The 113422-nt window shown below is 47.3% G+C and carries 119 protein-coding genes, 5 tRNA genes, 2 other RNA genes, 1 riboswitch and 1 other annotated feature (2 of these 128 running past the window's edge); of the genes, 100 read left to right on the top strand and 26 right to left on the bottom strand.

Annotation, left to right across the window (positions count from 1 at the left end):
• The 14 genes from NFX39_RS03290 to NFX39_RS03225 all read left to right on the top strand — a co-directional run.
• Positions 1-986 carry the 3' portion of an MDR family MFS transporter gene (locus tag NFX39_RS03290; RefSeq protein WP_252442947.1) on the top strand. It extends 520 nt beyond the left edge of the window, so only the last 986 of its 1506 coding nucleotides appear in the window; its start codon lies off the left edge, out of view; its stop codon occupies positions 984-986.
• Positions 987-1652: a DUF4811 domain-containing protein gene (locus tag NFX39_RS03285; RefSeq protein WP_252442945.1), complete on the top strand. Its 666-nt coding sequence runs from the start codon at positions 987-989 to the stop codon at positions 1650-1652. It abuts the gene before it with no gap.
• 202 nt (positions 1653-1854) lie between these two features.
• Positions 1855-2055, top strand: a complete 201-nt coding sequence (locus tag NFX39_RS03280) for a cold-shock protein (protein ID WP_213793171.1) — start codon at positions 1855-1857, stop codon at positions 2053-2055.
• 136 nt (positions 2056-2191) lie between these two features.
• On the top strand, positions 2192-2902 hold the full coding sequence (gene gpmA / locus NFX39_RS03275; protein ID WP_252442943.1) for a 2,3-diphosphoglycerate-dependent phosphoglycerate mutase: 711 nt from the start codon (positions 2192-2194) through the stop codon (positions 2900-2902).
• A gap of 387 nt (positions 2903-3289) precedes the next feature.
• Complete coding sequence (gene atpB, locus NFX39_RS03270; RefSeq protein ID WP_252442941.1) at positions 3290-4006, top strand: F0F1 ATP synthase subunit A; 717 nt, start codon at positions 3290-3292, stop codon at positions 4004-4006.
• Between the two features lie 84 nt (positions 4007-4090).
• Positions 4091-4318 (top strand): ATP synthase F0 subunit C, encoded by a 228-nt coding sequence (atpE, locus tag NFX39_RS03265; RefSeq protein WP_213808963.1) that lies wholly within the window; start codon positions 4091-4093, stop codon positions 4316-4318.
• A 25-nt stretch (positions 4319-4343) separates the two neighbouring features.
• A complete protein-coding gene (gene atpF / locus NFX39_RS03260; RefSeq protein WP_252443032.1) occupies positions 4344-4850 on the top strand; it encodes a F0F1 ATP synthase subunit B in 507 nt (168 codons plus the stop codon).
• A 9-nt stretch (positions 4851-4859) separates the two neighbouring features.
• Complete coding sequence (atpH, locus tag NFX39_RS03255) at positions 4860-5402, top strand: ATP synthase F1 subunit delta (RefSeq protein WP_252442939.1); 543 nt, start codon at positions 4860-4862, stop codon at positions 5400-5402.
• A gap of 11 nt (positions 5403-5413) precedes the next feature.
• The gene (gene atpA / locus NFX39_RS03250) at positions 5414-6931 is read left to right on the top strand and encodes a F0F1 ATP synthase subunit alpha (RefSeq protein ID WP_252442937.1); all 1518 of its coding nucleotides are present in this window, start codon (positions 5414-5416) and stop codon (positions 6929-6931) included.
• 11 nt (positions 6932-6942) lie between these two features.
• The gene (locus NFX39_RS03245; RefSeq protein ID WP_252442935.1) at positions 6943-7860 is read left to right on the top strand and encodes a F0F1 ATP synthase subunit gamma; all 918 of its coding nucleotides are present in this window, start codon (positions 6943-6945) and stop codon (positions 7858-7860) included.
• Positions 7861-7905: 45 nt separating this feature from the next.
• Positions 7906-9306 (top strand): F0F1 ATP synthase subunit beta, encoded by a 1401-nt coding sequence (gene atpD / locus NFX39_RS03240; protein WP_252442933.1) that lies wholly within the window; start codon positions 7906-7908, stop codon positions 9304-9306.
• A gap of 11 nt (positions 9307-9317) precedes the next feature.
• Positions 9318-9758: a F0F1 ATP synthase subunit epsilon gene (locus NFX39_RS03235; RefSeq protein WP_252442931.1), complete on the top strand. Its 441-nt coding sequence runs from the start codon at positions 9318-9320 to the stop codon at positions 9756-9758.
• A 151-nt stretch (positions 9759-9909) separates the two neighbouring features.
• Positions 9910-10899, top strand: coding sequence for an aggregation-promoting factor C-terminal-like domain-containing protein (locus NFX39_RS03230; RefSeq protein WP_252442929.1), 990 nt, complete (start codon positions 9910-9912; stop codon positions 10897-10899).
• A gap of 98 nt (positions 10900-10997) precedes the next feature.
• Positions 10998-11069, top strand: a tRNA-Glu gene (locus NFX39_RS03225).
• A gap of 87 nt (positions 11070-11156) precedes the next feature.
• Here NFX39_RS03225 and NFX39_RS03220 read toward each other — a convergent pair.
• Positions 11157-12137 (bottom strand): ketopantoate reductase family protein, encoded by a 981-nt coding sequence (locus NFX39_RS03220; protein ID WP_252442927.1) that lies wholly within the window; start codon positions 12135-12137, stop codon positions 11157-11159.
• Between the two features lie 127 nt (positions 12138-12264).
• On the opposite strand from NFX39_RS03220, the gene trpS reads away from it, so the two are divergent.
• The 3 genes from trpS (at position 12265) to NFX39_RS03205 (ending at position 15704) form a co-directional block, all read left to right on the top strand.
• Positions 12265-13281 (top strand): tryptophan--tRNA ligase, encoded by a 1017-nt coding sequence (gene trpS, locus NFX39_RS03215; protein ID WP_252442925.1) that lies wholly within the window; start codon positions 12265-12267, stop codon positions 13279-13281.
• Positions 13282-13395: 114 nt separating this feature from the next.
• Positions 13396-13977 carry a hypothetical protein gene (locus NFX39_RS03210; RefSeq protein WP_252442923.1) on the top strand — a complete coding sequence of 194 codons (582 nt, stop codon included), beginning with the start codon at positions 13396-13398 and terminating at the stop codon, positions 13975-13977.
• An 18-nt stretch (positions 13978-13995) separates the two neighbouring features.
• A riboswitch (Lysine riboswitch) is annotated at positions 13996-14167 on the top strand.
• Positions 14168-14252: 85 nt separating this feature from the next.
• On the top strand, positions 14253-15704 hold the full coding sequence (locus NFX39_RS03205; protein WP_252442921.1) for an amino acid permease: 1452 nt from the start codon (positions 14253-14255) through the stop codon (positions 15702-15704).
• A gap of 59 nt (positions 15705-15763) precedes the next feature.
• On the opposite strand, the gene NFX39_RS03200 is transcribed toward NFX39_RS03205, so the two are convergent.
• The 4 genes from NFX39_RS03200 to NFX39_RS03185 all read right to left on the bottom strand — a co-directional run bounded on the left by NFX39_RS03200 (position 15764) and on the right by NFX39_RS03185 (position 20303).
• Positions 15764-17782 (bottom strand): ABC transporter permease, encoded by a 2019-nt coding sequence (locus tag NFX39_RS03200; RefSeq protein WP_252442919.1) that lies wholly within the window; start codon positions 17780-17782, stop codon positions 15764-15766.
• Between the two features lies 1 nt (position 17783).
• On the bottom strand, positions 17784-18539 hold the full coding sequence (locus tag NFX39_RS03195) for an ABC transporter ATP-binding protein (RefSeq protein WP_252442917.1): 756 nt from the start codon (positions 18537-18539) through the stop codon (positions 17784-17786).
• A gap of 101 nt (positions 18540-18640) precedes the next feature.
• Positions 18641-19627, bottom strand: coding sequence for a sensor histidine kinase (locus NFX39_RS03190; protein ID WP_252442915.1), 987 nt, complete (start codon positions 19625-19627; stop codon positions 18641-18643).
• Positions 19620-20303: a response regulator transcription factor gene (locus tag NFX39_RS03185; protein WP_252442913.1), complete on the bottom strand. Its 684-nt coding sequence runs from the start codon at positions 20301-20303 to the stop codon at positions 19620-19622. Before NFX39_RS03185 ends, NFX39_RS03190 begins: the two co-directional genes overlap by 8 nt.
• A gap of 148 nt (positions 20304-20451) precedes the next feature.
• Between NFX39_RS03185 and NFX39_RS03180 the strand changes: the two genes are divergently transcribed.
• The 29 genes from NFX39_RS03180 to rlmH all read left to right on the top strand — a co-directional run bounded on the left by NFX39_RS03180 (position 20452) and on the right by rlmH (position 45612).
• Complete coding sequence (locus NFX39_RS03180; RefSeq protein ID WP_252442911.1) at positions 20452-20634, top strand: hypothetical protein; 183 nt, start codon at positions 20452-20454, stop codon at positions 20632-20634.
• A 357-nt stretch (positions 20635-20991) separates the two neighbouring features.
• A complete protein-coding gene (gene rpoB / locus NFX39_RS03175) occupies positions 20992-24621 on the top strand; it encodes a DNA-directed RNA polymerase subunit beta (protein WP_252442909.1) in 3630 nt (1209 codons plus the stop codon).
• 22 nt (positions 24622-24643) lie between these two features.
• Positions 24644-28303, top strand: a complete 3660-nt coding sequence (rpoC, locus tag NFX39_RS03170; RefSeq protein WP_252442907.1) for a DNA-directed RNA polymerase subunit beta' — start codon at positions 24644-24646, stop codon at positions 28301-28303.
• Positions 28304-28423: 120 nt separating this feature from the next.
• The gene (locus tag NFX39_RS03165) at positions 28424-28873 is read left to right on the top strand and encodes a hypothetical protein (protein WP_252442905.1); all 450 of its coding nucleotides are present in this window, start codon (positions 28424-28426) and stop codon (positions 28871-28873) included.
• 215 nt (positions 28874-29088) lie between these two features.
• Positions 29089-29508, top strand: a complete 420-nt coding sequence (locus tag NFX39_RS03160; RefSeq protein WP_252442903.1) for a Mini-ribonuclease 3 — start codon at positions 29089-29091, stop codon at positions 29506-29508.
• Positions 29492-30241 carry a 23S rRNA (guanosine(2251)-2'-O)-methyltransferase RlmB gene (gene rlmB, locus NFX39_RS03155; protein WP_252442901.1) on the top strand — a complete coding sequence of 250 codons (750 nt, stop codon included), beginning with the start codon at positions 29492-29494 and terminating at the stop codon, positions 30239-30241. Before NFX39_RS03160 ends, rlmB begins: the two co-directional genes overlap by 17 nt.
• Positions 30242-30278: 37 nt before the next feature.
• Entirely contained in the window at positions 30279-30839 is a 561-nt protein-coding gene (locus NFX39_RS03150; RefSeq protein ID WP_252442899.1) for a hypothetical protein, read from the top strand.
• 50 nt (positions 30840-30889) lie between these two features.
• Positions 30890-31039: a 50S ribosomal protein L33 gene (gene rpmG / locus NFX39_RS03145; protein ID WP_213808942.1), complete on the top strand. Its 150-nt coding sequence runs from the start codon at positions 30890-30892 to the stop codon at positions 31037-31039.
• A 9-nt stretch (positions 31040-31048) separates the two neighbouring features.
• Positions 31049-31225: a preprotein translocase subunit SecE gene (gene secE, locus NFX39_RS03140; RefSeq protein WP_252442897.1), complete on the top strand. Its 177-nt coding sequence runs from the start codon at positions 31049-31051 to the stop codon at positions 31223-31225.
• A 103-nt stretch (positions 31226-31328) separates the two neighbouring features.
• The gene (gene nusG / locus NFX39_RS03135; protein ID WP_252442895.1) at positions 31329-31898 is read left to right on the top strand and encodes a transcription termination/antitermination protein NusG; all 570 of its coding nucleotides are present in this window, start codon (positions 31329-31331) and stop codon (positions 31896-31898) included.
• Between the two features lie 209 nt (positions 31899-32107).
• Positions 32108-32572, top strand: coding sequence for a 50S ribosomal protein L11 (gene rplK / locus NFX39_RS03130; RefSeq protein ID WP_252442893.1), 465 nt, complete (start codon positions 32108-32110; stop codon positions 32570-32572).
• Positions 32572-33264, top strand: a complete 693-nt coding sequence (rplA, locus tag NFX39_RS03125) for a 50S ribosomal protein L1 (RefSeq protein ID WP_252442891.1) — start codon at positions 32572-32574, stop codon at positions 33262-33264. The genes rplK and rplA overlap by 1 nt, the downstream gene beginning before the upstream one ends.
• Before the next feature lie 36 nt (positions 33265-33300).
• Positions 33301-33418, top strand: a sequence feature (ribosomal protein L10 leader region).
• A 24-nt stretch (positions 33419-33442) separates the two neighbouring features.
• Positions 33443-33964 carry a 50S ribosomal protein L10 gene (gene rplJ / locus NFX39_RS03120; RefSeq protein ID WP_252442889.1) on the top strand — a complete coding sequence of 174 codons (522 nt, stop codon included), beginning with the start codon at positions 33443-33445 and terminating at the stop codon, positions 33962-33964.
• 52 nt (positions 33965-34016) lie between these two features.
• The gene (gene rplL / locus NFX39_RS03115) at positions 34017-34385 is read left to right on the top strand and encodes a 50S ribosomal protein L7/L12 (protein ID WP_252442887.1); all 369 of its coding nucleotides are present in this window, start codon (positions 34017-34019) and stop codon (positions 34383-34385) included.
• A gap of 75 nt (positions 34386-34460) precedes the next feature.
• The gene (locus NFX39_RS03110) at positions 34461-35093 is read left to right on the top strand and encodes a class I SAM-dependent methyltransferase (protein ID WP_252442885.1); all 633 of its coding nucleotides are present in this window, start codon (positions 34461-34463) and stop codon (positions 35091-35093) included.
• Positions 35093-35641, top strand: coding sequence for a tRNA adenosine(34) deaminase TadA (gene tadA / locus NFX39_RS03105; RefSeq protein WP_252442883.1), 549 nt, complete (start codon positions 35093-35095; stop codon positions 35639-35641). The genes NFX39_RS03110 and tadA overlap by 1 nt, the downstream gene beginning before the upstream one ends.
• A gap of 103 nt (positions 35642-35744) precedes the next feature.
• Positions 35745-35831, top strand: an RNA gene (ffs, locus tag NFX39_RS03100) — signal recognition particle sRNA small type.
• Positions 35832-35873: 42 nt separating this feature from the next.
• Complete coding sequence (gene dnaX, locus NFX39_RS03095) at positions 35874-37976, top strand: DNA polymerase III subunit gamma/tau (protein WP_252442880.1); 2103 nt, start codon at positions 35874-35876, stop codon at positions 37974-37976.
• 9 nt (positions 37977-37985) lie between these two features.
• Positions 37986-38591 (top strand): recombination mediator RecR, encoded by a 606-nt coding sequence (gene recR, locus NFX39_RS03090; protein WP_252442878.1) that lies wholly within the window; start codon positions 37986-37988, stop codon positions 38589-38591.
• Positions 38588-38854: a DUF2508 family protein gene (locus NFX39_RS03085; RefSeq protein ID WP_252442876.1), complete on the top strand. Its 267-nt coding sequence runs from the start codon at positions 38588-38590 to the stop codon at positions 38852-38854. The genes recR and NFX39_RS03085 overlap by 4 nt, the downstream gene beginning before the upstream one ends.
• Positions 38855-38862: 8 nt before the next feature.
• Entirely contained in the window at positions 38863-39519 is a 657-nt protein-coding gene (gene tmk / locus NFX39_RS03080) for a dTMP kinase (RefSeq protein WP_252442874.1), read from the top strand.
• A 4-nt stretch (positions 39520-39523) separates the two neighbouring features.
• Entirely contained in the window at positions 39524-39847 is a 324-nt protein-coding gene (locus NFX39_RS03075; RefSeq protein ID WP_252442872.1) for a cyclic-di-AMP receptor, read from the top strand.
• Positions 39847-40809, top strand: a complete 963-nt coding sequence (locus NFX39_RS03070; RefSeq protein ID WP_252442870.1) for a DNA polymerase III subunit delta — start codon at positions 39847-39849, stop codon at positions 40807-40809. The genes NFX39_RS03075 and NFX39_RS03070 overlap by 1 nt, the downstream gene beginning before the upstream one ends.
• A gap of 1 nt (position 40810) precedes the next feature.
• Positions 40811-41746, top strand: a complete 936-nt coding sequence (rsmI, locus tag NFX39_RS03065; protein ID WP_252442868.1) for a 16S rRNA (cytidine(1402)-2'-O)-methyltransferase — start codon at positions 40811-40813, stop codon at positions 41744-41746.
• 2 nt (positions 41747-41748) lie between these two features.
• Positions 41749-42483 carry an acyl-[acyl-carrier-protein] thioesterase gene (locus tag NFX39_RS03060; RefSeq protein WP_252442866.1) on the top strand — a complete coding sequence of 245 codons (735 nt, stop codon included), beginning with the start codon at positions 41749-41751 and terminating at the stop codon, positions 42481-42483.
• A gap of 22 nt (positions 42484-42505) precedes the next feature.
• Positions 42506-43498, top strand: a complete 993-nt coding sequence (galE, locus tag NFX39_RS03055) for a UDP-glucose 4-epimerase GalE (protein ID WP_252442864.1) — start codon at positions 42506-42508, stop codon at positions 43496-43498.
• A gap of 207 nt (positions 43499-43705) precedes the next feature.
• Positions 43706-43778 (top strand) — tRNA-Lys (locus NFX39_RS03050).
• 52 nt (positions 43779-43830) lie between these two features.
• Positions 43831-44598, top strand: a complete 768-nt coding sequence (locus NFX39_RS03045; protein ID WP_252442862.1) for a M15 family metallopeptidase — start codon at positions 43831-43833, stop codon at positions 44596-44598.
• 534 nt (positions 44599-45132) lie between these two features.
• Complete coding sequence (rlmH, locus tag NFX39_RS03040; protein ID WP_252442861.1) at positions 45133-45612, top strand: 23S rRNA (pseudouridine(1915)-N(3))-methyltransferase RlmH; 480 nt, start codon at positions 45133-45135, stop codon at positions 45610-45612.
• Between the two features lie 37 nt (positions 45613-45649).
• Here rlmH and NFX39_RS03035 read toward each other — a convergent pair whose 3' ends face one another.
• On the bottom strand, positions 45650-46297 hold the full coding sequence (locus tag NFX39_RS03035; protein WP_252442859.1) for an NAD(P)H-hydrate epimerase: 648 nt from the start codon (positions 46295-46297) through the stop codon (positions 45650-45652).
• A gap of 76 nt (positions 46298-46373) precedes the next feature.
• On the opposite strand from NFX39_RS03035, the gene NFX39_RS03030 reads away from it, so the two are divergent.
• Both NFX39_RS03030 and NFX39_RS03025 read left to right on the top strand, forming a co-directional pair.
• Positions 46374-46706: a hypothetical protein gene (locus tag NFX39_RS03030; protein WP_252442858.1), complete on the top strand. Its 333-nt coding sequence runs from the start codon at positions 46374-46376 to the stop codon at positions 46704-46706.
• A 90-nt stretch (positions 46707-46796) separates the two neighbouring features.
• Positions 46797-46884: transfer RNA gene (locus NFX39_RS03025), tRNA-Ser, on the top strand.
• A 246-nt stretch (positions 46885-47130) separates the two neighbouring features.
• Here the strand turns inward: NFX39_RS03025 and NFX39_RS03020 are convergent.
• Positions 47131-47586, bottom strand: coding sequence for a hypothetical protein (locus NFX39_RS03020; RefSeq protein WP_252442857.1), 456 nt, complete (start codon positions 47584-47586; stop codon positions 47131-47133).
• A 236-nt stretch (positions 47587-47822) separates the two neighbouring features.
• Between NFX39_RS03020 and NFX39_RS03015 the strand changes: the two genes are divergently transcribed.
• The 9 genes from NFX39_RS03015 to NFX39_RS02975 all read left to right on the top strand — a co-directional run bounded on the left by NFX39_RS03015 (position 47823) and on the right by NFX39_RS02975 (position 53269).
• Positions 47823-48155: a HigA family addiction module antitoxin gene (locus NFX39_RS03015; protein WP_252442855.1), complete on the top strand. Its 333-nt coding sequence runs from the start codon at positions 47823-47825 to the stop codon at positions 48153-48155.
• 29 nt (positions 48156-48184) lie between these two features.
• Positions 48185-48538: a DUF1304 domain-containing protein gene (locus tag NFX39_RS03010; RefSeq protein ID WP_252442854.1), complete on the top strand. Its 354-nt coding sequence runs from the start codon at positions 48185-48187 to the stop codon at positions 48536-48538.
• Positions 48538-48858: a CHY zinc finger protein gene (locus NFX39_RS03005; RefSeq protein WP_252442853.1), complete on the top strand. Its 321-nt coding sequence runs from the start codon at positions 48538-48540 to the stop codon at positions 48856-48858. The genes NFX39_RS03010 and NFX39_RS03005 overlap by 1 nt, the downstream gene beginning before the upstream one ends.
• Before the next feature lie 188 nt (positions 48859-49046).
• The gene (locus NFX39_RS03000; RefSeq protein WP_274705057.1) at positions 49047-49784 is read left to right on the top strand and encodes an amino acid ABC transporter ATP-binding protein; all 738 of its coding nucleotides are present in this window, start codon (positions 49047-49049) and stop codon (positions 49782-49784) included.
• A gap of 11 nt (positions 49785-49795) precedes the next feature.
• A complete protein-coding gene (locus NFX39_RS02995) occupies positions 49796-50665 on the top strand; it encodes a transporter substrate-binding domain-containing protein (RefSeq protein WP_252442851.1) in 870 nt (289 codons plus the stop codon).
• A complete protein-coding gene (locus tag NFX39_RS02990; RefSeq protein ID WP_252442850.1) occupies positions 50662-51297 on the top strand; it encodes an amino acid ABC transporter permease in 636 nt (211 codons plus the stop codon). Before NFX39_RS02995 ends, NFX39_RS02990 begins: the two co-directional genes overlap by 4 nt.
• Before the next feature lie 7 nt (positions 51298-51304).
• Positions 51305-51964 (top strand): amino acid ABC transporter permease, encoded by a 660-nt coding sequence (locus NFX39_RS02985; protein WP_420842955.1) that lies wholly within the window; start codon positions 51305-51307, stop codon positions 51962-51964.
• A gap of 153 nt (positions 51965-52117) precedes the next feature.
• A complete protein-coding gene (locus tag NFX39_RS02980; protein WP_252442846.1) occupies positions 52118-53041 on the top strand; it encodes an L-lactate dehydrogenase in 924 nt (307 codons plus the stop codon).
• 155 nt (positions 53042-53196) lie between these two features.
• Positions 53197-53269: transfer RNA gene (locus tag NFX39_RS02975), tRNA-Asn, on the top strand.
• A 41-nt stretch (positions 53270-53310) separates the two neighbouring features.
• On the opposite strand, the gene pnuC is transcribed toward NFX39_RS02975, so the two are convergent.
• The gene (gene pnuC, locus NFX39_RS02970) at positions 53311-54036 is read right to left on the bottom strand and encodes a nicotinamide riboside transporter PnuC (RefSeq protein ID WP_252442845.1); all 726 of its coding nucleotides are present in this window, start codon (positions 54034-54036) and stop codon (positions 53311-53313) included.
• A gap of 306 nt (positions 54037-54342) precedes the next feature.
• Here pnuC and NFX39_RS02965 point away from each other — a divergent pair, with 306 nt between their 5' ends.
• The 16 genes from NFX39_RS02965 to NFX39_RS02890 all read left to right on the top strand — a co-directional run bounded on the left by NFX39_RS02965 (position 54343) and on the right by NFX39_RS02890 (position 70915).
• On the top strand, positions 54343-55611 hold the full coding sequence (locus tag NFX39_RS02965) for a NupC/NupG family nucleoside CNT transporter (RefSeq protein WP_252442843.1): 1269 nt from the start codon (positions 54343-54345) through the stop codon (positions 55609-55611).
• A gap of 153 nt (positions 55612-55764) precedes the next feature.
• Entirely contained in the window at positions 55765-56136 is a 372-nt protein-coding gene (locus tag NFX39_RS02960; RefSeq protein WP_252442841.1) for a hypothetical protein, read from the top strand.
• Positions 56137-56163: 27 nt separating this feature from the next.
• Complete coding sequence (locus NFX39_RS02955; protein ID WP_252442839.1) at positions 56164-56682, top strand: hypothetical protein; 519 nt, start codon at positions 56164-56166, stop codon at positions 56680-56682.
• A 311-nt stretch (positions 56683-56993) separates the two neighbouring features.
• A complete protein-coding gene (locus NFX39_RS02950) occupies positions 56994-59672 on the top strand; it encodes a valine--tRNA ligase (protein WP_252442837.1) in 2679 nt (892 codons plus the stop codon).
• Between the two features lie 157 nt (positions 59673-59829).
• A complete protein-coding gene (locus tag NFX39_RS02945; RefSeq protein ID WP_252442835.1) occupies positions 59830-60798 on the top strand; it encodes a beta-ketoacyl-ACP synthase III in 969 nt (322 codons plus the stop codon).
• Positions 60799-60947: 149 nt separating this feature from the next.
• Positions 60948-61655 carry a LysM peptidoglycan-binding domain-containing protein gene (locus NFX39_RS02940; RefSeq protein ID WP_252442833.1) on the top strand — a complete coding sequence of 236 codons (708 nt, stop codon included), beginning with the start codon at positions 60948-60950 and terminating at the stop codon, positions 61653-61655.
• A gap of 194 nt (positions 61656-61849) precedes the next feature.
• Positions 61850-63010 (top strand): LCP family protein, encoded by a 1161-nt coding sequence (locus tag NFX39_RS02935; RefSeq protein WP_252442831.1) that lies wholly within the window; start codon positions 61850-61852, stop codon positions 63008-63010.
• 90 nt (positions 63011-63100) lie between these two features.
• Complete coding sequence (locus tag NFX39_RS02930; RefSeq protein ID WP_252442829.1) at positions 63101-64045, top strand: Ppx/GppA phosphatase family protein; 945 nt, start codon at positions 63101-63103, stop codon at positions 64043-64045.
• Positions 64045-65274 (top strand): hydroxymethylglutaryl-CoA reductase, degradative, encoded by a 1230-nt coding sequence (locus NFX39_RS02925; protein ID WP_252442827.1) that lies wholly within the window; start codon positions 64045-64047, stop codon positions 65272-65274. Before NFX39_RS02930 ends, NFX39_RS02925 begins: the two co-directional genes overlap by 1 nt.
• Positions 65258-66229, top strand: a complete 972-nt coding sequence (locus NFX39_RS02920) for a nitrate ABC transporter ATPase (protein ID WP_252442826.1) — start codon at positions 65258-65260, stop codon at positions 66227-66229. The genes NFX39_RS02925 and NFX39_RS02920 overlap by 17 nt, the downstream gene beginning before the upstream one ends.
• A gap of 18 nt (positions 66230-66247) precedes the next feature.
• Complete coding sequence (locus NFX39_RS02915; protein ID WP_252442825.1) at positions 66248-66955, top strand: Sir2 family NAD-dependent protein deacetylase; 708 nt, start codon at positions 66248-66250, stop codon at positions 66953-66955.
• A gap of 157 nt (positions 66956-67112) precedes the next feature.
• Positions 67113-68015 (top strand): cation diffusion facilitator family transporter, encoded by a 903-nt coding sequence (locus NFX39_RS02910; RefSeq protein ID WP_252443028.1) that lies wholly within the window; start codon positions 67113-67115, stop codon positions 68013-68015.
• Between the two features lie 435 nt (positions 68016-68450).
• A complete protein-coding gene (locus tag NFX39_RS02905) occupies positions 68451-69833 on the top strand; it encodes an Nramp family divalent metal transporter (protein WP_252442824.1) in 1383 nt (460 codons plus the stop codon).
• A 21-nt stretch (positions 69834-69854) separates the two neighbouring features.
• A complete protein-coding gene (locus NFX39_RS02900; RefSeq protein ID WP_252442823.1) occupies positions 69855-70316 on the top strand; it encodes a universal stress protein in 462 nt (153 codons plus the stop codon).
• A gap of 145 nt (positions 70317-70461) precedes the next feature.
• Positions 70462-70752 carry an ArsR/SmtB family transcription factor gene (locus NFX39_RS02895; protein ID WP_252442822.1) on the top strand — a complete coding sequence of 97 codons (291 nt, stop codon included), beginning with the start codon at positions 70462-70464 and terminating at the stop codon, positions 70750-70752.
• 79 nt (positions 70753-70831) lie between these two features.
• Positions 70832-70915, top strand: a tRNA-Leu gene (locus NFX39_RS02890).
• A 92-nt stretch (positions 70916-71007) separates the two neighbouring features.
• Here the strand turns inward: NFX39_RS02890 and NFX39_RS02885 are convergent.
• From NFX39_RS02885 to NFX39_RS02870, 4 genes are read right to left on the bottom strand one after another with little or no spacing between them, the layout of a single operon-like run.
• Positions 71008-71913, bottom strand: coding sequence for a DNA/RNA non-specific endonuclease (locus tag NFX39_RS02885; protein ID WP_252442821.1), 906 nt, complete (start codon positions 71911-71913; stop codon positions 71008-71010).
• On the bottom strand, positions 71913-72647 hold the full coding sequence (locus NFX39_RS02880) for an amino acid ABC transporter ATP-binding protein (protein WP_252442819.1): 735 nt from the start codon (positions 72645-72647) through the stop codon (positions 71913-71915). Before NFX39_RS02880 ends, NFX39_RS02885 begins: the two co-directional genes overlap by 1 nt.
• A complete protein-coding gene (locus NFX39_RS02875) occupies positions 72644-73342 on the bottom strand; it encodes an amino acid ABC transporter permease (protein ID WP_252442817.1) in 699 nt (232 codons plus the stop codon). The genes NFX39_RS02880 and NFX39_RS02875 overlap by 4 nt, the downstream gene beginning before the upstream one ends.
• Positions 73343-73390: 48 nt before the next feature.
• Entirely contained in the window at positions 73391-74185 is a 795-nt protein-coding gene (locus tag NFX39_RS02870; protein WP_252442815.1) for a transporter substrate-binding domain-containing protein, read from the bottom strand.
• A 469-nt stretch (positions 74186-74654) separates the two neighbouring features.
• Here NFX39_RS02870 and metG point away from each other — a divergent pair, with 469 nt between their 5' ends.
• Positions 74655-76700, top strand: a complete 2046-nt coding sequence (gene metG / locus NFX39_RS02865; RefSeq protein ID WP_252442813.1) for a methionine--tRNA ligase — start codon at positions 74655-74657, stop codon at positions 76698-76700.
• Between the two features lie 62 nt (positions 76701-76762).
• Here the strand turns inward: metG and NFX39_RS02860 are convergent, their stop codons facing one another.
• Positions 76763-78097: a dihydrolipoyl dehydrogenase family protein gene (locus NFX39_RS02860; protein ID WP_252442811.1), complete on the bottom strand. Its 1335-nt coding sequence runs from the start codon at positions 78095-78097 to the stop codon at positions 76763-76765.
• Between the two features lie 110 nt (positions 78098-78207).
• Positions 78208-78690, bottom strand: coding sequence for an ECF transporter S component (locus tag NFX39_RS02855; protein WP_252442809.1), 483 nt, complete (start codon positions 78688-78690; stop codon positions 78208-78210).
• Between the two features lie 200 nt (positions 78691-78890).
• On the opposite strand from NFX39_RS02855, the gene gap reads away from it, so the two are divergent.
• From gap to NFX39_RS02770, 17 genes are all read left to right on the top strand, one after another.
• Positions 78891-79901 carry a type I glyceraldehyde-3-phosphate dehydrogenase gene (gene gap / locus NFX39_RS02850; protein ID WP_252442807.1) on the top strand — a complete coding sequence of 337 codons (1011 nt, stop codon included), beginning with the start codon at positions 78891-78893 and terminating at the stop codon, positions 79899-79901.
• A gap of 87 nt (positions 79902-79988) precedes the next feature.
• Positions 79989-80801: a metallophosphoesterase gene (locus NFX39_RS02845; RefSeq protein ID WP_252442805.1), complete on the top strand. Its 813-nt coding sequence runs from the start codon at positions 79989-79991 to the stop codon at positions 80799-80801.
• Positions 80802-80952: 151 nt separating this feature from the next.
• A complete protein-coding gene (gene fabZ, locus NFX39_RS02840; protein WP_252442803.1) occupies positions 80953-81396 on the top strand; it encodes a 3-hydroxyacyl-ACP dehydratase FabZ in 444 nt (147 codons plus the stop codon).
• Positions 81383-81853: a MarR family winged helix-turn-helix transcriptional regulator gene (locus NFX39_RS02835; RefSeq protein ID WP_252442801.1), complete on the top strand. Its 471-nt coding sequence runs from the start codon at positions 81383-81385 to the stop codon at positions 81851-81853. The genes fabZ (NFX39_RS02840) and NFX39_RS02835 overlap by 14 nt, the downstream gene beginning before the upstream one ends.
• Before the next feature lie 13 nt (positions 81854-81866).
• Positions 81867-82841, top strand: coding sequence for a beta-ketoacyl-ACP synthase III (locus tag NFX39_RS02830; protein WP_252442799.1), 975 nt, complete (start codon positions 81867-81869; stop codon positions 82839-82841).
• Between the two features lie 103 nt (positions 82842-82944).
• Positions 82945-83187, top strand: a complete 243-nt coding sequence (locus NFX39_RS02825) for an acyl carrier protein (RefSeq protein ID WP_213808883.1) — start codon at positions 82945-82947, stop codon at positions 83185-83187.
• Positions 83188-83250: 63 nt separating this feature from the next.
• A complete protein-coding gene (locus NFX39_RS02820) occupies positions 83251-84216 on the top strand; it encodes a DUF561 domain-containing protein (RefSeq protein ID WP_252442797.1) in 966 nt (321 codons plus the stop codon).
• 14 nt (positions 84217-84230) lie between these two features.
• On the top strand, positions 84231-85166 hold the full coding sequence (locus tag NFX39_RS02815; protein ID WP_252442796.1) for an ACP S-malonyltransferase: 936 nt from the start codon (positions 84231-84233) through the stop codon (positions 85164-85166).
• A 5-nt stretch (positions 85167-85171) separates the two neighbouring features.
• On the top strand, positions 85172-85900 hold the full coding sequence (locus tag NFX39_RS02810) for a beta-ketoacyl-ACP reductase (RefSeq protein ID WP_252442794.1): 729 nt from the start codon (positions 85172-85174) through the stop codon (positions 85898-85900).
• 37 nt (positions 85901-85937) lie between these two features.
• Positions 85938-87188 (top strand): beta-ketoacyl-ACP synthase II, encoded by a 1251-nt coding sequence (fabF, locus tag NFX39_RS02805; RefSeq protein ID WP_252442793.1) that lies wholly within the window; start codon positions 85938-85940, stop codon positions 87186-87188.
• A 12-nt stretch (positions 87189-87200) separates the two neighbouring features.
• A complete protein-coding gene (gene accB, locus NFX39_RS02800; protein WP_252442792.1) occupies positions 87201-87689 on the top strand; it encodes an acetyl-CoA carboxylase biotin carboxyl carrier protein in 489 nt (162 codons plus the stop codon).
• Positions 87690-87778: 89 nt separating this feature from the next.
• A complete protein-coding gene (fabZ, locus tag NFX39_RS02795; protein WP_252442791.1) occupies positions 87779-88210 on the top strand; it encodes a 3-hydroxyacyl-ACP dehydratase FabZ in 432 nt (143 codons plus the stop codon).
• Position 88211: 1 nt separating this feature from the next.
• Entirely contained in the window at positions 88212-89597 is a 1386-nt protein-coding gene (locus NFX39_RS02790) for an acetyl-CoA carboxylase biotin carboxylase subunit (RefSeq protein ID WP_252442790.1), read from the top strand.
• Positions 89598-89657: 60 nt separating this feature from the next.
• Positions 89658-90497 (top strand): acetyl-CoA carboxylase, carboxyltransferase subunit beta, encoded by an 840-nt coding sequence (gene accD / locus NFX39_RS02785; RefSeq protein WP_252442789.1) that lies wholly within the window; start codon positions 89658-89660, stop codon positions 90495-90497.
• A gap of 1 nt (position 90498) precedes the next feature.
• Positions 90499-91296 (top strand): carboxyltransferase subunit alpha, encoded by a 798-nt coding sequence (gene accA, locus NFX39_RS02780; protein ID WP_252442787.1) that lies wholly within the window; start codon positions 90499-90501, stop codon positions 91294-91296.
• 83 nt (positions 91297-91379) lie between these two features.
• Positions 91380-91737, top strand: a transfer-messenger RNA (tmRNA) gene (gene ssrA / locus NFX39_RS02775).
• 85 nt (positions 91738-91822) lie between these two features.
• Complete coding sequence (locus tag NFX39_RS02770; RefSeq protein ID WP_252442785.1) at positions 91823-92452, top strand: hypothetical protein; 630 nt, start codon at positions 91823-91825, stop codon at positions 92450-92452.
• Between the two features lie 40 nt (positions 92453-92492).
• On the opposite strand, the gene NFX39_RS02765 is transcribed toward NFX39_RS02770, so the two are convergent.
• Positions 92493-93101, bottom strand: coding sequence for a Pr6Pr family membrane protein (locus tag NFX39_RS02765; protein ID WP_252442783.1), 609 nt, complete (start codon positions 93099-93101; stop codon positions 92493-92495).
• A 213-nt stretch (positions 93102-93314) separates the two neighbouring features.
• On the opposite strand from NFX39_RS02765, the gene NFX39_RS02760 reads away from it, so the two are divergent.
• On the top strand, positions 93315-93926 hold the full coding sequence (locus NFX39_RS02760) for an NAD(P)H-dependent oxidoreductase (protein ID WP_252442781.1): 612 nt from the start codon (positions 93315-93317) through the stop codon (positions 93924-93926).
• Between the two features lie 99 nt (positions 93927-94025).
• Here NFX39_RS02760 and NFX39_RS02755 read toward each other — a convergent pair whose 3' ends face one another.
• The 3 genes from NFX39_RS02755 to NFX39_RS02745 all read right to left on the bottom strand — a co-directional run bounded on the left by NFX39_RS02755 (position 94026) and on the right by NFX39_RS02745 (position 98841).
• The gene (locus tag NFX39_RS02755) at positions 94026-95027 is read right to left on the bottom strand and encodes a glycosyltransferase family 2 protein (RefSeq protein WP_252442779.1); all 1002 of its coding nucleotides are present in this window, start codon (positions 95025-95027) and stop codon (positions 94026-94028) included.
• A 15-nt stretch (positions 95028-95042) separates the two neighbouring features.
• A complete protein-coding gene (locus tag NFX39_RS02750) occupies positions 95043-97292 on the bottom strand; it encodes an ArnT family glycosyltransferase (RefSeq protein ID WP_252442777.1) in 2250 nt (749 codons plus the stop codon).
• 148 nt (positions 97293-97440) lie between these two features.
• A complete protein-coding gene (locus NFX39_RS02745) occupies positions 97441-98841 on the bottom strand; it encodes an APC family permease (protein ID WP_252442775.1) in 1401 nt (466 codons plus the stop codon).
• 104 nt (positions 98842-98945) lie between these two features.
• On the opposite strand from NFX39_RS02745, the gene NFX39_RS02740 reads away from it, so the two are divergent.
• Positions 98946-99815, top strand: a complete 870-nt coding sequence (locus tag NFX39_RS02740) for a LysR family transcriptional regulator (RefSeq protein WP_252442773.1) — start codon at positions 98946-98948, stop codon at positions 99813-99815.
• A gap of 42 nt (positions 99816-99857) precedes the next feature.
• On the opposite strand, the gene NFX39_RS02735 is transcribed toward NFX39_RS02740, so the two are convergent.
• A complete protein-coding gene (locus tag NFX39_RS02735; RefSeq protein ID WP_252442771.1) occupies positions 99858-100400 on the bottom strand; it encodes a TetR/AcrR family transcriptional regulator in 543 nt (180 codons plus the stop codon).
• 135 nt (positions 100401-100535) lie between these two features.
• Between NFX39_RS02735 and NFX39_RS02730 the strand changes: the two genes are divergently transcribed.
• Together NFX39_RS02730 and NFX39_RS02725 are read left to right on the top strand one after the other, a co-directional pair.
• Positions 100536-102011, top strand: a complete 1476-nt coding sequence (locus NFX39_RS02730; RefSeq protein ID WP_252442769.1) for an MDR family MFS transporter — start codon at positions 100536-100538, stop codon at positions 102009-102011.
• 1 nt (position 102012) lies between these two features.
• Positions 102013-102543, top strand: coding sequence for a DUF4811 domain-containing protein (locus NFX39_RS02725; protein ID WP_252442768.1), 531 nt, complete (start codon positions 102013-102015; stop codon positions 102541-102543).
• A 78-nt stretch (positions 102544-102621) separates the two neighbouring features.
• Here NFX39_RS02725 and NFX39_RS02720 read toward each other — a convergent pair whose 3' ends face one another.
• From NFX39_RS02720 to NFX39_RS02690, 7 genes are all read right to left on the bottom strand, one after another.
• Complete coding sequence (locus tag NFX39_RS02720) at positions 102622-103452, bottom strand: SDR family NAD(P)-dependent oxidoreductase (protein WP_252442766.1); 831 nt, start codon at positions 103450-103452, stop codon at positions 102622-102624.
• A 210-nt stretch (positions 103453-103662) separates the two neighbouring features.
• Positions 103663-104676 carry an NAD(P)-dependent oxidoreductase gene (locus NFX39_RS02715; RefSeq protein ID WP_252442765.1) on the bottom strand — a complete coding sequence of 338 codons (1014 nt, stop codon included), beginning with the start codon at positions 104674-104676 and terminating at the stop codon, positions 103663-103665.
• Positions 104677-104762: 86 nt separating this feature from the next.
• Positions 104763-105836, bottom strand: coding sequence for an AEC family transporter (locus NFX39_RS02710; RefSeq protein ID WP_252442764.1), 1074 nt, complete (start codon positions 105834-105836; stop codon positions 104763-104765).
• Positions 105837-106240: 404 nt separating this feature from the next.
• Complete coding sequence (locus NFX39_RS02705; RefSeq protein WP_252442763.1) at positions 106241-106867, bottom strand: LemA family protein; 627 nt, start codon at positions 106865-106867, stop codon at positions 106241-106243.
• 66 nt (positions 106868-106933) lie between these two features.
• Positions 106934-107824, bottom strand: coding sequence for a TPM domain-containing protein (locus tag NFX39_RS02700; RefSeq protein ID WP_252442761.1), 891 nt, complete (start codon positions 107822-107824; stop codon positions 106934-106936).
• Between the two features lie 14 nt (positions 107825-107838).
• Positions 107839-108762, bottom strand: a complete 924-nt coding sequence (locus NFX39_RS02695; RefSeq protein WP_420842956.1) for an alpha/beta hydrolase — start codon at positions 108760-108762, stop codon at positions 107839-107841.
• Positions 108763-108800: 38 nt separating this feature from the next.
• On the bottom strand, positions 108801-110021 hold the full coding sequence (locus NFX39_RS02690) for a hypothetical protein (protein WP_252442759.1): 1221 nt from the start codon (positions 110019-110021) through the stop codon (positions 108801-108803).
• 146 nt (positions 110022-110167) lie between these two features.
• Between NFX39_RS02690 and NFX39_RS02685 the strand changes: the two genes are divergently transcribed.
• The 5 genes in view from NFX39_RS02685 to dltD are tightly spaced (at most 40 nt apart) and all read left to right on the top strand, a layout consistent with a single transcriptional unit that may run on beyond the window.
• Positions 110168-110308, top strand: a complete 141-nt coding sequence (locus NFX39_RS02685) for a teichoic acid D-Ala incorporation-associated protein DltX (protein ID WP_252442757.1) — start codon at positions 110168-110170, stop codon at positions 110306-110308.
• 12 nt (positions 110309-110320) lie between these two features.
• The gene (gene dltA / locus NFX39_RS02680; RefSeq protein WP_252442755.1) at positions 110321-111850 is read left to right on the top strand and encodes a D-alanine--poly(phosphoribitol) ligase subunit DltA; all 1530 of its coding nucleotides are present in this window, start codon (positions 110321-110323) and stop codon (positions 111848-111850) included.
• On the top strand, positions 111843-113060 hold the full coding sequence (gene dltB / locus NFX39_RS02675; protein WP_252442753.1) for a D-alanyl-lipoteichoic acid biosynthesis protein DltB: 1218 nt from the start codon (positions 111843-111845) through the stop codon (positions 113058-113060). The genes dltA and dltB overlap by 8 nt, the downstream gene beginning before the upstream one ends.
• 40 nt (positions 113061-113100) lie before the next feature.
• On the top strand, positions 113101-113337 hold the full coding sequence (dltC, locus tag NFX39_RS02670; protein ID WP_213808856.1) for a D-alanine--poly(phosphoribitol) ligase subunit DltC: 237 nt from the start codon (positions 113101-113103) through the stop codon (positions 113335-113337).
• A gap of 6 nt (positions 113338-113343) precedes the next feature.
• Positions 113344-113422, top strand: partial view of a D-alanyl-lipoteichoic acid biosynthesis protein DltD gene (gene dltD, locus NFX39_RS02665; RefSeq protein WP_252442751.1) — the beginning only. Its footprint extends 1217 nt past the window's final position; 79 of the gene's 1296 nt are visible here — the first part of the coding sequence; the start codon lies at positions 113344-113346; its stop codon lies beyond the right edge, outside the window.

Raw genomic sequence — 113422 nt, 5'->3', positions numbered from 1 at the left:
TCGGCATGACTTGGGGTGGTGACTGGCGTTCAATCTTCGGTATTGTTTTGCCTTTGGCAATTATCGTCTTTGTTCTTTCCATCTTCTTCTTTAAGAACGTATTGGAAACGAAGAAGGTTAGCCTGGACGTACGTTCATTAATCGAATCAACGCTTGGATTTGGAATGTTGCTCTTTGGATTTGCCATGGTTTCCGACCACGGCTGGGGTTCATTCACGTATGTCATCGCGCCAATTATTATCGGTGCCATGATTATCGCCGAATTTACGCGCCACCAATTGCACATGGAAAAACCATTCTTGGATATGCGCGTCTTCATGAACAAGCAGTTCACGATCACCACCACGCTGGTTTCTTTGACTTTCATCGCCATGTTGGGAGTTGAAATGGTTTTGCCAACCTACATGCAAACCGTTCGCGGATTGTCTGCTTTGGATTCTGGTTTGACCCTTCTTCCAGGAGCTTTGATGATGGGATTTGTCTCACCAATCGCTGGTTCTTTCTATGATAAGTACGGGGCAAAGCGTTTGGCCATCTTCGGCTTTGCTTTGGTTACCATGGCTACCTTGCCATACTACTTCTTGACTGAAAGCACACCATCCGCCTACATTACCGTACTGTACATGGTTCGAATGGCTGGTGTTGCCTTCACGATGATGCCATTGACGTCATCTGCCATGGGTGTGTTGTCAAAGGAACAAAGTGCACAGGGAACGGCCGTAAACAACACGGCCCGTCAGATTGCCGCTTCTCTTGGAACGGCCATCTTGGCATCTGTCATGCAATCTGTTGCAAACGACAACATGCCCGCTGCTTCCTTGAAGGAAGCAGATCCTTTGGCCTTCGGTTCAAAGGCGATTTCAGCAACGCTTGATGGGTTCCACACCTCATTCTTGGTTGCAGCATTCTTTGCTTTGGCAGCCTTCATCTTGGCCTTCTTCTTACACAGTGGTAAGGTGAATCCGTCAAACCGAAAGGAGAAATAAATGATTATCTTTCTGTTAGTTCTCTTTGTTATCTTGGCTTTCTTGTCCATGATGTTGATTCAAGACAAAAAGAAGCGTCTGGTTGCGACCTTTGCCTCTTTTGTCATGGTTGCTCTGTCGCTTGTTTTGATTACGGCAAACATGAACAACCATTTCGGAATGAAAGTTCAAGAAAAGACGGATAAGACGCAAATCTATTCCGCTCAAGAAAACACTTATGGCGTCTTGGCTTACCAAAACCTTGGAAAGTCTGGACGAGAAAAGGTTTTCATTTACAAGAAGGCAGCTTCCGATAAAGAAACAACGATTGCTAAGCCTGATTTGAAGACAAAGACCGCCATTGAACACATTGATGGCAACCAAGCCTTCCAGATTACCAAAAAGAAGGTTTACGTTTACGAAAACGGCTTCTACAGCTTCCTCTTTGGCTTGGCTGGTAACAACAACGAAGTGAAGGAAAAGCAGGTGACTTACCAAGTTCCTGCTACTTGGCTGGCCTTGTCAATGGAAGACGGCGCAAAGTTGAAGGCTATCCTTTCACAAATGGCAGGCTCTGAAGACTTTATTTCTTGGATTCAAGGAAATAAGCAAAAGGCACAGGAAAATCCTGACGAAGCCGCTACTGACGCGGTTGCTTACTACCAAAACATTCTTTCAACGAACTGATTTATAGATACAAAAGTAACTATTTTGTAATATAAGTAATAAATTCGTGAAAAAGCGTTGTAACGATTTGGTGGCTGTGTTACACTTAACGTGTAAATTAAGTACTAGATTTTGATTTTGATTTGTTTTTTTCGGGAAGCGTCATACCAAAACATCTTAATTTGTAACAATGTATGGGATGACCCCCAAAGGAGAAACAATCATGGAAAAAGGAACTGTAAAGTGGTTTAACGGCGAAAAGGGATATGGATTTATCACTCGCGAAAACGGTGAAGATGTGTTCGCACACTTCTCAGCTATTCAAGGTGAAGGATTCAAGACTTTGGAAGACGGACAAAACGTTACGTTTGATGTAGAAAACTCAGACCGCGGTTTGCAAGCTGTTAACATCGTAAAGGACTAATTCTTAGTCTTTTAAAAGCCTCGAGGAAAACCTCGAGGCTTTTTTTGTTGCCTTTTTAACCCTTGGTATGCAGAAGAGGGCTTGAATGTTGTATAATAGGCAAGAATCAAATTCATGCATATAAAGGAGCTAGAACATGGCAAAATTAGTTTTGATCCGTCACGGTCAAAGTGAATGGAACGCTTTAAACTTGTTTAACGGTTGGGTGGACACGAAGTTGTCTGACCAAGGAATTGAACAAGCTAAGAAGGCTGGAGAACTTTTGAAGGAAGAAGGCATTGTCTTTGACAAGGCTTACACTTCTGTTTTGACTCGTGCTATCACGACTTTGCACTACGCTTTGGAAGAAGCAGGTCAACTCTACGTGCCTGAAGAAAAGTCATGGCGCTTGAACGAACGTCACTACGGTGCTTTGCAAGGTCAAAACAAGGCTGAAGCAGCTAAGAAGTGGGGAGATGACCAGGTTCACATCTGGCGTCGTTCATATGACGTTTTGCCTCCATTGCTTGAAAACTATGAAGAAGAAGTCGAAGTGCAAGGAAAGACTTACCCTGCCTTTGACGCACGTTACGCAGACGTTCCTTACGGACAATTGCCATTGGGTGAAAACTTGAAGGTAACGTTGGAACGCGTATTGCCTTTCTGGGAAGCTAAGATCAAGCAAGACTTGGAAGCTGGAAAGAACGTGGTAATCGGTGCCCACGGTAACTCACTCCGTGCATTGGTTAAGCACTTGGAAAACATTTCTGACGACGACATCTTGAACGTTGAAATTGCAAACGGACAACCAATCGTTTACGACTTGGCTGCTGACTTGTCAATCAACGACAAGAAGACGTTGAAGTAACAAAAAAGCCTACTAGGGAAATCTAGTAGGCTTTTTTCTTAAACTTTTTTAGAATAGAAATCCCTTAAATTAATTGGTGTTTTCTTCACAAAATTTGTAAAAATGTCTTATTAATAGGGGTAAATTTTAGATTTTATGACGGACCACTTTCTAATAAATACCCTATAAGGTACTTAATAAAGCCGTTTTACCGCATTTCTCAGACAGATTCGGAAATCTGTACCATTATTTAAAGTACTGTTTAAAAAAGTGTAGAAATGTTGTGAAATATCCACAATCTCCCTTGTATTTAGAAAATAGGGGGCGTATTATGGGGGTAACATTTTGAGGTAGTAGAAAGATGTCTTGCGACCTTCAAAATAGAAAACTGCAGAAAGGAGAAAACCGATGGATGAACCGACATCAACCTTTTCGTTGTTGGGTCTGACTTTCACCTGGACAACAGTTGTTTCAACATTGTTAGCAATGTCCATTGTTGTCTTGTTGGCAGTTGGGTTAACGCGAAAAGTTGCCATTCGGCCAAGCAGAGGTCAAAACGTCATTGAATACGTTTTGGACTTTGTACGCGGCATTTTAGGCGATCAGTTACCAGGGAACCTGGCACGGTCGCTGGGCCTCTATGCCTTCACGCTCTTCTTGTTCCTCGTGGTGTCTAACGAGATGGGGCTGTTGCTTCAGGTTAAAACTGGCGCGGGCGTGACCTTAATTAAGTCACCAACGGCCGATCCGTTGATTGCCTTTACGTTGGCTATCATGTCACTCATGATTGCCCACGGGACCGGAGTTAAAGTTCTTGGGTTCGGTGGTTACTTAAAGAACATGTTCTTCAAGCCATACGCTGCCATGTTCCCACTAAACGTTGTGGAACAGATTACGAACTTCTTAACTTTGGCCCTCCGTCTCTTTGGAAACATTTTTGCCGGTGAGCTTATGTTGAACTTACTTGCGGAACTTGCCTTTTCACTGAACGGATTCGGGTGGATTGCGGCTTTGCCACTTGAGATGGCTTGGCAAGCCTTTTCATTATTAATCGGTGGCATCCAGGCTTACGTCTTTGTTATGTTAACCGCGGTCTTTACCGCTCAGTTATCAGGGGAAGAGTAAGCCTACAAAGACTCATGCAGTCGCGGGGGACCGTTATCATCCAACAGTAGATAGAAACTTTTTCGTATCAAAAGGAGAAAGAAAATGGATTTACAGAACTTAGGTGTTATTGCAGCTGGAATCGCCTTTGCCGGAGCCGCTATTGGTGGTGGAATCGGTGTTGGTGTGATGTTCTCACAGTTCTTGGCTGGAATGTCTCGTCAACCTGAATTGGCAGGTAAGCTTTTGTCACGTGCCTTCTTGGGATTGGCCTTGGCCGAAGCTTTGCCAATCATCGTTGTTGGTATGGCCTTCACTTTGATTAACAAGTAAGAACAGTCCACGGGAGGAATAGATGATGCTCCAAACATTATCAATGGAAAAGGCAATGCCACTTGGTGACATGGTCTTTATTATCGTCGCCTTCCTCATCTTAATGGTTGTCTTGAAGCACTTTGCCTGGGGTCCTTTAACAAAGGTCTTGGACGAACGTGCAGATAAGATTAACTCAGACTTGGACGGTGCTGAAAAGAAGAACAAGGATGCTCAAAGCCTCTTTGACCAACGAGAAAAGGAATTGGCTGCTGGTAAAGACCAAGCCAGTCAATTAATTTCCTCTGCGAAGAAGACGGCAAAGGAACAATCCGATTCTTTGATTCAAGCAGCAAACGACCAAGTGGCCGGCATGCGTAAGACCGCACAACAAGATGCGGCAGACATGAAGGTTGAAGCAATGGACACGGCCAAAAAGGACGTGGCGGACTTGTCCGTCAACATTGCCTCCAAGTTAATTCAAAAAGAATTATCTGCAGACGACCAGCGGGCCTTAATCGATGCCTACTTGGCAGAGTTAGGTCAGCAGTAAGGAGGGGATATGGCCAAGAATAAAGCAAAAGTGGTCGAGCTATATGCCAAAGCTTTGCTTTCATATGGCGATGACCAAGGTGTGCTGCCGGACTTATCAAACGACTTAAAGGTTGTTTCTTCAGTCATTGCAGCAGAACCAAAGTTGACCGCATTACTTTCAGCCCAAACGATTAGCGCAAAGGACGAAGACGAGTTGGTTTCGACTTTGACAACTGGCGCTAATCAGGGTGTCGTGAACTTGGCAAAAGTCCTCTTGGCCCACCGCCACTTCGCATACTTCGAAGCGATTGCTACACGTTTTTTTGAACTTTATCAGCAGAGTCAGGGCATTGAAGCCGTGACGATTACTTCTGCAGTTGATGTTGATGATGATCAAAAGAAACGTTTGGAAGAAGCCTTCAAGAAGCAAAGTGGGGCTAAGCAGGTCGAAGCCGTATACCGAGTCGATCCCGATTTGGTAGCCGGTGTGTCCATGAAATCAAAGTCAATCTTGATTGACGGTTCATTGAAGACAAAGATTGCCAAATTAAAGGCAGAGTTACTAGGTTAGTGAGGGAAAATATGGCGATTCAAGCTGAAGAAATTTCTGCTTTAATTAAGCAGCAGCTCGAAAAGTTCGACACGAAGCTGACTGTTGAAGAAATTGGAACCGTTACCTACATTGGAGATGGTGTTGCCCGGGCAACCGGATTAGCAAACGCCTTGTCTGGTGAATTGGTCGCCTTTAACAACGGTGGCTACGGAATGGTCCAAAACTTGGAAGAATCCGAAGTGGGAATCATCATTCTCGGAACTTCTGAAGGCATCCGTGAGGGTGACACAGTTAAGCGCACGGGACACGTTATGGAAGTTCCTGTTGGTGAAGAACTGATTGGGCGTGTCGTCAACGCATTGGGACAACCAATTGACGGTAAGGGCGACATTAAAACGACAAAAACACGGCCGGTTGAAGCCAAGGCACCAGGTGTCATGGCACGTAAGTCGGTCTCAGAACCTGTTCAAACCGGAATCAAGGCTATTGATTCTTTGGTTCCAATCGGACGTGGTCAGCGTGAGTTGATCATCGGTGACCGTAAGACTGGAAAGACGTCAATTGCGGTTGATACGATTTTGAACCAAAAGGACCAAGACATGATTGTCATTTACGTGGCGGTCGGTCAAAAGGATTCAACGGTTCGTGCCCAAGTTGAAACATTGAAGCAAATGGGCGCAATGGATTACACCATCGTGGTCAATGCCGGACCTGCTGAAGCAGCCGCATTGCTCTACTTGGCACCATATGCCGGTGCTGCGATGGGTGAAGAATTCATGTACAACGGAAAGCACGTTTTGCTCGTCTTTGATGATTTGTCAAAGCAAGCAACGGCATACCGTGAGATATCATTGATTCTTCGCCGTCCGCCTGGTCGTGAAGCCTACCCTGGTGACGTCTTCTACTTGCACTCACGTTTGCTTGAACGTGCTGCCAAGTTGTCAGACGACCTCGGTGGTGGTTCGATGACGGCTCTGCCAATCATCGAAACGCAGGGTGGAGACGTTTCCGCTTACATTCCAACGAACGTGATTTCCATTACCGATGGTCAGATCTTCTTGGATTCTGATCAATTCTATGCTGGTGTTCGTCCAGCCATCGATGCCGGAACTTCTGTTTCCCGTGTTGGTGGAGACGCGCAAATCAAGGCGATGAAGAAGGTTTCTGGAACGCTTCGTTTGGACTTGGCTTCCTACCGTGAATTGGAATCATTTGCGCAGTTCGGTTCCGATTTGGATTCCGCAACGCAAGCTAAGTTGAACCGTGGAAAGCGTACGGTCGAAGTTTTGAAGCAACCATTGCACAAGCCAATGGCTGTTCAACACCAAGTCTTCGTGCTCTTCGCTTTGACGCACGGATACTTGGACGATGTGGCTGTCGAAGACATCCAACACTTCCAAGACGAATTCATTTCATACTTGGACTCAAGCCAAAAGGAATTGCTGTCAGAAATCGTGAAGACGAAGAACTTGCCTGATGAAGACAAGATGAATGCAGCAGTGAAGGCCTTCAAGGATAGCTACAGCGGTTCATCAGCTGATCAATAAAAGGAGGCAACATGGCTTCTTTACAAGATATTAAGCGGCGGATTGGATCGACGAAAAAGACTCGGCAGATTACTTCTGCCATGCAAATGGTCTCAACGGCTAAGTTGAGCCAGATCCAACGGTCAACAACCGGCTACCATGAGTACGCCTACCGCATTAAGGCGGTTGTATCGCACTTGATTGAAAACCACGTTTTGGACAATGTGGATTCTAGTCACTTGCCAATGGTCGATGCTCGTCCAGTCAAAAAGACTGGTTTGTTAGTGGTTACTTCTGACCGTGGTCTCGTTGGTTCATATAACGCCAACATCATCAAGAAGACGAACGCCTTGATGAAAGAAAAGAATTTGACGCCAGATAACACGGTTATTTTGGCAATTGGTGGAAATGGCGCGGACTTCTACAAGAAGCGTGGCTTCACCGTTGCCCTGGAACACCGCGGCTTGTCTGATGTGCCAAACTTTAATGAAATTCGCCAAGTCTTAAAGACGGTGATTTCATTGTACGAAGCTGAAGCCTTCGACGCTTTGCACTTGGTTTACAACCACTTCATCAACCGCTTGCAATCGGATCAACAAACGATTCAATTGCTTCCTTTGACAAAAGAGGTTGTTAATCAGGCAAAGATGGACGAAGACAAGGATGAAAAGGAAAAGACTTTTGAAACGAAGTCAGCCTATTACTCAGAACCTGACTCAACAGCCGTTCTGAACGTAGTTTTGCCTCAATACATCCAGTCTTTGGTTTTCGAAGCGGTTTTGGATGCCAAGACTGCTGAGCACGCGGCGTCATCGACGGCGATGTCTTCTGCGACCGATTCGGCGGACGATTTGATTCACCGACTCGACTTGCAGTATAACCGGGCACGTCAGTCACAAATTACGACTGAAATCACCGAAATTACCGGTGGTATGGTCGCTTTGGAATAAGGATTTAATAACGGCGTTGACCGTTTGAGATAGAAAGGAAAGAACATGACTACTGGAAAAGTCGTACAAGTGATCGGACCAGTCGTTGATGTGGCCTTTGGAGAAGATGCTGAAATTCCTGAAATTAACAACGCTTTGTTGGTTGATTTAGGAGAAGGCAAGACTCTTACCGTTGAAGTTTCCATTGCAAAGGGTAACGGCGTTGTCCGTACCATTGCCATGGACGGAACGGATGGCCTCCAACGCGGAATGACCGTTACTGACACTGGTAAGCCAATTGAAGTTCCCGTTGGAGAAGCGACCCTTGGCCGCGTCTTCAACGTCTTGGGTGAACCGGTGGATAACGAAGGTCCAATTGATCAATCAGTTGAACGTCACCCAATCCACCGTGAAGCACCAGAATACGATGACTTGGCTACTTCTAAGGAAATCTTGGAAACTGGAATCAAGGTTATCGACCTTTTGGCTCCATACATTCGTGGTGGAAAGATTGGGTTGTTCGGTGGTGCCGGAGTTGGTAAAACCGTTTTGATTCAAGAATTGATTCACAACATTGCCCAAGGGCACAATGGTATTTCTGTCTTTACTGGAGTCGGGGAGCGTACCCGTGAAGGTAACGACATGTACTATGAAATGAAGGAATCAGGTGTTCTTGCTCAAACTGCCATGGTTTATGGTCAGATGAACGAACCACCAGGTGCCCGTATGCGTGTTGCCTTGACCGGTTTGACGATGGCCGAATCCTTCCGTGATAACGAAGGTAAGGACGTTTTGCTCTTTATCGACAACATTTACCGTTTCACGCAAGCTGGTTCTGAAGTTTCGGCCCTTTTGGGTCGTATTCCTTCAGCCGTTGGATACCAACCAACACTTGCTTCTGAAATGGGTAAGTTGCAGGAGCGTATCACGTCAACCAAGAAGGGTGCCGTTACATCAATTCAGGCCGTTTACGTGCCTGCCGATGATTACACCGACCCCGCTCCGGCCACGACTTTTGCCCACTTGGACGCGACAACCAACTTGGAACGTTCATTGACGCAACAAGGTATCTACCCAGCCGTTGATCCATTGGCATCAACGTCATCTGCTTTGGACGCCGACATTGTTGGACAAGACCACTACGAAGTGGCTACTGAAGTACAACGTACCCTCCAGCGCTACCGTGAATTGCAAGACATCATTGCTATCTTGGGTATGGATGAACTTTCAGACGAAGAAAAGGTGACCGTTAACCGTGCTCGCCGCATTCAATTCTTCTTGTCACAACCATTCTCCGTTGCCGAAACATTTACTGGCGTAAAGGGTGAATACGTACCTGTTTCTGAAACGGTTCGTTCCTTCAAGGAAATTTTGGCAGGTAAGTACGATGACCTTCCAGAAGATGCCTTCCGTAACGTCGGTGCCATCGAACAAGTGGTTGATAAGGCCAAGTCGATGGCCCAATAAGGGGGTAATCCATGGCTGAACAAGAAAAGCAAAATGGTATCACAGTGAAAATTGTGACGCCAGATGGTCAGGTTTTTGATCAAGCTGGCGTTGAGATTGCTGTCATCAATACGCAGGGAGGCCAAATGGGAATCATGGCTGGTCACGAACCAATCATGGCGGCCCTTGCCATCAATGAATTGGTTGTCAAAAAAGACGGCCAAAAGCATTCCTTAGCTGTTAACGGGGGAGTCGCAGAATTCTCCGACAACCTCTTAACGGTGATTGCTGATTCAGCAGAAATCGCTGATGACATTGATGTGGACCGTGCCAAAAGCGCCAAAGAACGTGCGGAAGCGCGTTTGAAGGATGCCCAACAGGTCAAAAACAAGCGTGAGATGGATATGGCGCACGTCGCTTTGATGCGTGCCGTCAACCGAATTCAGGTTGCATCGATTCGTAACCATGCGTAATCAAAGAAAGAGTCAGTTTAGACTGGCTCTTTTTTAATGCTTTTTTATAGCTTTTTTAATTCGGACTTAAACTTTGGATGTGTATGATAGTAGTAAGAGTAATTTGGGATGACTCTCAAGTTACTTCATGTCATAGACAAAGGAGATTATTATGGCAATTAAAAATAAACTACTAGTCGCGTTCGGATTAGCCGGATCAGTGGCTTTGGGGCAAAACGCTGCCTCAGCTGATTCAGTTGACCAATACACGATTAAGGCAGGGGACACCTTGTCAGCCATTGCCAGCCAGTACAAGACCACGGTTGCACAACTGGCAAAGGACAACAACATCGAAAATGTTGATCAGATTTTTGTTGGGAAGCGTTTGGTTATCGGTCAAAAGACATCCCAAGATAAGCCTGCTGAACAAAATGCACCAGCAAAGCAAGAAGCGCAAACTGAAAACACGACTTCTTACACCGTAAAGTCAGGTGACAACTTGTGGACCTTGGCGCAACGCTTCAACACTTCTGTCGCAAACTTGGCTTCATTGAACAACATTCAAAATCCAAACCAACTTTCTGTTGGTCAAATTTTGAAGACATCAGGACAAGCAGCGCCAGCTGCCAATGAAAACCAAGGCGACCAAGCCAGTCAAGCTGACTCACAAGCACAAGCTGATTCAGCTGCTGCAAAGCAAAAGGTGGATGAAGAAGCCGCGGCACAAGCAAAAGCAGCTGCTGATGCTCGTGCAGCGGAACAAGCAAAGGCGCAAGCTGATGCCGATGCTGTTGCTCAGGCTAAGGCACAAGCTGACGCCAATGCTGCTGCTCAAGCAAAGGCACAAGCTGACGCCGACGCTGCTGCTCAAGCTAAGGCACAAGCTGACGCCGACGCTGCTGCTTCAGCACAGAACAACGACCAAGCAGAAAACGATGCTTTGCAAACGTTGATCATGAAGGAATCTTCAGGACGTACGACGGCTCGTAACGGTATCTACTTCGGAATTGGTCAATTGTCACCAGCCTTGCGTGCGCAATACGGAATTTTTGATAGCACGGACTACAATGAACAGCTTCGTGCGATGAAATTGTACATCGCAGACCGCTATGGAACGGCTCAAAATGCCCTGGCATTCCACCTTTCCCATAATTGGTACTAAAAAAATAAATTTTTTTCGATTTTCTGTTGACGGGTGGCGTTAGCCTTGCTACAATAACATATGTTGTTTGATAGAGATATGAAACAACAACTGACCATGGCCCGTTGGTCAAGTGGCTAAGACGCTGCCCTTTCACGGCGGAATCGAGAGTTCGATTCTCTCACGGGCTACTAAAAAGTCGCAAGCATTTATGCTTGCGGCTTTTTTGTTTGCATTTTTATGAAGGAAAAGTAAAAAGCCCCGTGCGGGGCTTTTTTTTACTGCGCTAATTGATTGACAGGCGGATTGAATTGCCGCATGTCTTCAGCGAGGTGAACCAAGTTGGTTACGAAACGATGGGTTGGCGCTGCAACGCCGTTCTTTTCTGCCAGGTCAGCGATCCATCCGTTAATGTAATCCGCCTCCGTTGGACGGTTCTTAACGAAGTCTTGGTACATGGATGGGAAGTGAAGGGGAACGATGTTTCGAGCAACTTCGTCCATTTGAACTAACATTTCTTCACGTGTCTCCAGCAGGGTGATTCCTGCGGCATCAGCGGCGTCGTAAGCTTCGTGGACCATTGGCTTTGCAATGGTATCGATGAATTGATCGTAGGCCAATAGTTCCCCAACACGTGCCTGGAACATGGTTGCGATTGAGTTCTCGACGGCGTTGAAGAATACTTTTGTTAGGAGTGTTCCCATGAAGTTATTTGAGTAGGACGGATTTAAGTTTGCAGCTTGAAAATCAGCCATGACTTCCTTGGTTGCCTCGGTTTTTACACCTGACAAGTTCGAGTAGGCAGATGTTCCAGTGTTTGACGCACCAATGAAGTCAACGTCACCATAATCGTTCAAAATGGTGGCAATCATGGCCGTTCCGCCAATGATTTTGTCCTTTGCAAAGTAGGCTTCCAATTTTTCGATGTGTCCCATCCCGTTCATGGCACCCACGGCCACTTGATCATCATGGAACTTAGGTGCCAAGCGCTTCAACGTATCGGCCATTTGCATCTGCTTCATGAAGAAAATCCAAACATCAGGGTGCTCATCATATTCTTCGGGAGAGTAAACCTTGACGGGCACTTCGTGCTTGTCCTTATGGTCTCGTGACTGATAAACCACGTTTCCTTGCTTTTTAATCTGGTCGATGGAGGCTTTGGTCGGTTCGACAAAGTCAACTTCTTTTCCAGCTACTTCTTGTAGCAACAAGCCGTAGCGAAGCCCCATTGCACCAGCACCAACAACTGCGTATTTCATAGATCTACCTCCGTTTATTAATATTTTCTAATCTGTTTCTAATAATATATCAATTTGAAACGAATTCTGCAAGACTTTGCACAATTCGTTATAATGAAAGAGTTAATAAATTAAGGGATTAAGCCTCATGGAAAAAGAAATCTATTTAACCGGTGACCGTCCAACCGGAAAACTACATATTGGACACTACATTGGTTCATTGAAGAACCGTGTGGCGATGCAAAACGAAGGGGTGTATGACCCTTACATTATGATTGCGGATACGCAAGCCTTTACGGACAACGCCCGTGATCCAGAAAAGATTCAACGCTCACTTGCTGAAGTGGCTTTGGATTACTTGGCCGTTGGAATTGACCCAAGCAAGTCCACGATTTTTGTGCAATCACAAATTCCTGCCTTGGCGGAACTCACGATGTACTACATGAACTTGGTTTCATTGGGTCGTTTGGAACGAAACCCAACGGTGAAGACCGAAATCAAACAAAAGGACTTTGGTGAAAGTATTCCGGCCGGGTTCTTGACTTATCCGGTTTCACAAGCGGCAGATATTACGTTGTTTAAGGCAACAAAGGTGCCGGTTGGAGACGACCAAAAGCCAATGATTGAACAGACCCGTGAATTGGTTCGTTCATTCAACCATGCTTACAACACAGATATCTTGGTTGAACCCGAAGGTGTTTTCCCGCCAAAGGGACAGGGACGCTTGCCTGGAATTGATGGCAATGCCAAGATGTCCAAGTCATTGAACAACGGAATCTACTTGTCAGATGACGCGGAAACGTTGGCTAAGAAGGTCAAGTCCATGTACACGGACCCAACTCACGTGAAGGTCGAAGACCCTGGTCACGTTGAAGGAAACGTTGTGTTCACTTATTTGGATATCTTTGATCCAGATAAGAAGCGTGTTCAAGAATTGAAGGAACACTATCAACGTGGAGGACTTGGTGATATGAAGCTGAAAAAGCACTTGCTTGAAGTGATGGAAGCTGAATTGGCACCAATCCGTGAACGTCGCATGGAATACGCAAAGAACATGGACCAAGTGATGGCAATGTTAGAAGAAGGTTCCAAGAAAGCGAACGCCAAAGCTGAGGAGACCATGGCACAAGTACGTGCGGCAATGGGAATCAACTACTTCGGTTAAGAGTTAACCTCGTGTTCGAAGAGAGAAGAAGGTGTTAAGTTTTTGATTTATCCACTTAAAAAAAGACGATTTTTACCATTTGTATCACTCGTTATATTCTTTATTCTATCCGTTATGCTGCGCTTTAACGCTTCGTCGTTAACAATGTTGGATGCCGTTTTTTCCATTGCTGTTCAAGCGGTAGCGGGAACGAAGTTTGGCGCGTTACTGATTCCGGCTTACGTCCTGAAGAACTTCTGGTTCGTTTGGGTGCTGTCCTTATTGTGGGCGGGTTTCCTACGCGCATTAGGTTATAAGGTCGGCTTCTGGTGGAGTTTGGCCTGCTTGACGATTTTGATTGGAATCACTTGGGGATGGTCGCTATTGACGTTCTTCTACTGGGATGACGGACCGGTCATGCTTCAAATGATGCCATCCGTAGCCATGGTTTCATGGGTCTTCTTGCTGTTCCAAGTTCAGCAGATTTTAGTTGTCCGTTTCCACGTTGCCCGCTGGGTTAAGCGATTGATTGGCTGGTTCTTCGCCTTTATCTTCTTGCTTTGTGCGGCGGCTTCCGTTGTCGAATACGACATGCCGACAACAACCATTATTGGGGCCGTTTTGCTTGGCTACCCGATCTTCCGTCTGTCAGCTTCTTTGTACATTCGCTTGGCAAAACACTGGCAACAATTCTTCGGAGTTGACGGTAAAATTTAGTTATGCTATTCTAAAACCAACAAACAAAGAGGTTGCGACCAAAATCAGTCGCACTGGAGAGTCTCCCCAAGACGAAGACCCAGTGTTAAAGGTGCGGTTGCCGAAAGTCGCGTATCGGGGGATACGCTGCTTGGGACTTCGGGAAATACCCGTTGGACTGTCGTTTTTTAAACGGTGCGCTTTGCTATCATGATTAAGAAATGTGATAACACCTCCTTTTGTTTTGAACAAGAGGAGGCTTTTTGTTTGTAAAAAACAAAAAAGGAGGTTTTGCTATGGCAGAACCAAACGAAATTCAACATCAGCTCAAAACCCGGCACGTCTCGATGATTGCCATGGGTGGTTCCATTGGAACTGGGCTTTTCTTAACTTCTGGGGCTTCCGTGTCCCAGGCCGGACCTTTAGGGGCCATCTTGGCCTACCTCGTCATTGGAATCATGGTCTTCTTCTTGATGACCTCCCTTGGTGAGATGTCGACCTTTGCGCCAACGTCTGGCTCATTTTCTGAATACGGGAACCGTTTCGTGGATCCAGCCTTTGGATTCGCGCTTGGTTGGAACTACTGGTTTAACTGGGCCATCACCTTGGCTGTCGACACCGTAACCGTTGGTTTGGTTGCGCAGTTCTGGTTGCCATCGGTTCCATCTTGGATTTTCTCAGCAACGGCGTTGTCGTTAATCTTCTTGTTGAACCTCTTCTCTGTGAAGACGTTCGGTGAAACGGAGTTCTGGTTGTCCTTCATCAAGGTTGTAACCATCTGTTTCTTCCTCTTCGTCGGAGTATTGGCCATCTTCGGAATCATTCATTCCAACGTGGACGTGCTTCACAACTTGAACGTTGGAAACCACGGCTTGGTTGGTGGAATGGGCGGGTTCTTATCCGTCTTCGTTGTTGCCGGATTCTCATTCCAGGGAACGGAATTGATTGGAATTACGGCTGGTGAAGCCAAGGATCCAAGCCAATCGGTGCCAAAGGCTATTCACTCGGTCTTTTGGCGTATCTTGCTTTTCTACATCGGTGCCATCTTCGTGATTTCAGCCTTGGTTTACTACCAAGACCCACGTTTGATGTCTGCAGCTGACTCAGGAAACGTTTTGATGTCACCGTTCACGATTGTGTTCAAGAATGCGGGAATCGCCTTTGCGGCTTCCTTGATGAACGCGGTTATCTTGACTTCTGTTTTGTCAGCCGCCAACTCAGGAACCTACGCTTCCACACGTACACTTTACTCACTGGCTCGAAAGGGACAAGCACCAAAAATCTTTGGTCGTTTGACTAAGAACGGTGTTCCTTGGGCATCATTGTTGCTCACGATGTCTGTTGGATTGGTTGCCTTCACTTCAGAAATGAAGGGTGGAAACGTGGTCTACGGCTGGTTGGTTTCAGCCTCCGGTTTGACCGGTTTCTTGGCCTGGATGGGTATTGCGGTAGCTCACTTGCGCTTCCGCCGCGCTTACGTGGCCCAGGGGAACTCTGTGGATAACCTGGTCTACAAAGCAAAGTTCTTCCCAGTTGGCCCAATCTTGGCCTTGGCCCTTTGTACCATTGTTGTGCTTTTCCAAGATCCGGATGCCTTTATCCATTTTGACTGGGCAAAAATCGCGGTTACTTACTTATCCGTGCCAATCTTTTTGATTCCGTACTTGGGCTACAAGTTCATTCATAAGACGAAAGTTATTCCACTCGAAGATGTTGATCTCGACGGGCGAGGCGAAAGCCAAGAATAACGGACCATTAAAAAAACCTCCGCTACAGACGTAGCGGAGATTTTTTGTTTTCCCATTTTCTATGGGTTCATCGACGATACCTGCTTATAATACGTTTTGGACGTCAAGACGTAAATCAAGAAGTAAACAAACAGCATCATCAAAATCGTTGAAATCATAATCACGTAAACAGACGATGTCATCGGGATGGCGAAGGCCAGAAGCAACTTTTGAATTATGACCATGGCGAAGGCCAAGTGGATGACCGACACGAGAACCGGCAGTCCGAACAGCCACAAAATCTGTGAGTGGATGGCTTTTCTGATTGTCTCCTTGGACATGCCGACTTTTTGCAAAATCATAAACTGCTTTTTATCGGCCCGTCCTTCAGCCATTTGCTTGTAGTACACCATGAGGCCAGTCACAAAGAAGAAGGAAAGGGAGAACAGGATGCCGATAAAGAAGAAGGCGCCATAGAAAGCGTTCATTACTTTTTGAATCACAGATTTATTTCCGAAATCGTGCCTCGTCGTTCCGACTTCCTTCTCCATATCGCTAAGGAAGGCATCAATGTGATCAAATGACCCTTCCGTATTGAAGTAGTAAGTCGTGGACATCAACGGTTGCTTCTTCTCATCACTAGATGAAAGAATCGACTGAGCTGCCTTTATTGTTTGTTCCTCGGTAGGCATCACCAGCAGCAGGGAAGGGACCAAATCAGGCGAGAGGGTTGGAAGGCCTTGAACCTGCTTCAGGTTCTTTTTTACTCGATACTGATGGTTATCAACCGTCACTTCTTTTTCAGGGATTTGGATGACCGTTCGGTTGTTCGGATCGTTGGTCAAGCAATACAAGATGACCTCGTTTTCCTTTAAAGGCGTCTTGTCCTTGGTTAACTTTTGGTAGTCGGCCAATGTCATGAATTGCACGTGTCGGTCGCCAGATGCATCGCTGTTGGCGCGACGATTACTCTGATGATTCGCATCATCAGACCATGGCAGCAATTGATTTGTTTTAGTCAAATTGGCCAGAGTGGTATTGCTTGCCCGGCTAGTATACCAAGAAGAGGATTTTAAGGAGTTTTTATTGGCGACTTGCTCAATTTTCTGCTGTGACAAAAGACCATCCGATACGGTGAGGACCGTGTCTCTTGGAAACATTTGATTCACAGCGTCGGACTTCCCAAAGAACATGGAAGCCGTTGTCACGGTCACCACTAAGGTCATTGTTGAGAGTAAGGCAATCGAAGCCAGACCGACCGCGTTTTGCTTCATTCGAAAGAGGAGGTTCGAGACCGTCACAAAGTGCTGCGTCTGGTAATAATAAGCGCCGTGCTTTTGTAAGGTTTTCAAAAGTAAGGTCGTCCCGGCCACGAATAGGAAATAAGTGGCAAAGATGATTAACAACGCCGCGATGAAGAAGCGCGTGATGGCTTCAACTGGGCCGGGAACGGTGAGGGATAACCAATAGCCGACAACAAGAGCCAGTAATCCAAGGGTGAAAAGGATCCAACGGTTTTTAGGTGCGGTTGCCGCCTTTTTTTCGGACGTTAACAAATCCAAAGTTGTCGTCTTATAAACGGAGAAAACATCGATAATGGTTAGAATCAAAAAAGCGATGAAAAAGAACAAGACAGTAAAGAGGATGCTGTACCAGTTAAAGCTTAGCTGGAAGGACGTTCCGTGCAGCATCTTGATTAATAGGAGAATCAAGACGCGGGCGAAGACGTAACCTGAAACAAGGCCAAAAAGAATACACAGCACAAAAGAAAACATTTGCTGAAGAAAAGAAATCTGAGCCAAGTCGGACTTTTTAAGCCCCAGTATGCTGTACAAGCCAAATTCCCGTTGCTTACCCTTTTTCAAAAAGGAATAGGTGTAAACCAAGATAATGATCGATAGGATGCCAATAACGACCTGTCCTAATATGAGCATGACCACGACTAAACCGGCCATTTCAAGGTCATGAACGCCCTTGGAAAAGATGAGTAGTTGGATGAGGAAGTTGAAGGCTACCGAAATAACCGCAGCTAACAGAAAAGGAAAGTAGGTTTCCTTGTTTTTGTTGAGAGAATCGAATGCGAGCTTTAAATGAAACATTTTATGCTTGCCCTCCGAGGAGATTCGTCATCGCGTCGTTGATGGCAATCAACATTTCCTGCTCACTTTTATCACCTCGGTAAAGCTGGTGGAAAATGATTCCGTCCTTAACGAAAAGGACTCGGTTAGCGTGGGAAGCAGATAATGAGGAGTGCGTGACCATCAGAATGGTTTGGCCATTTTCATGACAGCGGGAAAAGAGGTTCAAAATGTCCGCTGCATTTTTTGAATCCAAGGATCCAGTTGGTTCGTCACAGAGCAAGATGTCGGGTTGCGTGATCAAGGCACGGCCGATAGCAACTCGTTGTTGCTGCCCACCAGAAAGTTCGTAGGGATACTTGTTTAGCAAGTCTGTAAGCCCGAGTTGGTAGGCCAAGGTGTCTAACTTCTCCTTTTTTCCGGCTGTGTTTTTTGCCAAAACCAAGGGAAGGTAGATGTTGTCTCTTACGGAGAGCGTGTCTAAGAGATTGAAATTCTGGAACACGAAGCCGAGGTAATCCCGTCGGAAGGCGGCCAGATTCTTGTCCTTCATCGCACCCAAGTTCTTATCCCGGAGAAAAATTTGACCGGCAGTTGGTTTATCTAACGTTGCAATGCAGTTGAGTAAGGTCGACTTACCAGAGCCTGATTCCCCCATGATGGTGGTGAATTCACCTTCTTCGACCTGGAAATCGATGTCCTTCAAGGCTTCGACCTTCTGGCTTGAGCGCTTGGACTTATATTCTTTCTTTAAATGCTTCACCGTTAGCAAGTTCATGCTTTCTAACCTCTCTTTTGCGTTTCCTGTTACCTATTGTATAAGAAAAAAGCGATTCCTGTTGGAAAAGGAATCACTTTTGTTGTTTGAATATAAACAATTTACGACTGCAAGGCGTCTTGATGGCAATCAATCGTCACTTTCGTTCCCACCCCAACGGTGGATTCGATGTGTACGTTGTGGCCCAGCTTATCAATCACGGACTTTACCAAGTAGAGGCCGAGCCCCGAAGCGTTGTCCTGCACACGACCATTGTAGCCGGTGTAGCCCTTTTGGAAAATCTGTGGTAGATCAGAAGCGTCGATACCGATTCCGCTATCTTCAATGACAATCTTTTGGTCCGGTGTGCAAGTAATAACTAAACCACCGGATTTCGTGTACTTAATGGCGTTGTAGATGACCTGTTCTAAGACGAAGGTCAACCACTTGCTGTCGGAGATGAAGGTAAAGTCGGATTCGGCCACTTTGAGCGTGAGCCCCTTTTGGATAAACCAGACCTTGTAGTTTTTCAGTGTTTTCATTACAAGCGAACGCGCTGAAATCTCCTTCAGATTCATGTCGTTGTTAAAGTCCTGCAAGCGGATGAAAGATAAGAGCATCTCCATGTATTGGTTCACTAAGAAGAGCTGCTCTTTGGTCTGTTTCTGGTCGATGGTCCCGGTTTGATTCATCAAATCTAACACGGACAAGGGCACTTTGATTTGGTGGGCCCAAAGGGCGTAGTAGTCCTTCAAGTCCGTGTTTTGCAAACGGGCGCTTTCGCGCTCTTCATCCTTTTGCTTGATGGCGGATTCGAGCAATTCCATCAGCGTCCTTTCCGTTGTGGATAAGGAAGTGATTTCAGGCAACTCTTCCACTTCCGTTTCTTTTTTTAGGTGGATGAGCGCTCGTTGCTTCTTATACCAGGCATAGAATTTTATGGCGAGCACCATGACGAGCAGGTAGGTCATGAACCAGAAGGCATCCAGGAACACGGCGACGTTCAACCCGCGCATCAAAAAGACCCAGAGCACTAAAATCAGACTGAGAAAGTAGAAGGAAAAGAACGCCCATTGTTCCTTTAGGAAGAGGGGAATGGCTTTAATCATCTAACTTCAACCCCTTTCCCTTCACCGTCTGTAGGTGTGGGCCGAATTCGATTTCCTCGGTCTTTTTTCGAATCCGGTTAACCATGACGGAAAGCGTGTTGCGGTCGACGAAGAGTTCGTCGTCCCAGAGGTCTTCCATAATGGATTCGCGGGACACTACTTCGCCGGCGTTTTCAAAGAGTGGGTAAAGCAGCTTCGTTTCGTTCTTACTGAGGGAAACGATGACCCCATCCTTTTCCAATTGGTTTTCAAGGATGTTTAGCGCGAAATCCTTGTAGCTGAGCTTGGAGGTGGGGGATGCCTGGCTGCTGTCGGCCGTTCGGCGGAGCAGTGCTTTAATCTTAACGATTAGCAAATCGAGATTGAAGGGCTTGGTGATGTAATCATCGGCGCCGAGGTTCATGGCCATAATCTGGTCGGTGTCCGCGTCACGGGAGGACAAGAAGATGATGGGCATTAAGCTTTGCTTGCGAATCTCTTGCGTCCAGTAGAAGCCGTTGAAGAAGGGCAGGTTGACATCCATTAAAACAAGGCTCGGGGCAAAGTCAGTGACCTCCTCGACGACTTCATGGAAGTCTTGGCAGGAAGAAACCTCAAATCCCCAGCCCGTCAGGCCCTTTTTCAACAGGTCCACGATTTCTTGATTGTCCTCAACGATGAAAATGCGATCGGTCATTTTGCTACTTTCTACTATTAAATAATCACGACTTGATAAAAGAAAAAAGCCAGCGATGTGCTGGTTGTATTATTTCTTATTATACACTATAGAAAATGGCCAACAAATCCCGTAAAATACTGGACATACAGGAGAGGGGAGAATCATCATGAAAGAACGAATGAAAGCGCAACTTCTACCAAACTTGGTGGGGTCCGTTGTGTTCTTCTTGGTTATCCACTTTGCCTTTGGGCAGGGGGAACTCGTCAAAGACTTGATTGAAACAGTTATCTTCTTTGGTTTGATGACGGTATCGTCACTGGTCTTCAACAAGAAGTCAAAGAAAGACTAGCCTCGAATTGAGGAGTCCCAGCCGGGTCGGCTGGGACTTTTTTATTTACAAAAACAATACTTTTTGAAATGGTCTGTACCTCTTACCCTCTCAGCGGAACTTTGTCAAGGTTATCCCTTGCAATTTTGTTAAATTCCCGTATAATTTTAAACAGTAACACTGTAAATAAATATGGCGTTTGGTGATCTATTGTCCATCAAAGCCCTCATAGCAGGCAAGGTCCGCGGTTTTTTAAGTCGCGAGACTTGCTTTTTTTGTGCCTTAACGGACAAAAAATGGGGCTTTTTTGGTAATTTTTCATGAAATTGTAATGTTTATTTTCATTGAAACAGTGGAATTTTAGATGAGGTGATAAGTGTGGCAGGACATTTAGTAAAATATGGTAAACACCGTACCCGCCGTTCGTATGCTAGCATCAAAGAAGTGCTAGACATTCCGAACTTGATTGAGGTACAAACGGCTTCTTACCAGTGGTTCCTGGATGAAGGAATCAAGGAGATGTTTAACGACATCATGCCAATTGAAGACTTCAACGGTAACTTGTCTTTGGAATACGTCGACTACCAGTTGATGGAACCAAAGTACACAATCGATGAAGCTCGTGAACACGATGCAAACTACTCAGCACCTTTGCACGTAACTTTGCGTTTGACCAACAAGGAAACTGGAGAAATTAAGTCACAAGACGTCTTCTTCGGTGAATTCCCATTGATGACCAAAGAAGGTACGTTCATTGTTAACGGTGCGGAACGTGTTATCGTTTCACAACTTGTGCGTTCTCCTGGTATTTACTACAACCAAGAAGCTGACAAGAATGGTCGTCCACACTTCGGTGCTACGGTTATTCCTAACCGTGGTGCTTGGTTGGAATACGAAACGGATGCCAAGGGCATCGCAAACGTTCGTATCGACCGTACGCGTAAGTTGTTGATGACTGAATTGGTTCGTGCCCTCGGGTTCGGTTCTGACTCAGACATCATCGACATCTTCTCAGACCAATACGATGCCTTGAACATGACTTTGGAAAAGGACGTTCACAAGAACATGTCCGACTCCCGTGTTGAAGAATCATTGAAGGACATCTACGAACGCTTGCGTCCGGGTGAACCTAAGACGGCTGACTCATCACGTGCGCTTTTGGTTGCTCGTTTCTTCGATCCAAAGCGTTACGACTTGGCTCCTGTTGGTCGCTACAAGATCAACAAGAAGTTGTCTTTGAAGACGCGTTTGTTGAACCAGACGTTGGCCGAAACGTTGGCTGACCCAGATTCTGGTGAAATCATCGCCGAAAAGGGAACGGTTGTAGACAAGGCTGTGATGGCTAAGTTGGCGCCATTCTTGGACAACCCTGACTTTAAGACGGTTACTTACACACCATCTGGTGACGCCGTCTTGCAAGATCCAGTTATCTTGCAAAAGATTAAGATTGAATCACCTGAAAACCCAGACAAGACGTTGCTTGTAATCGGTAACGGTCACTTGCCTGAAGCAGAACACAACGTTCGCCCAGCCGACATCATTGCAGGAATGAACTACTTCATGAACTTGCAAGAAGGTGTTGGTTCAGTCGATGACATCGACCACTTGGGTAACCGTCGTATCCGTTCTGTTGGTGAATTGTTGCAAAACCAATTCCGTATTGGTTTGACTCGTATGGAACGTGTTGTTCGCGAACGCATGTCCATCCAAGACGCTGCAACGGTTACGCCACAACAATTGATCAACATCCGTCCGGTTGTTGCATCACTTAAGGAATTCTTCGGTTCATCACAGCTTTCACAGTTCATGGATCAGACAAACCCACTTGGGGAAATGAACCACAAGCGTCGTTTGTCAGCCCTTGGACCTGGTGGATTGACACGTGACCGTGCCGGTGTTGAAGTTCGAGACGTTCACTACACCCACTACGGCCGTATTGACCCAATCGAAACGCCCGAAGGTCCTAACATCGGTTTGATCAACTCCTTGGCCACTTACGGTCGCATCAACAAGTATGGTTTCATCGAAACACCATACCGTCGTGTTGACTGGGGTACGCACAAGGTTACCGAAAAGATCGATTACTTGACGGCCGACGAAGAAGATAACTACATTGTTGCGCAGGCCAACACGGAATTGAAGGATGACGGTTCATTCGTTCACGCTTCAGCCATGGCTCGTTACGGTGAAGAAAACATCGAAACGCCAGTTGAAAAGATTGACTACGTCGACGTTTCGCCAAAGCAAGTTGTTTCTGTTGGAACTTCTGTTATTCCTTTCTTGGAAAACGATGACTCCAACCGTGCTTTGATGGGTGCCAACATGCAGCGTCAGGCGGTTCCTTTGTTGGATCCACACGCGCCTATCGTTGGTACTGGTGTTGAATACAAGGCAGCCCACGATTCTGGTGCCGCTTTGATTTCAACGGCTGCCGGTGAAGTGGAATACGTTGATGCGAAGGAAATCCGTATCCGTCGTGAAGATGGACAGTTGGATACCTACGAATTGATGAAGTTCCGTCGTTCAAACGGTGGTAAGAACTACAACCAAAAGCCAATCGTTAAGGTTGGTGAGCAAATCGAAGAAGACCAAGTATTGGCCGACGGACCTTCAATGGAACTCGGTGAATTGGCCTTGGGACAAAACCCATTAATTGCCTTCATGACTTGGCAAGGATACAACTTCGAAGATGCCATCATCTTGAACGAACGTTTGGTACGTGAAGACGTCTACACGTCAATTCACATCGAAGAATACGATTCAGAGGCCCGTGATACAAAGCTTGGCCCTGAAGAAATTACCCGCGAAATCCCTAACACTGGAGAAGAACAACTCCGTGATTTGGATGAAAACGGAATTATCCGTGTTGGTGCCGAAGTTAAGGATGGCGACATCTTGGTTGGTAAGGTAACGCCTAAGGGTGTTACGGACCTTTCAGCCGAAGAACGACTTTTGCACGCCATCTTCGGTGAAAAGGCTCGCGAAGTTCGCGATACTTCATTGAAGGTGCCACACGGTGGTGGTGGAGTCGTACAGTCTGTACGCATCTACACGCCAGAAAACGGTGACGAATTGTCACCTGGTGTTAACCAAATGGTTCGTGTTTACATCGCTCAAAAGCGTAAGATCCAAGTTGGTGACAAGATGGCCGGTCGTCACGGAAACAAGGGTACTGTTTCAGTCGTTGTTCCCGAAGAAGACATGCCATACATGCCAGATGGAACGCCAATTGACATTCTCTTGTCACCCATGGGTGTGCCATCTCGTATGAACATCGGACAGGTTTTGGAATTGCACTTGGGTTACGCAGCTAAGAAGTTGGGTATCCACGTTGCTTCCCCTGTCTTTGACGGTGCTTCCGATGACGAAATCGAAGAAGCATTGGCTGAAGCTGGTTTGCCAGCCGACGGTAAGTCTGTTGTTTACGACGGACGTACTGGAGAAGCCTTTGACAAGCGTGTTGCCGTTGGTGTTATGCACTACATGAAGTTGGCCCACATGGTCGACGACAAGATTCACGCCCGTTCAATCGGTCCTTACTCACTTGTTACGCAACAACCATTGGGTGGAAAAGCTCAGTTCGGTGGACAGCGTTTCGGAGAAATGGAAGTTTGGGCTTTGGAAGCTTACGGTGCCGCTTACACGTTGCAAGAAATCTTGACTTACAAGTCTGATGACGTTGCTGGTCGTGTTAAGGTTTACGAATCAATCATCAAGGGTGATGCTATTCCTAAGCCGGGTGTTCCTGAATCATTCCGTGTTCTTGTTAAGGAATTGCAAGCCCTCGGTTTGGACATGCGTGTCTTGAACCAAGAAGGTGAAGCCGTTCAATTGAAGCAAATGGACGAAGACGATTCCGTCTTGCCTGTTGACGCTTTGGAAAAGTTGGCTCGGACTAACCCTGACTTGTTGAACCGTGAGGATGAAGAAGTTAAGGTTGCCTTTGATAAGGTTGATGGCCCACAAGCCCCACAAGAACAAAGCACCTTTAGCGATGAAGAACAATAATTAAAGAAAGGTGACCGAATAGATGGCAATCGATGTTAACAAGTTCGAATCTATGCAAATCGGTCTTGCTTCTCCTGATCAAATCCATGACTGGTCTCATGGTGAGGTTAAGAAGCCTGAAACGATTAACTATCGAACGCTCAAGCCGGAAAAAGACGGTTTGTTTGATGAACGTATCTTTGGTCCTACCAAGGATTACGAATGTGCCTGTGGAAAGTACAAGCGAATCCGTTACAAGGGAATCGTCTGTGACCGCTGTGGAGTTGAAGTAACTTCAGCAAAGGTTCGTCGCGAACGAATGGGTCACATTGAGTTGGCTGCGCCAACTACCCACATCTGGTACTTCAAGGGAATCCCTTCACGTATGGGATTGGTCTTGGACATGTCACCACGTTCACTTGAAGAAATCATTTACTTCGCTTCATACGTTGTAACTGATCCAGGTGATGCACCCGTTGAAAAGAAGCGCCTTTTGACAGAACGCGAATACCGCGATTTGAAGAAGGAATACGGTGCGAACTTTAAGGCCGGCATGGGAGCGGAAGCAATCAAGGACTTGCTTGCGAGCGTTGACCTTGCTGGTGAAGCCGCTGCCTTGAAGGCAGAATTGCAAGAAGCAACTGGTCAAAAGCGTGTTCGTGCGGTTCGCCGTTTGGACATCATTGAGGCCTTCTTGCAATCAGACAACAAGCCAGAATGGATGGTCATGGATGTTATTCCTGTTATCCCACCTGACTTGCGTCCGATGGTTCAATTGGAAGGTGGCCGTTTTGCCACTTCCGATTTGAACGACTTGTACCGTCGTGTAATTAACCGTAACAACCGTTTGAAGCGTTTGTTCGACTTGCACGCCCCTGGTATCATCGTTCAAAACGAAAAGCGTATGCTTCAAGAAGCCGTCGATGCTTTGATGGATAACGGTCGTCGTGGACGTCCTGTTGCCGGTCCTGGTAACCGTCCATTGAAGTCCCTTTCACACATGTTGAAGGGTAAGCAAGGACGTTTCCGTCAAAACTTGCTTGGTAAGCGTGTCGACTACTCTGGTCGTTCCGTTATCGATGTTGGTCCATTCTTGAAGATGAACCAAATGGGATTGCCACGTCCAATGGCAATCGAATTGTTCCGTCCATTCATCATGAAGGAATTGACGGCCCGTGGTTTGGCTGGCAACGTTAAGTCAGCTAAGCGTAAGATCGACAAGGCCGACGAAGACGTCATGGACGTATTGGAAGACGTAATCAAGGAACACCCAGTTCTTTTGAACCGAGCACCTACCTTGCACCGTCTTGGAATTCAGGCCTTCGAACCAGTCTTGGTTTCTGGTAAGGCCATGCGTTTGCACCCATTGATTTGTGAAGCGTACAACGCCGACTTCGATGGTGATCAGATGGCCATTCACGTGCCTTTGTCTGATGAAGCGCAAGCTGAAGCACGTTTGTTGATGTTGGCCGCCGGGCACATCTTGGCACCTAAGGATGGTAAGCCAATCGTTGCTCCTTCTCAGGATATGGTTATTGGTAACTACTACTTGACCACTGAAGAAGCAGGCCGCGAAGGTGAAGGTATGATCTTCTCCTCTGTTGACGAAGCCCGTTTGGCTTACGAAAACAAGTTGGTTCACTTCCACACGCGTGTTGGAATTCAAACTTCTTCATTCCCGGCTGCAAAGCCATTTACTGATGACCAACGTTCAAAGATTATGGTTACGTCAGTTGGAAAGCTTTTCTTCAACGAAATCTTGCCAGTCGACTTCCCATACATCAACGAACCATCAGAAGAAAACTTCAATGGTATCGACGACCGTTTCTTCATGGAACCTGGTCAAGACATCAAGGACTTCTTGGCTGATCAAGACGTGATCAAGTCATTTAAGAAGGGCTTCTTGTCAGATATCATCGCTGCTGTTTACAAGCAGTACAAGGTGACGGAAACGTCACTTCTCTTGGACCGTATGAAGGACATCGGTTACGACATCTCAACCAAGTCTGGTTTGACTGTTGCCATGACCGACGTTACGGAACTTGAAGACAAGCCAGAAATCCTTGAAAACGCCCACAAGGAAGTTGCAACGGTTACGAAGCAATTCCGTCGTGGTTTGATCACGGATGCGGAACGTTACCAACGTGTTATCGAAATCTGGTCAAAGGCTAAGGATGTCATCCAAGACGAATTGGTTACGACTTTTGATTTGAAGAACCCAATCTACATGATGCAGGATTCTGGAGCCCGTGGTAACATCTCGAACTTCGTTCAGCTTGCCGGAATGCGTGGATTGATGGCCGGACCTGGTGGTAAGATCATCGAATTGCCAGTTACGTCTAACTTCCGTGATGGATTGACTGTGATGGAAATGTTTATTTCTACCCACGGTGCCCGTAAGGGAATGTCCGATACGGCCTTGAAGACGGCCAACTCTGGTTACTTGACTCGTCGTTTGGTCGACGTGGCTCAGGACGTTATTGTTCGTGAATACGACAACGGTTCTGATCGTGGTGTTGCTGTTCGTGCGATTACGGACGGTAACTCAATCGTTGAACCATTGTACGACCGTATCCTCGGTCGTTACGCGATGAAGTCAGTCTTTGACCCAGAAACTGGTGAAAAGATTGTTCCTCGTAACGAAATGATTGACGAAGTAGCAGCTAAGAAGATTGTTGCTGCTGGTATCGAAGAAGTAACGATTCGTTCTGTCTTCACTTCTACTACTGAACACGGTGTGTCTGTTCTCGACTACGGTCGTAACTTGGCTACTGGTGAAGAAGTTGAAGTTGGTGAAGCAGTTGGTACTGTTGCCGCTCAGTCAATCGGTGAACCTGGTACTCAGTTGACCATGCGTAACTTCCACACGGGTGGAGTTGCCGGTGGAAACGATATCACGCAAGGTTTGCCTCGTGTGCAAGAAATCGTTGAAGCACGTATCCCTAAGGGACGTGCCGAACTGTCAGAAGTGACGGGTAAGATTACTGCTATCGAAGAAAACCCAGCCGAACGCACGAAGGACGTAACGATTGAAGGTGAAACGGATACTCGTACGTACACGTTGCCTTTGACTGCCCGCATGCGCTTCGGTGAAGGTGACTTCATCAAGCGTGGTGAAGCAATCAACGAAGGACCAATCGATCCTAAGGAATTGCTTGCCGTTACGGATACGTTGACGACTGAATCTTACATGTTGTCAGAAATCCAAAAGGTTTACCGTTTGCAGGGTATCGAAGTTTCCGACAAGCACATCGAAGTTATGATTCGTCAGATGCTTCGTAAGGTGCGCGTCATGGATCCAGGTCAGACTGACCTTCTTCCAGGAACGCTTCTTGATATCGCTGACTTCCAACGTGCTAACGAACCAGCTTTGTTTGCTGGTAAGGTTCCAGCGACGGCTCGTCCTGTCTTGCTTGGAATTACGAAGGCCGCTTTGGAAACGAACTCCTTCTTGTCAGCCGCTTCCTTCCAGGAAACGACTCGTGTCTTGACGGATGCCGCTATCCGCGGAAAGAACGACCCACTTGTCGGACTTAAGGAAAATGTTATCATTGGTAAGATTATCCCAGCCGGAACGGGTATGACGGAATACCGCAAGATTAAGCCAGAAGTTGTTGGTGAAGTGGTTGCAAAGCCAGAAGAATCAACAGACGAAATGCCAACCTTAGACGACGTTGCCCAAAAGATGGACCACGAAGACTAAGATTTAACTGAAAAAGTCAGGTGCGACCCACGCTTTTAAGTAAGCAGTCGCGCCTGGCTTTTTTATTGTGAGAAGACCCAAAATGGAGTAAACTATAAGTAGTATTTCAAGGAGGCTTCTATGCAAGAAGTGAAGATTAACTGGATGGAATGGGTGAAGAAGTTGTCCAAAAAACAACTTTACGCCATCGCCATCGTGCCAGCCCTCATCGTGCTTGGACTGTTGATTTGGCGTGTAAAAGCTGGTAATTCTCAATACGATGCCAACTGGTTTATTTACGCCTTGGCCATCTACTACACTGCTGCTTTTTCACCGGCAGGAGAACAAATTCAGTACCGCCTCTTTCCACAAGCCATCCCGCACAACGACTACCAAGTCACGACTTGGAATCAGTGGTTGCAAGCGTTGATGACATCCTTTGTCCTCTTGATTTTGAGCCTGCTTGTCTGGCCACCACAAAACCAAAGTGCAATTGCCGTCCACTTAATGGCAACGATTGTCTTAGGCTTTGTTGTGATGTGGACCTGGCGCTGGTTCCAAGCCATGAAGGCTGCAAAGAAAGCAAAGTAAATAAAATAAAGTCCCGGCACTGTCTTCTTAATCCAGAGGCCGGGTTCTTTTTTCAATAAAGCAGGGGCGAAACAATAGAGCAAAATAAAAACTTTTGTTTATTAGCGGTCAGTTAGGACAAAAAGCGACCCTATCTGACCAATGCGCATGCTTTACCACGATATGGAATATAGACTGAACGTGTACGAGAAGACACGTTCCATTGGAAAACACACATGGAAAAACTCGACTACGAACAAATGAATGGGTTGTCTCTTGCTTACATTGGCGACGCCATCTATGAAATCAAAGTTCGCACCCACTTGGTTCAAACTGGTTTGACGAAGGTGAACGATCTCCAAAAGAAGTCCCGTCACTATGTATCCGCCAAAGCGCACGCCGCTTTGTTTGATATCATGCGTGAAGACGACTACTTAACGGAAGAAGAAATGCACTACTTCAAACGCGGTCGCAACGCGAAGTCTTATACCAAGGCGAAAAACACCAACGTGGTGGCTTATCGAATTTCCACTGGTGTGGAGGCGATGGTAGGGTACTTGTACCTCTCCGGCCAAATGGAACGGTTAGACGAAATGATGGATTGGATTTACGACCAGGTTGAACAAGGGAGAACAGACGATGCCAAAACAAAGTGAGCAAGCCTTTATTTACGGTCACCACGCCGTTATCGAAGCCTTAAAGGGTGACCAGAGTTTGAACAAGCTTTGGTTGCAGACAGGATTGAACCCGCGCGTTGCACAAGAAGCAACGAAGTTGGCAAAAGACCGCGGGCTTGTGGTGACACAGGGACCAAAGGGAAAGCTGGATGAACTCGCCGACCGTGGAAACCATCAGGGATTGGTTTTGTCCGTTGCGGCATACGACTATGCCGATTTGGACGACCTTTTTGATAAGGCGAAGGAAGCGGGCGAAGAGCCCTTCTTCCTCATCTTGGACGAAATTGAAGACCCACACAACTTGGGTTCCATCATGCGAACGGCTGATGCGGCCGGGGTGCACGGAATTATCATTCCAAAGCGCCGTTCCGTACAGTTGACGGGAACGGTGGCGAAGGCCTCAACCGGGGCCATTGAACACGTGCCAGTTTGTCGTGTGACAAACTTGGTTCAGACCGTGAAGGCATTGAAGGACCGCGGACTCTGGGTCTTTGGAACTGACATGGACGGCCAAGACTACCGCACCTGGGATGCATCCGGGGCCACGGCCTTAGTTATCGGAAACGAAGGAAAGGGCATTTCACCACTTTTGAAAAAGCAGGTGGACGCCATGTTGACGATTCCGATGATTGGGCACGTTCAATCTTTGAACGCCTCCGTTGCTGCGTCACTTTTGATCTACCAAGGCTTTAGCAAGAGACACCCGAAGTAAAAGAGGGTCTCTGCACCCTCTGATATTGGGAGGGTGTTTGGTGAGAGAGAAGTTATTAGCAGCAGTTCTTGCAGGGCAAAAGGGACACGACTGTGCCTACACCGTGCTACATGGAAAGACCAAAGGATTGGTTTTTAAGGTCTACGATGAACAACTGGCCGGTCAATTCCGGGCTGACGACTGGAAGTCGGAAGCGCTGTTGACGCTGGCGGATTGCGTTCGTTGTTATTCCGTTTCCGATACCCGGGCGAAGTTCACGACTTATTACACTCAGGCGTTGTTCAATAAGGCCCGGGACATTAAGCGGGGGCTAGTAAGCCAAAAAGGGCGTTTCTACGCGGAGATGGTCGATTTTGATGCCGGCGTTGACCGTGACGCCCATTTTCAGACGGATACCTATAATCCTGAAAAAATTTACGAACTAAAAGAAGCGTTGTTGACTGTCACAAAGGGGAAAGGTAAGCACTACCGTAACATCGTTACCTTTCTCTTAGGTCGTGACGGTAGGAAAGACGAATCCTTTGGGAAGAGGCGATCGACGGCGCAAGTCTTATATCGATTTAAGAAAAATGTATTGAAAGCCCTGAAGGAGGGATAGCTTGTGATGGCAGGAATTCCCTGCTATAATGGGCAATAGTGAGGTCAGATATGGCAAGTCAAAAAGCATCATTAGCCTGTGACGTTTGTGGTTCAAGAAACTACACCGTTACCCTTTCAAAGGGACGGACAGATCGTCTTGGCGTAAAAAAGTTTTGTCCCCATTGCGGAAAGCATACTTTCCACCGGGAAACAAAGTGAGGTTCTAACATGATTACTTATTTTAAAAATGTCGCATCCGAAATGAAGAAGGTTACTTGGCTTTCAATGGATCAAACATTGAAGGAAACAGTGGCGGTGATTGCCATGTCCGTTATGTTTGGTTTGTTGATTGGGTCATTTGACTGGATTTTGAAGCAGGGTGTTAATTTCATGTTGGCACACTAAGCTGACCTATAGTATACTTAAGACAGCGAAAAAAGAGTCAATCGACTCTTTTTTATTTACCAATAATTTAACTAAAGGAGGGCGGGATTAATCCCGCGGCAATATGTCAGATTCAATCGAAAAAGCATGGTTTGTTGTGCACACTTACTCAGGTTACGAACACAAGGTTCAAACAAACTTGGAATCACGTACACAAACGATGGGGATGAACAACCAAATCTTCCGTGTTTTGGTTCCTGAACAAGAAGTTTCAACCGTTGAAGACGGTGAAGTAAAGACGTCGATTGAAAACGACTTCCCTGGTTACGTATTGGTCGAAATGGCAACGCCACAAGATGGCAACATGACGGACGAAGCTTGGTACGTTGTTCGTAACACGCCAGGTGTTACTGGTTTCCTTGGTTCCCACGGTGCCGGTTCAAAGCCTAACTCACTCTTGCCTGAAGAAGTGGAATTGTTGATGAAGCGCATGGGCATGACTGGTGAAAAGGTTGTGGACTTGGACGTTGAAGTTGGTCAAACAATCAAGATTGTTGCCGGACCATTTAACGGTATGGAAGGTGTTATCCGCGCCATCGATCCAGAAAAGCAAGAAGTTGAAGCAACGGTTGAAGTCTTTGGACGTGAAACGCCAACGGAACTTGGCTTTAACGACATTGACACGAACCTCTAATTTAAAAAGCAAAATGATGATTTACGCTGAGAACTGGCACTGAGCCTTCGCGAGAAGAAGTGCTTTAGAATCAGGGTCGAATCTGACTTTTGAAACAAGAGTCCCTTTACGAGAGGGGCTTTTTTTGTTATGATAATAGGGCATGTCAAAGACATGCGTGGAAGTAGCACTGAAGCTACGCGATACCACAACACGAGGAGGAAAATATCGTGGCTAAAAAAGTTATCAATGTTGTAAAGCTTCAAATCGAAGCGGCCAAAGCAACGCCAGCTCCACCAGTTGGTCCTGCTTTGGGTCAAGCGGGTATTAACATTGCCCAATTCACTAAGGAATTTAACGCACGGACTGCAGACCAAGCTGGTTCTACTATCCCTGTTGAAATTTCTGTTTTCGACGATCGTTCATTCGAATTCGTTACGAAGACGCCACCAGCAGCCGACCAATTGCGTAAGATCGTTGGTAAGGGTTCTGGTGAACCTAACCGTACTAAGGTTGGAGACGTTTCTCTTGACCAAATCCGTGCCATTGCGGAAAACAAGATGGCCGATTTGAACGCCAACGACGTCACAGCTGCCATGAAGATGATCGAAGGAACTGCCCGTTCAATGGGTGTTACGGTCAACGGAGTGGACTTGACTGTTGAAGGAACAGCAATCAAGGAGGACGCAGAATAATGACTACTAAGCACGGAAAAAAGTATTTAGAAGCCGCAGCCAAGATTGAAGCCGAAAAGGCATACAACTTGACTGAAGGTGTTTCCTTGTTGAAGGAAGTTTCATACGCCAACTTCGACGCATCTGTTGAATTGACTTTCAAGTTGAACGTCGACACGCGTCAAGCTGACCAACAACTTCGTGGAGCCGTGGTTTTGCCAAACGGTTCTGGTAAGACGAAGAAGGTTGTTGTCTTCGCTCAAGGAGACAAGGCTAAGGAAGCTGAAGCCGCTGGTGCTGACTTCGTTGGTGCCGCTGACTTGGTTCAAAAGATCCAAGACGGTTGGTTGGACTTCGACGTTGCCATCGCAACGCCTGACATGATGGCCCAAGTTGGTCGTGTTGGACGTGCATTGGGTCCTAAGGGATTGATGCCAAACCCTAAGACGGGTACGGTTACGATGGACGTTAAGAAGGCCGTTTCAGATGCTAAGGGTGGTCAAGTTACGTACCGTACTGACCGTGACGGAAACGTTGCTGTTACTGTTGGTCGCGTATCATTCGACGACGCTAAGTTGGCTGAAAACATCAAGGCAATCGCTGCTGTTATCTTGAAGGCTCGTCCAGCTGCTGTTAAGGGAACTTATGTTTCTAACGTAGCTGTTGCCTCAACGATGTCACCAGCTGTTACTTTGGATGTCTCATCTCTTTAATTGACAGCCGTCAATTAACCTGTTAGACTTAACAAGTAAATTAAATCAATTTTGCCTAAGACTCAGGTGGCGTTTACGCCTTAATCTCCTGCCGAGGAAGTTATTCAACTAACTACCCGTCTGTCTTTTGGCAGGCGGGTTTCTTTTGCAAAAAAATCTTGAGGAAGGAGAATATCACATGAGTGAACAAGCTATTGCACTTAAGGCGCAAAAGGTTCAAGAAGTTGCTGATCAATTCAAGAACTCAACTTCAGCCGTTGTGGTTAACCCTCGTGGTTTGACTGTTGCGGAATCAACTGATTTGCGTCACCAATTACGTCAAGAAGGTGTTGTCTTGGAAGTCATCAAGAACAAGGTTCTTGTACGCGCTACCAAGGAAGCCGGCTTTGAAGAATTGAACGAATTGTTTGCTGGTCCTACGGCCGTTGCCTTCTCAGAAGACGACGCTGTTGCCCCAGCCCGCATTTTGAAGAAGTACGCTGACGCCAACGAAAAGTTGGTTGTTAAGGGTGGTGTTATTGATGGATCTGTTGTATCCCTTGACGACCTTAACAAGTACGCTACTTTGCCTTCACGTGAAGGTTTGCTTGGTCAATTGATGGCCGAGTTCCAGTTCCCTATCCGGAGCTTTGCATATGCTGTTAAGGCATTGCAAGAAAAGAAGGAAGCTGAAGGCGAAACTGCCGAAGCTGCCGAATAATAATAAGTACAACTATTACTTACTAAACATTTAAAAATGGAGGAATTTAATCATGGCTTTTGATAAAGACGCGATTATCGCATCATTGAAGGATGCAACGATTTTGGACTTGGCTGACTTGGTTTCAGCTATTGAAGAAGAATTTGACGTTTCAGCAGCAGCTCCTGTAGCCGCAGCTGGTGCAGCTGGTGCCGAAGGTGGCGCAGCTAAGTCAGAATTCGACGTTGAATTGACTTCTGCAGGTACTGCAAAGGTTAAGGTTATCAAGGCAGTTCGTGAAGCAACTGGTCTTGGTTTAAAGGAAGCTAAGGACTTGGTTGACAACGCACCTTCAGTTATCAAGGAAGGCGTTGCCGAAGCTGATGCCAACGCAATGAAGGAAGCTTTGGAAGAAACTGGTGCCTCAGTTACTTTGAAGTAATTCATATTAAAAGAGCACATCAGTGCTCTTTTTTTGTACATAAATCAAACGTTTCATTGAAAGAAAGGATCGACCATGACAGAGAAAGTTTCCGGTCAACAATACTTTACGGCTGACCCATCAGCGGCCCACGACTACCAGGAATTCGACTTCGAACTCCTCGGCAACAACCTCCACTTCAAGACGGATGCCGGTGTTTTCTCTAAGAAGACCATCGATTTTGGAACCCGCGTGATGTTGGATGCGGCCGACACACAAGAATTTGTCCCAGGGAAAGTCCTTGACCTAGGTACTGGCTACGGTCCCGTCGGTAACGCCGTCGCCAAGGCTTGGAAGCGCGAGGTGGACATGGTCGACGTGAACGATCGGGCCTTAGACCTGGCCAAAGTCAACTGCGACCGGAACGGCGTTTCAGGCCTCACCAACGTTTTTCAGGCATCCATCTACGACAACATTGTGGATAAGTACGCCTTAATTCTGGTTAATCCACCGATTCGTGCGGGAAAGCCGGTCGTCACTGCCATGTTGCAGGGCGCAACGGAACATTTGGTCGAGGGTGGCGCTATCATCGCCGTTCTTCAAAAGAAGCAGGGCGCGCCATCTGCTCAAAAGAACTTGGAAGCGGTCTTTAACGACGTTTCCATCATCGAAAAGAAGAAGGGTTACTTCATCTTGATGGCCAAGGACCCTAAGAAGGAGCAAGACTAATGGCTGTTGTTCCAATTGTTCCTGGAAAAGATATCAAACACTTCATGGAACTCGCTTTGGAAGAAGCTAAGAAAGCGGGTGACCGCGGCGAAGTGCCGATCGGGGCCGTCATCGTCAAAGATGGCGAGGTCATCGCGTCTGCTGGTAACCGGCGTGAGGAAGATCAAAAAACGGATGCGCACGCCGAGATGCATGCGATTTTAGAAGCGAATGCCAAGCTCGGTACCTGGCGTTTGGAGGAAACCGCACTCTTTGTGACGTTGGAGCCCTGCTTGATGTGTGCCGGTGCCATCCTAAACGCGCGGATTCCTTTGGTTTATTTCGGTGCCCAAGATAAGAAGGCTGGGGCGGTAACGTCACTGTACGCTGTCTTTGAAGACGACCGGTTAAACCATCAGGTTAAGGTGTTCCCCGGCGTCTTGAAAGACGAGTCCGCATCGCTGTTGAAGGACTTCTTCAAGAGCCTTCGACAGAAGGCGAAGGCAAAGAAGAAGGCGGCTAAGGCAGCTGAATCTGGGGACTTGCCGGCGGACGAGTCCGGAGTATAGTCGTTGGATTCACGTTTTGAGAGCACCCGTTTGGGTGCTCGTTTTTATAGGAGAAAATTTACCTGCATTTGTTTGCTTAGGGTTCAAAACTTCGATATAATAAAAGGGCAGGCAAGGGTTTTCTTTCGAACCGAGTCAGGACAGAGATGTAGCAGCTCTAAGATTGCTTGACCTTGTGCTTGTGTACATAGCAAAACCGCCCTGGGGCGGCTTTTTTTGTAAGGGAGAAACGATGGCGTATCAAGCATTGTACCGGGTTTACCGGCCAAAGACTTTTTCAGAGATGGTAGGACAGGAAGTCATCACGAAGACTTTGCAAAACGCCATCGACAAAAAGACCACGGGACACGCGTACCTCTTTGCTGGACCACGTGGAACGGGTAAGACCTCCGCTGCCAAAATCTTTGCCCGCGAAGTAAACGGTATTGGACCGGATCAAGCCGGCTCAGCCCAACCCGACATCATCGAAATCGATGCGGCCTCGAACAACGGGGTTGACGAAATCCGGTCCATCCGGGATTCCGCCAACTACGCGCCCATTGAAGCGCCCTTCAAAATTTACATCATCGATGAAGCGCACATGCTCTCCACCGGTGCCTTCAACGCCCTGTTGAAGACCTTGGAAGAACCGCCAGCCCAGGTGAAGTTCATCCTTGCAACGACCGAGATTCAAAAGATGCCCGCAACGATTTTGTCTCGTACACAGCGCTTTGAATTCAAGCGTCTCTCAAACCAAACGATTAAAAACCGCCTGGAAGAAATCTTGAAGCAAGAGGATCAGGCTTACGAGGAACCCGCCTTGGACGTGGTTGCAACTGCGGCTGAAGGTGGAATGCGTGACGCCTTATCCATCATGGACCAGGTCATCGCCTTCGGCCCCGACCTCGTCACGGTCGAAAACGCCCTGACCGTTACTGGTTCGGTCGACATCGACCAGGTGCTTTCCTACTTGCACCAAGTGCTCGCCGGAAAGACCGCCGAAGCGCTTGAATCATTGTCTGCCATCTTGCTTTCGGGTAAGGACGCGAACCGCTTCTTGTCCGACTTGATTGCGACGCTGCGTGACGTGATGTTGGTCGACATGGCGCCGGACTTGGTGAAGGCGAAGTCGAAGGAGGCTGAATTGAAGGCTTTCTTGGCGGCGACGAGCCAGGCAAAGATTCAAGAGATGCTGCAGACGATTGACAAGGTCAAGACCGCCTTGGCACAGTCCTTGCAATCCGACATCTACTTGGAAATCTTGACGGTTCAGCTGTCGCAGGGAACGGCGCAAGCTGCTCCGGTTGCGCAAACACCCGCACAAGCGGCCCCTACGGCGCCGCAGCAGACGGCATCGGCCCAGACTGCCAAGCAGCCTGCACCGGCCGCTGCACCAAAGCAAACGGCGGAAACGTCTGCTCCAACAGCTGAGGAACCTGCCCAACCAATGGCAGCTGCTCCTGAAACGACGAAAACGCCAGCGGCGCAAGCGCCTCAAGCAGAAACGGCAGCGCAAGCTCCAGATCCTGCTCCTGCACCAAAGACAGCAGCTCCTGCTGAACCAGTCGCTGAAAAGGCTCCGGTTGAAGAACCTGCGGCAGAAACGCCGGCTCAGGAACAAGAAACGCCGGCTCAGGAACAAGAAACGCCAGATGCGCCCGCACCTGAACCAGTCGCTGAAGAACCGGTTGTCGACGAAGCGCCCGCACCAGAACCGGAAGCACCAGAGCAAGCACCGGCACCCGCTGCTGAACCTGCTCAAGACGCAGCCCCAGCAGCTACTGCTACTACTCAACCGTCCGCTTCTCCCGCCGACAACAAGCTCACCGTTTACACGGGTAACGAACCCGTGCAAGCCGTCTTGTCACAGGCAAAGCGCGATCAGTTGAACAAGGCGCAGTCCGCATGGCCGGACATCGTCTCTGACTTTGCCGTGAAGGAACAGGCGATCTTGCAGACGGCCGAACCAGTGGCCGCCTCATTGGACGCCTTGGTCTTGGCCTTTGATTTCCCGGCAATGAAGGACAACGCGTTGAAAAACGCTGACCTGCAAGCCGAATTGGCCCAGGTGCTCGAAGAAGCGGAACTGCCACAACGCTTGGTGCTTCGTAGCCAAGACGAGTGGAAGGAAGACCGTGCCGGCTACGTGAAGGCCTTGAAGGCGGGAAACACGGTAAAAATCGCGCTTTCTGACCTGAACCCAGCGGTGTTGCCAGAAGCAAGCACAAAGAAAGCACAAGCGGCTAAGCCAGCTGCGGAAGAAGCCGCACAAACAGAAGATAAAAAAGACCTCGTTCAAGAAGCCAAGGACCTCTTTGGTGAAGACCTTGTCCAGGTAAAAGAAGAAACAGATTAGGGAAGATTCATGCAGTACCCAGAACCGATTGCTAAATTAATCGACTCATACTCGAAATTGCCAGGGATTGGGGCAAAGACGGCTTCACGTTTGGCCTTTTACACCTTGGCCATGGACGAAGAAGACGTTAAGAAGTTTTCTTCTGCACTCTCAAATGCCAAGGATTCCATTACTTTTTGTGAGATTTGCGGTAATATTACCAGTAAGGACGAAAATCCCTGCTTTATCTGTCAAGACGAGAGTCGTGACCGTTCCGTTGTTTTGGTTCTCCAAAACCCAAAGGACGTCATGGCCATGGAACAAACCCAGGAATACCACGGTTTGTACCATGTTTTGAACGGTGTGATTTCACCATCCGCAGGAACTGGTCCGGAAGACATTAACTTACCGGCTTTAATCCGTCGTTTATCAAAGGATGATGAAATTAAAGAAGTGATTGTTGGGACAAACGCCAACACGGACGGTGAGGCAACCGCCATGTACATCGCCCGTTTGGTAAAGCCTGCAAACATCAAAGTCACACGCTTGGCCTCCGGCCTCGCGGTGGGATCTGACATCGATTATGCCGATCAACTAACGTTAATTAAGTCAATCGAAGGACGAAACGAACTGTGATTTTCAAGAAAAAAGAAAAAAAGCATAACAACTTAAAGGCCGAATACGACCAGATTCTTTTGGAACAGGTCGACCACGCCCGCATGGATTACCTGCAGGCGCAGGACTCGGAAACCGCACTGGTGGATGCCCGGGTGAACGGCCACATGGTTCAAGCCCAAACCGCCTTGAAAAAGGCACGCTTTTCTTATCTCTATAAGGAGGCCAAACGTCGTCGCACGACGGCCAACGGGCCAAAGTTGTTCCATCCCGAAGAGAAGTGAGAAAAGACATGAAGCAAAGCAACTTTATTTCATTTGAAGGCCCGGAAGGGGCAGGAAAGACAACCGTCATTGAAGCGGCGATTCCCTTTTTGGAAGAGCTGACGAAAAAAGACGTGCTGTTGACCCGCGAACCGGGCGGAACAGGCAACCCGCTTGCCGAAGAAGTCCGCGACATCTTGAAGAAGGATCGAAAGACGGCGATTGATCCTTGGACGGAAGTCTTTCTATTAGCTGCTTCAAGGCGTGAGCACGTGGTGCACACCATCATGCCCGCCCTGAAGGCCGGAAAGATTGTCGTTTCCGACCGTTACTTAGATTCCTCTCTAGCCTACCAGGGCGGAGGCCGCGGGCTTGGAAAAGACGCCATCATGGCCGTCAATGACTTTGCCATCACGGGTGAAAAAGAAGGGGAGAAAATTCTTCCCGGCTTAACCATTTACTTGGATTTGCCCGTTGAAATCGGCTTGGACCGGATTCATAAGACGCGCACGGACAAGATTGATCGGATGGACAACGAAAAGGTGTCCTTCCACAAGAAAGTCCGTGAGACCTACCTCGAGCTGGCCAAGGAAAACCCTGACCGCATCAAGGTAGTCGACGCGAACCAGCCAAAGGAAGCCGTCTTAAATCAAGTAAAAGAAATTCTAACTGCTAATTGGAGGTAAAAACATGAAACTCATTAATGCGATTGTTCAAGACAAAGATGCCACGAAGTTGGCGAACGCCTTGGTTAAAAACAAGATTCAAGCCACTCGTTTGACGACGTCTGGTGGCTTCTTGCGCTCCGGAAACACGACCTTTTTGGTCGCCATCGATGACGAACGCGTGAACGAAGTGCTCGACATCATCAAGGAAGTATCACAGAAGCGTAAGCAGTTCATGGTACCTCCAATGGGCGTTGAAGGGGATCGCGCCGCTGCCTTCCCAGTTGAAGTTGAGGTTGGTGGGGCCACGGTCTTCACGCAAACCATCGACGATTTCTACCAGTTCTAATGGCTGGCGCTAAGAAAACCACTAAACAGGCGAAAGCACAAGAAGAATCGGCCGCCTTTGAGTTGGCCGATTTTTTGGAATTGGCAGAAGCTTCGTATCCGACAAACGTCGAGCAGTTCAAGCAGGCGATTGAAGAAGACCGTCGTTCCCACCTCTACCTGTTAGCAGGGGCTGGTGAGGAAGAAAAGCTCGCCCTCGCACTCCGTTTTGCTGCGATGGTTCTCGGAGAAGACGAGGACACGACCAAACGAATCGGGTTGTTTGACCATCCGGACTTGGTGACGGTGCTTCCCGAAAAGAAGGGAGCGGCCATCAAAATTGCCCAGATTCGTGCCATCGTCCCCGAGCTGACGACAACCGCCTTGGAAGGGGACGTGAAGGTCTTTATCATTGACCGCGTCGAGACCCTGACGACGGCTGCTGCGAACTCCTTGCTGAAGTTCATCGAAGAGCCGGCCGGTCCGCAGCTGATTATTCTTCTTGCTGACCGGGTTGATGACGTCTTGCAAACCATCGTCTCACGTGCCCAGGTCGTACACCTCACGCCAACGCCCGAAGTCGCAGCAAAAGCGGCAGCCGGACTCTCCGCTTTCAAGGATGACGTACAGCCGCTTGTTTTCAAGTGGTTTGAAAAGGCCATGGTTCGCGATGTTTCCGTGATGGGGTACATCCAAAGCACCCTGCTTCCAGCGGTGAAGGAAAAAGCCGAAGAAGACGAAGTGATGCTTTGGATTCAACAATTGGCACGCGATGCCTTCATGGACAAGTCCGGGACTAACGCGACCCTATACTTTCCACAACTCGCTGGCTTTTATAAGCAGATTGGCCAGCGCTACAGCGCCGAACAATTGCAAGCGGCGCTTGAGAAAACGCTGGTCTTCGACCAGTTGAAGAAGGTCCAAGTTTCCTTCCAGTCCAAGCTTGAAAAAGTTGCCTTAGAAATGGCCATTGTTTTGAAATAAGATGCAGTCACAAAAATCATTTGCACAACAGAATACTGGAACGCTCTACTTAGTTGGGACGCCCATTGGGAACCTGCAGGACATGTCCAACCGTGCCATCCAGGTGTTAACCGACGTGGATTTGATTGCGGCTGAAGACACGCGGCACACGCAGTTGCTCTTGAACTTCTTTGAAATCAAGAACGAAAAGACGTCCTTGCACGAGCACAACTGGCAAGAAAAAGCACCGGAACTTGTTAATAAACTGCTCTCAGGAACCAACATCGCCCAGGTTTCCGACGCCGGTCTTCCTTCCATTTCCGATCCCGGAAAGGAACTGGTCGCCCAGGCAATTGAAGCCGGTATCCCAGTTGTGCCAGTCCCTGGAGCGTCGGCTGGAATTACGGCCTTGATCGCCTCCGGACTCGTTCCACAGCCCTTCTATTTCCACGGTTTCTTACCACGAAAGAAACAGGAACAGCAGGCTGAGTTAGCCACGCTTGGTTGGCGTCCTGAAACCATCATCTTCTACGAAGCACCCCACCGTTTGAAAAAGACGTTGGAAAACGTCGTGGAAGTGCTCGGTGCTGACCGTCGCGTTGTCCTGGCACGTGAGCTCACGAAACGCTACGAAGAGTTCCTTCGCGGAACAGCAAAGGAAGCCTTTGATTGGGCAGACCAAGAAGAGGTTCGCGGGGAGTTTGTCGTCCTGATTGAAGGATCAAAGGACAAGGTCACGCCAGGCGGAATCGCTGGAAACATGGGTTCTTCTGCAGCCCTTGGCCCAAACGGCCAATCCGCAGAAGAACTTCAGGCTGCCGAAGAAGATCCCAAAGCAGCCGTCCAAAAGCTTGTTGACGGGGGCATGAAGCCAAACACCGCCATCAAGCAAGTGGCCAAGGCCACAGGTCTGGCACGCCAAGAAGTGTACAAAATTTATCATCAAATTGAGGAATAATTATGGCAGACGTATTTTCGATTACGCAGCCCGTTGAATACTACCAGGTCGACTTGTCACGGAAGTTATCACTTTCGATGATGTTGAACCTGGCGATTCTCTGCTCCCGTAAGCAGGGGGAACACCTGAAGGTTGGCTACCAAGAAACCGATCGACGAGGCCTTGGCTGGGTCATCTTGCAGTACGACGTAAAAATCAAGCGCCGCCCCAAGCTTGGCGAAACCATCACCATTGAAACCAAGGCCGGCGAGTGGGGTTCTTACTTCGCTCAGCGTGGTTTCTACTTCAAAGATGAATCCGGTGAGGTGATCATCGACATGGACTCCCTCTGGGCCTTGATCAACCTGGAAAGTCGACGCATGATCAAACTGCCGTTGGACCTTGTTCAACCATACGGCGGAGAAGAACGAAAGCGCCTGGAAAAGATGGTTCGAATTCCAAAAATCAAGGATGAAGAACCCGACTTTGACCGAAACTACCAGGTTCGTTTCCTAGACATCGACGGTAACAAGCACGTCAACAACTCCAAGTACTTGGAGTGGATGTTGGACGTTTTGCCGCTTGATTTCCTAAAGGAAAACGAACCGAACGGCTTCTCCATTCGTTATGAAAACGAAGTGCACTACGGCCACCAGGTTGAATCCCAGGCCAAAGTATTGGATAATGAGACGAAGCACCGCATTTTAAACGGTGCCCAGACTTCCGCAGAAGCCCTGATTAGCTGGGCTAAGCAATAGTCATTTAAGGGAGGAATAAGAAATGTCAGTATTAGTATTAGGTGGAGCCGGTTACATCGGTTCACACATGGTTCGTCAGTTGTTGGCCGATGGCCGCGACGTTGTCGTTGTCGACAACTTGGTGAAGGGACACCGTGCAGCGGTTGCTCCTGAAGCAAAGTTCTACGAAGTCGACATTCGTGATAAGAAGGCCTTGTCCGAAGTCTTCGATAAGGAAGACATCGAAGCCGTTGTGCACTTTGCCGCCTTCTCAATCGTGCCCGAATCAGTGGCCGAACCTTTGAAGTACTTCGATAACAACACCGCCGGAATGGTGACGTTGCTCGAAGTGATGAAGGAACACGACGTGAAGAAGATCGTCTTCTCATCAACGGCTGCCACTTACGGTAACCCGGTTAATATTCCAATCAAGGAAACAGACCCTCAAAACCCAATCAACCCTTACGGGGAATCAAAGTTGATGATGGAAAAGATGATGGCCTGGGCCGATTCAGCCTACGACATCAAGTGGGTTGCCCTCCGTTACTTTAACGTGGCCGGTGCCATGCCTGACGGTTCAATTGGGGAAGACCACGGACCAGAAACCCACTTGGTTCCAATCATCTTGCAGGCCGCTTCTGGTAAGCGCGAATACATCGAGATGTTCGGGGATGACTACAACACGCCAGACGGGTTCAACGTGCGTGACTACGTCCACGTTGTCGACCTCGCCGACGCCCACATCTTGGCCTTGGATTACTTGAAGAACGGTAACCCTTCCGCACAGTTTAACCTTGGTTCAGCCACTGGTTTCTCCGTGAAGGAAATGGTCGAAGCTGCTCGTAAGGCCACTGGCGTGGACATCACGTCAAAGGTTGGTCCACGTCGTGCAGGTGATCCAGATATCTTGGTTGCCGACTCAACGGCTGCCCGTGAAGTTCTTGGCTGGGCACCAAAGTACGATAACGTCGAAGACATTATCCGTACGGCCTGGAAATGGGTTGAAAAGAACCCAAACGGTTACAACGATAAGTAAAGATTTAACGAAAAAGCTGGCCTGAACGCCAGCTTTTTTCCTTTGTCTTTTTAGATGTAAAGAGACTTTTTCGACGTCGTGTTCGAACTGTCCAGCCAGCTAAGAAATAAATCGCCATTTTTGACACAAAATCGCAAAAAAATGCCGAAATCACTTGTCAGTCCAGCTTTCCTATGGTATTATAATTCTTGTTGATAAGGACATCATGGTTAGTTAGCTCAGTTGGTAGAGCAACGGACTCTTAATCCGTGGGTCCAGGGTTCGAGCCCCTGACTGACCATACTTTGGACCGGGAAATATTCCCGGTCCTTTTTTTGTACGAAGGAGGAGAAATGGATAAAAAGAAGGAACATCTCGTCATCGCCTTTAGTTTGTTGTTCGTTGCTTTGGTGCTGTCCTACGCAGTAACGACGTTCATTCCGGCACACGAACAAAAGAAAGCCCACCAAGGTAGCAGTGGTGCAACGAGTGCGAAGAAGTTAACCGACCTGCCCAAGGGCGTCTCATCTTTCGATTGGGACTTAGTGCTCGTGAACAAGTGGCATAAAAAGGATAAGGAAATCGACTTTGAGAAGGCACAGGTTTCTGGTATCACGATGGATGCACGCATTAAGCAGGCCCTCTTAGACTTCCAGTCGGGAGCGCGGGCAGCGGGCTACCAGACACAACTGGTTTCAGGATACCGCTCGATTCAGTACCAAAAAGAAGTCTTTTCTGGTGTTAAGAAAAACAACCTAGCGGAGGGGATGTCTGACGAAGAAGCCGAAAAGAAGACGGCCGCCGTCGTTCAATATCCCGGCTCCTCAGAGCACCAGACCGGATTAGCAGTCGACCTTGCTGGACGAGATGCCTTTGAAAAGTATCCAAGCCTCGAGGCAGAAATGGACACCTTTGCTTCCCAGAAGTGGTTGATTGATCACGCAGCGGATTATGGTTTCATTCTTCGTTACCCAAATGATAAGAAGCAAATGAAGGAAACAGGAATCGATTATGAGTCATGGCATTTCCGTTACGTTGGTGTCAAAAACGCGCAATATATAAAGAAGCACAATTTGACCTTGGAGGCCTATGTAGAGGGCCTGAAGGCAGATAATCGCTAATCGAAAAGCAGCCGTTAGACCGGCTGCTTTTTTTAGTTGAGATGTTCCTGTAAAAGTCAAGGGATGGGGGTTGCGGGATTTCGACTAGACCAATTAAAGAATGCATGTTCCCTTGTTTTAGGGTAAAATCTATGCATTGACCATTTTATATATGTGCCGTTCGTCTTTTATCTTCGCCTTTAGGATTTGTTAAACGAAAAATTGCAATTCTGCCTTCTGTTTCTTAGAAAAAGCCGAAGATTTCAAACGAAAAATAATGCGAACAAATGTGCTTATCAACAGGTGTGGATAAGCTTGGGGATAAAGTTGGGTATTTGGGGATAAATGGCTTTAAATCAACACTTTTTAGCTTGGATATCTTTTCGTTTTTTAACCGGTGAAAACACCATTTCCTGTGGAAAAAGATGTAAAATGGCGGTAGAAGCGCATTTCTTTAGCTTAGAATATGGGTATAACTGTGGATAAGTGGGTGGATAAGTCCTTGTTCGGGGGATAACTAAAACCCTTAGACCAAAACGAGAGGCTGAAATTTAAATGAAAATAAAGATTATTACAGTTGGGAAACTAAAAGAAAAGTACCTCAAGGACGGAATTGCGGAATACACCAAGCGCCTTTCGCGCTTTGCCAAAATTGAGCAGGTGGAACTTTCTGACGAAAAAACCCCGGACAAGGCGTCCGAGGCGGAGAACGAAGAAATCATGGCTAAGGAAGGGGAGCGAATCTGGGCTAAGATTGGCGAACGGGACTACGTGGTTGTTTTAGCTATTGAGGGAAAACAGCTACCTTCTGAGAAGTTATCCCAAAAGCTGGAAGCAGCGAAAACTGCCGGGCATGGGACGTTGACTTTTATCATCGGCGGATCATTAGGATTGGCCCCAAAGATCAAGAAACGTGCAGACCTGCTTTTGTCCTTTGGTCTATTAACGTTGCCACACCAGTTGATGCGTTTGGTTTTGGTCGAGCAGATATACCGAGCCAACATGATTGCGCAGGGCTCGCCTTACCACAAGTAAAAAGACGAACGGGAAAACCGTTCGTCTTTTTACTTGCTTATTTAATTGAGAAGGTGAAATCTTCAGGTGTCACCAGCCCGATGTCGTGGACGACGACCTTACCAGAATGCTTCTTACCGGCGGCGCGGTTCGTTCCGGCCTTTTGGAAACCGTATGAAACCGTGGCAGAAGCCTTCAAAGCAGCACCGCGCATTTCACCGGATGTGGCATCGATTCCCGTCGGAACGTCCAAAGCAACGACCGTGTTATCGATGTGGTTGGCAGCCTTCACCATCTTTTGAAGCCCCTCGGGCAAATCGGCGTTCAAGCCGGTTCCAAAGATGGCGTCTACGATTAAGGAAGGCTCCTTGAAGTCGGACTTTTCAGCACGAAGAACACCACAAGCTTCGGCGGCTTTTAGCTGTGCTTTCACTTTGTCGTTGGCCCGGTTCACGTTTCCAACAAACTGGAGCGTGACGGGGATCTTGGCCTGGTGCAAGAGGCGGGCAAGGGCCACACCATCCGCACCGTTGTTGCCAAGGCCTGCTAGAACCAAGACCTTCGAAAGGTCAAAGTTTCCAGCAGCCAAGACGTTCATTGTTGCCATTGCGGCCCGTTCCGTTAAGACGGCCTGTCCTAAACCAACTTCTTCCATGGTGTAGGTTTCAATGGCTCGTTGTTCATCGCCAGTTACCAGTTGTGTCATTTTTTTCACCTTAGTATAATAGTTATAGTTATTATAGTATAAAGAACAGAATTTTACATGTAAAAGGAGACTGGTCATGATGGATAGCATGGATGTCGCAGACGACTATCAACAAGTAAAGGACCAAGTCGCCATTTTGAACGCCCGTGGCGAAAAGGTCACGGAAGATCAGGTGATTAAGCGCACGTTGAAGCGTGGCTTGGAAGAGATTTTGGATTATCGCATGGATGGTACTTTCTACACCGTTCAATGGGATGACGAGGGTAACTTTGAACTCTTCGACGTTTACAAGGAAAAGGCCGGTACGATTAAACCAATCAAGGATTCATTGATTGAAGACTTTAAGGCTGATGACCAGGGTGTGTGGGACCACTTTAACGTGTCCATCATGTCCATGGTGGCCCGTTAATTCTTGATTTTTTAATCTGTCAAAGTCGGCGACGCACCGCCCGCGATGCTTGCCGTCATGCGGATAATCTGGTATAGTATTATCTGTTATGGAGAAGTACTCAAGAGGCTGAAGAGGCGCCCTTGCTAAGGGTGTAGACGTGTTAAAGCGTGCGAGGGTTCGAATCCCTTCTTCTCCATCAGCGAAATAAAAGGCTCACACTGGTAGTTAAAACTACTGGTGTGAGTCTTTTTTTCTCTTTTCTAGAGATAGGACTATACTTGAATTGTAGATAGGAGGAAAGCAAGATGTTTGAATTAATTTCTGAACTATGGAAAAGCACTCCAACGAAAAACAAAATTGTTATCGCTGTCTTCTTAGTCCTAGTCCTTGTCGTAGCCATTAAACAAGCGCTATAAAAAAAGCTCCCAGTCGGGAGCTTTTTTTAATCGTAAGGGTGAAATTCATGGTGGATTTCATCTTGAATATGCTGTAACCGCCGTCCTTCACGAATACCCTGCCGCGCACCATTTTTGACAATGGTTGGATTCAAATTCTGAGGTAGGAGTGAGCGATAATAAACAAGGGTCTGGAGATTCTTTTTTGTTCCTTGAAGTTTGATGGCATTCATCAAGGATACGCTTGTCCGATATCCACCGGTATTTGGATTAATACCAGAAAGGTAGTGTACATCAGAAGAAAGTTGATCATCGATTTCGATTAGATACTTATGAAAGAAAGTGGGGTCGTATTTCATGGCCAGCCAGAAAATATATATGTAACAGAAGAATACCTTCAAAAAGATTTTCCAGAATTGATTGTGTTTCGTGTTTCCGTTCTTTTTAACGCTGAGCTGCCACCAAATGACGGAGACAACGATTGATAAGATTAAGTACACCATATTAAAAAAAAGCCTCTTTTCCTTATTGCAAAATAGTGTCTTCAGGATAAGTATAACGCGCAGGGAAGAGGGTGGCGAAATTATGTAAATTAGACAACCTAGGTTAGAAAATAAAAAAGAAACGACTGCTTGTCCTAATTGACATGAAAACTTGCGAAGAAAAAGGATATGAATATACTGTACCTATAGGGTAAAGAACAGCGAGTTGTTCTTTACCTGATAAACAAGGAACTAAGATGATTGATAAAGATTTGGAAATGAAGTTAAATCCGAAAGAGTGTTCATCAGCCTCTGCTTTAATTGTTGAACTAATTGAAGACTTCGGTGTCAAACAAAGCGACTTAGCAAGACGACTTGGAATTAGTGAAAAACATATGAGCCGTATTCTACACAAAGAAACGTTCATGTCAGTCGAATTAGCAGAACGCTTAGAAATCGTCACTGGTCTATCAGCAAAGTTGCTGCTGGGGATGGATGCTGATTACAAATTGGCACATTCAAAGGTGAATTCAAAAGAGCGACGTGACGACGAACTTTATTTAAAGCCATATGACTGGCAATTAGCTTAAAAGCAAGAAAATTTCCTGGAGGATTACTCATGAACATTGTGGCTCAAATTTTAACGGTGCTCGTTGCACTTGAATTCTTTTATATTTTTTACCGTCAAACGATTCAAACGACGTCAAAGCAAACGGCTGAGTTGTTTTCATTTTCCAACGATGACGTGGCCAACCCGAAGGTTCAGTTGCTGTTGAAGAACCAGGGGATTTACAACGCCTTAATCGGTGTCGGCTTGTTCGTTGCGCTGTTCATCGAGCAAAGTTGGGTGTTACCCATCTTGATCTACATCGTTTTGGTTGCGTTGTACGGTGGTTATTCCGCTGGTAAAGTGAGCTTGTTCTTCAAACAAGCGGGACTTTCGCTGCTGACTTTGATCGCCCTTTTGTTCTAATGATTAAAGAGACGAACACCAAAATAAAAGGGCAAGACATTGGTCCGACCGGAACTTGTCGACACTACCACCAAGAGGTCGATGTCGTTGGTTTGCTCTGTTCGAACTGCCAACAATACTACGCCTGTTTCCAATGTCATGATGAATTGGAAAAACACAGCTTTGAACCTTCGTCCGTATCAGAAGGACATCCGGTGCCCTGTGGTGTCTGTCATAGTCTGTTGACCTACGACGAGTATCAAGAAGGCGCCTGCGTGAACTGTCAGTCACCTTTTAATCCGAAGTGCTCGCTGCACAAGGACTACTATTTTTGCTCCTAAACGTTAGGGAAAATCTCTGCCAAGCCTTCAGAAACGTAAAGTAAATACACGGACCCTTAGCCTCAGTGGAAACACTGAGGCGTTTTTATATTGTGATAAAAGCTAACGAAATATCTCGGATGACGAAAAAGCCTCCCTATAATCAAAATCAGAACGTATACAGATTTTGTTTGGAAAGAGGTGACAGCATGTCAATGATTCAGTTTGAAGGCGTCGACAAGTACTACGGGAACTTTCACGCGTTGAAGGATATCAATTTGAACATCGAAAAGGGTGAAACCGTTGTTTTGATTGGTCCTTCCGGTTCCGGTAAGTCCACGTTGATTCGCACGGTGAACGGTCTGGAAGAAATCGACCAAGGAAAGCTCATGGTCGATGGCTTTGACCTCCACGAAGAAAAGACAAACATGAACAAGATTCGTAAAAATGTGGGGATGGTCTTCCAGCACTTTAACCTCTACAACAATAAGACGGTTTTGGAGAACATCATGTTGGCGCCCCGCCTCGTCTTGAAGAAGGACGAAGCCGAAAACAAAAAGACGGCACTCGCCTTGCTTGACCGTGTCGGTTTGAAGGACAAGGCTGAAAACATGCCGAAGACCTTGTCCGGTGGACAAAAGCAGCGCGTGGCTATCGCCCGTTCACTTGCGATGTCTCCGAAGGCCTTGCTCTTCGACGAACCAACCTCTGCCCTGGATCCCGAAATGGTCGAAGACGTGTTGAACGTCATGAAGGAAATCGCTTCGGACAGCAACATGACGCTCCTCATCGTCACCCACGAAATGGGCTTCGCCAAGGCCGTTTCCGACCGCGTGATTTTCATGGCCGACGGACAAATCTTGGAAGACGCACCAAGTGCTACCTTCTTCGATAACCCACAGAACGACCGTGCCAAGAAATTCTTGAGCCAAGTGGAAAAGCACTAGGAGGGGGCCGTATGGATAAGAAAAAGAAAAAACGTCTCGGCCTGCTGCTGTCCGGGCTCTTGCTTTTGGTGCTTTCGGTTTCTGCTTTCGTCGGCTTTCAAGCTTACCAGAGCAACCAGGTACACCAGGATACGCTGGCTCGGGTGAAAGCGAAGAAGACGATTGCGTGGGGTGTTAAGACGGACACGAAGCTCTTTGGTATCTTGAACGTGAAGACGGGACAGTCCGAAGGATTCGATGTCGATCTTGCGAGGGCGCTGACTACTCAAATAGGGGAGCAAGTGGGGGCTGAGTTGACCCCGACTTTTACACCCGTATCCGCATCAACGAAGGTACAGTTGTTGAAGAACACGAACATCGACGGGGTGCTTGCCGTCATGACCATCACGCCGGAACGCGCTAAGACCGTTGATTTCACCAAGCCCTACTTTCCAGCCGGAAACGCCATGCTGGTGAAGAAGGATTCGGGTATCACGAACATTGAACAGTTAAACGACCCTAGCAAAACCGTCCTGGTTGCGCTCGGAACGACGGCCGCTGACAGCGTAAAGGAATTTGCGCCAAAGGCCAAGATTGTTGCACTTCAGGACTACGCCTCGACCATGCAAGCCTTGAAGGCGGGGCAGGGCCAGGCCATCGTGACGGATAACGCCATCCTCTACGGAATGGCCAGCGAAAACCCGGACTACCACATTGTCGGAAAGCAACTTTCCGCTGGACCTTACGGAATCGCCTTCGACCACAACCAGAAGGGGATGACGGACGAAGCGAATAAGGCCTTTGACGCACTGAAGAAAAACGGCACTTACCGCAAGCTGCTGGAAAAGTGGTTCGGTCAAGTGCCGGGAATTGATTTGGATCAATTGGAGGGGGCAGTATGACATTGTTTGATAAGTATCACGCCCTCTTTCTAGCGGGCTTTTGGAACACGTTGCTGGTTTCTGTGATTGCACTAGTGGCTTCCTTGATTTTGGGAACGACCTTTGCGCTGCTGCAGGTTTCGGAAAAGAAGGTGCTCCAGCACATCGGAAACGCCTACGTGCAGTTTTTGCGGAACATTCCGCTTTTGGTCATCACGCTGTTCTTCTACCTCGCGGTGTCCAAGACGGTTCCGATGACCGGCTTTACGGCTGGGGCCGTTGCCCTTTCGCTTTACACGTCCGCCTTCGTTGCGGAATCCGTTCGCTCCGGAATCGAAGCCATTGACGTTGGGCAGCTCGAAGGCGCTTTGGCGAACGGTTTGACTCGCGGCCAAGCCATGCAAAAGATCGTCTTGCCACAGGCCTTTCTGCTCGCTCTGCCATCCCTTGGAAACCAGTTCATCAACCTCGTGAAGAACTCCTCCATTTTGGCCTTCGTCGGTGGTTTTGATTTGATGTACCAGGGAAACTTGGTGGCAGCGAACTCATTTGAAACGATGGCAGCGTATGCAATTGTCGGGTTGTTCTACCTGGTGATCACACTGCCTTTGAGTTACGGAATCCAAGCGTTAGAAGCACGCTTGGACGCGTAGAAAGGGGATGCACATGACAAACTTAACGGGCGCCTTTACGGCGGATAACCTGAGCTACCTGTTTGGCGGCTTCATGACAACAATTGGGGTCTCGCTCTTTTCCATTGTGATTTCCCTCGTTGTCGGTTCAATCATCGGCATCTTACTTTTTGAAAAGATTCCGTACTTCTCATCTTTGCTTGGGACGTTGAACAACATCGTGCGAAATTTGCCGTTGCTCTTGATCATCTTCTTCTCCTACTTCGCCTTTCCAGAACTTGGGATTCGCTTACCGGTTTTCTGGTCGACGGTCTGTGCCTTGTCCTTCTTCGAAGCATCCATGATTGCCGAGATTGTGCGTGGTGGGTTGAAGGCGGTCGACGTCGGGCAGTTCGAAGGAGCGGCATCGGTGGGGATGACGCGCGCGCAAGCCCTCTGGCACATCGTGTTGCCACAGGCTTACCAAAAGATGATTCCGCCGTTGATTTCCCAGCTGATTTCATTGGTGAAGGACACCTCCTTGGCATCCGGAATTGTGTTGGCCGATTTGACCTATCGCGGTCAGATGGTCTACGCGCAGGATAGCCGCTACATCGTGCCAATCTTGCTATTGTTAACCTTCGGCTACTTCCTTTTCAACCACGCGTTGTCAAAGTTAGCCGATTACTGTCAGAAGCGATTAGCCTAATCAAATTGCTGTCAAAGTCAGACCCGAGGGGGCTGGCTTTTTTGCATCTTTTATTTTGGGATGTGCTAATTTTAGATTAGAGAATTTTAATATTATCCTTGCTTTTATTTTGAGATAGCGTTATTCTCAATAAAAACAACGGGAGGTTCCGTCATGCGAAAAATTGGAATTATTGGAATGGGGCACGTCGGTTCAGCGATTGCACACGCCATGGTGCAAGAAGGGTTGGCTGACCAGTACGTCTTCATCGATGAAAATGAAGAAAAGGTGCAGGCGGAAGCTTTGGATTTGGAAGACGCAAAGGCGAATCAAGCAAACGACTACCAAATTACCGTAAACGATTATGCGGGCTTGGACGATGCCGACGTTGTGATTTCTTCCATTGGAAACATTCAATTGCAACACAACAACCCAAGTAAGGACCGCTTCATCGAATTGCCCTACAACGTGGAGCAGGTTCGCAAGGTTTCAGCCAAGTTGAAGCAGACGGCTTTTGCCGGTGTCTTGGTGGTTATCACGAATCCTTGTGATGCCATTGCCGCTCTCTACCAAAAGGAAACGGGCTACGATCAAAAGCGGGTCATCGCGACGGGGACTTTACTGGACACTGCCCGCATGCGCCGCGCCGTTGGTTCCTTCTTCAACGTGTCGCCAAAGTCTGTTTCGGGCTACAACCTTGGCGAACACGGGAACACGCAGTTCTCCGCTTGGTCAACGGTTTCGGTTTTGGGACAACCCGTCCAAAAGTTGGCTGAGGAGCGCCACCTTGATTTGGCCGACATCGAAAAGGATTCCATTGTCGGTGGTTACACTGTCTTCATGGGAAAGGGCTTCACCTCATACGGAATCGCTTCGGCTGCCATCGTGTTGACCAAGGCAATCTTGTCCGATGCTCACCAGGAGATGGCGGTCTCACACTATCAGGAAAAGTCTGGTACCTACTTGTCCACACCGGCCATTGTTGGTCGAAAGGGGATTATCGAGGAAGTACCGCTCTTCCTTACGTCTGAAGAGGAAGAGAAGTTAGCGGCATCTGCTTCTTCGATTTCTGGGAAGTTTGCTGAAGTAGTGGACTAAATTGGAATAACGCGTCGCGCCCGGCTGGTACGGGCGCGACTTTTTTATTGGTTTAAAAAGCCTGCAAATTATTAATTAAAATAAAATGAGATTTATTTAATAAAACTGTTGACAAGGAATATTTATAGCGATATATTATACATACAATATTTAATTGTCTTGTAGTTCAGTTGGTAGAACACCGCACTGTTAATGCGAAGGTCGCTGGTTCGAGCCCAGCCGGGACAGTCTAAAAAAGCCCCGCTCTTAAACGAGCGAGGCTTTTTGTTTTAAGCTTTTCTGTTGTACCAGTACCAGGAGCCGTAAAGGGCGTTCACTAGCATTACGATTTGAAGAACGAGCATGGAAACCGCGTAGCTTCCGTCGAGCACGAAGATGTTTTGTGCCCAGACGCTCACCTGGACGATGTCGACTGCAATCCAGGCAAACCACTGCGAACGGTAACCGTAGGTCATGAGTAGCTGACCGATGATGTTCAGAGGCAAAACCGCCGAATCCAAGTAGACCTGAAGGCCGTTCAGGTGCTTTGACACCGTTAGTACGACCAAATAGGTCGCGATGGTGAGAATCAAAACGGACCAGGCGAGTAGCTTTGACATCTTCTTGAATTCCAGTTCACCCTTTTCACTGTTGCGTGAGCGTGACCAGAAGTAGATGCCAGAAAACTGCATCAAGAAGGCAAAGCCCTGTGCAAAGACGTCACCAAACGTTCTGGAATGCAAGGCGACCAGCATCCAGGCCGCCGTGCAAAGCAGACCCCAGAAGAAGTTGGACTGCTTTCCTTGATCGACCAAGGCTAAGTTAATAACCGCGGCTAAGCCGGTCGCTAAAGTCAGCCAGGCTAATCCAGATCGGTCAGAGGAAAGAACAAAGGTTAAGAGCTGGGCCGTCACCATCACGGCTAAGAGCGCTTTTGTTGCCTTGTTCAAAGAGACAAGGTCCTGAATAATCGCCTTTGGCGAGAAAGTCAGGGCCAGTGTGTTTTGTTGATTCATTACGAATCCTCCTATTGTTTTTTAGGTGCCGTCATCGGAAGCAACGCACCGTGTTTTCGTTTGTTTATCGTAGTTGATAAACGGACTTATTATAGCACAAGCAAAAGGATCGCTATCCAACAGTAAAACCGACAGTTGTTGATTTTAAAACGTTTGATTTTTAATAAAACCGAAGATTAGAGAAAATTTAATCGAAAAGTTCGGTAAAATGACGAAAATACTCTCTTGTTTTTAGACTTTGCTAGATATTCGAGTGATATAATTGAACTATTGTGAATTGTGTCGGAATATACAGGGGGTAACGACATGTATTTGTTAGTAAACATTTTGGGATTGGCGGTCTTTGTTGGACTTGCCGTTCTCTTTTCAAAGGATCGTAAGGCCGTTAAATGGCGCTCCGTTGGAATTATGGTGCTTGTGAACTTGGTCTTGGCTTGGTTCTTGACGTCATTTTCAATCGGGCGTGACATGGTTGATGCCGCAGCCAACGGTTTCAACGAATTGGTTTCCGTTGCATCAGCCGGAATCGAATTTGCTTTGAAGCCACTTACTGGTGCAAGCTTGCAACCAACGTTCTTCATTAACGTTTTGTTGCCAATTTTGTTGGTTGTGCCGTTGTTTGACATCTTGACTTACTTTGGCGTGTTGCCATTCATCATCAAGTGGTTGGGAAAGGGATTGTCAAAGATTTCTGGACAACCTAAGTTCGAATCTTTCTTCTCAATTGAAATGATGTTCTTGGGAAACACCGAAGCGTTGGCCGTTTCTGGTTTGCAATTGAAGAACATGAACGCCAAGCGTAACTTGACCTTGGCCATGATGTCCATGTCTTGTGTGACGGCTTCTGTTATCGGTTCCTACACGCAAATGATGCCAGGTCGCTTCATTTTGACTGCTGTTCCAATCAACGTGATCAACGCTTTGATTGTAACGGCTATCTTGAACCCAGTTGATGTGCCTGCAGAAGAAGACACCATTGCTAAGATTGGACCGGCAACGCCTGCTGCAACAAACGCAGAATCTGGATCAGCTGAATTGGCTAACGAAGTGAAGGAAGAAGTTGTTGCTGAAGAACGTGAACCATTCTTCTCATTCTTGGGTGACTCCATCTTGAACGCTGGTAAGTTGATTTTGATTATCGCCGCTAACGTTATCGCCTTTGTTGCTTTGGCTGCGATGATTGACAAGCTCTTGGGCGGCATCCACCCATGGTTGTCACTTGAACACATCTTGGGTATCATCATGTACCCATTTGCTTGGTTGCTTGGTGTCGGTGCACACTCATTCGATATGGCCCAATTGATGGGAACAAAGTTGATTACGAACGAATTCGTTGTCATGGGTTCTGTTACTGGTAAGGTTTCACACTTGCCAAACCACTACGTGGCTGTCTTGACTGTCTTCTTGACGTCATTTGCTAACTTCTCAACGGTTGGAATGATTGTTGGATGCTTCAAGGGAATGGTGACTGACGAAAAGAGCAAGTTGATTGCAAAGAACGTTGGTTACTTGATCTTGTCAGGTATCTTGGTTTCATTGTTCTCAGCTGCCATGGTTGGATTGTTCGTTTGGTAAAAAGACCGATTTAAAACGGCCTTCGGGTCGTTTTTTACTTTTTAAAAGTCAGCTGCGCCCCGGCTGGCTTTTTTGCTTTAATTGGTGTTTTAGGGAAATCCTGCTAAAATAGAGGAGAACCAAAAAATCATTTTTGGAAAGGAATTCAAGTAAATGGCAGAGCCAGAGAACGATAAGCAAGTTGCTGAAGAAGCAACGGAAAAGAAGACGGGGAAGCAAACCGTTGAAGACGTTAAGAAGACGGCCCAGGAGAGCGCAAAGAGCGCCCTTGACTCAACGAAGCAAGCCTACGACGACGCCAAGAAGGGAAATTGGCACAAGTTGGTTGAAACCATCTTGTGCGTCATCATTTTCCTCATTGCCCTACGCGTGATCTTTGGCTCCATTTTCAACGACACCTTTACCTATTTAGGTGAATTGTTGATGGCGGCTGTGACGAAGTCACCATGGCCAATTGTCTTTACTGGATTTGTCATCTGCTACCGGGAAGAGATTCGCAACTTGCTGAATCGTCTTTTCCGTTAATCTGAGAAATAAGGAAGGAATTATATTATGTATTCTCGTTCAACGAAGCGTAAGAATGACGTGCGTGAAGCAAAGGCAGCACCATTCTACAAGAAGTGGTGGTTCTGGTTGATTTTGGTCATCGTCGTATTGGGAGGTGCCTTGTACGCCATCGGTGCTTCATCATCAAAGTCTGATGACGACACACCAACACCTGATATCTCTTATTCATCAAAGAAGCACAAGACAAGCTCTGTCAGTGAATCAGATGATAACGACGATGAAGAAACGGACGCCGAAAAGGCAGAACGTGCTTCATCCGAAGCTGCTGCTAAGAAGGCTTCTGAAAACGCGAAGGCAGCTGAAGATGCAAAGAAGGCAGCGGATGATAAGGCTCGTTCGGAATCAGCTGCTAAGGCAAGCTCTGAAACGGCTGCGGCCTTCTCACGTGCGCAATCAGAAGCGGATGCTAAGAAGAACCAAGGTAATGGTGGAAACGGTCAAAACAACAACGGTGGAAACGGCCAGAGCCAAAACAATGGTCAACAGCAACAACAAAGCCACTAATAAAAAGCAGCTTTTAAAGCTGCTTTTTTATGTGCTTTTTTGCACCGAACAAAAGCTTGACTATCCTTCAAAAGCTTTGTAAACTTAAGTGAACTAGAGGAGTAGGCAAGCGCTACTTTTAGAGACCCGCTGGGTGGTGAAAAGCGGGAGAGTTAATGCCGAAGGTTGCTAGCGTTTAAAAACTGTTAATAATGAAGTGGTGCTCGGATTCCGAGCGCAATTTAGGTGGTACCACGTGTTAAGCGTCCTAATCGATTGATTAGGGCGCTTTTTTTATACATAAAAACCGCCGGAACAAAAAGGAGAAGCACATGCGTGATGTAAACATGTCAACAAAGTACGACCCAACAGCGGTCGAAGCCGGTCGTTACCAAAACTGGTTGGATGAAAAGCTCTTTGCACCCGAAGCAAACAAGGCCATCCAAGGAAACGAACCAGAACCATATTCAATCGTTATCCCGCCTCCTAACGTCACTGGAAAGTTGCACTTGGGACACGCCTGGGACACGACTTTGCAAGACATGATCATCCGTCAAAAGCGCATGCAGGGATTCGACACGCTCTGGTTGCCAGGAATGGACCACGCCGGAATCGCTACGCAAGCCAAGGTTGAACAACGCTTGCGCGGAGAAGGAATCTCCCGTTACGACCTCGGTCGCGAAAAGTTCGTGGAACAAGTTTGGGACTGGAAGAACGAATACGCCTCAACCATCAAGCAACAATGGGGTAAGATGGGGCTTTCATTGGACTACGACCGCGAACGCTTTACGCTTGATTCCGGTTTGAACGAAGCCGTGAACAAGGTCTTCATCGACTTGTACAACAAGGGCTTGATCTACCGTGGTGAGTACATCATCAACTGGGACCCACAAGCTCGAACTGCTTTGTCTGACATCGAGGTTATCTACCAAGACGACGAAGGGGCCTTCTACCACGTGAAGTACCCATTCACGGATGGTACGACTTTGGATGGTAAGGACTACATCGAAATTGCCACGACTCGTCCCGAAACGATCTTCGGTGACGTTGCGGTTGCGGTGAACCCTTCTGATGAACGTTACAAGGACATCATCGGGAAGACGGTGAAGGTACCGCTCGTTGGCCGCGAAATTCCAATCATCGCCGACGAATACGTTGAAAAGGACTTTGGAACTGGAATGGTGAAGATTACGCCAGCCCACGATCCAAACGATTTCCAAGTTGGTAACCGCCATGATTTGGAACGCATCAACACGATGACCGAAGACGCGCACATGAACGCTAACGCCGGCAAGTACGAAGGCTTGGACCGTTTCGAAGCGCGCAAGGCCATGGTGGCTGATATGGAAGAAGCGGGCGACATGCTCCGCATCGAACCATACACGCACTCCGTGGGTCACTCAGAACGTACCGGTGTTGCCATCGAATCCCGTTTGTCAACGCAGTGGTTCGTGAAGATGGAGCCGTTGGCTAAGCAAATCTTGGCCATGCAACAAAACGAAGATGAAAAAGTCAACTTCGTCCCAGGCCGCTTTGAAGACACCTTTACCCGTTGGATGGATAACATTCGAGACTGGGTCATCTCCCGTCAACTCTGGTGGGGTCACCAAATCCCTGCTTGGTACAAGAACAAGGGAACTGACCAAGAAGAAATCTTCGTTGGTACAGAAGCGCCTGGCGAAGACTGGGTCCGTGACGAAGACGTCTTGGACACTTGGTTCTCATCAGCCCTCTGGCCATTCTCAACGATGGGTTGGCCAAACGAAGACGCAGAAGATTTCAAGAAGTACTACCCAACCAACACGTTGGTTACGGGTTACGACATCATCTTCTTCTGGGTTGCCCGCATGATGTTCCAAGGAAAAGAATTCACTGGCGAACGTCCATTTAAGAACGTTTTGATTCACGGTTTGATTCGTGACGGTGAAGGCCGCAAGATGTCCAAGTCACTCGGAAACGGTGTTGACCCAATGGACGTTATTGAAAAGTATGGTGCCGACGCCTTGCGTTGGTTCTTGGCTACTGGTTCAACGCCTGGTCAAGACGTCCGCTTTACTTATGAAAAGATGGACGCTGCCTGGAACTTCATCAACAAGATCTGGAACGCTTCCCGTTACGTGATTATGAACTTGGAAGAAGACACGGTAGCTCGCATTCCGGATGCTTCTAAGTTGTCTCTTGCCGACAAGTGGATTCTTGACCGTTTGAACAAGACGGTGAAGGATGTGACGACGATGTTTGACAAGTTCGAATTCGGTGAAGCCGGACGTGACTTGTACAACTTCATCTGGTCTGACTTTGCCGACTGGTACATTGAAATGACGAAGGAGTCATTGAACGGGGATGGTGATAAGACGGCCGTGCAAGAAACACTTGCTTACGTCTTGGACCAAACGTTGCGTTTGCTCCAACCAATCATGCCGTTCATGGCCGAAGCCATCTGGCAAGAAATGCCAGAACAGGCTGGTAAGGATGCGCACTTGGGTGTTCAAGCTTACCCTGAATATAAGAAGGAATTGGAAAACGAAGACGCTGCTGCTTCATTTAAGTCTTTGCAAGATTTGATTGTGGCCGTTCGTACCATCCGCGCCGAAGCAAAGGCTCCAATGTCTAAGGAAATCGACGTGATGATCAAGGTGAAGGATGCGAAATTGGTTGAAATCTTCAACGATAACGCCGATTACATCCAACGCTTCGTGAAGCCAAAGTCACTGACAATCGCTGAAGACGTGGCAGTTCCTGACTTGGCCATGTCACAAGTGATTACCGGTGCGGAAGTTTACGTTCCGCTTGCTGGTTTGATTGACATCGACGCCGAAATCGAACGTTTGGAAGGTGAACTCGCCAAGTTCGAAAAGGAAGTGGCCCGTGGAAACGGTAAGCTTTCAAACGAAAAGTTCGTTTCATCTGCTCCTGAAGCCGTTGTGGCCAAGGAAAAGGAAAAGTTGGCTGACTGGCAAGAAAAGGCAGAAGCAACGAAGAAGCGCTTGGCTGACTTGAAGAACGCTTAAGACTTTCTTCTCTTCCTGAGAAAAATCAATGAAAGTATTAAAAACCTCACCCTCGAGTGGGGTTTTTATGTTAGTTTTATATAGACTAGTTACGCTTTTTCTTGTAATAAAAAAGCGTTTGTCTTCAATATAAATACAATAATTAGTAGGAATAATTATGATTGGATCTAAGATTCTTTCTTCTGGCCATTATGTGCCGGAAGATATCGTAACAAATGACGACCTAGCCAAGGTCGTTGATACAACGGATGAATGGATTGTCTCTCACACTGGAATTAAGACGCGTCGTGTTTCCTTGAAGGGCGAAAACACATCGGATTTGGCAACGAAGGCAGCGAAGATTGCATTGGAGCGAGCTGGGGTTTCGGCTGATGAAGTTGGCTTTATTATCGTGACAACCTTTACACCAGATGGGTTAGCACCATCAACAGCAGCTTTGGTTCAAAAAAATCTAGGCGCTGGCAATGCGTGGGGATTTGACCTCTCAACGGCATGTGCTGGTTTCGTCTTTGGATTGGCCACTGCTGATAAGTTTATGAAGAGTGGTGATTACAAGTATGGACTTGTCATTTCAGCCGAAGTCAATTCTAAGATGATGGACTTCACCGATCGGACGTCGACTGTGTTCTTTGGTGATGGGGCGGGTGCCGTTTTGCTCACCCAATCCGAAGAAGGTAATATCGTTGGTGAGGAAATGCACACAAAGGGTGACGAAAAAGTCGTTCACTCTGGTCGCATTGCCCCTTTATCCAGTCTTTCTTCGGATAATTACCCTAAAATCGATGCTTTTGCACAAGAAGGGCGCCAGGTTTATGAAGAAGTGACGATGAATATTCCTAATCACATTCAAAACTTCTTAAAAATACAGGGCGTAGAGCTGGATGACGTTGATTATTTTGTACTCCACCAGGCGAATTTGCGAATGATTGAAAAAGTAGCAGAGTCTTTGGAGCAAGACATGGATAAGTTTGTCACAAACGTTGAGGAATACGGAAATTCCTCTTCAGCCGGCATAGCAATGGCTTTTGATCAGTTGAATTCATCTATCAATTTAACTGGAAAAAAGGTGTTATTGACCGGTTTTGGTGCTGGCTTCACATACGGTTCGATTTTGCTATCGTTCTAATTTGCAATAATCTTCCATTTATTGTAATATGAGTGTAACCTACGGGAAATCTTCTGGTAATTATCTTATCCTAGAATGGGAATATAGATTGAGCGTAGGTGCTACCTACTAATATCCAAATATAAAAAGAAAAATATGGAGAGTCTCTCATGAAGAACAACTTGACTAAGACAATTTTGGCTACTCTCGCCGGAGCAACTGCATTTGCTGGTGCTGGCGTTTCAGCTTCTGCAAACGACGTAACGGTTAAGGCCGGTGACACGTTGTCACAAATCGCTGCAGACAACAACACGACTGTTGAAGAATTGGTATCACACAACAACATTGCTGATGCCGACATGATTTTCATCGGTGATGTTATCTCAACTGACGGTGTTGCTTCAGCTACTGCTTCTGCACAAGAAGAAGTTGCTGCATCATCTGATGAAGATGTAAACACTGAAGCAGTTACGAACAACAACACGCAAGCAGATGCAGCAGTTAACGAAAACGTTGACTACTCAGCATACTCAGCTGGTTCAAACGGTGAAGTTCAAACGATCATCAACGCTATGAACGCAAAGCGTGCAGCTTACGGTTTGGCACCTGTATCATACGATGCATCATTGTCAGCCCGCGCTGAAGGACGTGCCGTTAACGCTATCAACAACGGTGGATTGCCAACTGGTCACTTCCAACAAGTTGCTGGTCCTGAAGTTGTTGCCATCGACTGGTCATCATCAGCAGTTGTTGATGCATGGTTCAACGAAACTGGAATGGTTGCAGCACCTGCACACCGTAACTGGTTGATGAACCCTTCATTCACGAAGGTTGGATTCGGAATCGTTGGTGGAACGATCGTTGGTATCGCCGGCTAATTCATTTCATTAAATTTAAGAGCAGCTGCTTACGCAGTTGCTCTTTTTTTATGCATTTCAGCTACAAAGGTAAAGGTTTTCCTAAGTTAGGCGCTTTTAACCCTCTTTTAACCTATGTTTAATAAGTCCTATGATAGAATAAAAGAACATGAGAGTGGTAAAACACAATACGTTAGAAAGCAGAGCAGTACGTTATGTCTGAACAAGAACCAAATCAATTTTCACGAAAAGAACGTTATGATGGTGTTCGTTCAAACCGCAAAAAGAAGGGGCGCGCAAAGCGTTGGATTTTATCCATCCTGTTGATTATCATTCTTGGTGTTGCGGGTTGGGGAACCTATCTTTATGCGCAATACAAAAGTTCGATTGATGATATTCAAAAGACGGCGAAGTTCAACAAGACGCGTAATGTCAGCAATTTGATTGCGCGAGGTAAGCCATTTTCAATGTTGTTGATGGGAACGGACGTTGGAGATTTGGGTCGTGACCGTAAGGGACTCACGGATTCCATGATGCTCGTGACGATTAACCCGAAGACACAAAAGACAACAATGGTGTCCATTCCGCGTGATATCATGACGGTTATTCCAGGTTACTCCGAAACGTTCCCACAAAAGATGAATGCGGCCTTCCCATACGGTGGAGCAGGTGCCGCTATGGAAGCCGTTCAAAACTATTTGAATGTTCCAGTTGATTCATACGCTTTGGTTAACATGGAAGGTCTTGAAACCTTGGTTGATAAGGTGAATGGGATTGCTGTTAAGGCACCGTTTGATTTCTCTTATAGTCAAGACACTGCCCATGCCTACGGACCTGACCTTTACCGCTTCCACAAGGGATCAACGAAGTGGGAACACTCAGATGATAACGGTGCTACCTGGTCTGCTTCAAAGACGAAGTTGACTGGTAAGGCTGCCCTTGCATTCTCACGGATGCGTTATGATGATCCGCAGGGAGACTATGGTCGTCAGCAACGTCAGCGCTTGGTTTTGGAAGGCTTGGTTAAGAAGGCAGTAAGTGCGCAAACACTTTTGGACTCATCTTTCATTAAGTCTGTTTCAAAGAACGCGCAAACTGACTTGTCATTTAACGATATCGTCAAGGTTGCCCAAAAGTACCGTGCCGCTTCTAAGGAATTGGTCTCAGACCACCTTCAAGGAACGGGAATCACGTACGATGCTTCTTACCAAATGGTCAAGAAGACTGAAAAGCAACGTGTGACGGATTTGCTTCGAAAGCAACTCGATTTGAAGGAACGTGAAACTGGATTGCAGTTTGCTGGTGATGTCCCATCGAAGGATACGGCGATTGCTCAACGTGCACTTTCTCAAATCGGCGAAACATTAGAATATTAAAGTTGAAAAGTGTCAGAATCCCATTCTGACGCTTTTTTCTTTCCTCTATTTCCGTGTTATACTGGAAAATAATCGTTCATCGAGGCTACTATGCAGGAAAAGAAAATTGCCATCATCGATCTGGGCAGCAACTCAGCTCGGCTTGTTTTAGAAAAACTGAATAGCGATGGTTCATATGGAGAGCTTTACCGCATCAAAGAGGATACCCGTCTGTCAAAAGGGATGGGGGAAGAGCTGCTTTTACAGCAGTCTCAAATGGACAACACCATTGAAGTGCTGAAGAAATACCGGGCCATTATTTTAGAAAATGGGATTTCTGAGATTCACGGTATCACCACAGCCGCTGTCCGAACCGCAAAAAATCAACGGGAGTTCCTCCACCGAGTGAAAAAAGAGGTCGGTGTTTCCCTCCGTGTTCTAAGTGGAGAAGAAGAAGCGCGCTATGATTTCTTAGGGGTGATTGCCTGTCTTCCGAAGGTCGAACGTGCCGTCATTCTAGACACGGGTGGGGCCTCTGTTGAAGTAATTCCTTACGAAAAAAGGCGTGCAAAGATGGAAGTTTCCTTGCCTTTTGGCGCGGTTAACCTTTCGGAGAAGTATGACTTAGCTGACCGTGTGACCGACGAAAACATCGAGGCCGCCTGTATCCAAATTCAACAAAGCTATCAAAAATTAGACTTTGGTGATCAATATAACGGCTGGCCAGTGATTCTTCTTGGTGGGGCGAATCGTTCGCTAGCCAAAATGGCCGAAAAGAATTCTTGGACGAGTCGAGGAATTGAGGACTTACACGGTCTTTCCATCACCCAAGACCATGTTGAACAGATTTTTCATGCGATTTCACACATGACGCGAGAAGAACGTGAGCATTTAGCTGGCCTTGAAAAGAATCGGGCGGGCATCATCATTTCAGGCCTTTTGCCTGTCCTAAACCTGACGCGCGTTTTGCAATCGTCGTCCGTTATTTTTTCGGAGTCTGGTGTGCGTGAGGGACTCATTTTTGAGTTGATTCAAAAAGAAATGAAAGAAGCATAATGAAGAAGTTTTACCAATTAACAGCTGAAGAACGCCTAGAGACTCTTGACTTGAGCGAGCCAATGAAGGCTTTTTTTACTCGCCATCAAAGTGAGGAATCAAAACAGTTAATTGAAAACTATATTAGCGACTACCGTTTACCTGAGGGAGTTCTTCGGAATCTTCAGGTAGATGGGAAGTTGTACCAAGTACCAATGGTTACGGAAGAGCCATCAGTTGTTGCGGCCGCAAACAACGGGGCATCGATTGCTAACAAAGGTAACGGTTTCAAAACGACGCAAGTTGGGGAAGCTGTTCTGGGTGGCCAGATCCTGTTTGAAGGTGTGCATCAGAAAGATTTAGCGGACTTTGTGGCTGAGCATGTTGATGAAATCTTCCAGCGGGCAAAGGATGCCAAGCCTTCGATGGTGGAGCGTGGTGACGGTCTCGAAGCCGTTCAAGTCGAAGAACTTGATCAAAATCGAGCGGTCGTTAACCTCACTGTCAACACCGGAAAAGCCATGGGCGCCAACGCCATGAACACCATTTTAGAAGCGGTGAAAACGGTCTTTTCTTCATATGAAAAGGAAATCGTCGGAGCGATATTATCAAATGCGGGTCACGATGCCGTGGTTACGGTTGAGACAAGCGTGCCCGTGTCTGCCGTTGGCGGCTTAGAGGCGGCAAAGAAAATCGAGTCGTTATCGACTTTTGGACAGGTCAGCCCTGACCGTGCCGTAACGGAAAACAAAGGGATTTTTAACGGCTTAGCGGCCGTCGTCATGGCCTCCGGAAACGATTACCGTGCTGTCGAAGCAGCAGGACACGCCTTTGCCTCGCGAAGTGGACAATACCGTTCGCTTTCTCGTTGGTCGCTATCAGAAGACGCCGAGTTCTTGAATGGTAAAATTGAGATGCCACTGAACATCGGGGTTCTTGGCGGGGCGATTGCGGCTTTACCAATGGCACAAAAGAACCTGGAACTGCTCGGGAATCCCAGTGTTGAAGAGTTGAAGAGCGTCCTGCTTGCGACCGGACTAGCCAACAACTTGGCGGCCTTAAAGGCGGTTTCTGGACGTGGCATTCAGTCCGGACACATGAAAATGCAGGCGAGAACCATCGCTGTACAGGCAGGGGCAACCGGTGATGAAATTCAGGCGGTAGCCGACCAGCTAATTTATAGAAAACACATTGATCAAAAAACAGCAGAAGAAATTTTAGGAGCAATGAAAAATGACACCCAAAATTGAAACGTTATTGGACCAAGTGAATCAGACTTTTCCAGGAACCGTAATGGTTCGCGTCGGTGACGAAGAAGATGGCACGCTCCGTTTGGATCGTGCGAAGCAATCTGCTCTGGCTAGCCGCTTACTAATTGAAGTTCCGGACAAGACAGAAGCTGATTTTGTCATCGGAAACGAACTGGTCCGGCTGCTTTTGTCATTGAACGGAATCGTACCGCAGATTTTCTTCGGACTGACCTTTGAAGACGAAGGATTAGATGGTCAATTAGTTAACATCGCGACACGATTGCATCGCTCCGTCCTGCACGCCATTTCATTTAACGAATTGGCAAAGCAGGGCTTCTTAACAAAGCAAACGGCTCAGGCTTACCAAGCCGGGATAGATGATGAACTCGACCCTGAAAAAGACGGCGTTGATGAACAACACCTTTTCCGTCTGCTAACGATGCTTGATGCTGCTGTTTTTGCTGGAACCATGAAAAAGCATGGCTTAAAGGACGAAGCAAAGGCCATGCAGGAACAAAATCAAAGGACTTATCCAGCGGCCTTCGCTGCTGCTGAGGCACTATCTGAACCTATTTTGTCCGCTGATTTAACGGATGCTCGCGCTATTCGCAAGGCAATCGTTAAGGTTTTCGATGGCTTGGACGAAATCCTTTTAAAGGCTGAATTACCAACGGTTAACGCCAAGCAATACGTGACGCTCACGCCAGTTTTGTCCGATCGTCAATTGAACGGACCTGTGAAGAACCTCTTCGAAGTGTTCCATTCCGAAATGACGGATTTTGCTTCAAAGGAAAAGGCCTACGTTGGTTTGGGTAAGCAAGATAAGCAGAACACTTTCGTCATTGCACCACCGAAGGAATTGGGTGACCGTCCAAAGTTCTTTAAGGAACTGTACGAACTGCCCGTCCGTGAATTACTTGAAAAGTTGGCCTTGCCATACATTTTGCGTCAGTAATTTTGAAGGAGGAAGAACATGGTTGTGAATGAGAACGTACAAAAAGCATTTGATCAAGCCAAAAACATTGTCTTTTTGACTGGAGCAGGGGTTTCGACTCTTTCTGGTATTCCAGACTACCGCTCAAAAACTGGTGTTTACCAGGGCTTGGATTACGCACCAGAATATTTGTTATCCGATCAAGCATTTGATCAGATTCCGGAAATTCAGTACGATTTCATGCAGAAAAACCTGTACTTCCCAGAAGCAAAGGCGAACGTTGTTCATGAAAAAATGGCAGCCTTTGCCAAGGCTGGACGTGCGAAAGTCATCACACAAAACATTGATGATTTAGACGTTCAGGCTGGCTTAGAAGACGATCAACTGATTCGTTTCCACGGTTCTTTGTACGACTTGTACACGCCAAAGGATGGTAAAAAGGAAACGCTGGAAGACTACCAACACTCACTTTACCGTGAATCCGATGGTGCTAAGATTCGTCCAAACATTACCTTTTACGGCGAAATGCCAAAGCGGGTCGAAGAGGCGATTCAATGGGTTCGAAAAGCGGATTTGATTTGCGTTGTTGGTACCTCATTCAAAGTTTATCCTTTCGCCGGATTACTGGAATACGCTGCAATGAATACACCGGTATTCTCAGTTAACCGTGTTGAGCTGGACTCACTTTCAGGGGTCGAACAAATCGTCACGGACGCCGGTGACTTTTTCAAAAGCCTAAAAATTTAAGCCGAAAGGCTTTTTTTTATTTAGAAAAAAGGTATGATACAAAAAGGAGGAAGAAATCATGTCGAAACAAGAAGAGAAGTCTCTTGAAGAACAAAACGACTTCTCAACAAGAAGTAGAGCTGAAGAAGGGCACGAACACGTGCAGCATACCGGACAAATGGCGCAGCGGCCATACTTAGTGGGGATTAGCTTAAACCTAATCTTCGTCTTGTCGGAGTTGGTTTTTTCTAAGTTGGCCAATTCGACGGCCTTGTTCGCCGATGCCTTTCACAACTTATCCGATGTTTTATCGCTTGTGATTGCATGGTTAGCCGTACTTGTATTCGGTATTCAAGCGACGAAAAACAAGACATATGGTTGGCATAATGTCTCAATCTTAGCCTCCATTTTTAATACCGTGCTATTGATTTTTGCCGTCGGAACCATCTTTATTGAAGGCTTCCACAACCTGTTTAATCCTGGTGACGTGCAAACCAACGGGATGATGATTACGATTGTCGCCACCATCGGAATCTTCGTAAACCTTTCAACGGCGGCCTTGTTTAAGGCTTCCGGTGTGCCGGATGAACACGGGCACCACCACGACCAGGACTTAAACGCCAAGACGGCCTATCTGCACTTGCTGTCGGACGCGGCCGTTTCAATCGGTGTGATTATTGCTGGTTGGTTGATTAAGTTAACTGGAATTCAAATTATCGATCCAATCGTCTCTCTAATCATTGGGGTTGTGATTATCATGTCCGCCTGGCCAGTGATGAAGGAAACGGTTACGCTCGCCATTAACGGAGTACCGGATTCGATTGACGCCGATGCCATTTACAATTACTTAGCAACGAAGACGGGCGTCTTAGCATTGCACGACTTACACATTTGGCCATTGTCGACGACTGAGACGGCTTTGACTGTCCACTTGACCTTTGAAAAAGAGGTTTTGGATGAGCAACACGGTCAGAAATTGCTGGATGAGATCGAGAATGCGTTGAAGCGTGACTTCGAGATTAACCACGTGACGATTCAAGTAGAAGCCGAAAAAAACAACGAAAATTGTAATACAATTTGAGGTATTTAGTTATGAATACTCTCGACTAGTTTAGAATCGTTCTCTGCTTGTTGAAAAATCTCAAAAATAAATTAAATTAAGATTAAATCATAAAAAAGGCTTGATACTTGCTATCAAGCCTTTTTACATGAAATATTATACAAAGGTTTCGTTTTATTTCAAAAATAATGCTTGACCTCACTAAATCCTCGTGTAATATTAAATCTAGACTCAGGAAGAGCCATTGAGTTAAGTAGCTTTCATAAGCTTTCAACAACCAAGTTGAATGAAATCCTTTATGAAAATTATTTAGCGTTAAAAAGAGTGAACTTTTCTAGATTAGAATAATCGAGCAATTGGTTAGGGGTTCGTCCGGCCTTTTTTGATTGAGAACTTTTTTATGCGTATTTTTTTCAATCGGCCTCCTGAGGAGAGAATCCCAAAGGAGACATATTTATGGACAATTCCATGAAAGAAAAGAGCCACCGCTCATTGATCGAGCACACGGGTGGTAAGTCACTTGAAGAAGTGAACGGATCAATTGATGTACCAAAGGGTGCATCATTCTGGCGTCGTTTGTTCGCCTTCTCAGGACCAGGGGCCTTGGTTGCCGTTGGTTACATGGATCCAGGTAACTGGGTTACATCTATTGCCGGTGGTGCTGGATACCACTACTTGTTGCTTTCAATCATCTTGATCTCATCATTGATCGCGATGCTCTTGCAGTACATGGCTGGTAAGCTTGGTATTGTTAAGCAAGAAGATTTGGCGCAAGCAACGGGTAACCGTACGAACAAGTTCGGTCGTATCGCCCTTTGGTTGATGACTGAATTTGCCTTGATTGCAACGGATATCGCCGAAGTTGTTGGTGGTGCCATTGCCTTGTCATTGCTTTTCGGTTGGCCATTGTTGGTTACGGTCTTCTTGACTGCCTTCGACGTTATCATCCTTCTTCTTTTGATGAAGTTCGGCTTCCGTAAGATCGAAGCAATCGTTATGACGTTGATCGTGACAATCTTGGTTGTCTTTGTTTACTTGACAATCTTGTCAAAGCCTGACTGGGCTGCTGTTCTTGGTAACTACGTACCACGTCCACAAACCATGTCATTGAAGGCTGCTGAAGGTTTGGACAACCCATTGTTCTTGACTGCTGGTATCATCGGTGCCACGGTTATGCCTCACAACCTTTACTTGCACTCATCAATTGCACAAACTCGTAAGGTTAACCACGACAACCCAGCTGAATTGAAGGAAGCTGTTAAGTTGATGACTTGGGATTCAAACATCCAATTGACTTTGGCCTTCTTCATTAACTCAATGTTGTTGATTGTTGGAGCTGCTTTGTTCTTCGGTCACGCTGAAGAATTGTCAGGATTCCACCAATTGTACGACGCTTTGAACAACAAGAACATCGCTGGAGCAATCGCTTCACCTGTCTTGTCAACGTTGTTCGCCGTTGCGTTGTTGGCTTCTGGTCAAAACTCAACGATCACTGGTACTCTTACTGGTGAAATCATCATGGAAGGTTTCTTGCACTTCCGTATTCCAATGTGGCTCCGTCGTGTGATTACTCGTGGTATCGCTATCACGCCAGTTATGATTATCGCCGTTATCTACGGTGGTAACGAAGCACAAATGGATGCCTTGATTGAATCCACTCAGGTATTCTTGTCAATCGCATTGCCATTCTCAATGGCACCATTGATTTACTTCACTTCTTCTAAGAAGATCATGGGTCCTTACGCTAACTCAGCTTGGTTTAAGTATGCAGGTTGGTTGTCATTCATCGTCTTGACGATGATTAACGTCTTCCTTGTATGGAACATGTTCGCTGGATAAGAAAGTAATTAGGAGGCTATCATGGCTGAATTGAAGTTAAACGTAACGCCAAAGCAGTTCAAAACTATTTTGGTTGGTGTTGATGAATCTGAACAAGGTTACAACGCCTTGGCAAACGCCATCCACCAAGCACGCGAAGATGACTCAAAGTTGATCATCGCGTCAATCTTGGAAATGGGTGACTTGTCAGCTATCTCAGCATTGCACCTTGATGTTATCAAGGAAAAGCGTGTTGAAATCGAACAAAACTTGGCAAAGTACAAGGCATACGCTGAAGAACAAGGCGTAAAGCAAGTTGATACTGTGTTTGACGACAGCGTTAAGGCTGGAGAAGCATTGGTTGAAGACATTGCGCCTGAAGTAAACGCTGACCTTATCGTGGTTGGTGCACACTCACGCGAAGGTTTCTGGGGTTCAATTGGATCTCAAGCTGCTTACATCGCACGTAACGCCAAGGTTTCTGTATTGGTTGTTCAAAACTAATTTGAAATCAACAAAGCATCGGACAATTGTCCGATGTTTTTTTATTTGAAAAAGTTTTAGAAAATTAGAATGAAATTGTACAACATTGTGAATGTTTTGGTATAATGCTGTTATGGATAAAGATACAAGACAAGAATTAGTACAATTGTTTAAGATTCTCGCTTCAGAAAAGCGTTTAGCCATCTTAGATAAATTATCACAGCGTGCTTACACAGTGAATGAATTGGGGGAGGAACTGCAGATTGAGCAGTCCGTGTTGTCCCACCAACTTCGCCGCTTGCGCGATGAGCAGGTCGTGATGATTGAAAAGACAGGTCGCCAAGTGCATTACATGCTGAAGGATGACCATCTTTCTGACCTTCTAGAAAGTGCTATGGATCATGGCGAGCACGTAACTCGGAATGGTTCTGAAAACCGTTTCGTTTTCGCAAAATAAATAAACAATTTCTCGGTATGTTGTTGACAGGGACGATCGTCCTTGGTATATTTATATAGTTGAAAAAAACAACATGCCTGCCCTTGTGGCGGAATTGGCAGACGCGCTGGACTCAAAATCCAGTGGTGGCAACACCGTGTGGGTTCGACTCCCACCGAGGGCATTTCATGAGAGAAGAGCGGCTAGTTATAGCCGCTTTTTTTGTACCAAAAAAGAGGGATTCGATTGAATATCGAATCCCTCTTTTCATTTGTTTTAGTTAATCTTTGCTGCACCAGTATTATAGTCAATTGTAACACCGGGCTGGACGTTAAAAATCCAGTAGTTCAAGTTCAATGTCTGGCCGTTATCTTCTACAGACTTAGCCATGTAATGGACACCGCGCGGAACGAGTTCGTTTCCGTTGTAAACGGGCGTTACTTGTCCACGAATGGTGATGTTTTCGTGCTGCTTCAATGCATAGCGGATATCGTCTTCCGGAACCAACTGACCCGGAAATGCGTTTTCAACACGGGTTCCCGTCGTCATGTTTTCTGTGACCATGGTTGGCATTCCGAAGAACTGGTAGCCCACGATGTGTGACTTGTTCCACAGCGCTTGTTCACTACCGCCAAGCTTAACCTTGGGGTTCGAGTGGTAACCGCCGACCCAAGCCGTTCCATTAAAGTGATCGCCCTGGTTCCAGCCGGATGGACGGACGTTTTTAGCAATCTGACTGGGACGCTTCGTCACCTTATCCATGGCTTTCTTAGAAGCCACGAAATTTCCTTGCTGTGAGCGGCCTAAGTCGTCCAAAGGTGAAAGGGCCAAGCCATCGGTCGGATTCAACTTGCTGCCGTTTCCTTTGAAATTCTGATGCAGTTCATTGTCAGAGAAAGTCGCTTTATTGTTATTGAGGTGAACGATGTCCCCGTCGAGCGTGCCGTCCCATTGGATGTTTAATAGCTCTTGATCAGATGAGGAAACCGTTTGTACGTTCGTGCGGTTCTTATCCGCTTTCTTGTTTTGCTTCCAAACCTTTTCTTGCTTTTGTTGGTTACTTTGTCCTTGATTTGCCCCCGGAAACATAAAGTGCTGATACGACAAAACCGCCACCATAATAACTAAAACGGTGACGGTCGCAGCATACTGACGTTGTCGGGCTTTTTTGTTGTTAGCCATTAGAAAGACATTGCTCCTAAGAATTTCTTGATACGTTCGTTGTCAGAGTGGAAGAACCCATCGGTCTTTCCCGCATAGCCAACCGAACCGTTGTCGATGAAGACCACTTGGTCTGCGACTTGTTCGGCGAAGGCCATGTTGTGTGTGACAACAATCATAGACGTGTCCTTCTTGGCCAAGTCCTTCAAAACACGGAGAACTTGAGCTTCCAATTCCGGATCCAAGGCGGACGTTGGTTCATCCAAGAGCAAATACTTTGGCTCCATGGCCAAGGCACGTAAAATGGCAACGCGTTGCTGTTGTCCTCCGGACAATTGGTAAGGGTAGCGGTCGGCCAATTCTTGCATGTCGAATTGCTTCAACAAATCGAACGCTTTCTTTTCGGCTTCTTGCTTGCTCTTCTTTTGCACCTTCACGGGTCCTTCCGTGAGGTTGTGCAAGACGTTTAAATGCGTGAACAACGCCTTTTCCTGGAAAACCGTGGCGGTCTTCTGACGTAGTTCCAAGATTTGTGCGCTCGACAGGGAATCTTCGAAATTAACTTTCAAATCATCAATTTGAAGTTCACCAGAAGTGGGGCGTTCCAATAGGTTCAAGGCCCATAGTAGGGTGGACTTACCGGAACCAGAAGGACCGACAATTGCAGTTGTTTCTTCGGCTTTGAACGTAACGGACACATTGTCCAACGCCTTCTTATCCGGATATTGTTTTACTAAGTTTTTAACTGAAATCATTGGGCGAACCTCGATGTGTACTTCTCTAGGTAGTGTTGTCCGATTGAAAGAATGGTCGTGAAGAAGGCGTAAACCATGGCGACCAAAACGTACATGGACAAGACCTTGTAGTTAGCGGCTGCAATCTGTTGTGAGAGGTAGAAAATTTCTACAATCGTAATAACTGATGCCAATGAGGTGTCCTTCAACAAACCAATCAAAGAGTTGGACAATGGTGGGACGGAAATTCGAGCTGCCTGTGGCAAAACCACGTTCCAGTAAACCTGTCCACGCGTCATTCCGAGTGATTCGGCCGCTTGCTTTTGAACTTCAGGAACGGAGTTGATGGAAGCGCGAATCGTTTCCGAAGCGTAGGCACCGGTGTTCAGTGAGAATACCGTGATAGCGGATACCCAGGCGGACTGGAAGAAAGCGATGTGTGCGTTTGGTAAACCGTAGAACACGATGAAGAGTTGTACCAACAATGGTGTCGAGCGGAAGAACCAGACGTACGCGTTCGCAACCCACTTGAAGATTTGCAAAAAGGCGGCGGCCCATTCGTTTTGTGGTAGCTTCGAAACGCGAAACAGTGCCGTGAGTGACGCAAAAATCAATCCGAAGAAGAATGAGATGGCCGTCAGTGGCAGCGTGTATTTAATTGCGGTGATGAAGAGTTCTGGCAGGTATTTGATGGCCAGTTCGAAAAATTCTGTCATGTTCTTTTCCTATATAAAAGTCAAAAGCGACCGTGATTGCTTTTGAACTTATTCTTTTGTTAAGTCCTTGTTGAAGTACTTCTTTGAAAGCTTTGAAAGCGTACCATCTTCGTGGAGTTCCTTCATCGCCTTGTTGACCTTCTTTTGCAAGGCTTCGTTGTCCTTGTTCATCAAAACACCGTCAGGAGTTGATCCCATTTCCTTGGCCACGTCAACGGCTTCGACGTCAGCGTCAGGGTTGGCTTGCTTCCAGTTTTCAAACGAACCAAGGTCGTTCAAGGTACCGTCTGCACGGTTCGTTGTAATCAAGTTCATGGATTCGATGATTCCGGCAACGGCTTTGATGTTAGCGCCTTCGGCCTTGGCACGCTTACCGTAGTTTGACGTGACGGATTGCGCCATCGTCTTCCCCTTGATGTCAGCAAGGGTGTTCATTGACGTGTCACCCGTCCGCTTAATCAAAGCGGCGCGTGGGTAAAGGTATGGGTCTGACATGCGGTAGTTGGCCTTACGTTCGGGTGAAACACCGATGTTGTTGATTACGGCATCGTAACGCTTGGCGTTCACACCGGCAATCAAGGAATCCCACTTTGTTTGAACAAAGTCGACCTTCATGTTCATCTTCTTGGCGAGGTTTTCGGCGATTTCAACTTCGAAACCAGTTAAGTTTCCTTTGTCATCGTGGAAGGAGAAGGGGGCGTACGTTCCTTCAACACCCACCGTGAAAGTATCCTTCTTGATTGTCAGTCCGGCGTCCTTTTGACTGCTGAACTTGTTGAACCCAACGATTCCGGCGATGATAACGGCCAATCCGGCCAAGATGATAACGATTTTCTTATTCATTTGTTTGCTCCTATGCAATTCAATTGGTTTTTAACTATTCAACGATTTTTTGGCTTTTGGTCAAAAGAAAAAGCCACCCATGGTCCCCAAAAAGAGGGACCCAGGGTGGCTTTAAATCTATGAACGCCACCCTAAAAAAGCGGTGCGCAACAGCAAACCGTGAAAGTCATAGCGATTGAGTTGTGAAAGTTAACGTTTGCGTTCATAGTTGCCTCCTTAGTTTCTTTCTCAAGTTTACCGGTGGCGTATTTTTTTGTCAATAAAGTTCTATTAAAAAGAGAAAAACAACGGGCAATTGGTTCTTCTCTCTTCAATCAAAAAATGCCCTTTTAAAAAGCTTTGTGAATATAGGCGTAAAAATGGTTTACTAGAACTTTCATATTCTAAGAAGCGATTGCTCAACTGGTGGGGGAGGCTGCATTTTGCTATAATAAAAGGCAGTATCGGCACATTTGCTAGGAGGACTCATATGTCAGAAAAGAAGAACTTTTATATTACGACACCAATCTATTACCCATCTGGTAAGTTGCAATTGGGAAACACATACACAACGGTCTTGGCAGACGCCGCTGCGCGGTACCACCGTTTGTTAGGTGAAGACGTCTTTTTCCTTACGGGAACGGACGAACACGGTGAAAAGATTCAAAAGAAGGCCGCTGCCGAAGGGCAGAGCGAACAAGAATACTTGGATAAGATGGCCAAGGATATCAAGGACCTTTGGTCATTGATGAATATTTCTTATGACAAGTTCATCCGTACGACGGATGATGATCACGAAAAGGCCGTGCAAAAGATTTTCCAAAAGCTTTTGGACCAAGGCGATATCTACAAGGGACAGTACGAAGGTTGGTACTCGGTTTCCGATGAAGAATACTTCACGGAATCACAACTGGCCGAAGTATACCGCGACGCTGACGGGAACATGACCGGGGGTAAGGCCCCCTCTGGTCACGAAGTGGAAAAGATTCAAGAAGAGACGTACTTCTTCAAGATGTCTAAGTACGCTGACTGGTTGGTGGACTACTACAAGTCTCACCCAGACTTCGTTCAACCTGAATCTCGAATGAACGAAATGCTTCAAAACTTCATCTTGCCTGGATTGGAAGACTTGGCCGTGACGCGTACGTCATTTGACTGGGGAGTTCCTGTTCCTGGTGACGAAAAGCACGTCATCTACGTTTGGATCGACGCCTTGGCCAACTATATTACGGCTTTGGGTTACGGTTCTGACCAAGACGAATTGTTGAAGAAGTTCTGGCCAGCCTCTGTTCAATTGGTTGGTAAGGAAATCGTTCGTTTCCACATCATCTACTGGCCAATCATGCTCCACGCCCTTGGTTTGGACATGCCTGAAAAGATCATCGGCCACGGTTGGCTCGTCATGAAGGACGGTAAGATGTCGAAGTCCAAGGGAAATGTCATTTACCCTGAAGACTTGACGTCTCGTTATGGTTTGGACGCGGTGCGTTACTACTTGCTTCGCGCCATGCCATTTGGAAACGACGGTGTCTTCTCACCTGAAGACTTCGTTTCCCGCGTGAACTACGACTTGGCAAACGACCTCGGTAACTTGTTGAACCGAACGGTTGCCATGATCAACAAGTACGAAGGCGGAACGGTTCCGGCCTTTACTTCCGACGTGACGGAATTCGACGCGTCATTGGAAGAATTGGTTGCCGAACAAATCGCCGTCTACGAAGAAAACATGCAGGGCGTTCACACAGCGGATGCGCTTGAAGCCGTATGGTCAATCGTTCGTCGTGCTAACAAGTACATTGACGAAACGGAACCTTGGGTCTTGGCCAAGACGGCCGGGGAAAACGCGGACGCGAAGGAAGCGTTGGCATCCGTAATGGCTCACTTGGCCGCAACCTTGCGCGTTGTGGGTGCGCTCTTGCAACCGGTCATGGTTGAAACGCCAAAGCAAATCTTCGAGCAACTTGGTTTGCAAGAACCAGAAGCTGGCGTTGATTTGACTGATCTTTCAATGGCTGCTTTGCCTGCCGGTGGCACGGTTGTTAAGAAGGGAACGCCAATTTTCCCACGCTTGGACGTGGAAGAAGAGGTGGCCTTCATTGCCTCATTGGTCTCAAAGGATACCAAGGGGAAGGGACGTGCTGTTAAGGAAGCTGCCAAGAACGAAAGTAAGAAGGACGACAACATGGAAGAAGAAACGACGCACAAGGCGTTGATCGAATACGACGACTTCGACAAGGTTGAAATTTTGGCCGCCAAGATTACGGCTGCTGAATTACTTCCAAAGTCAAAGAAGCTCGTGAAGTTTACTTTGGATGATGGCTCATCAAAGCCACGTCAAATTCTTTCTGGAATTCGTCAATGGTATCCAGAACCAGAAGTTCTCGTTGGAAAGAAGGTTGCCATCGTCGCCAACATGGCACCCCGTAAGATGGCCGGTGAGCTTTCTGAGGGAATGGTGTTATCTGCTGAAAAGAACGGTATCGTTACCGTTACGATCTTGCCTGACACTGTTGAACCTGGCTCAGGGATTGAATAATTATTCGTTTTAAAAAAAGGCTAGCGCGAATGCGCTAGCCTTTTTGTTTTTATATTATTTTCTTACATATTGTCCAATGCGGAATAACCAATTGATGGGAACACCGTCACTAAACGCTTCAATTCCTGCTTCGTGTAACCGAACTCGATGGCTGGCAAGAGCGCGTTTACCACGTCTTCTGCCTTGTCTGACAATTCAATCACACCGACCAACTGACCTTCCTTGTTGTAAATCAAGGAACGCTTACCAGCCTTTTCAAAGTCCACCAACCGGTACCAGTCATCCATGACGTCCTGGTTAATCACCGTGTACTTGTCTTCGTTTGCCTTTGCTTCTTCTAACGTCACACCGGCTTGCGCCAAGCGAGGCGTCGTGAAGACCGTCGTTCCGATTGCTGGATAGTTAATTGGGGCGTTATCGTTACCCAAAATGTGGTCCACCACGTACTGGGATTCAAACGTTGCCGTTGGCGTTAACTTTGGCTGATTCTTCTTCAAGACATCACCCGTAGCATAGATGTTTGAAACCGATGTCTGTAAGTAATCGTTTGTCACGATTCCGCTCTCATCGTATTCCACGCCGATTTCGTTCAAGCCAAGCTTTTGTGTGTTTGGCACGCGACCCGTGGCATCCAAGATATAGTTGGCGGGGTATGAACCGGTGTTTGCGGAAACAGTGTAACCCGCACCGTTTTGTTCAACGGCCTTGATTGTTGCGTTCTTAATGAAAAGCACGCCTTGGTCAGCCAACGTCTTCATGAGTTCATCCGTGTACGTGCGGTCAAATCCCTTGAGGGCTTGGTTGCCCTTCATGATGACCGTCACCTGTGAACCAGCGGCCTTCATGATAGAAGCTGCTTCCAGTGCGATGTAACCCGCACCGATGATGACCATCTTGTCTGGCACGTGGTCCATTGACAAGAAATCCTTTGAATCGTGGAGGTACTCCTTTCCTGGAATATCCAAGCGGTGGGAGTGCTGACCAGTTGCAATTACGAACTGTTCGGCCGTTACGGTCTTTTCACCAACCGTAATCGTGTGAGTATCCCGGAATGACGCATGACCGAAGATGAAATCGATACCAGCGCCTTCCATCCCAGATTGAATAGCGCCAGGGAACATGTTCACAATTTCTTTCTTGCGCGCCATGGCCTTTTCCCAGTCGATGTAAGCATCACCGGCAATCACGCCGTCGGATTGCTTCATCGTTTGCGTGATTTTAGCTGGTGCTTCCAAAATCACCTTGGCGTTACAACCCCAGTTCGGGCAGGTTCCACCAACCTTGTCTTCTTCGATGAATGCGACGGACTTACCAGCAGCCGTTAGAGCGGGCGCCCCATCAAAGGCACCGTGACCGGCACCGATGAAAATGACGTCATAATCGTATTGTGTTGACATGTTTTCCTCCTTTTATTTTCAAGTCAATTATCACACAAATTACTAATAATCCAAAATTCTTGAAAATTTAAAACAAAAAGAGCGGCATGGATGTCGCTCTGTATAAGGGTTTATTGTTGATAATTTTTCGTTGCTTTGAATAAGAAGAAAGCAACGACGGCACCGGCAATTCCTTGAATCATGTTTGTTGGAATTGACGCGATCCCTGCTGTCCAATTATATAGGAAAGAACCGGCCAGCGTGTAACCAATTAGCATAATGATTGTTCCAATGGTCGAATAAATGATTTGCTTCTTCAAGCTACCTTGTGCCGCAAAACCAACAACGTAGCCCTCCAAACCGTGAATCAGAAATGAAAAGATGATCCATTGCGGGTAGCCGGCGAGTAGATCGAGCAAGGCACCAGACATTGCGCCAACGATAAATCCAGCGTTTTTACCATAGGACAAGGCGGCAAAGAGAATTCCTGCTTCCACTAAATTAATGAATCCAGACGTGGCGGTGATGGGGATGTGCACTAAATAGGATAGGGCAACGTTTAAAGCGGTCAAAACCGCGAGCTTGGTAATGATTTTGGCTGAGTTTTCCTTCACAGTGGCCTCCAAATAAGAATGACTTCTCCGTTATTGTTTATTAGTTTATCATGTTCCAAGTTCAGAAGGAGGAGGATGAGCGAACTGGTACGGTTTTCTTTGTGATAAAAAATGACAGTCAAGCTACACTGGTAGGAGCGCATTTATGTTATAATGATTACGTTGACTTAGGTCAAAAAATTAATTGGAGGTCTACACACATGACTGTGAAGATTGGTATTAACGGATTCGGTCGTATTGGTCGTTTGGCATTCCGCCGTATTTTGGAATTGGGTGACTCAGCAGCTGATGTTGAAGTCGCAGCCATCAACGATTTGACGTCTCCATCAATGTTGGCATACTTGTTGAAGTATGACTCAACGCACGGAACTTTGAACGCTGAAGTTTCTGCTGACGAAACTGGAATCATCGTTAACGGTAAGCACTACACTGTTTACGCAGAACGCGATGCAAAGAACATTCCTTGGGTTAAGAACGACGGTGTTGAATACGTATTGGAAGCCACTGGTTTCTACACTTCAGCCGAAAAGTCACAAGCCCACTTGGACGCAGGTGCCAAGAAGGTCTTGATCTCTGCCCCAGCCGGTGATGTTCCAACGGTTGTTTACGGTGTTAACCAAAACATCTTGAAGGCAGACGACAAGATCGTTTCTGCTGGTTCATGTACTACTCAGTCATTGGCCCCAATGGCTCGTGTATTGCAAGACCAATTCGGTGTTGAAGTTGCAACGATGACGACTATCCACGCATTTACTTCAACGCAAATGATCTTGGACGGTCCAAAGTCAAAGAAGTTCCGTTCAAACCGTACTGCTTCAGTTAACACGATCCCTCACTCAACTGGTGCTGCTAAGGCCATTGGTCTTGTTGTTCCTGAATTGAGCGGTAAGATTGACGGACACGCACAACGTGTTGCTGTTATCGACGGTTCTGTTACTGAATTGACTTCAGTATTGAAGAAGAACGTTACTGCTGAAGAAGTTAACGCTGCTATGAAGGCTGCATCATCAGACTCAATGGGTTACACTGAAGATGAAATCGTTTCATCTGACATTATCGGTGACACTCACGGAACGACGTTCGATGCAACGCAAACGCAAATCGTCCAAGCTGGCGACAAGCAATTGGTTAAGACGGTTTCATGGTACGACAACGAATACGGTTTCACTTCAAACATGATCCGTACTTTGTTGCACTTCGCAAGCCTTTAATCATGATTAAGAGGGTAGCTTCGGCTGCTCTTTTTTTGTGCCCATTTTTCTGTGCTATACTGACGAATAGAAAGAAAAGAGGATGCCATGAACGTCGCTTTCATCTCAGACTTACACCTTGATGTGAACCGAATCGACCCAGCGCTTGCGTTGGGGCTTTTTGCCGATGCGATGAAAGATCAAGACATCAAGGCCCTTTTCCTCTTAGGCGACACGTTTAATGCTTTAGAGAAAACGGCGACCTTTGTTCAGGCTTTGGATGACAAAGTCGGGCCCGACCGTGATGTTTTCTTCCTCGCGGGTAACCACGAGATGGGCAGCGGCGAAAGTTTTGAAGAAGTTGAGAACTTTAACGATGCCCGCTACTTTCATAAGAAGTTTTTGGACATTGGTTCCTACCGAATCATCGGTCATAATGGTTGGTACGATTATTCCATGGATAAAAACCAACATTTTATAGAAGAAATTCTTTCTTTTAAGAAGGGTTACTGGTACGACCGTCGAATCAAACAGCCGATGTCTGACCCCGAGCGAATGGCCTTAGCCATCGATGAAATGAAAGCGATGGTGAAAGAAGCAAAAGAGATTGGGCAAAAGCCAATTGTCTTGAACCACTTTTCCCCATTGCAGGATTTTGTGGACTTGATTCCGTTTCGTCGAACGAAGATGTCGATTTTAAAATCCTTTCTTGGTTCTCGAATTCTAGGAGAAGACTTTGTTAAATGGGGTGTAGAAGATTCAATTTCCGGACACCTGCACTTGCACCCGGATAAAAGACAAGTCGCACAAATAAGCTTTTACAATGTGGCGCTAGGTTATAATCGCAAGAAAATAAAGGAATGGGTCGGGTCTGACTTTGCCAGTGAAGTTTTAAAACGACTCTTAATTATCGACCTATAATATAGAAGAAAAAACTAAGAAAAGCTGATTTAATCGGCTTTTTTATTTTTACTATGAGATAGTTTGACTATCGAAGTATTTATTGATAAACTGTTTTTATCCTAATATTACTTTAAACAATCGAGTCGCTCGATTAGTGAAAGGACTAGCAATGCCAGTTTTAACAACCACTGAAATTATGGATTTGATTCCAAACCGTTACCCAATCCTTTACATGGATTACGTGGAAGAAATGGTGCCGGACGAATCAATCGTTGCCGTTAAGAACGTGACGATTAACGAACAATTCTTCCAAGGACACTTCCCTGGAAACCCAGTGATGCCTGGTGTCTTGATCATTGAATCATTGGCCCAAGCCGCTTCAATCTTGATCTTGTCTTCTCCACAGTTCCGTGGAAAGACGGCTTACATGACGGGTATCAACGATGCCAAGTTCAAGAAGATGGTTGTCCCTGGTGATGTTTTGAAGTTGCACGTAACCTTCGGTAAGGTTCGTGAAAACATGGGGTCTGTGAATGTAACGGCCAAAGTTGATGGCAAGGTCGCAACGAGTGCGGAGCTGATGTTTGTGGTGGCTCCTGATGAAAAGGACTGAGACAACAGTTGAAAAAGTAAATCTGAAAGAAGCCAATCAAGCGTTGATTGAGCTTTTGGCAAATATCGTTTGGGTCGAGGAGAGTCAGCTGAAAAGCGGACCCTTCTCGGCTTTGACGGTTAAGGATGTTCATACCATTTACGCGATTTCGATGTATGAAAAGAAAACAGCTTCCCAGGTTGCTAAAGCAGTTCATTTGTCGCCGTCAGCAATGACGACGGCAATTGATCGCTTGGTGGAGAAGGGTTACGTTTTGAGAAGACGTTCTGAAGCTGATCGACGAGTCGTGTATTTAGGGCTGACGCACCATGGACGAGTGTTGTTCCGTGCGCACCGGGCCTTTCACTTGAAACTGACAAAGGCGATGTTTACCGGCTTTTCAGATGAAGCAGCTGATATTTTAGAGAAGGCATTACAGAATCTGCAGAAGTACTTGAAGGACTTACTAGCAGATTAAAGAAAACGAGATTATGGAAAAGATGAAAATTGCAGCAACCGCTCGCCACATTCCAGAGCGCGTTGTTTCAAACGACGACTTAGCAGAATTGATGGAAACGTCAGACGAATGGATTTACCCACGGACGGGAATCCACAACCGCCACGTCGTTGACAATGAAAATACTTCTGACTTGGCAACTGGTGTTGCAAAGAAGTTGTTGGAACAAGCCGGATGGGCGCCATCTGACTTGGACTTCATTATTGTTTCCACGATGTCACCCGACGCACTGTCCCCACACACGGCGGCCATTGTGCAGGGAAACATTGGCGCTGAAAACGCCTTTGCCTTTGATTTGAACGCAGCCTGTTCCGGATTTGTTTACGGAATGTCCGTTGCTTCCTCATTCTTGACGTCAGGTCGTTACAAGAAGGGGATGTTCATTGGAGCGGAAGTCTTGTCAAAGTTGGTTGATTGGAAGGACCGCACGGTTTCTGTTCTCTTCGGAGACGGGGCCGGTGGTGTCTTGCTTGAGGCAACAGACGAAGAGAAGGGGCTTCTCGCCGAAGAACTTCAGGCCTTTGGTGACCGTGGTGAAGCTATCTTAACTGGTCGCTTCGCGAACAAGAACGCCTTTGCCGGTGAAATTTCACCGCTTGACCCATACTTCCACCAAGACGGCCGCGGGGTTTACTCCTTTGCGACTCGGGAAGTGCCAAAAGTCTTGGATAAGGCCTTGGCTAAGGCCGGTGTTTCAGCCGACGACGTCGACTTGTACATTGCCCACCAAGCCAACCATCGCATCATCGAATCGATGGCCAAGAACTTTGGTCAACCGATGGACAAGTTCCCAACCAACATGGCGGAATATGGAAACACTTCCGCTGCTTCACCAGCCATTCTTTTGGACGAATTGGTTCAAGATGGTAAGGTTAAGCCTGGCATGACGATTGCCTTTGTTGGTTTCGGTGGCGGATTGGCTATCGGTGCTCAGGTCTGGAAGGTCTAACGGCCGGGTCTGACTTTAACAGTATTATTAAATTACGGTGTAGTAGACTGCACCGTAAAAATCTAACGTATTGCAATACGAAAACCTATAGGAGAACGTGCTCATGACACAAGAAGAAATTTTTGACAAGGTAAAGGAAATTTTGGTTGACCAATTCGATTTGGAAGACTCAGAAGTTTCAATGACGACGAACATGACGGATGACATCGATGCCGATTCATTGGACTTGTTCGAAGTTTTGAACCGTGTGGAAGACGACTTTGACATCAAGTTGGAAGACACTGAAGAAGTTTCAACGGTTGCTGACTTGGTTAACAAGATCAAGGAACAAACTGACAAGAAGTAATCACTTCTTTTTAGGCGGCTTTGTCGCCGCGTACATAAACATAAAAGGAAAAGGCGTAGTATTATGACGATTAAATTGGAAAACCCTATTTTTGAAAAGCTGGGCATGAAGTACCCAATCGTTGAAGGTGGTATGACATGGGCCGGAACCGGTGCATTGGCTGCCGCAGTTTCTGAAGCTGGTGGACTTGGATTCATCGGTACTGGATACTGGCACGGTGAAGACGTACGTCGCGAAGTACGTCGTGCCAAGGAATTGACGGACAAGCCTTTCGGTGTGAACGTGATGTTGATGTCACGTCACATCCGCGAAGTCTTCGACGTTATCTTGGAAGAAGGGGTTAAGGTTGTGGCCACTGGTGCCGGTGACCCATCACCTTTCTTGGATGAATTGCACGCCGCTGGAATCGTGGTTATGCCCGTTGTTCCATCAACTTCATTGGCTAAGATGATGGAACGGAAGGGTGTTGATGCCGTTATCGCCGAAGGAATGGAATCAGGTGGTCACATCGGTCAAATGACGACGATGGCCTTGGTCCCACAAGTGGTTGACGCCGTTAACATTCCAGTTATCGCCGCCGGTGGAATCGCCGACGGACGTGGTGCAGCCGCAGCGCTTGCCCTCGGTGCTTCTGGTATCCAAATGGGAACGCGCTTCTTGACTTCAGCTGAATCTGAAGTTCACGAAAACTTCAAGAAGAAGATTTTGAAGGCCCGTGATATCGACACGATCATCACTGGTAACATCTGCGGTTCCCGTGCCCGTGTCTTGAAGAACAAGATGGCTAAGGAATACGTGAAGAAGGAAGTTGAAGAACTTCAAAAGCCAGCACCTGATTACGAAACGGTTGAAAAGTTGGAATCTGGTACGCTTCGTGCCGCTGTTCAACAAGGAGATAAGGATGGCGGAGCCTTCATGGCCGGTCAAATCTCTGGAATGATCAACGACGAAAAGCCAGTTGCTCAAATCCTTGATGAAATCTGGTCACAAGCAACCGACATCTTGGGTATCGAAAACACAACAAAGTAATTAAGGAAGGTTCTATGAAAGTCGGACTTCTATTCAACGGACAAGGTTCACAAAAGGCCGGAATGGGCCAGGACTTGTACGACAATTTGCCAGCTTTTAAGGCTTATATCGACAAAGCTTCTGAAATTTTGGGCTACGACTTAGTCGCGGTCTTCAACGACGAAGAAAAAATTAGCCAAACGAAGTGGGCGCAACCAGCCATCGTCGCCTTTGACGCAGCTTTGGCGGCCTGCTTGGTTGACGCTGGATTGCAGAATGTCGTTGCCGGTTTGGGACTATCGCTTGGGGAATACCCGGCCTTAGTCGCCAACGGCATGCTCACCTTTGACCAAGCGATTGCTTTGGTTAAGGACCGAGGCATTTATATGCAAGAAGTCGGGGACCAAAACCCCGGTAAGATGGTTGCCGTTTTGGACGACAACCAAGACATGATTGTTGAGACAATCAAGAACTTGCAAGACAAGGGCTTGGAAGTATACCCAGCAAACTTCAACACCTTTGCCCAATTGGTTATCGGTGGAAAAGAAGCCGATGTTGACCAAGCGGTCGAAGCGTTGACGGAAGCTGGAGTGAAGAAGCAAGTGCCGCTTCCTGTTTCAGGAGCGTTCCACACGCCACTTCTTACAGAAGCGTCAACAAAGATGGCTTCACGGTTCGAAGGGGAAGCCTTTGCGGACGCAAAGTTCCCCGTTTTCTCAAACACCACCAAGGAAGTCTTTACAAAAGACGACTTGGCTGACGTTTTGGAAAAGCAAATCGTCTCCCCAACGTACTTCGCCCACTGCTTGCAAAACATGGTAGACCTTGGCGTCGACACGCTCATCGAAGTCGGACCAGGTGTTACCTTGTCCAAGTTTGCGCGCAAGGTAGCCCCAAAGGAAGTGGCTCGTTACTCCGTTACGGACTTCGAATCATTTGAAAAAGTCGCTGCTTTAATTAAGGAAGGATAAGACACATGGATTTTTCAGGAAAGACAGTTCTCGTCACTGGTTCATCACGTGGTATCGGATTAGCCGTTGCCCACGCCTTTGACGAAGCCGGTGCCAACATCATCTTGCACGGTCGCTCACCTTTGAAAGAAGAAGTGATTTCTTCTTTCAAGAAGGCGCCCCGCACGTTGCAATTTGACATTGCAGACGGTGAAGCTGCCGAAGAAGCCTTGAAGGCCCTCTACAAAGAAGAAGGTTTTGAAGGCATCGACATTCTGGTGAACAACGCCGGAATCACGAAGGATCAATTGGCAATGGGAATGAAGTTGGAAGACTTCGCTGCCGTTGTGAACACCAACTTGAATGGAACGTTCAACGTGACGCAACCAATCTTCAAGAAGATGATCCGTCAAAAGCACGGCGTCATCATCAACATGGCATCCGTTGTTGGACAAATGGGAAACGCCGGTCAGGTTAACTACTCAGCTTCAAAGGCTGGTGTGATTGGAATGACGAAGTCCTTGGCCAAGGAAGGTGCAAAGCGCAATATCCGCGTGAACGCCATCGCGCCAGGAATGATCGTTTCAGACATGACGGACGCCTTGTCAGACAAGGCAAAGGAAGCCATCTTGAATGAAATCCCATTGTCCCGTTTTGGAACGGTGGAAAACGTCGCCGACGTTGCTTTGTTCTTAGCCGGAAACGACTACATGACGGGACAAACAATCACGGTTGATGGTGGATTGTACATCTAACAGAATTGATGCAAAAGCATTTGCGAAAGGAAACATGATGACACGAGTTGTAATTACAGGAATGGGAGCAATCGCCCCAAACGGAAATGACACCAAGGCATTCTTAGACGCCATTTTTGCAGGACAATCAGGTATCAAGCCAATCACGAAGTTCGACCCAACTGAAACGGGTATTTCAGTTGCCGGACAAGTTGACGGCTTCGACCCTGCTGCCCGCGTTGGAAAGCGTGACGCACGTAAGTTGGACCTCTTCTCACAGTACGCCATTGACGCTTCTGCCCAAGCCATGGAACAAGCCGGACTTTTGGCAGACGAAGACTCAGACGCCAAGTCAAAGGTTGAAAACCCTGACCGTTTCGGAGTTATCTTGGGAAACGGTATCGGTGGTTTAACGACCATCCAAGAACAAATCATCAAGATGCACGAAAAGGGACCTCAACGAGTATCACCATTGTTCGTTCCTGAATCAATCGCCAACATGGTTTCTGGTAACGTCTCACTCCGTTTCGGTGCTAAGGGTTCAAACCTTACAATCGTGACGGCCTGTGCCTCAGCCACGAACGCCATTGGTGAAGCTTACTGGCGTATCAAGGCCGGTCGTGAAGACGTGATGTTGACCGGTGGTGCCGAAGCCACGATCAACGAAATCGGAATCGCTGGTTTCGCTTCATTGACTGCTTTGTCAAAGGAAGAAGATCCTAAGGAAGCCTCAAAGCCATTCGACAAGAACCGTCACGGTTTCGTCATGGGTGAAGGTGCTGGAATCTTGGTTATCGAATCACTTGAACACGCAGAAGCGCGTGGTGCTAACATCTTGGCCGAAATTGTTGGTTACGGTGCAACGGCTGATTCATACCACATGACGTCACCTGCTCCTGATGGTGAAGGTGCCATCCGTGCCTTCAAGTTGGCCATGGAAGACGCCGACATGAAGCCAGAACAAATGTCATACATCAACGCCCACGGTACTGCCACGGGTGCAAACGACTCTGGTGAAGCGGAAGCCATCGCCTCTGTCTTCGGTGAAAAGGCCGTTTTGGTTTCTTCAACGAAGGGGATGACTGGTCACTTGCTTGGTGCCGCCGGTGCCGTTGAAGCCGTTGCTTCTGTTGGAGCAATCGACCGTGGAATCTTGCCTGAAAACGTTGGTTTCGACGAAGCCGATGAACACACGGCCAAGATTGAATTGGTTAACAAGGACAACCAAAACGTTGCCCCAGAATACGTAATGTCAGCTAACTATGGTTTCGGTGGGCACAACGCCGCCGTTATCTTCAAGAAGTTTTAAGGTGAAGAATCGATGAACTTGAACGTAAAAGAAATTCGTGAATTGATGGCGGACTTGGAACAATCTTCCCTCCGCGATATTGCTATCCAAGACGGTGACTTCTCATTGCACTTGTCTAAGAACGAACAGGTCCAAGCACCCGCAGCACCAGCTGCTTCTGCTTCCGTTGCGCCAGCTGCGCCCGCAGCAGCAACGCCTGCTCCCGCAGCTTCAGCAGCCGCTGAATCAGCTGCACCGGCAGCACCAGCCGCGCCCGCAGCTGGAAAGGAAATTAAGTCACCAATGGTCGGTACGGTTTACTTGAAGCCAAAGCCAGACCAACCGGACTTCAAGGCAGTGGGCGACCACGTTGAAAAGGGTGAAACGGTTGCCATCATCGAAGCAATGAAGTTGATGACTGAAATTAAGGCCGACGTTACTGGAACGATCGCCGAAATCTTGGTTGAAAACGAAGAAGTCGTTGACTTCGATAAGCCACTTTACCGAGTTACAACGGACTAATTGTCCAGCAGTAGGCAATTCCCTGCTGTTACGCAAAGCAGGTTGTCAAAGGCCTACTTTGCATACATAGGCATCAAAGGAGAGAAAACATGTCTGTATTAAACGCACAAGAAATTCAAGAAATTTTGCCACACCGTTACCCAATGTTGATGTTGGACACGGTGGAAGAACTGGTTCCAGGTGAAAAGTGTGTTGCTTTGAAGAACATCTCAATCAACGAAGAAATCTTCCAAGGACACTTCCCTGGTAACCCAACTTTCCCTGGTGCTTTGACTGTTGAAGCCTTGGCACAAGCTGGTGCGGTGGCATTGCTTTCAATGCCAGAATTCAAGGGTAAGACAGCTTACTTCGGTGGCATCAAGAAGGCCCGTTACCGTAAGATGGTTCGCCCAGGTGACCAAGTGAAGCTCGAAGTGGTCTTGGACCGCTTGCGTGGCCCTGTTGGTTCCGGTAAGGGAATCGCTTGGGTAAATGGTAAGAAGGCAACAACCGCAGAACTGACCTTTATTGTTGGAGACTAAAATGTTCAAAAAAGTATTGGTAGCAAACCGTGGTGAAGTCGCTGTGCGAATCATCCGGACGTTGAAGGAAATGGGCATCAAGACGGTGGCCATCTACTCAACGGCAGATAAGAACTCCCTTCACGTACAAATCGCCGACGAAGCGATCTGTGTTGGAGGACCTAAGCCAGCTGATTCCTACATCAACATGAAGAATGTCATTTCAGCTGCCGTTTTGACCGGTTCAGAAGCCATTCACCCTGGTTATGGATTCTTGTCAGAAAACGCCATGTTCGCCGAAATGGTCGGTGATGTGAACATCAAGTGGATTGGGCCCCGTCCCGAAACCATTGATTTGATGGGTAACAAGGAACACGCCCGTGCCGAAATGCGTAAGGCGCAAGTTCCGGTTATCCCTGGTTCACTTGGTGACATCCACAACGTGGATGAAGCCCGTGAAGTGGCTAACGAAATCGGTTACCCCGTTTTGTTGAAGGCCGCTGCCGGTGGTGGTGGTAAGGGAATGCGTTTCATCTACAAGGATGAAGAGTTGGAAGAAAACTTTACCAACGCCCAAGCCGAAGCCAAGTTGAACTACGGTGACGAACACATGTACCTTGAAAAGGTCATGCTTGATTGCCGCCACATCGAAATGCAAGTGGTTCGTGACCACTTCGGAAACGTCGTCTGCTTGCCAGAACGTAACTGTTCTTTGCAACGTCGTAACCAAAAGGTGATGGAAGAATCACCAGCCGCATCCATGACGCCAGCATTGCGTGAAGACATGATGGACGTTGTGACGAAGGCCGTTAACGCCATCGATTACGAAAACACGGGAACGATTGAATTCTTGCAAGACCAAGAAGGAAAGTTCTACTTCATGGAAATGAACACGCGTATCCAGGTTGAACACCCAGTTTCAGAAATGGTAACGGGCTTGGACTTGGTTCGCTTGCAGGTTTTGGTTGCCGCTGGTGAAGAATTGCCAGTGAAGCAAGAAGACGTGAAGATTAAGGGACACGCCATCGAAATGCGTTTGACGGCTGAAAAGCCTGAAGCAAACTTCGCACCATCTGCTGGTAAGATTGACTTCGTCTTCTTGCCAACCGGTGGACCTGGTGTCCGTATTGATTCTGCCCTCTACAACGGGGACATGATTCAACCATTCTACGATTCAATGATTGCAAAGTTGATTGCACACGACGATACTCGTGAAGAAGCTTTGGCAAAGTTGGAACGCATCATCGACGAAACGTCCGTTGTTGGTGTTTCAACGTCAAAGGACTTCCAATTGGCTTTGTTGCAAGACGAAGGAATCAAAAACGACGTCTTCACGACGAAGTATTTGGAAAACCACTTCTTGCCAGAATGGGAAAAGACGCTCACATCTTCAAACGAAGCTGAATAATTTTCTGACGGAAGGACGTTTGTCCAACCAACGAAGGGAGAAGGGCCTAGCCCAAACGATATGGATTTGTTTTCTTCTAAAAAAACGGATAATAACAAAATTAAAGTCACGGACGCCGTTCGTGACCGGATTCCTGACGGTCTCTTTCTAGCTTGCCCATACTGTGGAAAGCAAATTTACAACAAGGAATTGGGCGACTACCGAGTATGTCCAAACTGTGATTACGGTTTCCGCTTGCAGGCTCGCGAACGCGTTGCCTTGTTTGCGACAAACTTCGTGGAATTCGATTCTGAATTGACAATTGATCAAACCGACTTCCCAGGTTACCAAGCAAAGCTTGACCGTGCCAAGAAGCAAACGGACATGAAAGAATCCGTTTTGACTGGTACTGGTAACATTGCTGGTGAACAAGTGGCCCTTGGAATCATGGACTCATACTTCATGATGGGATCACTTGGTTCAAAGACTGGTGAAAAGATTACCCGCCTTTTCGAACACGCCACGGAAAACAAGTTGCCGGTTGTCCTCTTTACGGCTTCCGGTGGAGCCCGTATGCAAGAAGGAATCAACTCCTTGATGCAAATGGCCAAGGTGTCAGCGGCTGTTGCGGCTCACCAAGAAGCCGGTCTCTTGTACTTGGTTGTCTTGACTGACCCAACGACCGGTGGTGTCACGGCTTCCTTTGCCATGCAAGGGGACGTGACCTTGGCAGAACCACACGCCTTGGTTGGATTTGCTGGTGCTCGCGTGATTGAATCAACGATTCACGAAAAGTTGCCAAAGGACTTCCAACGTGTGGAAACACTGCTTGAACACGGATTCGTCGACAAGATTGTGAAGCGCCAAGACATGGCGCAAGTAATCGGACAAATCGTTTCCATGCACCACAAGGAGGGTTAAGATGTTTGAATTTGTTAAAACGATGTTTAAAAAAGACGTTAACCCGGCCGAAGTCGTGAAGAAGTCACGTGAAGACCGCTTCATGGCCCGCGAATTGATCAACGGTCTCTTTACTGACTTTATCGAATTCCACGGGGACCGCTTGTGTGCTGACGATACTTCTGTCATTGGTGGAATTGCCCGCTTGAAGGGACAACCCGTTACGGTGATTGCCATCGATAAAGGAACGGACATCAACGACAAGTTGTCAAAGCGAAACGGTTCACCACAGCCTTGGGGTTACCGCAAGGCCATGCGTTTGATGAAGCAGGCGGACAAGTTCAACCGTCCAATCGTGACGTTGATCAACACGCCTGGTGCCTTTCCTGGAAAGGATGCTGAAGCGCACGGACAAGGGGACGCCATCGCCCAATCCATCTTGGAATCCATGAAATTGACGGTGCCAATGATCGCCATCATCTACGGTGAAGGTGGATCAGGTGGTGCCTTGGCCTTGGCTGCCGCCGACCAAGTGTGGATGTTTGAAAACGCCACGTACTCCATCTTGTCACCGGAAGGTTTTGCTTCCATCTTGTGGAAGGACGCCAAGCGTGCTGATGAAGCCGCTGGTATCATGGGTATCACGCCTGCCGACTTGCTTGAAAAGAAGGTCATCGACGAGGTTATCCCTGAAAACCACCGTCATGAAAAGATTTTTGCCGGTATGCAAACGAAGTTGGACGAAGAATTCCGCGAGATGCAATCACTTGCACCGGAAGAATTGGTTCACGAACGTCGCCAACGCTACCGCGCATTCTAAAATGGCATAAAGTTGCGGTTGAAGCGACTTTGATATCTGCTATAATTGGTGCTGAAGAAGATTTCTTCAGCACTTTTTCTTTTGGGCTTGTTTCCGGAATTCGACAGGCTATTACGAGCATTAGCTGCATTCCGCCGTCCGGGCGTTAAGCGGGCAGAAATTTAACTGCAAAAAACAATAACTCTTACGCTGTCGCTGCCTAAAAACCAGTGACTCGTGGGCATGCTTGCTAGGCTAACATGGTGAGTCTGCTTTTATAAATGGTTAGCTCGATTCAATGACGATGCCTGCGCGGTTGAATTTAAAACCAATTAGGTCCCGGCCAAAGTCAAGTTCTGGACAATGGCTGCTTTGGTTGCGGTAATAATGATTGCCCTATGAATGTAGACGCTTATGTGGCGGATGGTTTGGACAGGGGTTCGACTCCCCTCAAGTCCATAAGTGAGACAGTTTCAAGAAATTGAAGCTGTCTTTTTTGTTAAAAGCGTTTATACTAGACAAAAATCTTCATGAAAAGGATGATCAAATGATTTTATTTGGATTAATTGTGCTCACCATTCTATTTTTTTGGCTCTGCATCGAGTTTTTAGCTTGGGCGCCAGTTATTATTTTAGTGTTGCTCGGCTTGTTGATTTTAGCCTTCCTTCTTACGCATATTTTCTGGATTCTAGGCATTATCCTGGTTTGCTGGGTATTTGCTCGAATTGGACGTAAAAAGCGCGCAGAGAAGCTAAATAAGGTCTTTGAAGGAAGTCAGCCACGCTCGGTGGATGAAGAAGACGAAACGACGGAAAAAAACGAGAAAAAGAAACCCTTGAAGAAGCTCTTCTTGGACCGTGTTTTGGCCGATTTTAAGGAAAATCAGGCCGTTAACTTGGGCGATGGCCTCTGGGTGGATCAAGCAAAACAACGCTTGCTTTTCATCTTGGACGACAGCCAAAAGGACGCTTATGTGCAAGGAAAGTTCGACGAAATCGAATCCTACAAGTTGAACCAGGAAAGCGAATACAGCCAAAGCTTTGGGGTACACCTTTCGGGCATGGCCGCCTTTGACTATGTCAACGTGACCCTTTCCAAGCAAGAAAACGAAATGCTTGGGCAAAGCCCAGCGAATTACCTGAACGAACTTTTGAAGCGTTACGGTCAAGAAAAATAAGCGATAAAAAAAGACGACTCGGTTTGAGTCGTCTTTTTCGTTATTTGTTTTGACCGAGCTTCTTATCAAGACGGTAGAATCCATAACCGAGTACTAAGAAGAACAGGGTCAGGAAAATGACGTTGATGAAGACGCGGGTCCAGCCATACATGTTCGAATCGATGAAGTAGTATGGGTAGTGCGTGTTGGTCAGCGGGTAAACCACCTTGAGCGTGGCCGCAACGACGGTAAAGGCGTAGTAGCTGAGCGGAATGGCCAACCAGTAAACGGGGGCCTTCTTCGTAAACTGGCCCTTTTGATCAAAGAAAATCCAGTCTAAGATGACAGCCAAAGGCAAGAATAAGTGAACGGACAGGGCACCGGTCATCTCAAAGGCACCGTGCACATTGAAACTGTAAGGCGCTAAAATCAACCAGTAGATGAGCATCGTCACGGTGATGGCCAGCGTAACGGCGCCCTTGAAGTTTCCTGTTTCCACCTTCTTTGTGCTGATCAAGTAGGCAAAGTACACCAAGCAGAGCAAGTTTGAAAGCGTCGTGTAGTACAACAGCGAGTGTAACTGCAACTCCGTGTTGATCATCAAACCAATCGTTCCGAGAACAACGAGCAGGAAACGGTAAGTGTTTTTGAGCGTGAATTTCTGTTTCATTTTAGAGAATCCTTTTTCATTTTAGAAATAACTATCAAATTATACCGCATTGTCATAAGAATTACGAAAAGCTTGACGTGAAAGGGTTTACAGTCGTTTTTCTTATTGACACATTCGTAACAAACATGATAAAGTGTAGGGGTTTGTTTGAGATAAGTTGCTTAAAGCTTCATTAACACAAGCAGCTCCTAAAAAAATTTAAGGAGCCGTACAATGAACATTTTAATCATTCAAGGCCATCCCGACGATCAGTCATTTACGCATGCGAATGCTATGCATAGCTACGAGCACTTGGTTGAAGAAGGCACGCAAGTTCAATTCATTGACTTGGCCATCGCCGATTTCGATCCCGTATTGCGTTATGGACATCGTGTTAAGATGCCCGAAATGGATTACATCACCAAGTTGCAACAGAAGATTGCTTGGGCGGACCGCCTTTGCTTCTTCTTCCCAATCTGGTGGGGCGGAGAACCCTCCGTTTTGAAAGGAATGTTGGACCGGGTGTTGACGCCAGGCTTTGCCTATCGTCAGCCAAACTTCCGACATCTCGAAGGACTACTGCACGGACGCACGGCCGACTTGTTTTTGACCAGTGACCGTCCGGCATACTTCCAACGTCGCTTTGGTTCCATCGTGACGCACTGGAGGCGCGACATTTTAGGTCGTGTTGGCATCAAGTTAGAACGAACACGCATCCTTACCGGCATGTGTGAGATGAAAGACGACCGTAAAAAGTTAGCTTACATGGAGCGTTGCGCTCAGGATATCTACAAGGTCGCCATTAAAGATTCAAAAGAAGCCTTGGTGAAAATTGGGGCTGAATAAAAGCTTACTTCGGTAAGCTTTTTTTTGTGTCCAAAAGATTGATACCACTAAAAAAGTCGCATCCGTGGGGGACGGATGCGACTGATTCGATCATGGACCTTACTGGGCTTGTTTCATTGTAAAGCGTCGGTTTAGTCCTGGATTTTTCTCCTCTTCGATGTAAAAGAGTGGGCGAGCCTTTGTCTCGGTAAAAATTTTACCGATGTAGGTGCCGATAATACCAAAAGCGGTGAGGTTTAAACCACCGAGTAACCAAATCGAAATCATGAGGGAGGACCAACCAGCGGTTGGATCACCAATGGCCTTTTGAACCAAGGTGTAGGTGATTTCGATGCCCGCCACAGAAGAGATGACGAGCCCCAGGTAAAAGAGTAACTGAAGCGGTTTGACCGAAAAGGATGTGATGCCATCGACGGCAAAGGCGAGCATCTTTTTAAGGGGATACTTTGATTCACCAGCCTTGCGCACCCCGCGAACGTATTCCACAGTGGTTTGCGGGTACCCAATCCTTGGGACCATGGCCCGAAGAAAGAGATTACGTTCCGGCATGCTGAGCAGCGCCTGGACCGCCCGTTTTGACATCAGGCGGAAATCCGCGTGGTTTGGAACAAGTTCGACACCCAACCAAGCCGCGAATTTGTAGAAGGCTTCCGCCGAGTTCTTCTTAAACCAGGTGTCGTTTTCCCGGTTCGAACGAACGGCGTAAACAATGTCAAAACCCTTGCGGTACTTGGTCACCATCTCTTCGATGATGTCCGGATTGTCCTGCAAGTTGGCGTCTAGCGTAATCGTCATATCCGAGCTTGCCACCGATTCTTGGAGACCGGCCATTAAGGCGTTTTGGTGTCCAAAATTACGGGAGAGTTTAACTGTTTTGATGTCTGCTGTCGTTGATTGAAGTGATTTCATCACCTTGTAGGTCTCGTCCTTCGATCCATCATCGACGATTAGAATGTAGGAGTCTTCTGCGATGGCATCGTGTGCGAGCAGACGATCCTTTATTTGGCCGAGCTTCACAACGGTCTGAATGAGGCCTTCTTCTTCGTTATAGGCCGGAAGAATCAGCGCCAGAGTGGGGGCTTTTTGCGTCTGTGTCCTCATATGCGACTCCTTTCGTTATTTTGCAAGGCTTGAGAGGTCGTAGAGCGTGCTGTTTCCAGAGCCACCACCCATTTGTGGTCCTTGCTGTTGGTTGCTGTTGTTCTTTGAAGTGTTTGAATAAGTCACTTGCGTGCCGTTTTCTTGAACCCATGAGAGAATCTTTGCGATGTTACCCGTTGAAGACTTGGTGTTTCCAACAACGAAGTAGCGGAGTTCACCAGATTTCACCAGCTTCTTAAACTGAGAAAGTGTCATCGTCGGATCGGTACCGTTGTATCCACCAAGCGCCATGACGGCCTTCTTGGATTTGATGATGTAACCAGAAGCGGAGTTCGAATCCGTCGTGGCGAAGAGGTACTTTGCTTTTTCCTGATTCTTTTCGACGTATGAGAGAAGTTCGCTATCCACTTGACCACCCATGTCAGAAGAACCCTTTTGGCTCAGTAAGCTTGGGCTGGCAGCTGGGATGGCTGCGGAGTTGTGCGAAAGCGTTGGCGTCAACGCCCAGAATCCTGAAAGCAGGGAGAGAACCAAAATGGCGGAAGCGATTTTGATTTGCTTGTTAATTGGATTGGGGATGACGAGCAGGGCGGTTGCTGCGATTGCCATCACAACAATGGTAATGGCAACGACTGGGTAGTAGGACCAAGCATAGTATGCCTGGAGAGCCGCCGTTCCGACTATGGTGAGGCCCATAAAGCCCTTCGCAACGAGTCGTTCATTTTTGGTGCCTTCCTTCACCATCTTTACCGTTGCCACAACGGCGATGGCCGTCAAGGCTGCGATGGCCGGCGCCAACATGATGGTGTAGTAAGGGTGGAAGAAGGAAGCGACGGAGAAGAAGCCGTAGACCGGAACGAACCAGCCGGACCAGAGCAACGTCTCTTGTTGTCGTTTGCTTAGCTGGTACCACTTGTTTTGCTTATTACGGAAGGCCCAGAGACCCGTTCCCATTCCAAGGAAGGCAAAGGGGAGGAACCAACCAATTTGTGATCCTAAGTCCGACTGGAAGAGTCGGAACGGACCGGCTGAACCGATGGCAAAGGCAGAGTTTCCACCGCCCATGCCACCCTTACCAGGACCGCCCTTTTGTTTTGGACCACCCTTACCGTTTTGACCAGGGTTGCCGATCTTACCAGAAGGTGGCGTACCGGATGGCTTGCCTTTTGTTGAACCGCTCGGTGGGTTTGGAGCACCGTTTGAACTGTTTTTACCTTGTCCGTTTGGCGCTCCGCTAGGTGGTGTTTGGGTGCTGTTATTTGTTGTGTTTGAGCTATTGTTGCTGTTTACAGTGTTGTTTGTGTTTGTACTGTTTGAACCGTTGTTGTTCGCCTGGTTGCTTGTGTTGTTATTGCTGTTGTTATTGTTTGAGTTTCCTTGTGAGTTATTTTTTGGAATGGTTGCTTGCCCATTTCCTTGCTTGGATTGTTTGCTGTTCTTTCCCATTCCGGAGAAGGAACCGCCCGTTCCAGACGTTTGTCCGAGAAGACGCTCTGTTCCATTGTAGCCAAAGGCCAACTCCATTAAGGAGTTGGTCTGAGAAGATCCAATGTAGGGGCGTGACGTTTTCGAGGCCGAGTCAACCGTGGCCGGGTAGGCGACGGTGAAGAGGCCGAGAGAAGCGATGGCTGCGAGCAGCCAGAGCGTTTTCTTAGACCCTTTAACCTTTGTAGCAATGATAAAGTAGAAAAACATCGCTGGTAAAATCATGAATGCTTGGAGCATCTTGATGTTAAAAGCTACGCCAATAATGGCAAACGCGCCAAGCACTAACCATAAATTTTTACGAGCCACCGCCCGTGTCAACACATAGACAGCAAGCAGGAGGAAGAACACCAAAATCGCGTCCATGTTATTCGTTCGTGAGTTTGCCACCACCGTTGGCGTCAGCGTCATGACGAGGGCCGCCAACCGACCCGCCCAAACGCCGAAGCGCTTTGCCAACAGACGGTAAAGGAGGTAAACCGAACCGACACCCGCAAGGACTGACGGCAAAACGATTGACCAACCGTGGATGCCAAACAGCTTCGCTGAAGCGGCCATGAACCAAAGGGCGATTGGTGGTTTATCCACCGTGATGAAGCCGGCCGGATCAAAGGCACCGTACCAGAAGTTATGCCATGACTGCGTCATTGACGTGATGGCTGCTGTGTAATAAGAATTTGCGGAACCAGCATCCCAGATTCCCCAACCGTACAAAAATACTGCGAGTAGGAGAATCCCGATTAAGTACCAGTCCGGCTTTTTGAAAGTCAATTTTCTCAAAAGATAAGCCTCCTTAATTGGAATAAACATTATTGTAGATTGGAATGTCTATATTAAAATTAAATGAGAATTTAGCGAAGATTAAAATGCAAAAAAGCCGCATTCGTTTGGGGCGAATGCGGCTTTCTCTATGAGAGAATGTTTTAAATTAGTTCTTCTTTTGAAGCTTTGAGTGGTGCACACCGTAAACAAAGTAGAATACGATTCCAATGGCCAACCAGATCGTTACAGAAATCTGTGTAACGGCTGGGAGCATGAAGATGAATCCAACGGCACATGATCCAGCCACGATTGGGAGGAATGGGTACCAAGGCATCTTGAAGCCGTCGTTTTGGATGTCCTTGCGACGGCGGAGCTTGATGACACCGAATGAGATGAAAGCAAAGGCAATCAACGTTCCGGCGTTAATCAGTGAGGCCAACTGTGAAAGTGGCACCATTCCGGCGAAGAAGGCTTGCACAATCGTTGCAACGATGATGGCCTTTTCTGGAACGTGGTACTTTTCAGAAACCGTACCCATAGCCTTAGGAAGAAGGCCGTCACGTCCAAGGGCGTAAACCAGTCGTGAACCACCGATGAACATCGTCATCATGGCCGTAAAGATACCGAAGAGGGCACCGACCGTGATGAGCTTGTTGAAGGCGTTCAAGTGGATCACTTGAAGCGCAAAGGCGGCTGGGTCATCGACACCGAGTTGCTTGTAGTTGACGATTCCAGTCAATACGAATGAGAAGGTCACGTAAAGCACAACGGCGATGGCAACCGTTCCCAGGACACCACGGACAACCGTCTTACCAGGGTTGATCGTTTCGGCGGAGTTGGCAGCCAAAGCGTCAAATCCGATGAAGGCGAAGAACACCGTTGCTGCGGCGGTTAAGATACCACCCATTCCGAATGGTGCGCCGTGGAATTGTTCTGGGTAGAACGGTACGTAGTTGTCCGTCTTGATGTAGAAGAAACCAACGGCGATGAAGAGGATGATGACTGCAACCTTCACCACAACGGCGAAGTTTTCAACCTTGGTTGAAATCGCTGAACCCTTCATGATGATGGCGGCAATGATCAAAACGATGGCAACGGCCGTGATGTTCACAACCCCACCTTCCATTGGACCGGCTTGTAAGGCCTTTGGCAGGTGAATGCCGACCGCCGTCAACAAGTTATCGTTGAAGTAGGCGGCAAACCCAGTTGCTTCAGCAGAGACAGCCAGGAAGTATTCCAAAATCAGGGCCCAACCCAAAATCCATCCGATGATTTCACCGAAGACAACGGATCCAAAGGAGTAGGCCGAACCGGCAACGGGCATGGCGGATGAGAATTCCGCGTAGGCCATTCCAACCAATCCTGAAACCAAGGCGGCCAACAAGAAGGCGATGGCAACCGCTGGTCCTGCGTGGGATGCGGCTTCGTGACCTGGCAAGATGAAGATTCCAGTACCGATAACGGCACCGATTCCCAAACCAATCAGGTCCTTTGTGCGGAGCGTCTTTTTCAGTTTTGAATCGGATTGCATGAATGATGCAACCGATTCTTTCTTAAATATATCCATAGGAGCTTCTCCAAACTTCTTTATTGATTACATTTATCATAAGGCCTATGTTATGATAAGTAAAATTAATAAACAACATACTTGCATAAGGAAAACTGATATAAATGAATCGTTTACTTGTTTTAGAAACAATCATCCAGTTAAAGTCCTTCACGAAGGCGGCCGAAGCCCTGGGGTACACGCAATCATCCGTTTCGCAGATGATGGCCGCCCTCGAGAAGGAGTTCGGCATTCAGATTTTAAAGCGCTCTCGCAACGGGGTATCTTTGACCGCGGAAGGGGAGGAGCTCTATCCTTACATCGTCCAAGCTTTGCGCCAGTACCAGGCGCTGGAAGAACGGGCTGCGTCCTTGAAGGGATTGGACACGGGAACCGTCCGCATCGGGGCCATCACCTCGGTTTCTTGCTACTGGCTCCCACCGCTCTTTAAGTCTTTTCAAGAAAAGTACCCGAACATCGAGTTCGTCTTGCAGCAGGGGGATTTCGGTATGATTGTCGATTGGCTGAAGCGTGGCGAGATCGACTTTGGGCTCATGACCTCGGAGTATGGGGATGGCTTCAATAAGGTCATCTTGCACGAAACGGAGATGAAGGTCTTCTTGCCTAGCGGCCACCCGCTGGCTAAGCTTGACGCCGTGCCGATTGAAAAGATGACGGACGACCCCTTTATCCTGGTTGAGGGAGGGGGGTACTCCGAACCTTTGGCTGCCTTTGAAAAGGCCGGTTTGACCCCGGATGTGCGTTACCGTATTCAAGATGACTACACCATCATGGCGATGGTGGAAGCGGGGCTTGGTATCGGCATTCTTTCCGAGCTAGTTGACTCCCGCACGAACTTTGAAGTCGTTGCTAAATCCGTTCTTCCGGCTGTGAAACGACCGGTTGCCGTTGTCTACCGCGACAAGGAAACCCTTCCAATTGCCGCCCAGTACTTTATTGATTTCATGGTGAAACACCAAAAGGATTTGTTATAAAAAAAGAGCCACTTCCAAAACGGGAGTGGCTCTTTTTGTTTATTAATCATCTGAAAAGAAAACCGGCGGTAGCAGTTCCGTTACGATCTGCGCCATTTCTTGGGGGCTCTCCGGCGTGTCCTTTTTCAACCATTCAAACAACACCGAAGGCATCGCTCCCGTGAAGAAGGGAATCAGGTAGGGAGTATTCTGAAACTTATCGTTTTGCGCCCGTTCGCTATTTGGAATCGAGCGGAAGAAATCAAAGATGTAAGCCGACAGGCCGCTATTGAAGAGGAGCAAAAAGCGCTCCTTTTCCATTTGGAAGAAAGAAAAAATCTTTTCCAGGTCGGCGGGCACGGACTGCTTCGTCCACTCCGTTGGACGGCCTTCCGCCATTCGTTTTTCCACCAGGCTGTTTAGGTAGTAGCTTAAAATTTCTTCCTTACTATCGAAGTTTCGGTAGTAGGACGTGCGACCCACACCCGCGGTCTTAATTAAGGAAGCGATGCGGATTTCTGAAAAAGGACGTTCCTTTAACTCTGAGAAAAGTCCATCCACAATCTGATTTTTAACCCGTTCGTTTTGCTGTTGGCCGTAGTTCATCTGCGTCTCCTTTTACTCTTCGAAAAGTATTATAACAAATTTTAGTGGAACATATTGACACAGTTAAAAAACGTGCTAAACTATTCGTTGTAACCAAGTGGTACAAAATGTTCCACATAAAAGGAGAAAGAGATTATGAATGAAAAGCGTCCTTACAACCGCGGCCTCATTCTCGCCGTGTTGATGATCGCTGCCATGTCAGGAGCGTTGATGCAAACATCCCTCGGGACGGCTTTGCCAACGCTGATGACAGCTTTTAACATCGATTTGTCGACGGCTCAACAGGCCACAACCTGGTTCTTGCTGGTGAACGGAATGATGATTCCGTTGTCCGCCTACTTGGCTAACCGCATCCCAACAAAGATGCTCCACATCGTTTCTTACGTGTTACTGCTGATTGGAATTTCCCTTTCCATGTTCACGCCGGAACGACAGGACATGTGGTGGCTCTTTGTCGCCGGACGAATCGTTGCAGCCATGGCCGTTGGAATCATGATGCCAATGCTGCAGGTGCTCATCATCAACATGTACAAACCTGAAGAACGTGGTACGGCCATGGGCCTCATGGGCTTGGTTGTTGGAATGTCACCGGCCATCGGTCCGACGTTGACGGGGTGGATCTTGAACAAGGACCACAACATTCTCGGCTTGACGTTGAGCAGCGACTGGCGCTCCATCTTCGTCATTCCATTCATCATTATCATCATTGCTACGATTTTGGCTCCCTTCCTCTTGAAGGACGTGATGGAAACGAAGAAGTTGAAGTTGGACGTTACGTCACTTGTGATGTCCGTTGCTGGATTCGGTCTCTTCCTCTGGGGCTTCACCAACGTTGCGGCCATGGGATGGTCTGACTTTGGCCAAGTGATCCTGCCGATTGTAGCTGGTGTCCTTCTCCTGGCTGCCTTTGCCTGGCGTCAATTGAAGTTGCCCGTTCCTTTCTTGGACATCCGTGTCTTTGCAAAGAAGGAATTCACGATTTCCACGGTTGCTTTGTTGCTCGCAACAATGGCGATGTACGGAGTCGAAATGATGTTGCCAACTTACTTGCAAAACATCCGCGGCCTTTCCACCCTCGATTCTGGAATTACCTTAATGTGGGGAGCCCTCTTCATGGGATTCATGTCACCGGTTGCCGGAATCTTGTATAACAAGGTCGGCGTCAAAGTGATGTGCTACTTTGGATTTGGGATTCTTGCCCTTGGAACGGTACCTTACGTCTTCTTGAACGCGACGACACCAACCATCGTTATTTCCGTTCTCTACGCCCTTCGAATGGCAGGGATTGCCATGGTCATGATGCCTTTGACGACGGCTGCTATGTCGGCTCTTCCTGATGAAAAGGGAGCCGACGGAACGGCTGCCAACAACACGTTGCGCCAGGTATCCTCATCCGTTGTCGTGGCCTTGCTCACTTCTGTTGTGCAAAACGTGATTAACAACAACACGCCAAGCGCATCTTTGAAGGCTTCTGATTCTATCGCTTACGCAGGTCAAATGATGAACGCTTCAATGGATGGTTTCCAAACGGCATTCTTAATTTCACTCATCTTTGCCGTCCTCGGATTTATCTTCGTCTTCTTTATGAAGTCAAACAAGGAGGCTAACTAATATGTTAATTTGGATTATCGCGGGACTCGTTGTCCTGACCTTTATTTCCGCTTTCTTACTCAAAAACAACGTGATGCGCGCCGTTTTCTCCGGTATCTTCGGAATGCTTACGGTGGCCGGAATCGTGCTCTTGTCCATGAACATGAACAGCCATTTCGGAATGGAGGAGCGCACGACGGTTTCAACCCAAGAGGTTTATTCCATCACGCCTGCTCAAGCTCCAATGAAGGCTGTGGCTACAAAGAAGATTGGGGCCGACAACCAGGTCTTGGTTTACAAGGATAGCGAGAACGCTGCGGAAGCAACGCCACACTTCGCTCCTGACAAGAAGAACATGGTGAAGACGACGAAGACAAAGTCTTCCGTTGAAAAGGCCAACGTGGAAAACGCTCAGGTCAAGACAACTACGAAGTCCTGGACTTACGAGTCAGATTTGATGGAATTCTTATTTGATCACGATAGTGATCAGGAACTGATTTCGGTTCAGCACGTGCTTCAAGTACCTGCTGCTTGGCAGATTATCGAAAAGTAGACGTCTCGTTGTTGGATGTCGTTTAAAAAAAAGAGCCGTTCCCGTTTTGGGAGTGGCTCTTTTTGTTTTTCTATTAGCTTATGAAAAGTCGGCTGAGACCGCTTGGTCGTGCATCTTTTCGATTTCGGCCAAGTCTGCCTTCAACTTTGCTTCCGTTCCTTCCACCGAAGCTTGTCCCAGTGGCAAACGGAATGGCAATTCCTCGTCCTTTTCCACCGTCTTCACGATGATTTCCGCGGCCTTCTTAGGGTCACCCGGTTCGTCACCCTTACCGACGGAATCGATTCCGGCCTGCACGTCGCCGTAGACGTCAGGAAACTTCGTATCCGTCTTGTTTGATGAACGGCCGGCCCAGTCCGTGCGGAAGCCGGACGGCTCGATCAACATCACCTTGATGTTCGTCTTGGAAAGTTCCTGCTTCAAGGCTTCGTACATTCCTTCAACCGCGAACTTCGTTCCCGCGTAGTAAGAAAGGGAAGGGAGTCCGACCTGTCCGAGGACAGATGACAAGCCCATGATGATTCCGGAATTCTGCTTACGCATGATTGGCAGTACTTCCTTCGTCACGTTGATGAGCCCGAAGACGTTCACGTCAAACATCTTCTTGATGTCAGCGTCCGTTCCTTCTTCGAATGTGGAGAAGTAGCCCAATCCGGCGTTGTTATCCAAAACGTCGATGGTTCCAAACTTATCGACGGCCGCTTGCACCGCCGCCTTGATTTCTTCTGGCTTTGTCACGTCCAACTGCGCCTTCAAGATTTGACCCTTGTCGAACTCATCCAAGTAGTCGAGTGCTTCTGTGTGACGGGCCGTTGCGACCACGTTCACGTCTGATTGCTTAGCCAAACGGATGGCCAGGTCTTTTCCAAATCCGGATGAGGTTCCAGTGATAAACCATGTCTTTGCCATGTGTTTTTCTCCTTTTCTCGTTCGTTCTCGTTTTTGTGTACGACCATTCTAACGTAGGAAAAGGCGGTGTTTCAAACGGAATTTTTGGGATGGAAAAGATGGGGGGAGACGGGATGAAGCGTGCGAGGTTGCAGGGATTTTGATGGCGGGGGATGGGAAGGCAAATGAAAAAGCCGGGCCCGAATCGGGCCCGACTTTGGCAAGTTTAACTTACGCTTCTGGTGACACCAAGAAGTTGTTTTCGAAGTTGCCTTCGATGGCGTTCTTGAAGTTAGCGTATGAGATTGAAATCATGTCGTCCAAGGCGTTTTCCGTGTATGAACCGATGTGCGGCGTCAACACGATCTTAGGGTAGAGCGCTTGGAACTGTGCCATGATTGAGGCAGAATCCTTGGCTGCTTCCGGTTTTACTTGACCGAAGTAAGCGCGTTCGTTTGAGATAACGTCCGTCGCAAAGCCCTTGATTTCGCCGTCCTTCACAGCAGCGATGATGGCTTCTTCGTCCGTGATTTCGGCGCGGGCCGTGTTCACCAAGATGGCTGAAGACTTCATCATCTTCAATTCCTTTTCGGCAAAGAACTTGTCGTTTGTGCCCTTGAAGTATGGCACGTGCAAGGAAACGATGTCGGATTCCTTGAGCAAGTCTTCCAATGACTTGTAAGTCAAGATGTCTTCGATGCCGTCCTTAGGGAATGGGTCGTAACCCAAAACCTTTGAACCAACACCCTTCCAAAGCTTGGCTTCGGCCAAACCAATCTTACCCGTTCCAACGATTCCCACCGTGAGGTTTTGGAATTCAGGTACGAATGAAGCTGGGTTTGGACGGAAGTCTGAGTTTTGTGAGTTGGCTACGGCACCCGCCAAGTTACGGTTTTGCATGATTCCCAAACCGAAGGCCAAGTCAGCCACGGCGTATGGGGAGTAAGCTGGCACGTAAGCAACGATTTGATCGTTTGCCTTGGCAGCTTCCAAATCGATGTGGTTGTAACCAACAGTACGAGTGAAGACATACTTGATGCCCCATTCAGCCATTTGGTCCAAGTTTTGCTTGTCGGCGACGTTGTTGGCACGCAACAAGACACCGTCAAAGCCCTTCACCAAGTCAATGTTTTCGTGCGTCAAGTTTTCAGCCTTGTACGTTAATTCAAAGCCTTCCTTGTTCAACGCATCAAAGTGTGAAATTTCGTTTTCACGCGTTCCAAATGAAATAATCTTAAAAGCCATCTCGGCCTCCTCTGAAAGTTCTTTGTATGAGAGAGTTTCTGGTTAAGTAAGCGGCCGAGGAAAAACCCCGGCCGTCTGCTTACTGATTACTTGAAGAGTGGCATGTCGCCCAAGAGCTGCACGATGATAATCCATACAGGGATGGCCACCGTTGCAAAAATCGTTGAGATAAGTGACGTGTTGGATGCCATCAATGATTGGCGGTTGAAGGCCATGGCGTAGTTAACAGCCACAGTCGCAACCGGCGTTGCCATCATGATAACCATCGTTGCCAAGGCGACGTGGTCAACTGGCAAGATACCCATGGCTGACGTAACAACGATCAAAGCGATCATCACAACAGGCACGATGATGACCTTGTTGAATGAGTAGTACCAAGCCGTCTTGTTCTTCAAGGCTTCACCGAATGACATCTGGGCCAAGTTGGCACCGATGGCCAACCAAGCAAGTGGGGATGCCAATGAAGCCAAAATCTTAAACCATGAGAAGAGCCATGGCATCGTGGCGTCCAAACGGAAGAAGGCAACGTGTTGCAAGGCAGCCTTTCCAGTCGTGGCGTTCGTTACCATCACTTCAACTTGTGGCGCAGCGTTTTGAACCAACCACAAGAAGAGTCCGGCAAAGGTTGCAATAACGATTGGGTTCAACAACATCTTCTTGATGTGTTCACCCTTCAATTGCTGACCAGACATCTTGATGTAAGCGTATGAGTACAAGAAGACACGGTAACCGATGTTAAAGATGGATGCGTACATCACACCCTTTGCACCATAGACGGCACCAACGATTGGCATTCCGAAGAAAGTCGTTGAACCAAATGACGTGAGGACACCCAAGACATCTCGTTCGTCCTTACCGTACTTGGCGTACAACCATGGCATCGTGATGATCAAGATGATGTAAATCACGAGTCCCCAGATCAACACTGACATTCCTTGTTCCAAAGTCTTTTGGTTCAAGGGCGTCATGAATGAGTTGAATGCCAAGAGTGGCAAAGCAACGGTCATCGTGACAGCAGTTAACGTTTTAACGGCACCTTCCTTCAGACGGTCCGTCTTGCGTAACCAGTAACCGAGCAAAATAGTACCGATTGTTGCAACAATGGCACCAATAATTGAGGCGTTAGTTACGACTTTTTGAATTGAATCTACGATATTCATAAAAGCCTCCAATAGCGTTCTTTTGTTATGAATTGGTCAATTATTAGACAAATAATTATAGCATTGTATTAAACAAAAATCTACTTTTTGTATGACTATTTGGAATATATTTAAAAATTTAAAAAGAGAGGGAGAAATTAGGTTTACTTCAGCACAGACTGATGAAATGTATTATAAAAACGGGAGTAGGAAGAGCTTTGACTTTGTGTTTAAATTCAAAAAGAAAATTTATTTAATTTTCGTTTAAACTTTCCTTGCGTTTTCTTAAAGAATCGGTTAAACTAGAATTATTCTTTATGAGAGAATCGGAGAACCCCAGGCAATTTGTCTGGGGTTTTTTTGTTGCCTAAATGTTGGACACAAAAAAACCGCTCGTAGAGCGGTTTTGTCGGTTCTTTTGACGATTACTTACTGAAGTCAACCGTCGGGTTCTTCTGTGCACTTTCATCAGCTTGGTAGTAGGCCAACTTAGAATGACCAGTCATGCCGGCTACCATTGAAGATGGGAAGGAGACAACCTTGTTGTTGTAGTCTTGGACGGCTTGGTTGTACTTCTTGCGTTCATAAGTCACACGGTTGTTAGCCCCTTCAATCTGAGCCATCAACGTACCCATCTGGTCGGAGGACTTCAAATTAGGGTAGTTTTCTTGGATGGTTGAAACCATCAAGTTGAAGGCGCGGTCCTGACCTTGCATGGCCGAGGTCTTCTTGTCCTGGTTTGAAGCGTTATCGTATGACTGCTTGGCCTGGTTGTACTGCGTGCGGGCATCCGCAATCTTGCCATAGATGGCAGATTCTTGTCCTTGAGAACCCTTCACGGCGTTTACCAAGTTCGGAATCAAGTCCGCGCGGTTCTGCAAGGCCGTTTGGATTTCACCGGTTGCCGCGTCGACGTTTTGTTCCTTCTTGTTCAAACCGTTAGAGGATGAAACGAACATCGTGATGAGAAACAAGAGAACGGCAACGATACCCGCCGTTACTTGAAATCCGCGCTTTTGATAAAAGGGCGTGTTTGCGTTAATCACTGTCATAGTATTTTCCTTTTCTATTTCAAATTACAAATTCATTTTAGGTGAAGCGCTTTGTCTCTGGCAAGTCTAAAAGTCAGACCCGCCCCCGCCAAAGTCTCCGCCCCCGAAGCCGCCGCCGCCAAAGCCACCGCCACCACCGAAGTGGTCGTCATCGTCATCCCAGTAGGATGAGTGGTGGTGACCGGAGGAGAGGAGGTCGCCTAGGAGAAAGCCCCAGAAGAAGTCGCCGGCTCCGGATGAAGGGTCTCTTTGTTCCGGGTCCTTTGCTTGATAAGAGCTCAGGGATTTCCAGACGGCGATGATCAAGAGGATAAGAACGATGGCGAGCATACCGGCAACGATCATTCCTGGACCGGATTTCACAGCTTTAAGCGGATCCTTCTTTTCGGATGCGCCACCGAGTGCTTGGTTGTAAGACGCTTCGATATCCAGCAGCAGCTGTTTGATACCAAGGTCAACTTTTTCCATGTCTTGGCTTTTTAGGTTCTCTTGGTTTTTGATGAAGAGCTGGTGGATTTTTCCATCGGGCAGATAGCTTTCAGCACCTGTTCCGGTGGCGACACGAATCTTGTTCTGTCCGCCGTTTTTAGCAAAGACGACAAGAATCCCGTTGTCTTCCTTCTTTTGTCCAACCTTCCAGTTCTTGCCAAGCGTTAGCTCGTTGGTGAAATCGGCAATCGACATGCCATCGGTCGAATCGACGGTCAACACGGCAATTTGAGGCTGCTTTTCATCCTGGCTGGCCTTTTGGTTCTGCTGATTGATGACCTGCTTGGTCTCATCAGTCAGGATTTTTGCCCGGTCGGTGATGAAGGGATTATCGCTGTTTGGCTTTAATTGGCCCGGGTCATCAGCCGAAGCTGCCATCCCAACTGTAAAGAGGAAGAGCAGGGTGGAAGTGATTAATAGTAGAAAAGACTTTCTTCTATTAAATGGGTGATTCATTTCCTTGAGCAAAAAAGCCTCCTTTCTTAGTTATCCGGACGATCGTTTTTGTTCGTCACGTTCTTGAGTTTGTTAGCGTTGGTCCGTGGGTTCTTTCCCTTGTTTTGCAAGATGAGCTCACGAATTAGGTTCACAACTTCGGGGTTTTCCGGTAAGTCGGAGTGCGAAGCGTTGTCGCCAGAAACAGTGGTCTGCGTGTACTTCGCCACCTTCTTTTGGAAGATGTACTTTCCGGACAAAACCGACTGCACGTTCACGATACCGTCGTCCGTGTAATCGTCGGATCCGGCAATCGAGTAAACGTTCAAGTCCTTTGGTAGGTTATCTGACCCTTCGATGAAGTCGTTTAACATCGTGGTCTTCTTTGTTAAGGAAGTCTCCGAGAAGTTGTAAGGGGTACCCAGTGTCATTAACGTCCGGATGTGGAAACTCTGGCTTGAGTAGTAGTTCTCCAAGTAATCCGTCCAGATCAAACCACCGTTTGAGTGACCGATGGAGGAGAAATTACGGAAGTGGTACTTACTTTGAAGCTCGGACATCACCTTTCCCATGGACTGGGAGTCCGCTTGAATGGTGGGGTAGTTATCCTCGTTTCGTGCAAAACCGACAACGATGAAGGGCTGTCGGTTAGACGACGAGAGGTGACCGGAGTAGGTCAAAGAACCATCTTTTTCCACCTGCACCTTCAATACGGAGTGGGCGTTTTCAGCCTTACTCTCGGAATTCAGGGTGTCAATCAAATCGTCGAAACGACGAATGGTGGCCGAGGAACCGGGGATGAAAATAACAGGTTCCATCCGCGCCTTCTGGATTGCTCGGTCGTTTTGATGCTCGGAGAGCATCCACGTACGGCCGAGCCCACCTAGAATCGACACGAAGACAATCGCTAACACGAGCGACAGCTTAGCTGACTTCGGCAAGTCCTTGACGAAGGTCAGCGTTTTTTTCATATAAGTAAGAATCTTAGTCATCGCAGTTTTTAATCTCGTCATCGGCGTTCCCCCAATTCATCCGCTTTCACAAATGGCCAGTAAATCAGGCATGCCCCGAACAAGACGAGTAACGTGATGCCTAGTGATCGGAAGGGTGTCTGTGAGGCGAAGAAGGCCAGCAGCACGTGCGGCGTGTTATTTGGCACCACAAAGACCGTTGGTCGTGCAAATCCTGAAAGGATTGACGCCGCCGTGAGCAGCGTACCGTAGACGGATGCCAGAAGCATCGGAACCAGCATCAAGGGGCGGAAGAAGAGCGGGTAACCGTAGGCCAGAATCTTGCTTGAGTCAAAGATGGCGGGCAAAAGGGCGAATAACCCCAGGCGACGTGTTTTCTTGTTCTTTGAAAACACCAAGACGATGGCGAGAGCCAACGCCGCCCCAACACCCCCGATCATCATCGACGTCGTCAAAACGGAGTAGGGGTTTGCTGGTGATGGCAACTGCGCCATCACAGCCTGGTAAACCGCGTTCAAGTTGCTGTTCACCTGGGCCAAGTCCGGCGCCGTTGTTCCTAAATCGCTTGGAACAGCCAAACCGATGCTAAAGACGACGGGGGCTAAGATAGCAATCAAGAGCAGGCCATACCAGTGGGAGAAGAATGACAATGAGAAGAAACTTGAGTAAGCGTTTGTAATCAACTCGGATGGCATGTGCCCGTACAAGTAGGATACAATCGCCAAAATGACCGCTGCCCAAAGCAGGTAGGCGAAACCGAAGTCGGGGAACCGGCCCTTTGAAAGGCGGGTCATCGTGATGAAGGACATGTTCGCCAGGTGGGTCAGCAACAGAGGAATTAACAGGTGCAAGGCGTTTTGGTTGGCCGGACTGTACGTTGCAAACCCGTAGGAAAGCGCCAAAGTGAAGTTCACCAGAATTGGCAACAGGTTATCTTTTTCGTATCCAAAAACCTGTAGTTTCTTATTTAAATAGTTCTTCGTCCACAAAGCCATGACGAAGGCGATGACTAAGTAGTCAAAGGCCGACGTCAAAAACATGATGTTTTGATAGATAGGCGATGGTTTGATTTTGATGTGGAGGACGGCCGGTAACAGCGCCGCCGGGTCGAGGAACAGTTTTGAAAAGAGGTGCAAGTACACGTTGATGATGACGAGTGGCACCATCTTTTTAAAAGCGGCAAATAGCGTGTAAACTGGCAAGCGTTTTGAAAAAGTCAAATCCAGCTCGGCCAATTTTTTTAGACATCTTTGAAACATCAGTACCTTCTTTGTTCTTAAGCAATTTAGAGCACCTATACAGCAGTCTAATTTGTGCTATAATAGGCGAAGTATTTTACTGTAACTTAGTGGCGTTTATGCCGCTAATTATACACTAATTGTAATGAATTTGGGGGCATGACACGATGTTTCAACGCTTCATAAAAAGGCCTTGGGTTGCCTTTGTCACGAAAACCCTGGTCTACTTTTTGATCATGTTGTTTTTAATTTACTTATACGGATACTCTGGTGTAACCGGTGGAAACTTTATCTATAACGAGTTCTAAGAGGTTTAACTAATGATTGAAAATATTTACAAGCAGATCGACGCATACGCCGTCGAAAACCCCAACCAAATCGCCTACGACGAAATGGGTGTGACGCACACTTACGGTGAATTGAAGGCTTACTCTGATTCACTTGCGGCTTACTTGGACGACCAAAACTTGGCCGACAAGGCACCAATCATGGTCTTTGGTGGCCACCAATTCGAAATGGTTGCCGCTTTCTTGGCAGCCGTTAAGTCTGGTCACGCTTACGCACCAGTCGACAAGGATTCAACGAACGACCGAATCGAAAACATCTTGGAAATCGGTCAACCAGCAGCGGTTATCGCCTTGGATGAATTGCCATTGACGATTGACTCCGTTCCAGTTGTGCAAGGCGATGCTTTGAAGGCCGCCTTTACTGCTGGTAAGGACTACGAAATCACCCATGGTGTTGAAGGTGACGACAACTACTACATCATCTTTACTTCCGGTACGACTGGTAAGCCAAAGGGTGTTCAGATTTCACACAAGAACGCACTTTCTTACATTAACTGGTTGCTTTCATCAGACTACGATTTGAAGGACAACCAAAACATCTTGGCCCAAGCACCGTTCTCATTCGACGTTTCTGTGATGTCATGGGCGGGTGCCTTGCTCACCGGTGGTGTGATGAAGGCTTTGCCAAAGGAAGTCGGCGATGACTTCAAGCAACTTTTCGCCGCTTTGCCAAAGATGGAATTGGACCGTTGGGTTTCAACGCCTTCATTTGCCAACGTGGCTTTGCTCTCACCTGACTTTACTCAGGAAAACTACCCAAACATGAAGACTCTCTTGTTCTGTGGTGAAGTGTTGACGTCTGCAACGGCTAAGAAGTTGCGCGAACGTTTCCCTGAAGCAAAGATTTACAACACGTACGGTCCAACGGAAGCAACGGTTGCCGTTTCTGCTTTGGAAATCACGGACGACGTGCTTTCCAAGTATGACAAGTTGCCAATCGGTTACATGAAAGAAGACATGGTCGCTACCATCATGGATAAGGAAGGCAAAGTCTTGCCAACTGGTGAATCCGGCGAATTGGTTCTTTCTGGACCAGCCGTTTCAAAGGGGTACTTGAACAACCCTGAAAAGACAAAAGCGGCCTTCTTGGACGTTGACGGACAACCTGGTTATCGCACGGGTGACCTGTGCTTCGCTGACGAAGACGGTCTCTTGCACTACAAGGGTCGCATGGACTTCCAAATCAAGTTGCACGGATTCCGTATCGAATTGGAAGAAGTGGCCCAACACTTGACGCAGTCTTCATGGGTGGAACAAGCAGCCGCTGTGCCACGCTACGACCAAAACGGCGAAGTTAAGCAACTCTTGGCCATCGTTGTCGCAAAGGACAACGACTTTGAAAAGCCAATGGACTTAACAAACGCCATCAAGGATGAATTGAAGGATGTCATCATGCCATACATGATGCCTTCTCGTTTCATCTACCGCGACGAAATGCCGTTAACGCAAAACGGTAAGATTGATCTGAAGGGATTGATTGCCGAGGTGAATGGTAATGCTTAATTTACAACCATACGGAGATCCGACCTACTTCTTGTACCTCTTGGTCGCTTTGCTGCCATTGGCAATCGGGTTGTACTTCGGAAAGCGCTTTGTCACTTATGAAATTCTGGTCTCATTGGCCTTTATCTTCTTAATCTTTGACGAAGGGCACTACATTAATCAGGGAATTGCCTTAATCGGTTATTCCATCTGGCAGTTCTTCTTGGTCTGGGGATACATCACCTACCGGAAGAGAGCCAATTCGGCTTTGGTCTTCTACCTGGCTTCCTTCCTGTCCATTCTGCCAATCATCTTGGTTCGAATCGCGGGAACGGGGATGTTTAAGGCACAGTTGTCACTCTTTGGTTTCTTGGGAATTTCCTACTTAACTTTCCGTTCTGTTGGAATGATCATCGAAACCCGTGACGGCGTGACCCACGACTTCAAGCCAGTGATGTTCCTCCGCTTCATGCTCTTCATGCCAACGTTGTCATCTGGACCAATCGACCGTTACTCACGCTTTGCAAAGGATGCGGCGGTTGCCCCAGAACGTTCTCGTTACATTGAATTGTTGGGTGAAGCAACGAAGAAGTTGTTCTTAGGATTTGTATACAAGTTCATCTTGTCTTACTACTTTGGACAAATCATTTACCCATACTTCCAGAACCAAGCGATGTCAGATGCACACCACGGCATGATCTTGTCATGGTGGTTGATTCCCGTCGCTTACTCATACGGAATGTACTTGTTCTTTGATTTTGCTGGATACTCACTCTTCGCGTTGGCCATCTCATACGTGATGGGAATTGAGTCACCAATCAACTTCAACAAGCCTTACGGGGCAAAGAACATCAAGGAATTCTGGAATCGCTGGCACATGTCACTTTCCTTCTGGTTCCGTGACTTTGTCTTCATGCGTTTTGTCTTCTTGTTCTTGAAGAACAAGTGGATTAAGAACCGCAACACGGTTTCAACCATTGCCTACTTCGTCAACATGCTTGTCATGGGACTGTGGCACGGGTTGACTTGGTTCTACGTGGTCTACGGTTTGATGCACGCGACCGGAATGGCAGTGAACGACGCTTGGATTCGTTTCAAGCGGAAGCACAAGGACAAGATTCCGCACAACAAGTTCACAGAATGTTTCGCAGTCGTTTTGACTTTCCACTTTGTCATTTTGACCTTCTTGGTCTTCTGTGGCTTCCTGGACACATTCTGGTTCCACCGTTAAAATTTAAATTGAATTATATTAGTTAAGAGGAGTTACACTCATGGACGTAAAAGCAGGCGTATTAGAAGTATTGAACAACATCATTGGTGAAGACATGGCTGATCAAATGGACGAAAACCTTTTTGATTCAGGTTTGTTGGACTCAATGGCAACTGTTGAATTGTTGTTGGAATTGGAAGGCCGTTTCGGTATCCAAGCACCCGTTTCAGAATTCAACCGTGAAGACTGGGACACTGCCAACAAGATTATCGCTAAAGTAGAATCATTGATGGGATAAGACAAAATGTCTGACAAGAAAAAACTCTGGCAGATTTTTGGTCCAGTGCTTGCAGCTTTTCTATTGTTGGCATTGGTCTTCTTTC

It is taken from the genome of Fructobacillus apis (assembly GCF_023893635.1).
GTDB classification, from domain to species: domain Bacteria; phylum Bacillota; class Bacilli; order Lactobacillales; family Lactobacillaceae; genus Fructobacillus; species Fructobacillus apis.
The sequence above is the reverse complement of the archived record's forward strand: the minus strand, read 5'-3'. Positions and strand labels throughout refer to the sequence as shown.

Coding starts and splice junctions, on each gene's coding strand:
- NFX39_RS02870 (WP_252442815.1), bottom strand. CDS start 74,185: ATGAATAAGAAAATCGTTATCATCTTGGCCGGATTGGCCGTTATCATC.
- NFX39_RS03210 (WP_252442923.1), top strand. CDS start 13,396: ATGCTGCGCTTTAACGCTTCGTCGTTAACAATGTTGGATGCCGTTTTT.
- NFX39_RS03280 (WP_213793171.1), top strand. CDS start 1,855: ATGGAAAAAGGAACTGTAAAGTGGTTTAACGGCGAAAAGGGATATGGA.
- fabZ (WP_252442791.1), top strand. CDS start 87,779: ATGTCTGTATTAAACGCACAAGAAATTCAAGAAATTTTGCCACACCGT.
- NFX39_RS02845 (WP_252442805.1), top strand. CDS start 79,989: ATGAACGTCGCTTTCATCTCAGACTTACACCTTGATGTGAACCGAATC.
- NFX39_RS02935 (WP_252442831.1), top strand. CDS start 61,850: ATGTCTGAACAAGAACCAAATCAATTTTCACGAAAAGAACGTTATGAT.
- NFX39_RS02990 (WP_252442850.1), top strand. CDS start 50,662: ATGACATTGTTTGATAAGTATCACGCCCTCTTTCTAGCGGGCTTTTGG.
- NFX39_RS03015 (WP_252442855.1), top strand. CDS start 47,823: ATGATTGATAAAGATTTGGAAATGAAGTTAAATCCGAAAGAGTGTTCA.
- NFX39_RS02685 (WP_252442757.1), top strand. CDS start 110,168: ATGTTTCAACGCTTCATAAAAAGGCCTTGGGTTGCCTTTGTCACGAAA.
- rplJ (WP_252442889.1), top strand. CDS start 33,443: ATGAGTGAACAAGCTATTGCACTTAAGGCGCAAAAGGTTCAAGAAGTT.
- tadA (WP_252442883.1), top strand. CDS start 35,093: ATGGCTGTTGTTCCAATTGTTCCTGGAAAAGATATCAAACACTTCATG.
- NFX39_RS03070 (WP_252442870.1), top strand. CDS start 39,847: ATGGCTGGCGCTAAGAAAACCACTAAACAGGCGAAAGCACAAGAAGAA.
- accD (WP_252442789.1), top strand. CDS start 89,658: ATGGATTTGTTTTCTTCTAAAAAAACGGATAATAACAAAATTAAAGTC.
- NFX39_RS02765 (WP_252442783.1), bottom strand. CDS start 93,101: ATGAAACAGAAATTCACGCTCAAAAACACTTACCGTTTCCTGCTCGTT.
- secE (WP_252442897.1), top strand. CDS start 31,049: ATGATTACTTATTTTAAAAATGTCGCATCCGAAATGAAGAAGGTTACT.
- fabF (WP_252442793.1), top strand. CDS start 85,938: ATGACACGAGTTGTAATTACAGGAATGGGAGCAATCGCCCCAAACGGA.
- NFX39_RS03220 (WP_252442927.1), bottom strand. CDS start 12,137: ATGAAATACGCAGTTGTTGGTGCTGGTGCAATGGGGCTTCGCTACGGC.
- NFX39_RS02980 (WP_252442846.1), top strand. CDS start 52,118: ATGCGAAAAATTGGAATTATTGGAATGGGGCACGTCGGTTCAGCGATT.
- recR (WP_252442878.1), top strand. CDS start 37,986: ATGCAGTACCCAGAACCGATTGCTAAATTAATCGACTCATACTCGAAA.
- rlmB (WP_252442901.1), top strand. CDS start 29,492: ATGCCAAAACAAAGTGAGCAAGCCTTTATTTACGGTCACCACGCCGTT.
- rplL (WP_252442887.1), top strand. CDS start 34,017: ATGGCTTTTGATAAAGACGCGATTATCGCATCATTGAAGGATGCAACG.
- rlmH (WP_252442861.1), top strand. CDS start 45,133: ATGAAAATAAAGATTATTACAGTTGGGAAACTAAAAGAAAAGTACCTC.
- galE (WP_252442864.1), top strand. CDS start 42,506: ATGTCAGTATTAGTATTAGGTGGAGCCGGTTACATCGGTTCACACATG.
- NFX39_RS02810 (WP_252442794.1), top strand. CDS start 85,172: ATGGATTTTTCAGGAAAGACAGTTCTCGTCACTGGTTCATCACGTGGT.
- NFX39_RS02730 (WP_252442769.1), top strand. CDS start 100,536: ATGAATGAAAAGCGTCCTTACAACCGCGGCCTCATTCTCGCCGTGTTG.
- NFX39_RS02920 (WP_252442826.1), top strand. CDS start 65,258: ATGACACCCAAAATTGAAACGTTATTGGACCAAGTGAATCAGACTTTT.
- metG (WP_252442813.1), top strand. CDS start 74,655: ATGTCAGAAAAGAAGAACTTTTATATTACGACACCAATCTATTACCCA.
- NFX39_RS02995 (WP_252442851.1), top strand. CDS start 49,796: ATGGATAAGAAAAAGAAAAAACGTCTCGGCCTGCTGCTGTCCGGGCTC.
- accA (WP_252442787.1), top strand. CDS start 90,499: ATGTTTGAATTTGTTAAAACGATGTTTAAAAAAGACGTTAACCCGGCC.
- rpoC (WP_252442907.1), top strand. CDS start 24,644: ATGGCAATCGATGTTAACAAGTTCGAATCTATGCAAATCGGTCTTGCT.
- NFX39_RS03285 (WP_252442945.1), top strand. CDS start 987: ATGATTATCTTTCTGTTAGTTCTCTTTGTTATCTTGGCTTTCTTGTCC.
- atpD (WP_252442933.1), top strand. CDS start 7,906: ATGACTACTGGAAAAGTCGTACAAGTGATCGGACCAGTCGTTGATGTG.
- NFX39_RS03075 (WP_252442872.1), top strand. CDS start 39,524: ATGAAACTCATTAATGCGATTGTTCAAGACAAAGATGCCACGAAGTTG.
- NFX39_RS02740 (WP_252442773.1), top strand. CDS start 98,946: ATGAATCGTTTACTTGTTTTAGAAACAATCATCCAGTTAAAGTCCTTC.
- NFX39_RS03005 (WP_252442853.1), top strand. CDS start 48,538: ATGATTAAAGAGACGAACACCAAAATAAAAGGGCAAGACATTGGTCCG.
- NFX39_RS03165 (WP_252442905.1), top strand. CDS start 28,424: ATGCAAGAAGTGAAGATTAACTGGATGGAATGGGTGAAGAAGTTGTCC.
- NFX39_RS02960 (WP_252442841.1), top strand. CDS start 55,765: ATGGCAGAGCCAGAGAACGATAAGCAAGTTGCTGAAGAAGCAACGGAA.
- NFX39_RS02965 (WP_252442843.1), top strand. CDS start 54,343: ATGTATTTGTTAGTAAACATTTTGGGATTGGCGGTCTTTGTTGGACTT.
- NFX39_RS02735 (WP_252442771.1), bottom strand. CDS start 100,400: ATGAACTACGGCCAACAGCAAAACGAACGGGTTAAAAATCAGATTGTG.
- NFX39_RS02815 (WP_252442796.1), top strand. CDS start 84,231: ATGAAAGTCGGACTTCTATTCAACGGACAAGGTTCACAAAAGGCCGGA.
- NFX39_RS02770 (WP_252442785.1), top strand. CDS start 91,823: ATGATTTTATTTGGATTAATTGTGCTCACCATTCTATTTTTTTGGCTC.
- NFX39_RS03180 (WP_252442911.1), top strand. CDS start 20,452: ATGAAAGAACGAATGAAAGCGCAACTTCTACCAAACTTGGTGGGGTCC.
- NFX39_RS02705 (WP_252442763.1), bottom strand. CDS start 106,867: ATGACAGTGATTAACGCAAACACGCCCTTTTATCAAAAGCGCGGATTT.
- NFX39_RS02820 (WP_252442797.1), top strand. CDS start 83,251: ATGACGATTAAATTGGAAAACCCTATTTTTGAAAAGCTGGGCATGAAG.
- dltA (WP_252442755.1), top strand. CDS start 110,321: ATGATTGAAAATATTTACAAGCAGATCGACGCATACGCCGTCGAAAAC.
- NFX39_RS02755 (WP_252442779.1), bottom strand. CDS start 95,027: ATGAGGACACAGACGCAAAAAGCCCCCACTCTGGCGCTGATTCTTCCG.
- atpE (WP_213808963.1), top strand. CDS start 4,091: ATGGATTTACAGAACTTAGGTGTTATTGCAGCTGGAATCGCCTTTGCC.
- NFX39_RS02950 (WP_252442837.1), top strand. CDS start 56,994: ATGCGTGATGTAAACATGTCAACAAAGTACGACCCAACAGCGGTCGAA.
- fabZ (WP_252442803.1), top strand. CDS start 80,953: ATGCCAGTTTTAACAACCACTGAAATTATGGATTTGATTCCAAACCGT.
- NFX39_RS03020 (WP_252442857.1), bottom strand. CDS start 47,586: ATGGTGTACTTAATCTTATCAATCGTTGTCTCCGTCATTTGGTGGCAG.
- NFX39_RS02925 (WP_252442827.1), top strand. CDS start 64,045: ATGAAGAAGTTTTACCAATTAACAGCTGAAGAACGCCTAGAGACTCTT.
- rplA (WP_252442891.1), top strand. CDS start 32,572: ATGACTACTAAGCACGGAAAAAAGTATTTAGAAGCCGCAGCCAAGATT.
- NFX39_RS02830 (WP_252442799.1), top strand. CDS start 81,867: ATGGAAAAGATGAAAATTGCAGCAACCGCTCGCCACATTCCAGAGCGC.
- NFX39_RS02875 (WP_252442817.1), bottom strand. CDS start 73,342: ATGACAGAATTTTTCGAACTGGCCATCAAATACCTGCCAGAACTCTTC.
- NFX39_RS03235 (WP_252442931.1), top strand. CDS start 9,318: ATGGCTGAACAAGAAAAGCAAAATGGTATCACAGTGAAAATTGTGACG.
- tmk (WP_252442874.1), top strand. CDS start 38,863: ATGAAGCAAAGCAACTTTATTTCATTTGAAGGCCCGGAAGGGGCAGGA.
- pnuC (WP_252442845.1), bottom strand. CDS start 54,036: ATGAATCAACAAAACACACTGGCCCTGACTTTCTCGCCAAAGGCGATT.
- gpmA (WP_252442943.1), top strand. CDS start 2,192: ATGGCAAAATTAGTTTTGATCCGTCACGGTCAAAGTGAATGGAACGCT.
- NFX39_RS02905 (WP_252442824.1), top strand. CDS start 68,451: ATGGACAATTCCATGAAAGAAAAGAGCCACCGCTCATTGATCGAGCAC.
- NFX39_RS02715 (WP_252442765.1), bottom strand. CDS start 104,676: ATGGCTTTTAAGATTATTTCATTTGGAACGCGTGAAAACGAAATTTCA.
- NFX39_RS02885 (WP_252442821.1), bottom strand. CDS start 71,913: ATGGCTAACAACAAAAAAGCCCGACAACGTCAGTATGCTGCGACCGTC.
- gap (WP_252442807.1), top strand. CDS start 78,891: ATGACTGTGAAGATTGGTATTAACGGATTCGGTCGTATTGGTCGTTTG.
- NFX39_RS03030 (WP_252442858.1), top strand. CDS start 46,374: ATGATGGATAGCATGGATGTCGCAGACGACTATCAACAAGTAAAGGAC.
- NFX39_RS03000 (WP_274705057.1), top strand. CDS start 49,047: ATGTCAATGATTCAGTTTGAAGGCGTCGACAAGTACTACGGGAACTTT.
- NFX39_RS02790 (WP_252442790.1), top strand. CDS start 88,212: ATGTTCAAAAAAGTATTGGTAGCAAACCGTGGTGAAGTCGCTGTGCGA.
- NFX39_RS03060 (WP_252442866.1), top strand. CDS start 41,749: ATGGCAGACGTATTTTCGATTACGCAGCCCGTTGAATACTACCAGGTC.
- rsmI (WP_252442868.1), top strand. CDS start 40,811: ATGCAGTCACAAAAATCATTTGCACAACAGAATACTGGAACGCTCTAC.
- NFX39_RS02915 (WP_252442825.1), top strand. CDS start 66,248: ATGGTTGTGAATGAGAACGTACAAAAAGCATTTGATCAAGCCAAAAAC.
- NFX39_RS03010 (WP_252442854.1), top strand. CDS start 48,185: ATGAACATTGTGGCTCAAATTTTAACGGTGCTCGTTGCACTTGAATTC.
- NFX39_RS02880 (WP_252442819.1), bottom strand. CDS start 72,647: ATGATTTCAGTTAAAAACTTAGTAAAACAATATCCGGATAAGAAGGCG.
- atpF (WP_252443032.1), top strand. CDS start 4,344: ATGCTCCAAACATTATCAATGGAAAAGGCAATGCCACTTGGTGACATG.
- NFX39_RS02985 (WP_420842955.1), top strand. CDS start 51,305: ATGCACATGACAAACTTAACGGGCGCCTTTACGGCGGATAACCTGAGC.
- NFX39_RS02745 (WP_252442775.1), bottom strand. CDS start 98,841: ATGGATATATTTAAGAAAGAATCGGTTGCATCATTCATGCAATCCGAT.
- atpB (WP_252442941.1), top strand. CDS start 3,290: ATGGATGAACCGACATCAACCTTTTCGTTGTTGGGTCTGACTTTCACC.
- nusG (WP_252442895.1), top strand. CDS start 31,329: ATGTCAGATTCAATCGAAAAAGCATGGTTTGTTGTGCACACTTACTCA.
- NFX39_RS03205 (WP_252442921.1), top strand. CDS start 14,253: ATGGCAGAACCAAACGAAATTCAACATCAGCTCAAAACCCGGCACGTC.
- NFX39_RS02860 (WP_252442811.1), bottom strand. CDS start 78,097: ATGTCAACACAATACGATTATGACGTCATTTTCATCGGTGCCGGTCAC.
- NFX39_RS02695 (WP_420842956.1), bottom strand. CDS start 108,762: ATGAAAAAAACGCTGACCTTCGTCAAGGACTTGCCGAAGTCAGCTAAG.
- NFX39_RS03035 (WP_252442859.1), bottom strand. CDS start 46,297: ATGACACAACTGGTAACTGGCGATGAACAACGAGCCATTGAAACCTAC.
- NFX39_RS02945 (WP_252442835.1), top strand. CDS start 59,830: ATGATTGGATCTAAGATTCTTTCTTCTGGCCATTATGTGCCGGAAGAT.
- NFX39_RS03160 (WP_252442903.1), top strand. CDS start 29,089: ATGGAAAAACTCGACTACGAACAAATGAATGGGTTGTCTCTTGCTTAC.
- NFX39_RS02930 (WP_252442829.1), top strand. CDS start 63,101: ATGCAGGAAAAGAAAATTGCCATCATCGATCTGGGCAGCAACTCAGCT.
- NFX39_RS02940 (WP_252442833.1), top strand. CDS start 60,948: ATGAAGAACAACTTGACTAAGACAATTTTGGCTACTCTCGCCGGAGCA.
- NFX39_RS02825 (WP_213808883.1), top strand. CDS start 82,945: ATGACACAAGAAGAAATTTTTGACAAGGTAAAGGAAATTTTGGTTGAC.
- atpH (WP_252442939.1), top strand. CDS start 4,860: ATGGCCAAGAATAAAGCAAAAGTGGTCGAGCTATATGCCAAAGCTTTG.
- NFX39_RS02720 (WP_252442766.1), bottom strand. CDS start 103,452: ATGGCAAAGACATGGTTTATCACTGGAACCTCATCCGGATTTGGAAAA.
- dltC (WP_213808856.1), top strand. CDS start 113,101: ATGGACGTAAAAGCAGGCGTATTAGAAGTATTGAACAACATCATTGGT.
- NFX39_RS02690 (WP_252442759.1), bottom strand. CDS start 110,021: ATGTTTCAAAGATGTCTAAAAAAATTGGCCGAGCTGGATTTGACTTTT.
- atpA (WP_252442937.1), top strand. CDS start 5,414: ATGGCGATTCAAGCTGAAGAAATTTCTGCTTTAATTAAGCAGCAGCTC.
- NFX39_RS02760 (WP_252442781.1), top strand. CDS start 93,315: ATGAACATTTTAATCATTCAAGGCCATCCCGACGATCAGTCATTTACG.
- NFX39_RS03110 (WP_252442885.1), top strand. CDS start 34,461: ATGACAGAGAAAGTTTCCGGTCAACAATACTTTACGGCTGACCCATCA.
- NFX39_RS03195 (WP_252442917.1), bottom strand. CDS start 18,539: ATGAACTTGCTAACGGTGAAGCATTTAAAGAAAGAATATAAGTCCAAG.
- rpmG (WP_213808942.1), top strand. CDS start 30,890: ATGGCAAGTCAAAAAGCATCATTAGCCTGTGACGTTTGTGGTTCAAGA.
- NFX39_RS03230 (WP_252442929.1), top strand. CDS start 9,910: ATGGCAATTAAAAATAAACTACTAGTCGCGTTCGGATTAGCCGGATCA.
- dnaX (WP_252442880.1), top strand. CDS start 35,874: ATGGCGTATCAAGCATTGTACCGGGTTTACCGGCCAAAGACTTTTTCA.
- NFX39_RS02910 (WP_252443028.1), top strand. CDS start 67,113: ATGGCGCAGCGGCCATACTTAGTGGGGATTAGCTTAAACCTAATCTTC.
- NFX39_RS03045 (WP_252442862.1), top strand. CDS start 43,831: ATGGATAAAAAGAAGGAACATCTCGTCATCGCCTTTAGTTTGTTGTTC.
- NFX39_RS03200 (WP_252442919.1), bottom strand. CDS start 17,782: ATGTTTCATTTAAAGCTCGCATTCGATTCTCTCAACAAAAACAAGGAA.
- trpS (WP_252442925.1), top strand. CDS start 12,265: ATGGAAAAAGAAATCTATTTAACCGGTGACCGTCCAACCGGAAAACTA.
- NFX39_RS02710 (WP_252442764.1), bottom strand. CDS start 105,836: ATGAATATCGTAGATTCAATTCAAAAAGTCGTAACTAACGCCTCAATT.
- NFX39_RS02835 (WP_252442801.1), top strand. CDS start 81,383: ATGAAAAGGACTGAGACAACAGTTGAAAAAGTAAATCTGAAAGAAGCC.
- NFX39_RS02955 (WP_252442839.1), top strand. CDS start 56,164: ATGTATTCTCGTTCAACGAAGCGTAAGAATGACGTGCGTGAAGCAAAG.
- NFX39_RS03185 (WP_252442913.1), bottom strand. CDS start 20,303: ATGACCGATCGCATTTTCATCGTTGAGGACAATCAAGAAATCGTGGAC.
- dltB (WP_252442753.1), top strand. CDS start 111,843: ATGCTTAATTTACAACCATACGGAGATCCGACCTACTTCTTGTACCTC.
- NFX39_RS02725 (WP_252442768.1), top strand. CDS start 102,013: ATGTTAATTTGGATTATCGCGGGACTCGTTGTCCTGACCTTTATTTCC.
- accB (WP_252442792.1), top strand. CDS start 87,201: ATGAACTTGAACGTAAAAGAAATTCGTGAATTGATGGCGGACTTGGAA.
- NFX39_RS03190 (WP_252442915.1), bottom strand. CDS start 19,627: ATGATTAAAGCCATTCCCCTCTTCCTAAAGGAACAATGGGCGTTCTTT.
- NFX39_RS03245 (WP_252442935.1), top strand. CDS start 6,943: ATGGCTTCTTTACAAGATATTAAGCGGCGGATTGGATCGACGAAAAAG.
- NFX39_RS02900 (WP_252442823.1), top strand. CDS start 69,855: ATGGCTGAATTGAAGTTAAACGTAACGCCAAAGCAGTTCAAAACTATT.